The 115343-nt window shown below is 39.3% G+C and carries 104 protein-coding genes (2 of these 104 running past the window's edge); 21 read left to right on the forward strand and 83 right to left on the reverse strand.

Annotation, left to right across the window (positions count from 1 at the left end):
- The 77 genes from QVH07_RS11070 to QVH07_RS11450 all read right to left on the reverse strand — a co-directional run.
- Positions 1–217 carry the 5' end (the start) of a glycosyltransferase family 2 protein gene (locus QVH07_RS11070; RefSeq protein WP_290000381.1) on the reverse strand. Its footprint begins 671 nt before the window's first position, so 217 of the gene's 888 nt are visible here — the first part of the coding sequence; it begins with the start codon at positions 215–217; its stop codon lies beyond the left edge, outside the window.
- Entirely contained in the window at positions 210–1076 is an 867-nt protein-coding gene (locus QVH07_RS11075) for a glycosyltransferase family 2 protein (protein WP_290000382.1), read from the reverse strand. The genes QVH07_RS11070 and QVH07_RS11075 overlap by 8 nt, the downstream gene beginning before the upstream one ends.
- Positions 1076–1750 carry a nucleotidyltransferase family protein gene (locus QVH07_RS11080; RefSeq protein WP_290000383.1) on the reverse strand — a complete coding sequence of 225 codons (675 nt, stop codon included), beginning with the start codon at positions 1748–1750 and terminating at the stop codon, positions 1076–1078. The genes QVH07_RS11075 and QVH07_RS11080 overlap by 1 nt, the downstream gene beginning before the upstream one ends.
- Before the next feature lie 9 nt (positions 1751–1759).
- On the reverse strand, positions 1760–2707 hold the full coding sequence (locus QVH07_RS11085) for a polysaccharide biosynthesis protein (RefSeq protein ID WP_290000384.1): 948 nt from the start codon (positions 2705–2707) through the stop codon (positions 1760–1762).
- 1 nt (position 2708) lies between these two features.
- Positions 2709–3794: a glycoside hydrolase family 99-like domain-containing protein gene (locus QVH07_RS11090; RefSeq protein ID WP_290000385.1), complete on the reverse strand. Its 1086-nt coding sequence runs from the start codon at positions 3792–3794 to the stop codon at positions 2709–2711.
- A 1-nt stretch (position 3795) separates the two neighbouring features.
- A complete protein-coding gene (locus QVH07_RS11095; protein ID WP_290000386.1) occupies positions 3796–4620 on the reverse strand; it encodes a glycosyltransferase in 825 nt (274 codons plus the stop codon).
- Positions 4617–5573 carry a glycosyltransferase family 2 protein gene (locus QVH07_RS11100; protein WP_290000387.1) on the reverse strand — a complete coding sequence of 319 codons (957 nt, stop codon included), beginning with the start codon at positions 5571–5573 and terminating at the stop codon, positions 4617–4619. Before QVH07_RS11100 ends, QVH07_RS11095 begins: the two co-directional genes overlap by 4 nt.
- Before the next feature lie 3 nt (positions 5574–5576).
- Positions 5577–6293, reverse strand: a complete 717-nt coding sequence (locus QVH07_RS11105; RefSeq protein WP_290000388.1) for a class I SAM-dependent methyltransferase — start codon at positions 6291–6293, stop codon at positions 5577–5579.
- Positions 6294–6968: a TylF/MycF/NovP-related O-methyltransferase gene (locus QVH07_RS11110; RefSeq protein ID WP_290000389.1), complete on the reverse strand. Its 675-nt coding sequence runs from the start codon at positions 6966–6968 to the stop codon at positions 6294–6296.
- Positions 6955–8217 carry an ABC transporter ATP-binding protein gene (locus tag QVH07_RS11115; RefSeq protein WP_290000392.1) on the reverse strand — a complete coding sequence of 421 codons (1263 nt, stop codon included), beginning with the start codon at positions 8215–8217 and terminating at the stop codon, positions 6955–6957. Before QVH07_RS11115 ends, QVH07_RS11110 begins: the two co-directional genes overlap by 14 nt.
- Entirely contained in the window at positions 8217–8960 is a 744-nt protein-coding gene (locus QVH07_RS11120; protein WP_290000393.1) for a hypothetical protein, read from the reverse strand. Before QVH07_RS11120 ends, QVH07_RS11115 begins: the two co-directional genes overlap by 1 nt.
- Entirely contained in the window at positions 8929–9825 is an 897-nt protein-coding gene (locus QVH07_RS11125) for a glycosyltransferase (protein ID WP_290000395.1), read from the reverse strand. The genes QVH07_RS11120 and QVH07_RS11125 overlap by 32 nt, the downstream gene beginning before the upstream one ends.
- A gap of 22 nt (positions 9826–9847) precedes the next feature.
- Positions 9848–10447: an FkbM family methyltransferase gene (locus QVH07_RS11130; protein ID WP_290000398.1), complete on the reverse strand. Its 600-nt coding sequence runs from the start codon at positions 10445–10447 to the stop codon at positions 9848–9850.
- Between the two features lie 153 nt (positions 10448–10600).
- Positions 10601–11215 (reverse strand): acetyltransferase, encoded by a 615-nt coding sequence (locus QVH07_RS11135; protein ID WP_290000399.1) that lies wholly within the window; start codon positions 11213–11215, stop codon positions 10601–10603.
- A 6-nt stretch (positions 11216–11221) separates the two neighbouring features.
- Positions 11222–12019, reverse strand: a complete 798-nt coding sequence (locus QVH07_RS11140; RefSeq protein WP_290000400.1) for a sulfotransferase family 2 domain-containing protein — start codon at positions 12017–12019, stop codon at positions 11222–11224.
- Between the two features lies 1 nt (position 12020).
- A complete protein-coding gene (locus QVH07_RS11145) occupies positions 12021–12614 on the reverse strand; it encodes an acetyltransferase (RefSeq protein ID WP_290000401.1) in 594 nt (197 codons plus the stop codon).
- A complete protein-coding gene (locus QVH07_RS11150) occupies positions 12611–13696 on the reverse strand; it encodes a DegT/DnrJ/EryC1/StrS family aminotransferase (RefSeq protein ID WP_290000403.1) in 1086 nt (361 codons plus the stop codon). The genes QVH07_RS11145 and QVH07_RS11150 overlap by 4 nt, the downstream gene beginning before the upstream one ends.
- Positions 13697–14443: 747 nt before the next feature.
- Positions 14444–15256, reverse strand: a complete 813-nt coding sequence (locus tag QVH07_RS11155) for a hypothetical protein (protein WP_290000404.1) — start codon at positions 15254–15256, stop codon at positions 14444–14446.
- Between the two features lie 16 nt (positions 15257–15272).
- The gene (gene rffA, locus QVH07_RS11160) at positions 15273–16436 is read right to left on the reverse strand and encodes a dTDP-4-amino-4,6-dideoxygalactose transaminase (protein WP_290000406.1); all 1164 of its coding nucleotides are present in this window, start codon (positions 16434–16436) and stop codon (positions 15273–15275) included.
- 345 nt (positions 16437–16781) lie between these two features.
- Positions 16782–17450 carry a GNAT family N-acetyltransferase gene (locus tag QVH07_RS11165; protein WP_290000407.1) on the reverse strand — a complete coding sequence of 223 codons (669 nt, stop codon included), beginning with the start codon at positions 17448–17450 and terminating at the stop codon, positions 16782–16784.
- On the reverse strand, positions 17447–18328 hold the full coding sequence (locus QVH07_RS11170; RefSeq protein ID WP_290000410.1) for a glycosyltransferase family 2 protein: 882 nt from the start codon (positions 18326–18328) through the stop codon (positions 17447–17449). The genes QVH07_RS11165 and QVH07_RS11170 overlap by 4 nt, the downstream gene beginning before the upstream one ends.
- Positions 18325–19317 (reverse strand): glycosyltransferase family 2 protein, encoded by a 993-nt coding sequence (locus QVH07_RS11175; protein WP_353890990.1) that lies wholly within the window; start codon positions 19315–19317, stop codon positions 18325–18327. Before QVH07_RS11175 ends, QVH07_RS11170 begins: the two co-directional genes overlap by 4 nt.
- Before the next feature lie 201 nt (positions 19318–19518).
- The gene (locus QVH07_RS11180) at positions 19519–19893 is read right to left on the reverse strand and encodes an endonuclease domain-containing protein (protein ID WP_290000412.1); all 375 of its coding nucleotides are present in this window, start codon (positions 19891–19893) and stop codon (positions 19519–19521) included.
- A 120-nt stretch (positions 19894–20013) separates the two neighbouring features.
- Positions 20014–20790, reverse strand: coding sequence for an ABC transporter permease (locus QVH07_RS11185; protein WP_290000580.1), 777 nt, complete (start codon positions 20788–20790; stop codon positions 20014–20016).
- A 50-nt stretch (positions 20791–20840) separates the two neighbouring features.
- Complete coding sequence (locus QVH07_RS11190; protein WP_290000414.1) at positions 20841–21791, reverse strand: ATP-grasp fold amidoligase family protein; 951 nt, start codon at positions 21789–21791, stop codon at positions 20841–20843.
- 99 nt (positions 21792–21890) lie between these two features.
- Positions 21891–22844, reverse strand: a complete 954-nt coding sequence (locus QVH07_RS11195) for an ATP-grasp fold amidoligase family protein (protein ID WP_290000415.1) — start codon at positions 22842–22844, stop codon at positions 21891–21893.
- Between the two features lie 58 nt (positions 22845–22902).
- Positions 22903–23760: a glycosyltransferase family 2 protein gene (locus QVH07_RS11200; RefSeq protein WP_290000416.1), complete on the reverse strand. Its 858-nt coding sequence runs from the start codon at positions 23758–23760 to the stop codon at positions 22903–22905.
- 3 nt (positions 23761–23763) lie between these two features.
- Positions 23764–24495, reverse strand: coding sequence for an O-methyltransferase (locus QVH07_RS11205; protein WP_290000417.1), 732 nt, complete (start codon positions 24493–24495; stop codon positions 23764–23766).
- Positions 24496–24506: 11 nt separating this feature from the next.
- Positions 24507–25013 carry a helix-turn-helix domain-containing protein gene (locus QVH07_RS11210; protein ID WP_290000418.1) on the reverse strand — a complete coding sequence of 169 codons (507 nt, stop codon included), beginning with the start codon at positions 25011–25013 and terminating at the stop codon, positions 24507–24509.
- A gap of 112 nt (positions 25014–25125) precedes the next feature.
- Positions 25126–25425: a four helix bundle protein gene (locus QVH07_RS11215; protein ID WP_290000419.1), complete on the reverse strand. Its 300-nt coding sequence runs from the start codon at positions 25423–25425 to the stop codon at positions 25126–25128.
- Positions 25426–25621: 196 nt separating this feature from the next.
- Complete coding sequence (locus QVH07_RS11220; protein ID WP_290000420.1) at positions 25622–27121, reverse strand: hypothetical protein; 1500 nt, start codon at positions 27119–27121, stop codon at positions 25622–25624.
- Positions 27122–27168: 47 nt separating this feature from the next.
- Positions 27169–28710 (reverse strand): hypothetical protein, encoded by a 1542-nt coding sequence (locus QVH07_RS11225; RefSeq protein WP_290000421.1) that lies wholly within the window; start codon positions 28708–28710, stop codon positions 27169–27171.
- 232 nt (positions 28711–28942) lie between these two features.
- Positions 28943–31393 carry a leucine-rich repeat domain-containing protein gene (locus QVH07_RS11230; RefSeq protein ID WP_290000423.1) on the reverse strand — a complete coding sequence of 817 codons (2451 nt, stop codon included), beginning with the start codon at positions 31391–31393 and terminating at the stop codon, positions 28943–28945.
- Positions 31380–32219, reverse strand: coding sequence for a hypothetical protein (locus QVH07_RS11235; protein WP_290000425.1), 840 nt, complete (start codon positions 32217–32219; stop codon positions 31380–31382). Before QVH07_RS11235 ends, QVH07_RS11230 begins: the two co-directional genes overlap by 14 nt.
- The gene (locus tag QVH07_RS11240; protein WP_290000426.1) at positions 32216–32794 is read right to left on the reverse strand and encodes a hypothetical protein; all 579 of its coding nucleotides are present in this window, start codon (positions 32792–32794) and stop codon (positions 32216–32218) included. The genes QVH07_RS11235 and QVH07_RS11240 overlap by 4 nt, the downstream gene beginning before the upstream one ends.
- Positions 32795–32819: 25 nt before the next feature.
- A complete protein-coding gene (locus QVH07_RS11245) occupies positions 32820–33290 on the reverse strand; it encodes a nucleoid-structuring protein H-NS (protein ID WP_290000428.1) in 471 nt (156 codons plus the stop codon).
- A 393-nt stretch (positions 33291–33683) separates the two neighbouring features.
- The gene (locus tag QVH07_RS11250; protein WP_290000430.1) at positions 33684–34634 is read right to left on the reverse strand and encodes a hypothetical protein; all 951 of its coding nucleotides are present in this window, start codon (positions 34632–34634) and stop codon (positions 33684–33686) included.
- Positions 34631–35596 carry an MraY family glycosyltransferase gene (locus QVH07_RS11255; protein WP_290000431.1) on the reverse strand — a complete coding sequence of 322 codons (966 nt, stop codon included), beginning with the start codon at positions 35594–35596 and terminating at the stop codon, positions 34631–34633. Before QVH07_RS11255 ends, QVH07_RS11250 begins: the two co-directional genes overlap by 4 nt.
- Entirely contained in the window at positions 35596–37440 is a 1845-nt protein-coding gene (gene asnB / locus QVH07_RS11260; RefSeq protein ID WP_290000432.1) for an asparagine synthase (glutamine-hydrolyzing), read from the reverse strand. The genes QVH07_RS11255 and asnB (QVH07_RS11260) overlap by 1 nt, the downstream gene beginning before the upstream one ends.
- Position 37441: 1 nt before the next feature.
- A complete protein-coding gene (locus tag QVH07_RS11265; protein ID WP_290000433.1) occupies positions 37442–38473 on the reverse strand; it encodes a glycosyltransferase in 1032 nt (343 codons plus the stop codon).
- Complete coding sequence (locus tag QVH07_RS11270; protein WP_290000434.1) at positions 38470–39354, reverse strand: NAD-dependent epimerase/dehydratase family protein; 885 nt, start codon at positions 39352–39354, stop codon at positions 38470–38472. Before QVH07_RS11270 ends, QVH07_RS11265 begins: the two co-directional genes overlap by 4 nt.
- Positions 39351–40544, reverse strand: coding sequence for a glycosyltransferase family 4 protein (locus QVH07_RS11275; protein WP_290000435.1), 1194 nt, complete (start codon positions 40542–40544; stop codon positions 39351–39353). Before QVH07_RS11275 ends, QVH07_RS11270 begins: the two co-directional genes overlap by 4 nt.
- A gap of 6 nt (positions 40545–40550) precedes the next feature.
- The gene (locus QVH07_RS11280) at positions 40551–42149 is read right to left on the reverse strand and encodes a hypothetical protein (RefSeq protein WP_290000438.1); all 1599 of its coding nucleotides are present in this window, start codon (positions 42147–42149) and stop codon (positions 40551–40553) included.
- Positions 42150–42192: 43 nt separating this feature from the next.
- The gene (locus tag QVH07_RS11285; RefSeq protein ID WP_290000440.1) at positions 42193–42648 is read right to left on the reverse strand and encodes a hypothetical protein; all 456 of its coding nucleotides are present in this window, start codon (positions 42646–42648) and stop codon (positions 42193–42195) included.
- A gap of 7 nt (positions 42649–42655) precedes the next feature.
- Positions 42656–43939, reverse strand: a complete 1284-nt coding sequence (locus QVH07_RS11290; protein WP_290000441.1) for a phenylacetate--CoA ligase family protein — start codon at positions 43937–43939, stop codon at positions 42656–42658.
- 51 nt (positions 43940–43990) lie between these two features.
- Positions 43991–45403, reverse strand: a complete 1413-nt coding sequence (locus tag QVH07_RS11295) for an O-antigen ligase family protein (RefSeq protein ID WP_290000442.1) — start codon at positions 45401–45403, stop codon at positions 43991–43993.
- Positions 45396–46496, reverse strand: a complete 1101-nt coding sequence (locus QVH07_RS11300) for a glycosyltransferase family 4 protein (protein ID WP_290000444.1) — start codon at positions 46494–46496, stop codon at positions 45396–45398. The genes QVH07_RS11295 and QVH07_RS11300 overlap by 8 nt, the downstream gene beginning before the upstream one ends.
- On the reverse strand, positions 46493–47629 hold the full coding sequence (locus QVH07_RS11305; RefSeq protein WP_290000446.1) for a glycosyltransferase: 1137 nt from the start codon (positions 47627–47629) through the stop codon (positions 46493–46495). The genes QVH07_RS11300 and QVH07_RS11305 overlap by 4 nt, the downstream gene beginning before the upstream one ends.
- On the reverse strand, positions 47626–48771 hold the full coding sequence (locus QVH07_RS11310) for a glycosyltransferase family 4 protein (protein WP_290000448.1): 1146 nt from the start codon (positions 48769–48771) through the stop codon (positions 47626–47628). The genes QVH07_RS11305 and QVH07_RS11310 overlap by 4 nt, the downstream gene beginning before the upstream one ends.
- Positions 48771–50174, reverse strand: coding sequence for a CDP-glycerol glycerophosphotransferase family protein (locus QVH07_RS11315; protein WP_290000451.1), 1404 nt, complete (start codon positions 50172–50174; stop codon positions 48771–48773). Before QVH07_RS11315 ends, QVH07_RS11310 begins: the two co-directional genes overlap by 1 nt.
- Entirely contained in the window at positions 50171–51868 is a 1698-nt protein-coding gene (asnB, locus tag QVH07_RS11320; protein WP_290000452.1) for an asparagine synthase (glutamine-hydrolyzing), read from the reverse strand. The genes QVH07_RS11315 and asnB (QVH07_RS11320) overlap by 4 nt, the downstream gene beginning before the upstream one ends.
- Positions 51868–52569, reverse strand: coding sequence for an acylneuraminate cytidylyltransferase family protein (locus QVH07_RS11325; protein WP_290000454.1), 702 nt, complete (start codon positions 52567–52569; stop codon positions 51868–51870). The genes asnB (QVH07_RS11320) and QVH07_RS11325 overlap by 1 nt, the downstream gene beginning before the upstream one ends.
- A 3-nt stretch (positions 52570–52572) precedes the next feature.
- Entirely contained in the window at positions 52573–53730 is a 1158-nt protein-coding gene (neuC, locus tag QVH07_RS11330) for a UDP-N-acetylglucosamine 2-epimerase (protein ID WP_290000457.1), read from the reverse strand.
- A gap of 5 nt (positions 53731–53735) precedes the next feature.
- Positions 53736–54728 (reverse strand): N-acetylneuraminate synthase family protein, encoded by a 993-nt coding sequence (locus QVH07_RS11335; RefSeq protein WP_290000459.1) that lies wholly within the window; start codon positions 54726–54728, stop codon positions 53736–53738.
- Between the two features lie 19 nt (positions 54729–54747).
- Positions 54748–56637, reverse strand: a complete 1890-nt coding sequence (gene asnB, locus QVH07_RS11340; RefSeq protein WP_290000460.1) for an asparagine synthase (glutamine-hydrolyzing) — start codon at positions 56635–56637, stop codon at positions 54748–54750.
- Positions 56638–56640: 3 nt separating this feature from the next.
- Entirely contained in the window at positions 56641–57720 is a 1080-nt protein-coding gene (locus QVH07_RS11345; RefSeq protein WP_290000461.1) for a glycosyltransferase family 4 protein, read from the reverse strand.
- 9 nt (positions 57721–57729) lie between these two features.
- Positions 57730–59523, reverse strand: coding sequence for an ABC transporter ATP-binding protein (locus QVH07_RS11350; RefSeq protein ID WP_290000462.1), 1794 nt, complete (start codon positions 59521–59523; stop codon positions 57730–57732).
- Between the two features lie 9 nt (positions 59524–59532).
- Positions 59533–61920 carry a GumC family protein gene (locus QVH07_RS11355; RefSeq protein ID WP_290000463.1) on the reverse strand — a complete coding sequence of 796 codons (2388 nt, stop codon included), beginning with the start codon at positions 61918–61920 and terminating at the stop codon, positions 59533–59535.
- A gap of 10 nt (positions 61921–61930) precedes the next feature.
- A complete protein-coding gene (locus QVH07_RS11360; RefSeq protein ID WP_290000464.1) occupies positions 61931–62761 on the reverse strand; it encodes a polysaccharide biosynthesis/export family protein in 831 nt (276 codons plus the stop codon).
- Positions 62762–62821: 60 nt separating this feature from the next.
- Positions 62822–64120 carry a nucleotide sugar dehydrogenase gene (locus QVH07_RS11365; RefSeq protein WP_290000465.1) on the reverse strand — a complete coding sequence of 433 codons (1299 nt, stop codon included), beginning with the start codon at positions 64118–64120 and terminating at the stop codon, positions 62822–62824.
- A gap of 100 nt (positions 64121–64220) precedes the next feature.
- Positions 64221–65918, reverse strand: coding sequence for a capsule assembly Wzi family protein (locus tag QVH07_RS11370; protein ID WP_290000466.1), 1698 nt, complete (start codon positions 65916–65918; stop codon positions 64221–64223).
- A complete protein-coding gene (locus tag QVH07_RS11375; RefSeq protein ID WP_290000467.1) occupies positions 65919–66776 on the reverse strand; it encodes a glycosyltransferase family 2 protein in 858 nt (285 codons plus the stop codon).
- 9 nt (positions 66777–66785) lie between these two features.
- Complete coding sequence (locus QVH07_RS11380; protein ID WP_290000468.1) at positions 66786–67538, reverse strand: glycosyltransferase family 2 protein; 753 nt, start codon at positions 67536–67538, stop codon at positions 66786–66788.
- 5 nt (positions 67539–67543) lie between these two features.
- Positions 67544–68239, reverse strand: a complete 696-nt coding sequence (locus QVH07_RS11385) for a glycosyltransferase family 2 protein (RefSeq protein WP_290000469.1) — start codon at positions 68237–68239, stop codon at positions 67544–67546.
- Positions 68240–68277: 38 nt separating this feature from the next.
- Complete coding sequence (locus QVH07_RS11390; RefSeq protein WP_290000470.1) at positions 68278–69480, reverse strand: hypothetical protein; 1203 nt, start codon at positions 69478–69480, stop codon at positions 68278–68280.
- The gene (locus QVH07_RS11395) at positions 69477–70466 is read right to left on the reverse strand and encodes a glycosyltransferase family 2 protein (protein WP_290000472.1); all 990 of its coding nucleotides are present in this window, start codon (positions 70464–70466) and stop codon (positions 69477–69479) included. Before QVH07_RS11395 ends, QVH07_RS11390 begins: the two co-directional genes overlap by 4 nt.
- A 1-nt stretch (position 70467) precedes the next feature.
- Positions 70468–71550, reverse strand: coding sequence for a Wzz/FepE/Etk N-terminal domain-containing protein (locus QVH07_RS11400; protein WP_290000473.1), 1083 nt, complete (start codon positions 71548–71550; stop codon positions 70468–70470).
- A 27-nt stretch (positions 71551–71577) separates the two neighbouring features.
- The gene (locus QVH07_RS11405; RefSeq protein WP_290000474.1) at positions 71578–72441 is read right to left on the reverse strand and encodes a glycosyltransferase family 2 protein; all 864 of its coding nucleotides are present in this window, start codon (positions 72439–72441) and stop codon (positions 71578–71580) included.
- Positions 72441–73574, reverse strand: coding sequence for a polysaccharide pyruvyl transferase family protein (locus tag QVH07_RS11410; protein ID WP_290000475.1), 1134 nt, complete (start codon positions 73572–73574; stop codon positions 72441–72443). Before QVH07_RS11410 ends, QVH07_RS11405 begins: the two co-directional genes overlap by 1 nt.
- Positions 73574–74632 carry a nitroreductase family protein gene (locus QVH07_RS11415; RefSeq protein ID WP_290000477.1) on the reverse strand — a complete coding sequence of 353 codons (1059 nt, stop codon included), beginning with the start codon at positions 74630–74632 and terminating at the stop codon, positions 73574–73576. The genes QVH07_RS11410 and QVH07_RS11415 overlap by 1 nt, the downstream gene beginning before the upstream one ends.
- Entirely contained in the window at positions 74629–76083 is a 1455-nt protein-coding gene (locus QVH07_RS11420) for a lipopolysaccharide biosynthesis protein (protein ID WP_290000479.1), read from the reverse strand. Before QVH07_RS11420 ends, QVH07_RS11415 begins: the two co-directional genes overlap by 4 nt.
- A gap of 104 nt (positions 76084–76187) precedes the next feature.
- A complete protein-coding gene (locus tag QVH07_RS11425; RefSeq protein ID WP_290000481.1) occupies positions 76188–77507 on the reverse strand; it encodes a UDP-glucose dehydrogenase family protein in 1320 nt (439 codons plus the stop codon).
- Between the two features lie 22 nt (positions 77508–77529).
- A complete protein-coding gene (locus QVH07_RS11430) occupies positions 77530–80154 on the reverse strand; it encodes an SLBB domain-containing protein (RefSeq protein ID WP_290000483.1) in 2625 nt (874 codons plus the stop codon).
- A gap of 137 nt (positions 80155–80291) precedes the next feature.
- Complete coding sequence (locus QVH07_RS11435; RefSeq protein WP_353890988.1) at positions 80292–80717, reverse strand: ArsR family transcriptional regulator; 426 nt, start codon at positions 80715–80717, stop codon at positions 80292–80294.
- A gap of 163 nt (positions 80718–80880) precedes the next feature.
- The gene (locus QVH07_RS11440) at positions 80881–81252 is read right to left on the reverse strand and encodes a hypothetical protein (protein ID WP_290000486.1); all 372 of its coding nucleotides are present in this window, start codon (positions 81250–81252) and stop codon (positions 80881–80883) included.
- A gap of 5 nt (positions 81253–81257) precedes the next feature.
- Positions 81258–83669 carry a penicillin acylase family protein gene (locus tag QVH07_RS11445; protein WP_290000488.1) on the reverse strand — a complete coding sequence of 804 codons (2412 nt, stop codon included), beginning with the start codon at positions 83667–83669 and terminating at the stop codon, positions 81258–81260.
- A 113-nt stretch (positions 83670–83782) separates the two neighbouring features.
- Positions 83783–84352, reverse strand: coding sequence for a DUF2911 domain-containing protein (locus QVH07_RS11450; protein ID WP_290000489.1), 570 nt, complete (start codon positions 84350–84352; stop codon positions 83783–83785).
- Between the two features lie 213 nt (positions 84353–84565).
- Here QVH07_RS11450 and QVH07_RS11455 point away from each other — a divergent pair, with 213 nt between their 5' ends.
- Complete coding sequence (locus QVH07_RS11455) at positions 84566–85603, forward strand: endonuclease/exonuclease/phosphatase family protein (protein ID WP_290000491.1); 1038 nt, start codon at positions 84566–84568, stop codon at positions 85601–85603.
- Here QVH07_RS11455 and QVH07_RS11460 read toward each other — a convergent pair.
- Positions 85570–87840 carry an efflux RND transporter permease subunit gene (locus QVH07_RS11460; protein WP_290000492.1) on the reverse strand — a complete coding sequence of 757 codons (2271 nt, stop codon included), beginning with the start codon at positions 87838–87840 and terminating at the stop codon, positions 85570–85572. The two genes, QVH07_RS11455 and QVH07_RS11460, sit on opposite strands and share 34 nt — an antisense overlap.
- Before the next feature lie 130 nt (positions 87841–87970).
- On the opposite strand from QVH07_RS11460, the gene QVH07_RS11465 reads away from it, so the two are divergent.
- Positions 87971–88765: a thymidylate synthase gene (locus tag QVH07_RS11465; protein WP_290000493.1), complete on the forward strand. Its 795-nt coding sequence runs from the start codon at positions 87971–87973 to the stop codon at positions 88763–88765.
- Positions 88766–88781: 16 nt separating this feature from the next.
- Positions 88782–89168: a nuclear transport factor 2 family protein gene (locus tag QVH07_RS11470; protein ID WP_290000495.1), complete on the forward strand. Its 387-nt coding sequence runs from the start codon at positions 88782–88784 to the stop codon at positions 89166–89168.
- Between the two features lie 51 nt (positions 89169–89219).
- Here the strand turns inward: QVH07_RS11470 and QVH07_RS11475 are convergent, their stop codons facing one another.
- Together QVH07_RS11475 and QVH07_RS11480 are read right to left on the reverse strand one after the other, a co-directional pair.
- Complete coding sequence (locus QVH07_RS11475) at positions 89220–92072, reverse strand: S9 family peptidase (RefSeq protein ID WP_290000496.1); 2853 nt, start codon at positions 92070–92072, stop codon at positions 89220–89222.
- Between the two features lie 150 nt (positions 92073–92222).
- Positions 92223–92762 (reverse strand): hypothetical protein, encoded by a 540-nt coding sequence (locus QVH07_RS11480; protein ID WP_290000499.1) that lies wholly within the window; start codon positions 92760–92762, stop codon positions 92223–92225.
- A 337-nt stretch (positions 92763–93099) separates the two neighbouring features.
- Between QVH07_RS11480 and QVH07_RS11485 the strand changes: the two genes are divergently transcribed.
- The 10 genes from QVH07_RS11485 to QVH07_RS11530 all read left to right on the forward strand — a co-directional run bounded on the left by QVH07_RS11485 (position 93100) and on the right by QVH07_RS11530 (position 101602).
- On the forward strand, positions 93100–93573 hold the full coding sequence (locus QVH07_RS11485; RefSeq protein ID WP_290000500.1) for an Lrp/AsnC ligand binding domain-containing protein: 474 nt from the start codon (positions 93100–93102) through the stop codon (positions 93571–93573).
- Between the two features lie 227 nt (positions 93574–93800).
- On the forward strand, positions 93801–95246 hold the full coding sequence (sufB, locus tag QVH07_RS11490) for a Fe-S cluster assembly protein SufB (RefSeq protein WP_290000502.1): 1446 nt from the start codon (positions 93801–93803) through the stop codon (positions 95244–95246).
- A 28-nt stretch (positions 95247–95274) separates the two neighbouring features.
- The gene (gene sufC, locus QVH07_RS11495; protein ID WP_290000503.1) at positions 95275–96036 is read left to right on the forward strand and encodes a Fe-S cluster assembly ATPase SufC; all 762 of its coding nucleotides are present in this window, start codon (positions 95275–95277) and stop codon (positions 96034–96036) included.
- A 16-nt stretch (positions 96037–96052) separates the two neighbouring features.
- Positions 96053–97321, forward strand: a complete 1269-nt coding sequence (sufD, locus tag QVH07_RS11500; RefSeq protein WP_290000506.1) for a Fe-S cluster assembly protein SufD — start codon at positions 96053–96055, stop codon at positions 97319–97321.
- A gap of 4 nt (positions 97322–97325) precedes the next feature.
- Entirely contained in the window at positions 97326–98549 is a 1224-nt protein-coding gene (locus tag QVH07_RS11505; RefSeq protein WP_290000507.1) for a cysteine desulfurase, read from the forward strand.
- Positions 98546–98977 (forward strand): SufE family protein, encoded by a 432-nt coding sequence (locus QVH07_RS11510; RefSeq protein WP_290000508.1) that lies wholly within the window; start codon positions 98546–98548, stop codon positions 98975–98977. Before QVH07_RS11505 ends, QVH07_RS11510 begins: the two co-directional genes overlap by 4 nt.
- Positions 98978–98980: 3 nt before the next feature.
- Positions 98981–99325, forward strand: coding sequence for an SUF system Fe-S cluster assembly protein (locus QVH07_RS11515; protein ID WP_290000509.1), 345 nt, complete (start codon positions 98981–98983; stop codon positions 99323–99325).
- A 19-nt stretch (positions 99326–99344) separates the two neighbouring features.
- A complete protein-coding gene (locus tag QVH07_RS11520; RefSeq protein ID WP_290000511.1) occupies positions 99345–99767 on the forward strand; it encodes a BrxA/BrxB family bacilliredoxin in 423 nt (140 codons plus the stop codon).
- 194 nt (positions 99768–99961) lie between these two features.
- Entirely contained in the window at positions 99962–101248 is a 1287-nt protein-coding gene (locus QVH07_RS11525; protein WP_290000513.1) for a citrate synthase, read from the forward strand.
- Between the two features lie 102 nt (positions 101249–101350).
- On the forward strand, positions 101351–101602 hold the full coding sequence (locus QVH07_RS11530) for an acyl-CoA-binding protein (RefSeq protein ID WP_290000514.1): 252 nt from the start codon (positions 101351–101353) through the stop codon (positions 101600–101602).
- 50 nt (positions 101603–101652) lie between these two features.
- Here QVH07_RS11530 and QVH07_RS11535 read toward each other — a convergent pair whose 3' ends face one another.
- The 3 genes from QVH07_RS11535 to QVH07_RS11545 all read right to left on the reverse strand — a co-directional run bounded on the left by QVH07_RS11535 (position 101653) and on the right by QVH07_RS11545 (position 104341).
- The gene (locus QVH07_RS11535; RefSeq protein ID WP_290000515.1) at positions 101653–102516 is read right to left on the reverse strand and encodes a hypothetical protein; all 864 of its coding nucleotides are present in this window, start codon (positions 102514–102516) and stop codon (positions 101653–101655) included.
- 86 nt (positions 102517–102602) lie between these two features.
- Complete coding sequence (locus QVH07_RS11540) at positions 102603–103592, reverse strand: bile acid:sodium symporter family protein (protein ID WP_290000516.1); 990 nt, start codon at positions 103590–103592, stop codon at positions 102603–102605.
- Complete coding sequence (locus tag QVH07_RS11545; protein WP_290000517.1) at positions 103589–104341, reverse strand: TrmH family RNA methyltransferase; 753 nt, start codon at positions 104339–104341, stop codon at positions 103589–103591. The genes QVH07_RS11540 and QVH07_RS11545 overlap by 4 nt, the downstream gene beginning before the upstream one ends.
- Between QVH07_RS11545 and tamL the strand changes: the two genes are divergently transcribed.
- From tamL to QVH07_RS11585, 8 genes are all read left to right on the forward strand, one after another.
- Positions 104331–106781: a translocation and assembly module lipoprotein TamL gene (gene tamL / locus QVH07_RS11550; RefSeq protein ID WP_290000518.1), complete on the forward strand. Its 2451-nt coding sequence runs from the start codon at positions 104331–104333 to the stop codon at positions 106779–106781. The two genes, QVH07_RS11545 and tamL, sit on opposite strands and share 11 nt — an antisense overlap.
- Before the next feature lie 8 nt (positions 106782–106789).
- Complete coding sequence (gene hemF / locus QVH07_RS11555; RefSeq protein ID WP_290000519.1) at positions 106790–107719, forward strand: oxygen-dependent coproporphyrinogen oxidase; 930 nt, start codon at positions 106790–106792, stop codon at positions 107717–107719.
- Positions 107694–108269 (forward strand): phosphatase PAP2 family protein, encoded by a 576-nt coding sequence (locus QVH07_RS11560; RefSeq protein ID WP_290000522.1) that lies wholly within the window; start codon positions 107694–107696, stop codon positions 108267–108269. The genes hemF and QVH07_RS11560 overlap by 26 nt, the downstream gene beginning before the upstream one ends.
- A complete protein-coding gene (locus tag QVH07_RS11565; protein ID WP_290000525.1) occupies positions 108266–109720 on the forward strand; it encodes a hypothetical protein in 1455 nt (484 codons plus the stop codon). Before QVH07_RS11560 ends, QVH07_RS11565 begins: the two co-directional genes overlap by 4 nt.
- A 66-nt stretch (positions 109721–109786) precedes the next feature.
- Positions 109787–110953: a hypothetical protein gene (locus tag QVH07_RS11570; protein WP_290000527.1), complete on the forward strand. Its 1167-nt coding sequence runs from the start codon at positions 109787–109789 to the stop codon at positions 110951–110953.
- Position 110954: 1 nt separating this feature from the next.
- Positions 110955–113321, forward strand: coding sequence for an OmpA family protein (locus tag QVH07_RS11575; protein WP_290000528.1), 2367 nt, complete (start codon positions 110955–110957; stop codon positions 113319–113321).
- Positions 113322–113324: 3 nt separating this feature from the next.
- A complete protein-coding gene (locus tag QVH07_RS11580; RefSeq protein WP_290000530.1) occupies positions 113325–114344 on the forward strand; it encodes an HAD family hydrolase in 1020 nt (339 codons plus the stop codon).
- Between the two features lie 19 nt (positions 114345–114363).
- A protein-coding gene (locus QVH07_RS11585) for a hypothetical protein (RefSeq protein WP_290000532.1) crosses the window boundary here: on the forward strand, positions 114364–115343 show its 5' portion. It continues 58 nt past the right edge of the window; the window shows 980 of its 1038 coding nt (coding positions 1–980); its start codon is at positions 114364–114366; its stop codon lies off the right edge, out of view.

Consider the following 115343-nt stretch of genomic DNA (forward strand, 5'->3'; position numbering starts at 1 on the left):
CTGCTGCTCCGGCGGGTCCTGCATTATGACCCATTCGATGGTAACGGATCCTAGGATCAAGCAATGAGGCGACAGCATGATCGGTTTCGAGCCCTTCAGAATTGTCGATAATCCAAATGAACTCAGGTTTTAGAGTCTGGTTAAAAACAGAGCTAATCGTGTCTATCAGAATAACTGGCCTATCGTGTGTAATGATAAATCCTCCCAATTTAACCATGATCGACGGTCTCAGAATACAATCCTCTAGCAATAAAGGGAAATAGAGAAATACCCCACCTACCCCATGTCGAGGGTTTTGAAGGTTTGAACTTAACCGCTTTCCAAAGATGAGTTTGAGCCTTTCGGAAATCTCTGAATCTAAGATGATTTACTCCGATAATCTGATGATATAAATGCTTTACATGGTCATTTAAAGAGGCAGAATGTTTTTCTAAAATTATTGAAAGTGAGTCCACCATGTTTTGAAGGTTTTTAGAGCCGCCGGTAGGACATGGGTGGTAAATGAAATTAAACTCTGAGATGTAACTTACTTTTGGTTTTTCCGAAAACGCTCGATAAAAAAACTCCGTATTTTCTGCAAAAAGCAACCTTTCATCATATCCATTAAGATTTAGAAAAAAATCTCGCCTAACCATCCAAGCACCTGGGATTACTATTCTATCACCCATTGCTCCAAGTGAGTTATCCGAGGTAGAAACATAATGTCGTTTCCCATTAGGCTCAACCGAAATCATGTTACAGAAAATTAAATCAGGAGTCTTTTGGATGTGACTTCTAAAAGAATTTAACCATGAATCCGTGAAGTCATCATCATCATCGAGAAAAAGCAAATAATTTGATGTTGCTAATTCAGCCCCTAAATTTCTTGCAGAACTTACACCTAGTCTTTTACCTCGATTCTTGTATTTAATCTTTTTTCCAAAATTAGCTTCAATAGCTTTATTTAAGCTCTCCATACTGTCGTCGACCACGATTATTTCATCTTCATCATCAAAATGGATGATTTTCTCTAAGAGCTTGATTAGTTGAGCAGGACGATTTAGGGTAGGAATAATTATGGAAATTCTTTCCTTCACTATTTAACTTTTCTCTTAGCTTGAATATTTTGAAGACTCTGAATGGTATCTACGGTGAACCAATTTTCGGGAGAAATTCTTGAAGCAAAAAGAGAGCTACTTGAAATTAAATCCATCCAAACTTCAGAGAAATTGGATTTCGGTGACATTAGGTTATTCAATTGGTAGGGATTCAAAATTTGAATTCCAGAACAGTAAGTTGATGCTGGATCAGACCTATCCAGTTTTTGAACCACTTGATTACTGTGATGGATGAAATCACCTTCGAGGCCAGAAACTGGTTCGACTGGAACTACCATACATGGTGGTTTATTAAGGTTTAAATAATCTTCATACAAATCCTCAACCTGAAAATCGGTCACATTATCCGCAGTCATCACCAAAACAGGTTCATTCAAATTCTTCAGCAGTGAATTAAAGATCCACCAGGCATTCCCTTTACCTTCGGTATTAATTACTGATGACACACCTAATTCAATAACGTGTTTTGCCAATTCTGCCCCTTTGTATCCTACGGTAATATGAAGGTTTTCTAAATGTGGCCTTACCTTTCTAATACCAGAGGCTATGAGCGTAGAACCCCACAACGGCGCCATTGGCTTGGGGATTAAGTCTGTTAAAGGTGCCATTCTAGTTCCTCTTCCTGCGGCCATAATTATTCCATGCCTGATCATACTTTGTTTTTATTCAGAAGGGGATTTATCAATTAGGTTAACTATTTCTTCTCTTGATAATCTTTGAGTGTTTGCAGAGGACAAACCAACTTCCAAAGGCTTTTCTACCCTTTCATTAAATGAAATCAAATAATGGCTTATACCTCCTATATCGAGTTCCTCAGTGTAAGGTAATTCTAAATCTCCTATGAGAAATTCATCATCCCTTTCACCTGGCCTCCCTTCAATTTTTTCCCATTTACCGCCTTTTTCTTCGATCCAAACTTTTAGAATATCTTCGATTTGAGCGGCTTTCATGTATCTAGACAAAACTTTTCCCTGAACCAAATCGATATTTCGGATTGCATTTATTACCAATTCAACAGCTTCTTCGACCGTGAAAAAGAATCTTCTCATTTCAGGACCGGTCGTACCAATAATCTTGGTCTTTCGATGCATTTCAGACCAAATCGGTAAAACTGAGCCTGTGGACCAAGCCACATTCCCATAACGCACGGCACAAAACTTAGTGACTGCATTGTCATTCATGGCACAAAAAACTCGTTCCATTATACTCTTTGTCATTCCATATAGATTTCTTATTGGAGGGGCAGCCTTGTCCGTAGATATTCCAACTACAATTTCAACTTTCTTTTCAGAAGCGACTCTAGCTATATTTTGGGAACCCAGCACATTCACATCTGTACACTCCATAGGGAATTTTTCAGCCAAATCAACGAATTTCGTCGCTGCAGCATGAATAACGATGTTTGGCTCGAATTGCGAAAAAACATCACGGATGGATTCAATATTTACGATATCCATCGGAGCGACTTCACAACCAGTTGAGCTTTTTGCAAACATATTCTGCTTATTATTTCTACCTGTAAGGATTACTCTAAAGTCCGTTTTTAAAGCCTTTGCTAGATTTCTGCCAAGAAATCCTGTTCCTCCTGTTATCAGAATTGTTTTTTTCATCTTAATTTTTTTTCTCTCTGGAATTTATGATTGCTTCAAAAACCTCCAATTTACCTCTCCGAAATCTTTCGTCTGGTTCAAGGTAATTTCCCTCAGCCCACTCATTCCAACTTTTTATAAAAAACATCGAATCTTGATTAGTATTCATACAGTCTATTATCTTTTCAATATGCTCCCCAAAGAGTTTTAAACTAAAGTCATAATGTACAATACCTCTTTTTCCGGATCGAGGAGTATTATCCCAGCCCGTATGGAGAGTAGGGTAACAATCAGAAGGCATTGGTTGATTATAAGTGCGCTCAACCATCTTCTTGTAAGAAGACAATACACACCCATTTCTTAATTTGCTGAAAATTTCATCCGGGTATTCTCTGGTAATTTTTTTTATAGCTTTTTCAAAGAAGCTGAAATTACCCTTCTTCAGGAACGTATCATGAAAGACCAAACCATTCAAATTTTGGTATGGATTTTTTTGATGATACGAAATGCCCAAAAAATAAACACCCTTTAAACCAGCTTTTATCGCAAGAGAATTCCAATGACTTATAAAATCTTCTAAATAAGGGTGGTCGAAGGGCCTATAAATTAGAAATAAAGGTTTTTCTTTAATTCTGATGTACCTTGAGTCTAAAAAATAAGGGAGTACTTCCTCAAAGTGAGCTTGATCATCCTCCTTCCCCAAATACTCCTGCCTTATTAAAATCCTATCGGGGGCTCCATGCCATATCCCTGACCAAGTTTGATTTGCCCAGGCAAAACAGATGGGAAAATCAGGTTTTCCTGATCTCAGAAAATCATCTGCAGGCTTCTCTAACAATCTTCTGCCACCACCAAACCAATAATGCCAGTAGCAAAAGCCAAAAACTCCAAACTCTTTAGCAAGTTCTGCTTGCCTAATTCGAACTTCCTCATCCCTTAAATCATAATACCCTAAATCTGAAGGAATGTGAGGTTGATAATGGTTATTAAACAATGGCTTCGCTTTCCTAACATTTGTCCACTCTGTAAAACCCTTTCCCCACCATTCGTCATTTTCCGGAATTGGGTGAAATTGAGGAAGATAAAATGCAATTGGTTTAAGCTTCATTCTACTTAAACTTCCTAAAGAATCTCAATAAAATGGGTGGCACAAAGTCCCGAATAGAAACTCCTCTTTTTTCATTACTTTTTAATAGGAACAGGTTTTTATGTTTTTCCATAAGTTTTCGCTTCGCAATCTGGACCGCCTCCCTATTTTTTGAAATATTACTTTCATGAAGTCTTATCAAAGTACTTTGATCAGGTTTGTAGCCTCGGTAATGAAATACCTTCCCAGCTAAGGCGCATCGGATCTGAAAATCCCAATCTTCAATATACTGTAAAGATTCATCATAAAAACCAATCTCTTTAAAGACCGATGCACGGTATAAAGGTGCAGAAGTAACAAAGGGGTTTCTTTTCAATATGGTATTCAGTACGGTCTTATCAGATCGATCTATTTCCACAGTGCCTGTCCATCCTGAATCACTATAAATATGCCTTGTTCTATGGGGGTCATCAGAGTAAAAATATCTGGCTCCGGAGTAAACAATATCCACTTCAGAATGGGACTCTAAAAAGTGAATCTCATTACTAATCTTGTTTGAGGTTAACAAATCGTCTGAATCCAAAAGCTGAATAAAGTCTCCCCTAGCCTTGTCGATACCCAGGTTTCTTGCACTTGAAATTCCACCATGCTCTTTTTCAATAGTAATAAATCTTGGGTCTCTGGAAATAAAGTCCTGAGCAATGGAAATCGTATTATCAGTTGAACCATTATTAACAATGAGACATTCCCAATCTTGAAAGCTTTGCTCTACAAGGCAATCCAAGGTTTCTTCGAGGAACAGCTCCGAATTATAACATGGAATTATGATAGATACCCTTGGGCTCATTCAAACAACGCGTAATGAGACTTTTTAATCAAATCCAATCTTTCTTTAACTGTGAGAAAACCATTTTTCAGAATTTGAATACTGGTTCGTATATCTTTTGAGCTTCTATAAAAATTTCTTAAAAATAGTTTCTTGACTACACGCCGAACTTCATTGTCACAATCCCAGGGATCTTTTCGAAGAAATTCCATACACAAATCACCTACCTCCTGTAAGTTTTGGTTTTGACCTGATGGACCTACACTGACAATGGATTTTTCTTCCTCAGTGAGCTCACGTTTTAACCAAAACCCGGCGAATTGAACACGCAGTTTATTTGCCTCCTTTCTTCGCTTTTCAAAATTTTGAGCTGTGAATTGGTTTTCACTCTGTCGATATTTAAGCAAAACCTCAGGAAGTAGCCCAAAGTCTGTGATGCGACTTAGGTTCATCCAGAGTTGGTAATCCTCCAAATACCCGGAAAACACCAACCCATACTTATCCATAACTTCCTTCCTAATAATTACGCTCGGATGAGCAAATGGACAGTCTAACAATAAAGAGGGTTTTAAGTATGCGTTCTCAACCGGCGAATTAAATAGAGTTCCGTCAAAATATTCGACCAGCGTTCCGCTAAGTCCAATATTCGGGTTTGTTTCCATATACTCTACCTGTCTTTCAAATCTCATAGGTAAAGCAACATCATCCGCATCCATCCTTAGGATGTACTTTCCAGAAGCTTCTGCAAAACCAGTATTCAAAGCTCCTGCTATCCCAAGGTTTTCCTGCAGTGATAGAATCTTGATTCTTGAATCTGTAAAACTTGAAAGACTTTTAAGTGAATTATCCGTTGACGCATCATCGACAACAATCAGTTCAAAATCTTGCAATGTTTGGTTCAATACACTTTGAACTGATTCTTTAACACAGGTCTCCGCGTTAAAAACAGGCATCAAAACTGAAACCAAAGCCATTGTCTAGTTTAAAAGAGCTTTAAAGAATCTTTTCAGGTAAAATTCCGCATTGGCTTTCCCAGTCTTAATTCTATTCAACTCATCTTCAAATTGTAACTTCTTTGCGAGTTGCACTTGGTATAGGTCAGGGTGAACTACATAAGAAAGTAGTGGTTTGGGTTGATCTAAGCCATCCTTTGAAAAAAGAAATATATTTTGCTTATACCAAACATCCACTTCAGGATGATCCCAAAACTCTGGTCTTATTGGATCATAAACCTCATAGCCCTGATTTCTGAATTTATCAATCCAATACTCAGGCCTTTGTTCATTCAGGTGATTTTGTCCTCCTTGGCCTGGAATAGCCGCAGAGAATAGTATGGTATCCGAGTGATGGCTCAGTGATTCGATTAAGATATCAGCAGAAGAATCTTTAAGGTGTTCTGCAACTTCCAGGCAGAGACAGAGATCAAATTTTCTTTCTAGGTTTAAAGGTTGATTAAGGTCATGCGAGTGAAATTCATCTTGTGATAAGTACTTTCCGAGAAGTTTCAGATCGACATAATCTCCATCCACACCTTTGATATCCTTTACTCCTAATTCCTTGGCTATTGAAAGCCAAGTACCAATACCACAGCCGATATCAATTATGGATTTAGGATTAAGTAGTTCAATTAAAAAAGGTAGAATCTGTTCTGCAGATTTTGTGTTATGAGTTGATTCTACGTGGACGTAATTCATTTAATCCTGTTTCTTAATGTAAGCGATTCCAGACTCAGAATTAACTCTTGACATTGAACCGATTTCATTTAAATAACGATGAACTGCCCGACTACAACCATCCCATGTGTAATAATCATCGATAATGATTATTCCCCCTCTCGCTACTTTTGGATAAAGTTCACGAAGGCAGCATAGGGTGGAATCATACCAATCGGCATCAAGTCTTAGAATGCTTATTTCTTCTAAATGTGCAGTTTGAATAAGTGTTTCTTCAAACCATCCTTTTGATGACTCAAATTCACAACCTGACTTTTGCATTGCTTCGATTGCAAATTTTTCATCGGCCATACAATTGTCAAAATAATAAGACCCTTCAACATCCTTTTGCCAATTTAAAGCGTCTTGACCATCGATTTCTCGTGCATCCGGCAACCCTTCATAACTATCGAACAAGTAGGCTTTCTTGGTTGCAATTAACTCTGTCATACCCGCGATCATCCCACCCTTCCATACCCCACATTCTACAATACTTCCTGGTACGTTTCGGTAGTGGTAGGCAAGGTTAAGGTTTGCAAAATAAAGACCTTGAGGAATCATTGTGTATTCCGAATACTTTTCAAAAAGTCTGGAAAACTCCTTCTTGAGTTTTACCTTTTGAAGCTTTTTGTAAACTTCTATTTTAAGAGACTTCATTTAAGTTTTTAAATACGGTAGAGGGGGGACAGAAATATCCATTATGGATAGGCGAATGTGGTGTGGTTCTATCTTTGATTGGAGATTCTAAGATTTCGAAAGAGAGAATATTTTTTTGCCAGTCTAAAGTGTCGGAATAATCTGTTCCAGCCCAAATTGAAACATTGTAAATTCCAGGTACTAAAGGTGGCAACGTCAATTGAATTTTAACCGATGTCTCATCTCTGGAAAATTTAATGGATGGTTTGGGCTCTGGTATGGACTGAAAAATATTCACCCCATCCCAAGAAGAAACATCAATTGCCAGAAAAGCGTCTTTATGCTTAAGAAACGAGCGAAATCGAACATTTATATTTAAAGTGAGGCAAGGCTGTTTACCCTTCAAAACCACAGCAGCACTCAAAAAGTGGAAAACTTTTTCAGGATCAAAATTAGGCGCTATCCATTGGCTTTTCAAATATGAATTAACATTTCGATTCAAGTAAGTTGATACAATTTCATTTGTTTCTCCATTTGCAATTACTTTTCCTTGCTCCAAAAATAAAGTTCGAGAACACAAATTCTGAACGGCAGCCATATTATGACTCACAAACAACACCGTCCTTCCTTGATTTTTGCTTACATCCTCCATTTTACCCAAGCACTTTTTTTGGAACTCATAATCCCCTACCGCAAGTACCTCGTCAATAATTAAAATTTCAGGATCTAAATGGGACGCCACCGAGAAACCCAAACGCACTTTCATTCCAGAAGAATAGAACTTTACCGGTGTATCAATAAATTTTTCTACTCCTGAGAAATCGATGATTTCATCCAGTTTGGAATCAATTTCTCTTCGAGTCATACCTAAGATAGTCCCATTCATATAGATGTTCTCCCTACCCGATAATTCAGGATGAAATCCTGTCCCAACTTCTAACAGTGATGCCACGCGTCCGTAAATTTCGATTTTTCCCGAAGTAGGATCCGTTATCTGAGAAAGAATTTTAAGCAGTGTGGATTTTCCCGCTCCGTTTTTTCCAATGATTCCTAAAACCTCTCCTTCTTTGACTTCGAAAGAAACCTCTTTCAATGCCCAGAATACAGATTCATCTTCTGATTGAAAGCGGTTAAGGTCACGAAGCCTCTTAAGGTTATCGAAGGGCGATCTAATTATTTGAGAAATCTGACCTACAAGAGTTTCCGATTGCTTTTCTCTCAAACCAAGTCGGTAGCGCTTGGAAAGGTTCCAAACCTGAATTACCCTCATTAAATCGTTTGTTTAGAAATGTATTTCTTCAATTTCAAATAGATCGTATATTTCATTCTTTTAAAAAATTTGAAGGAAATAAGTTTTCCATTTTCACCGTTAATACCACTGTAAAACGGATAAACGGGCCAGTAAGAAATCTTACCACCTGAATATTGAAATAAGTGTATTGATCTAGCATATGATTTTTCAAAAAATTCACCATTTTCCTCGTCAAGATATTTTTCCAAAGTCGGAACAAAAAATTTTTGGAAAAATGAACGTTCAAATATTACTATACGACTATCCGCCCAATTCATATTTCTTGACAAATTACAGAAATGATGATTTATACTAAAATCAACTTTTGATATGAAATCAGCGAAATTAGTAACAATATATCTGCCAGAAATCTTTATAAAATAGTCACATAAACATAAAAATTCAGAATTGTCAAAAGCGTACTTCAAAATCTCTAATTCACCATGTCCTTTACCTCTAAAGCTCTCTAAACTATCAAAAGCTAAATATTGAGAATTTGGAATTTGGGAAATTTGACTTTGAATTTGCTCGCTTACATAATCAGAATTATCTATATAAATGATTGGAAAACCAAAGGTTTTGTAAAATCGAACAGCTTTTAAATAATCGTTTTCCCTATTCACTATTCCTTTTCTTCCAACAAATTCATAATCTCTAGGATTTATTGTAGAGGTAAGTAACAAACAAATTTTAGTCATTTGGAAAAACTCTTCTTCTTTCAATTCTAAATATTCCTTTTATTATTGCCTTTACCAAATTAAAAATATCTAGATAATTAAATAAGGAAAGCAAATTATTGAATTGAATGGATTGAAATATCACCTTATTAATAGGGTATATTTTATCTTCATTAAATCTCATTTTAAGAAATAATCTAACCAAAATACTGGACGTGTTATTCGCAGTAATGAGTAAAGATTTTTTAAATTTCTTCCTCATTGAATCGTAAGATTTACCTGAAAAAGAACCTACACCAAAGCGGTAAACTGCACCTTGAAAATCAAGTCTCTTAAACTCCCCAAATTGAGAAATATATAGATAAAGAAAAAAATCACCTACCTCAAGATCTAAGAAATAAGATGGAAACGGTTTGTAGTTATTTCGAAAAAAAAATGTTGCCGTATGTATGAAATTACCATAAATTAGAACATCATAAAAATTTGCTTTTGAAGCACGAAAATTTGTTTCTGCAATAAAATCATCTTTTATTCCTTGATTTTTTGTGTAAATCATTGCTGGATGATATGTAGCGACATAAGATTGATGAGATTCCAAAAAGTTGGCCTGAGTTTGCAATTTGTTCATATCAACCCAATAATCATCTCCTTCACATAAGGCTATGTATTTGCCTTTGCAGTTTTCAAGTGCCCAAACAAAATTACCCATCATCCCAATGTTGCTCTCTTGTCTGGTATATTTAATCCAACTACCTCTCGGATCAGTTTTAATATATGACTGAACTATTTCACCTGTCCGATCTGTGGAGCAATCATCAGCAATAAGCAGCTCAACTGCAAAATCCACCTCCTGCATCAACACACCCTCAATAGCCTCGGAAATATATTTTTCATGATTGTAGGTAATCATACAAACTGAAACCAGTGGGACCTCAGACAAATCTAGAACCTTTTTTTAAAAACATTATTTCAACGAGCCAAAGGAGGCCATTGGAAAAAGGACGATTTAAGTCAGTAAAATCAAAAACTTCATAACCCTTATCATCCATAAAATTCATCACTTGGATGAGTGAATTGGGGAAACTCTTCTGATGAACAGCAGACTCGACCAAAATACATTCGGTAATTCCGAAAATAGTTGTTCCACCTTCTAAAACATCTAAATCTAACCCTTCTGCATCAATTTTAACCACATCAGGAACAGGCAAATTTTCATCTTTTAAAAAGGTATTCAATGTTTTCATCTGGACTTTTATTCTCTCTATAAATTCGTAGCCGACGATATTGGTTTTGCTCGGTCTAAAAGAACTACTGTCGTCACTTTGATTGATCGCAAACTCAACTAGGCTATTTTGTTTGCCAAGACCAATTGGATAAAACTCGATCTTGGAATTTAACCTTAAGTCCTCAATCGAATTTTCTAGATGCTTTTGAGGTTCAACCAGATGGTATGTAGCATTCGGAAATACCTTCAGCATTTCTCTTGTCCATGTCCCGTGATTTGCTCCAACATCAAGAATCAAAGAAGGCATGAACCCCTTGTGTTTCAAATAGATGAATGCCCTCCTTGTCAAGAGGGATTTATTATCCTTAACTAGATTTTTTTGGCAAAATCCAACTTTAGATGCGTAAGGGGAGATCAATTTTATTAGAGAGTTTAGAATTTTTTTCCTTGTGCTCATTTTCTATGATATTATTCTCGCTGGTACACCTATCACAGTTTCCCCATCCGGGACATCTTGTGTCACTACCGAGCCAGCCCCTACAGTCACCCTGTTTCCTATTTCCACTTTTGGTAGAATGGTTGCATTTGCTCCAATCGAGCAGAACTTTCCAACCAGTACTTTTCCAAGTAGTACGGCCCCTGGATTGACTTCGGTGAATGCTCCAATTTTTACTTCATGATGGATTTGGGCTCCCGTATTGATGAGGCATCCATTCCCTATTTCAGTATTCGCTCCAATAAAGCAGAGATTGAAGATATCTGCCTCCTCAGCTCCTGTGGAGAAATTACTAAAGGCCACTCCTTTCCCCTGTACTGATATTAATCTTCCTCCTAATTCTGTAAAACGCTCATAAAACTGATGACGTACTTGAGGATTTCCTGTTCCTAGAATAAAAAAGGGATCTTTTTCGAAGTGTGCTTTTACCTCTTCTTGAGTGTGGATAATCGGAAAGCGATCTTGAAAAATATCCTCTGGATTGATCTCATCGAAGAAAACCAGATTTTTGGTTTTCCCTTCTGAAATCAAAATATCAAGAAGTTCGAAAGCATGTCCTCCTGCGCCAGCTACTAGCATTTTAGATTAGTTTTCATAAAGCAATTTATTGGCATAATCATAAACCAGATAATCTAATTTATTCTTTTCCTTAAACGTGTTTATGGTTTGTTCATCAAGCTTTTCCTTTTGAGAAAAAGAATCGGTGCGGTTCACAAATGGAATCTCATCAGGAATAGGTCTATTTAGTTTTTCACCAAGTTTATTTATAGAAGTTTGAAAATCCTCTGTCAGTCCAATAAAAAAATAGGAATCTAAAACTTGCTTGTAATTCTTCTCATCGCATTCCATTGTTCTTGCCATGAAGTTGCTCTCTAGTAAGACAAAATGATCTATAGACAAGTCATTAACCCATTTATGGCCTTTTTTCTTGGCGTATTTATACAAGGACACCCTCCGAGCTAAGGGATCTCTTAAAAAAGTAATTAATCTCAAATTCTTATACCCATATTTATTCAAATATCGATTCGAAAGACTATGGTTATGGTAGTGCCCAGCCACGACCTGGAAAGGTTTTACTTCATCCAAGCGAAGAGCTGATGCATCATAAATTTCCTGCGCTTCAATGAGCCTTAGGGGATCAGGATATTGCAGGTCATGAGGAGGGTAATCTCGGAGAAAATGAAACCATTTTCTTAAAACTACATTCAAACTGGATCCCCCACATTTAGGAATGTGATTAAAAATAAATATTGGATTCTCTCCTATTTCTTTTGGATAGGGCCTAATCAAAAGATTTACCTGGGCCTTTCGATAAAGGATTTTGTCTTTAATTGCTTGAAATTCGTCTGTTCTTCTAATTTTTCCGAAGAGCTTCTTTTCCATTCTAAATCACCCTCCCCGGCACTCCCACCACCGTTTTTCCATTTTTCACATCACGGATGACCACTGCCCCCGCTCCTACGTTTACGCCATTCCCGAGCTTAACTCCTGGAAGTATCGTGGCATGTGCTCCTATCGAGCAGCCCTCTCCGATCTGCACAGCCCCAAGAAGAAATGCTCCAGGATTGATTACAGAAAAGGCTCCCACCCTGCATTCATGATGAACCTGGACTCCGGTATTGACCAGTGTACCTTTTCCTATGCTGACTTCCGGACCGATAAAGCAGTGATGAAAGATATCTACTCCCTCCACTTCTGCAGAGGAGCTGATTCTGGACGAGATACTTTGAATGGCTTTATAACGTTTGCCCTGATTAGAAAACACCTCGTAAAGGGCTTTTCGGGATTTTGGAGTTCCTACGCCCAGACAAAAATTAGAGGAAGTAAGGGTATTTAGCTCGTGATGTACGGAGTACTTCTTCTTGAAAAGGGTTTTGGAGGTGTCCTGATCATACATCTCAAGGCTGTCTCCCAGTCCCAGTTCGAGGATAAGATCGTAAAGTTCTAAAGCATGTCCCCCTGCGCCGGCGAGAATCATGATTTCGAGTGGTTTTGAACCCGAAGTAGCAGTCTGGCAATCATTCTTTGCTCTTCAGCAGACAGGGTATGATATAAAGGAAGACAGAGTATTCTGCTGGAAAGATTATCCGATAGCGGAGTATGACCACCTGTGTAGCTTAAGTGATTTAAGCTGGGATAGAAATACCTTCTGCACCCCACTTCATACTCCCCTAGCAGCTTGACGGATTCCAATAGTCGCTCCTCTGTTTGGAATACCATAGGGAAATACGAGTAATTATAACTCTCTGAGTTGGGCTGCGTGGGAAATTCCACATTCAGTTGGGAAAGAAGTTTTAGGTAGAAAAGAGTTAGTTCTTTGCGTTTTTGGATGATCTCATCGAGATACCTCAGATTTACCAGGCCCATGGCTGCGTGGAACTCTGAGTTTTTACCATTGATACCTACGCCCTGAAACTTTTCGGGGCCATCATGGCCAAAATTTCGGGAATAAGCCATTTTCTTCAGTATTTCGGGATCTTTACAGATCACCGCTCCACCTTCTATGGTATGAAAGATCTTCGTGGCGTGAAAACTACAGGTACTGATATCTCCATACTGGAAAATGGATTTCCCTCCCACTTTGACCCCAAAAGCATGCGCCGCATCATAGATTACTTTAAGGTTGTGCCGGGTGGCTATTTCCTCGATCAAAGCTACATCACAGGGAATTCCATATACATGGGTGGCCAGAATGGCTGAGGTCTGATCGGTAATGGCCACCTCAATCTTAGAGGCATCTATGCAGAGCGTTTTTGGATCTATATCCACATAGACAGGCTTACATCCCTCCCATACGATGCTACTCGTGGTGGCCACATAAGAAAAAGGAGTCGTGATTATTTCTCCGGAAAGGTCCAGCGCTTTAATGGCTATCTGAAGTGCCACGGTTCCATTAGCCACAAAGAGTAGATGGTCAAGGTTCAGGTACTCTTTCAGCTGAAGTTCAAGCTCATTGACCAGGGGGCCATTATTGGTGAGCCAGTTACGCTCCCAGATACCATTCAGATATTCTTGGTACTCTACTTTGGGCGGTAAAAATGGTTTAGTGACCGGGATCAAGGGGGATTAGGTGTTTGGTTTTAAGTTTTTGGATTTAGGTCCTAGGTTCGTCATTCCGATTTTTGAAGCCAGGCGAAAAAATACCGAAATCTTTGGGTAATTTTATGACTTCTGATTGTTGCTGCTTGAATACAGCTTCGCTCGTTCACTCCCATTCCTGGCAGCTAGCAACTGAGTAATAAATTTACTCGGTCACCTTGAAAGTGCAAACTATTTGGGGGATATCTGTTGGCGGTTTTCAGTTGTCTGTTATCTGTTGGCGGTTGTAGGTTGTAGGTTGTATGCTATGTGTTGTTGGTTCGATGTTCGGGGTTTGGGGATGTAGGTTAAGGGTTAAGGGTTAATGGTTGTTGGTTATAGGTTGTAGGTGGTTGGTTCGATGTTCGATGTTCGAAGTTCGAAGATCGTTGTCCAAAGTTAATTCAGGTCGCGATTTACTAATTTACTTTTCAACTAATCTCAGTCTCTTTATCTCTCAGTCTCTTGGTTCCAACGTCTCTAATTCCTAATCACTAATCCCTTTTTCCTAATCCCTAAATCCTAATCAACCAATTAACTATTCAACCAATCACCTTCTCCAAGTCTCTCCGTCTCCCATTCTCTAAGTCCCTCAGTATCAAATTCCTAATCACTAATCCCTTTTTCCTAATCCCTAAATCCTAATCAATCAATTAACTATTCAACCAATCACCGTCTCTAAGTCTCTCAGTTTCTAACCCTCTACCCGGAATCTGGCTTTCTGACCCTCTATTGGTACGAAGGATCATTCAAATAGTAATCCCATCCTTTCTCCTTTAAGAAACTCACCATTTCAGCATAATTCTTTATCTGCTTTTCTAAAGGCTTTTTTCCAGTCCTTTTCAATGATGTAGAAACCTTTTTGGGCCCAAGACCAAAATGATCCAATAATCGATTAATGGTTTTTTGATGCATGCGTGGATCTAGAAGGTCCTCTTCATAACAAACCTCTTCATACTTGAGACCCTCTAAATTTTCTCTTTCCTTTTTGAGATAATCCATACGAAGCTGGATTTCATATTCTAATTCCTCGAGATCTATTTGGTAACTCTTTTCTATATTTTGATCATTATGTTGGTGAAATAAATTTCTCTGATTTGCTATTTGTTTGGAGATGGATTGTCTAAGAATATTCTTTCTATTAAGATATACGATCTTCCACCCTTCCTTGTAAAGCTTATGGAGAAATTCACGAGGATCTATCAATTCGAGACCTTCATCAGATAATTGATAATCCTTTACATGAAATATGAAATTTTCCTTGTAGTAATGGTTCGCAAAACCTTTAACAAAAGCCAAAGGTGAACCAAGAATTCTGCGATAAGGCCTTATGATTTCACCTTGTTCCTCAAAATATCCTGAGCTACTGATAAGACTCTCCAGAAGAGTACTCCCTGATCTACCCTGACCATAAATCACAACCTTTACGTTTTGGTTCTTTGGTGGTAAAACGGACCTTAAGTTTAGATATGCTACGTTTAACTTATGTCTCAAATTGACTTTAAGGGTAGGCTCAAAAAGGTTTGGTTTCTCTTTAGTCATATGAATTCAAATTATTTTACAAATCATTCTTTCCCCATTCCTTGTTCACTTTATCCAACTCCAAGAAAAAGGGCAACCTCAATAAGCCCCTCGAATATTTATCTGCATTTGGAAGTTCTCTCTTAAACTCCTCGGGAAATTGCTGTTTCGAAAAGTCAGATTTATGAAGACTCTGGTAATGGAAAACCGCCATGATCCCCTGCTCGCTCAGAGCTTCTGAATATGCCTTTCTCTCTTTCTCGGATTCGAAAACCAAATAGAACATATGACTATTGCCTCTGAATTCTAAAGGCTGAATTCTGAAGTTTGAATTACTATCCATGGAATTTCGGACCAACTCAAAATAGGAATGCGATTCCTTTAAATCCCTTCTACAGAAAATATCAAAATACTGATCCCAAATCCCTTTTCTCTTCTTTCCTATCTCTTCCATCTCCTCCAGTTGACTCCAGAGAATAGCGGCATTCACTTCTGATAGTTGGAAGCTGCTGCCCAAGTCCTTCCACTGGTATTTTGACACTTCACCCTGTAAGAATTTGGCTTTATCCGTACCCTTATTCCAGATCACTTCTGCCCTATCTAAAAAACGCTGATCATTAATCATCAGCATCCCTCCTTCCCCACATTGGATGTTTTTGGTCTCGTGAAAACTTATGCATCCCAAATGTGCGATTGAGCCGAGTTGCTTCCCCTTAAATTCACTTTCAATCGCCTGAGCCGCATCTTCCACTATGAAAAGGTTATATTTTGCTGCCAAAGCCATGATGAGATCCATATCACAGGGCACACCTGCATAATGGACCGCCACTATGGCTTTGGTTTTTTCATTGATTAAAGCCTCTATTTGAGATTCATCCATCCCGGGATGATCAGCCCTACTGTCCACGAATCGAATTTTGGCACCTCTGAGGACAAAAGCATTTGCCGTACTCACAAAGGTAAATGAGGGCATAATCACTTCTTCTCCAGGCTGGATTTCCAGAAGAATCGCAGCCATCTCCAGAGCATCCGTACAGGAGCTAGTCAAAAGGCACTTATCAACCTGATATCGCTCCTCAAAGAACTTTTGACACTTTTGGCCGTAATGGCCATTCCCCGAAATATGTCCCCTATCCATAGCATCCTTGATATATTCCAAGGCTTTTGGTGATTGGTAGGGTTTGTTAAAGGGAATTTTCAAGGTTGTCGGTTTTAAGTTCTAGGTTATTTGTTGATGGTTGTTGGTTCGAGGTTCAAGGTTTGAGGTTCGGAGTTCGAAGTTTTGGGTTGTAGGTTCAAGGTTCGAAGTTCGAGGTTCGAGGTTAATTCAGTTTCTGATTTACTAATTTACTATTCAACCAATCTCCGTCTCTTGGTCTCCCTGTCCCTGCCCGCCATCTGGCCCCTCACTAAAATGATACTCAATCATTTTTTCACGTTCGGTCCTCCCTGCTCTCTATTCTCCTAATCAACCAATTAACTATTCAACTAATCTTTGTCTCTCAGTCTCTTGGTCTCCAAGTCTCTAATCCCCAATTCCTAATCACTATTCCCTATCCCAAAAATGACAAACAAACCTACTCCCCACTTCTCTAAATCCATTTTTCACATAAAAATTCACAGCAACCGAATTCGCTCTCTGTGTTTTGACGGTTAATTTCTTAATCCCTTTTTGCGATAGTTGGAACTCCAGATGTTCCAAAAGCTTTCTCCCTAGACCTTGACCCCTAAATTTTTTATCGACCGCGAATAAACCGATTTGGGCATTATTTCCTGAACCGGACACGCTGATCAAGCCTTGATTTTCATTGATTAAAAAGACCTTTCCCTCTTGGTATTCTTTATGTAACCAAATGGAATATAGCTTTTCAAATTCTCCATTAGTAAGCCTTTGATCTGTTTTGAATCTGGAAAATTTCCCACTTTGAAAGGCAAGTGATAAGTGATCCTTTGTTGGGCTTTGTGCCAAAACACTAACTTCTTTTTGCTCCTCAGAACTACCCTCCAGGCTTTTTGAAAACTGAACCGTTTCTCCGGTGGGAATTATTTGCTTTGACTGAAAGTCCAAAGGGGCCCCAGAGAAAAGGTAGACTAATTGAAAGGATTTTGAAGCCTCGAGTATCTCTTTTTCCGAACTTGAAAATTCGATATCAGCTTTGCCCACCGGGTACCCAAAGAGGGCTGAATCAAAATCAAGTGGATCAATTTTAATCATGACTTTGACCTAAAAATGACCTTGTCAATCATGTATGGCCGTCTGCCAAGTTCGGTCGTGGCAAGCAGCGCTCTTTTCCATGGAGAGAAGGTTTGAGTCCCGATATATCTCCGGAAAATCAGGTTCATCGCATCTTTACGTACTTTCTTATTTTTTCGCAAGGAATGGTACAAATAGGAATACAGCACCCTCATGCTTTCATCATCCAGCTTCCTGGAACTATTGGAATCATGCACTCTTCGGATGGCTACGGCTTCCCGGTGAAGTCCCTGTTCAATATTACCCAGTGCCGCTGCTCGAATCCATAAATGGGTATCCTCTCTCAGCCGCATTCTTTCATTAAAATATCCGATTTCATCGAGAAATGATTTTCGGAAGGTAATGGCGTCAGTAGTAAATCGATCATGAGTGGTATCCAGAAAAGTCATGACCAAATCCTGAGGTTTTACTTTCTTCGGAATGGTGGTGAGTTTTTGGGTATTTAAAACCCCATTTTCTTCCTCGAAAAATCCTGTAGCCCCATAAATACCATCAAAGGCTTTGCCCTGGGAGACTAAGTCCTTTTCAGCTTTAAAGCGATTGGGAAGATACCAGTCGTCGGCATCAAGGAAAGCCACGTATTTTGCTTTTGCAGACTTGATACCAAGATTTCTACTGGATGAAACTCCTCGGTTCTCTTGATTTGGATGTTGGAGAAGTCTGACTCTTTCTTCCTTCTCGGACAAAGCTTTGCACAACTTCAAGGAATCATCTGTGGATCCATCCTCGATCAGGATCACCTCCAAAACCTCAGGTAAATCCAGAGCTGACTGAACAGATTTCTCTAAATATTTTTCAGAGTTAAATACCGGAATGATGACAGATACCTGGAAACTCAAAACTTGATTTTATTGGTATTTTCTTCCTTGGCCTTATACTTGGAAACTTCTTTCTCCACTACATAAATGGGCCTGGCCTTGGCACTCTCGAAGGTTTTACCCACATAAAGCCCTACCATCCCCAGGGTGATCAAAACCACTCCAGTTAAAACCCAAATAGATATAATTAAGCTGGCATATCCTGCCACCACGATGTCTCCCTGCAAATATTTGATTAGGGTGTATAGGGCAAATAAAAATCCAATGGCTGCTATGATAATTCCTGCTTTGATGGTTAGCCTGAGCGGTTTATCACTATAAGCCAAAATGATATCCAGACCTAGCCTTGCCAGTTTACCAAATGAATATGCGGATTTCCGTTCCTCGTTGGCTCCGTGTTGCACAGGAATGGAAGTTTGCTTAAATCCAACCCATTTCACCATGCTCGGGAAAAAGCGGATGGACTCTCGCATTCCTATGATGGCATGAATCACTTTCCTATGATAAATTCCAAAATTCGCAATGGTTTCATCTTGTTCCAGGCCCGTTAGCCAAGACAGGGCTCTGTAAAAAACTTTTGAGCTCAGCTTTTTAAGAAGTCCATCCTTTCTGGAAATTCTTCTCCCCTGCACCACATCAAAGCCTTCTTGAGCTTTGCGGAAGAGATTTGGAATTTCCTCAGGAAGGTCCTGAAGGTCACAATCCATCACTACAATCCATTCTCCTTCCGCCTTATCCAATCCGGCAGTGATGGCATAATGTTGCCCAAAGTTTCTACTCAGTCTAATTCCAAGGACCTCGTCATGAATAGATGCCAGTCGCTCTATTTCCAACCAGGAATTATCGGGGCAACCATCATCCACGAGTATAATCTCAAAAGAATCTGTCACAGTCAATACTGACTGCTTAATCCTCCTCAACAGCTCCTCAAGGGTGTTTTCAGCCAGGTAAACCGGGGAGACGATCGATAGTTTGACAGCGGTATGGTTTAGAGAGTTTGAGATGGGGATTTAGGTTGTTGGTTGTTGGTTATTGGTTGTTGGTTAAAAGTTATAGGTTATAGGTTAAAGGTTAAAAGTTATCTGTTGTCTGTTGTCTGTTGTTGGTTGATTGCTAAGTTTTCCAATATTTCTTAACATATTCGATAAATTTGAAGAGTTTTGCTCCTAAAGCTTCATATTCTTCCATTAATTGATCTGCCTGCCAAGATTTTATGGAGTCAAGTACTTTGAAATACGTTTTAAAACATCTTCAGTAGTTTCAAAAACCTCCTCATTCCTAAATCGAATTACAGTTATTCCGAGTTCTTTCAATTCTTCCGTTCTCCCTTTGTCATACTCTGACTGGCTCACCTCATCGTGAATACTTCCATCTAGCTCAATAACTAGTTTATTGCTGTGGCAGTAAAAATCAGCTATAAAATTTCTTATTGGATGTTGTCTACGAAACTTGAATCCCTCTAATGCTTTTTTCCTAAGCAAATTCCATAGGACCCTTTCGGCTGGGGTTAATTTCCTTCTTAACTCTCTGGCCCTTTTATGGATCAAAGGAGAGGCTCCGTAAAAAAGATTATCAGAATAAGACATTTAATTTATCCCCCCAAGCCCCCCTGTAGGGGGATTTTAGATTGTAATTAAAATATAAAAAAGTACTAGCATTTTTTTTTGATAGCGTACCTCCCCTCCTTGAGGAGGGGTCGGGGGTGGCTATGCAACATCCGCAAAGATTCTCTCCATCCTTCGGAAGTAAAACATTCCAAAAACGAAGACCACCACTGCAACAATACTTCCGGGCCAGATCCACTCCCAAGGCATTGGACGAGCCAAAAAGGCAGCTCTGAACCCTTCGATTACGCCCACCATTGGGTTTAAGACATATAAGCTTTGGTATTGCTCAGGGACAGCAGAGGTACTATAAACGACTGGCGCAGCGTACAATAACAACTGAACCAGAAAGGTCAACGCATGCTTGACATCTCGGTATTTCACTGCCAAAGCAGAGAGAAACATTCCTATCCCAAGACTGCACATCAATAACTGAATGAGTAGAATGGGTAGAAAAAGAATTCCCCAACCCGGAACTTGGCCAAAATAAATGAGCATTCCGAGTAGAACCACGAAGGCAATCGTAAAATCCAAAAGCTTAGAAAGGATAGCAGATAGAGGGAGTACCATCCTGGGGAAATAGACTTTTGTGATCATGTTGGCATTTTGGACCAAAGAATTCGCAGATTCAGTGAGCGTTCCTGAAAAGTAATTCCAAGGCCACAGGGCCAGATAGGAAAATAAAATGTAAGGCATCCCATCAGAATCCACCTTGGCCAGGTTTCCAAATACAATGGTGAAAACAAGAGTGGTGAAAAGTGGAACAATGATGGCCCAGGAGACTCCTAGAATAGACTGAGCATATCTGGCTTTGATTCCTCTAAGGGTCAAGAAATACAAAAGATCTTTATATCTCCATAGCTCCTTAAAATCGACCATTTTCCAACCTGAGCTGGGTTCGATTACTTTGTAATGATTGTCGCTTTTATTCAATTGATTGGTTGGAAATTATTGCTCTTTTCGAATTCTTTATAGAGCTCAAAATAGTTTTTGTCCAAATTTTCTTTTTTCCAAAATTGTCCCAAAACATAATCTGTATTGATATCGGAAAATTGCCAGCAGCCCCCGCCCGTATAATGGGTTATTTCTCCAAAAAAGATTTTGCCTTCTATTTCATAAAGATCAATTCGGCAGTAGTCAAAGTCTGAGGCAAGCTTAGCGGCCAATTCTTTCATTTCAGAAATATTCGTAGGAATGCGAGCCTCATCTGCCCCCTTAACATCATGCACTTGAGCCCCTTTTATTTCCTTAAAATTTTCATCGCAGAAGAACCATCTCATGTCTTCGTACCGGTCCTCTACAAAAAGGATCATTTTTAATCTGCCATGCCAAAAATAAAACTTAATGTCTTGAGGAATTTTACCATTAGGCGTCCTCAAGACTTTTTCAAAAAGAACCCTTGGCTTAATCTGTCCATAGGCCCATTCGTGATCTTTTTGCCTGTAGGTAGAATCCAGCCAGCTCTTCGCTAGCTTTTGGATTTCAGAAGGCTTATCATTGCTGGTTACAAGTTTATTTGCACCAGAAAAGTGATTTGCCTTCATGAAATACTCTTCAGGCAATTTAGAAAAAGGTATCTTTTCCACTGAATCACTGATATGGTAAACTGGGATAAGAACTTGATCACTTAACTCTTTGCCTAGCTTTCTTTTCACATAATTCCTTACCCTGACCTTATCAGCTGTCTCTACTAATAAAGGATTCCTATCCTTAATCATCTTGTGAACAATCCATTCATTATGAGCTAAAGGATTCTCCAAATCCAAAGGATAGCCATGAAATGTCATAAAAACTTTATGGGCTCTGGGATAGCCCAAAAGCTTCTGACTTGCATGAAAGCAAGAATAGTAAAGCCTTCTAAGTTTTGATTTGATCGACATAACTTTTTAAAGACTTGCCATTTATGTATAAAAAAACCTATCTCTTCTTCGATGGTCGGTTATAAAAAGTGACTTCTTTAAATGAGAAAGACCCTCAAATCAAGCGACTGAAATCTCTTGTTTCTTGTAAAGATCAAAAAAGCTCTTATGCTTATTTTTTGACTTCCAAAGCTCTCCGAAGGTTTGATCAGTTTTTAAGTCATCGAAGTAATCAAGACCAGCACCCGTGTAATGCGTAATCTCTCCAAAATAGGTTTTACCATCCACCTGATACAGATCTATTCTGCAATAGGTAAACGGCTTCGCTAACTTTTCAGAAAGCTCTTTCATCCACCCAAAATTGACTATTCCAGGTAAACTCTTGGGCTTTTTCTTTTTTAGCATTTGAGCGCCAGGAATTTCATTCAAATGCTCGTCGGTAAAGAGTCTTTTAGGATTTCCTGTAAACCTATCTGATAGAAACAAGATCAACCGAACCTTGCCATGGAAACAGTAGAATTTGATGTCATTGGCAAGTTGTCCATTAGAATCCCGAATCACCTTTTCACAAATAATTCTCCGCGGAATATCTCGATAAGCCCATTCGAATTGGAATTGCCCATAGGAAGTACTGAGCCATTGCCGACAGAGCTTAATTAACTCATTTCTATCATCCCCAGGCTTAACCAGTCGATTTGCGCCACTCGAGTGATTGGCTTTCATAAAGAATTCATCCTTTATCCTGTCAAATGGAATATCCTTCCCATTTTTGCTGATATGATAAACAGGTATTAGGATTTGTTCGGCCACTTCGTGACCTAATTTATCTCCCACGTAATCTCTGACCCTAACTTTATCAGCCGTCAAAACCATCAAAGGGTCCCGATTAGTGACCATTTTATGTACTATCCTCTGATTGTGGGTGATTGGGTTTCTTAAATCAAGGGCATACCCATTTCTTGAGTAAAAGAGCTTTTTAAGTGACGGGTAGCCATTGATTCTTTGATTTAATTGATAAAGTCTATCTCTAATTTTTCTAACTCCGGAAGCGAATCTGCTTGTTCCTAGATTCATATTAAAAATCTCTTTTTACAATCCAGATAATCATTAAGCTGAGAAGAAAAAGAAAGCCTCATCGGAAAATTCCTTTTAAATATTCAGATAAAAACCAATAGGCTTTACTCCCCTTTTTGTGAATCAGACTGAACCTTAGATATCTAAGTAGGAACTCTTGCCTGACTTTGGCCGGTGCCAAAGCAATTTGAGGATTTGTAGAATAGCTCAAAGCGGTCTGAATCGCATGGATTTCTGCCTCAACCAATTTATCTCTTTGGTCCATTCGAGCTGTGATACTGTCATTATTTATCTGGTAGATATAACCTTCATCATGAATGATTCCCCATTCGGGATATTTTAAAACAGCCCTAAAAAATAACTCCCATTCCTGATGCTTTCTCAGACTTGGATTAAAAAGCCCAACTTCTTCAAATACCTTTCTTCTGAACATGGGTCCTCCGGGTAAAAAAAGTAATTTAAAATTCAGGTAATCCGGAATAGGGTTCTCCGACTCCATGGAATGCTCGAAATTTTTCTCGCCCTGATAATCTTCCTCAAAATGAATCTGAACCTTTGATACCACAAAGGCGAATTCAGGATTTTCTTTCAAAAATTCGACTTTATCTTCCAAAAAATTAGGCAACATAATATCATCAGAATCAAACCATTGAATTAATTCTCCTGAAGATTTTTCGAAAGCAAAGTTTCTACAAATATTACCACCTTTTGGAAGATGATCAGGTCGTTTAAAAAGCTTTATTCTACTCTCCCTTTCGGACAATTCCTCTAGGTATTCAAAGGATCCGTCATCACTATGATCGTCAACCACGATACACTCCCAATCCTGAAAGGTCTGAGCTAAAAGGCTTTGGAAAGTATCCTCTATAAATCCAAGTTTGTTGTAATTAGGTATGAGAATGGAAACCAAAGGCATGACTTATTTCAAATATTCAGGATGGAAAAAAATACTGGTTTCGTTAAAGGCCCAATCGTAGATAGTCACTCCCGAATAAACCTCTTTGCTCCAACCTCCAAGCACTTCTTCAATCGCTTCCTGATAGGAATCCCGATCAGAATTGTCAAAAACAAGGATTCCACCTTTTTTAAGTTTTGAGATGCTATTCCGTAAGCACTGTGGTCTGGCACGTCCATCAATTAGAATAATATCAAAGAATTCCTTATCGAAATGATCAGCCCCATGTGCATAGGCTTTCCAGGTCAGTCCTTCTGAAAAAAGGCCATGTTCACTCGAGTAATTTGAATCTATTGTTGGGTCATTTACCTCCGGTTTAATCAGGTTCAAATGAACTTTATCGTCTGCCTCCAATTCGCCTTTGACATTATTAAACCATTGTTCGTCATGCTCAAAAGAGTATACTTCAGCCCCTAGGTTCCTGAAAAACAAAGTACTTCCTCCCATACCAAACTCCAAAACCCTCATGTCTGGTTTGACGAGTCCCTTAAGCCGCTCATATGCATAATGAGTAATCCAGGGTAATTTCTCTTCGTAGTGGGATTTTATTTGCCTGTTGTATTGAAAGTAAATTTGGAAAGCCCCCAATGCCTGGGAAATGGGCCTGCCTGCAAAAATATATTTCCGCAGTTCATCACTATACCTTAATACAATTTTATACCAAGGTTTTATATATATGGAAGATGGTCTACTCAAATTTTTATGCTTTATTTACCATAAACTAAAATACCCGAAACCTCGTCAGAATCCTTCTCAAGGATGGTGACACTCACTTTTCTATTGATTTTTTCATAAGTCTTTTCAATTAGGAAGTCTAGATATTCCCGGTCGAGGTCCTTACCAATCAAGGTCATCTGAATGACGCCTGAATCAATCCCATTGGCATAATCACCCGTGATGATGGCTTTCTCTACATTTCCCATTCTTTTCACTACTTTTTCAAGCAAATCATCTAAGCCCAGAAATTTAGCCACCATACCTTTGATCTCACCAAAAAATGGATGCGCTTCATTGGCCTTATAAACTTTGGTTTTACCTGCATCATTTGAAACTAGCAAACCAGCTTCAGCAAGTCGGTTTAGCTCCACCCGGACAGAGTTTGTGGATTCATCAAATTCTTTGGCAAGTGAGCGCAAATAGCCTGAATTAGTATGCGAAAAAAACTTCAGAAGAAGTTTAATTCGAGTCTTTGAAGTAACTAATGAATCGAGCAAAATTTGTTTAAAAGTTTAAAGTGCGGAGTTTAAAGTTGAAGTATGGATCCTATTTTTTGGGATTGAGGTTTTGTCCAGATTTAATAATTATTGAATTGAGGATTAGAATAATCTATCCTATTTCCTGCTTTAAGAATTTAATCTCCTCAAAATCAAGCAAAAGCCCTTCCCTGTCCAGAAGGTTTAACCAATATTGAGTCTCCTTCGCTTCTTTGTTTGCAATGGTCAACTTTGCTATAAAATCACGTTTGGAATGAGCGACCTGAGCTTCTGCTACATTCGCGCCAATTGAAGTACCAGCTCCAACTAGCTGATCTGCAAGACGGAAATGTTTGTTTTCTCTTAAAAATAGATAGGCGGTAATAATTTTTTCCGCAAAGTGAATAGTTCTATTTTGGATGGGATTTTCCACGAACCTTACTGTTTAGGGCCTTATAAAGAATTTTGTTTCACCTAGCTTAAACGGCCACTTTCCACTTTAAACTATTCACTTTACACTGCAGAAAGCTTCGCCCTTTCGGTCCCAGTCGGGAATTAGCATTGAGTAAAAAAATTACTCAATAGCAAATATATTAGTATGTGCAAAAAAACCAATAGGCACCAAATCCCTATTGAACTTTTGAATATTCATAAAAATTAAAATACTGGCCTTTCTCAATTTTTTGTAAATAGAGCTTACCATTCAGAAAGGAAACATAATCTGGGAATATGGGTGGTTCCTTAGATTTAGCTTGAAAAAGATGGAAGGAATCCAAGTTCCGCATAGAGGAGATATTACGTATTCTTAAAGCTTTTGATTGAAATTCGCTATTACTAATCCATCCAAAGCTTATGACCGGCGCCAAACTATCTTTATGATAGACATGCTCAAAATGGTATTCCATGTAGCCCTCGGTAAAAACTGGGTCTTCCCCATTATTTTCAGACAGTAAATTGAAAAATTCCTGGTTCATCAAATGCCTTTCCTTTGCTTCCATCCTGGTGTTAATAAAGTGCAGACAGAGTAAACCCAGCAAAACAAATCCTATCCATTTAGTCGGTAGGTTCCATTTGAACCGCGAGCCAGGCATAAGCATTGGAAAAAGAAAAACAAGGGCAAAAAGCACTTGAACCCGTCCTTGCAAAAGAAAAAAGTGATTCATCAAAAGAAAAAACAAGATCCATAAAACTGCACCCGATGAAAGCTTCCAATTCTTTCTCATTACCAGAAACAATAGAATTATGACCGACGAAATAAACACCTTAAATAATTCTGTTTTTCCTATAATCCAAAGTCTTAATATTGAGTTTTTAAAACTGTTTTTTGAGAAAATCAACTGATCAAGTTCATCTTTTTTTGCTTCTAATTCTTCCACACTTAAGTCAAGGTCATCCATAAACCATCTGGAAAAATATTTCCAGTCTGTCCCTTTTTCTATTCCCTTATTCCTCGATAAATGATAAAAACCGGGATGGTCTATGACGGAGGATCTGGCTTTATTAAATGCTAGGAATTCTTTATCAACATTCTTCTTCTCATAAATCAATTTTGATCCGAAGGCCAATCCAATAAATAGAATAATTAGGGCATAACGAGGAAGGTTTTTTGACAGAGTCCTCATACCGTTTGAAAATACCTGAAAGACTATCCAGCCAATAAAAACAAGGATGCAAGATTCAATCCTCACCAAAAGTCCAATCACCAGCAAAACGAATCCGAAAAGTTGTAGACCTGTGTCCTTCCGGGAACCACCTTCGCTAAAAAGTAATAACAGGGCGGAAATCATACACCAACCTGCCACAAGGGTAAATTGGGGAAAGAGACAAAAATGGATGGAAATCACAAAAATTAAAGTGCAGAAGATTATTCTCAATTCAGGCTTGATAGCCTTGAAAATTGTCAGAATTAAACCTGTGTAAGCAAAAAATAAAAACAGAAACCAAAAAAATCCATACCAATTAAACCTCGGGAAGTGATCATATAAAACGGAAAGGCAAAGGCTCAAACTTGGATGAATAAAAACTGCATACGGTTCCGGTACTCCGGTATAGGCCCCAGAAACCAACCACATCATGATTACATCATCATTGGTTTGAAATCGCCATGATAAAAACCATAGTATGAACATGGACAAAAATCCTAGTGCAATCCAAAATCCAGATCGTTCCAAATACCTCATTTCTTCACCAGGATTTCAAGTTTTTCTCCGTTTGGTTGGGTCAAAACTCTTTTTACTTTCCAGGCCTCTGATGCAAATGGAAACTCCACTAATCCATTATATAGAATCAAACCAAGCTTTTCCTCCTTTAAAAAGTTACTTGCTTGAGATTCTGACCAATAGCCGGGAATTTCAGGAGACTGCCGGTCCAATAGGTATAAAATGCCTGGGTTCATATAGAGAGAAACTATTTCCCCGGACTCATAGCCATTTACCTCTGAGTTAATCTCTTTGAGAAACTCGATATACTCAGCTGACAATTGAATGCTTTTTCCATCATTAAACACCCATGATTTATCAGCTTTCCAATTTGGAACTCCCTCAAACGGGGATATCCATAGACCATATAGGCACACCAAAAAGGACATTGAATAAAGGGGTATTAAAAACTTCCTGGAATTGGAAAGTTTAAAATCGGATCCAATTAGTAAGCAAATCGCTAGAATTGGAAAAACAATGTAATGGATTCCCAGCCTGAACCAATAGACATTGCTCCCAAAATGTAGTGCGTATGGCAAAATCAAAAGGACACAAAAGATCATCCTTTCTCTGGACTTTATATTTTTAAAACCCCCATTTCCGAGCAGAATAGCAAGAACCGCTAAAGCAGAATGATAGAAAACATGTACCCAGCTATCTGCCATTTTAGTTATAAAAGAAATCCAAAGCACCAGGCTTAAGGAAATGACATATAGTACTGATTGTTGGACTATCCCACTTTTCAATATCTGCGCTAAAATGAAAATCGGAGTAAATACTATCAAGCTCCAAAGAGGCCCCACTGCAGAATACCTAATTAGCTGAATTATTCCATAATCCTCTCTAAACGCATTTCGACTCAATCCTTCCAATATTCTAGAAACTCCATTTTCATTAAGAGTCAATAAAAAAAGAAATTCAAGGAACAATCCTGGAACCATGATTATCCAAATTTTAATCCAACTAATCTTAGCCTTGTAAAGAAGAAACCAAGTCAATGGAAGCAATCCAACAAGGGCGGAAATCTTAGAATAAAAGAGAATTGAAAATGATACCCCTATGAGAAAAAGGTCTTGGTTTCGGATATTTCTTTTCGAAATTCCCAAAAACCAGATACACACAGCGACAACACTTAATGAATTATATGAAAGTGAAGGTGGCAAGAAGCCATATCCTGCAAATAGACCTAAAGCTGAAATCAAAAATACAATGGTAGAAATAGTCTCCTCATCCTTAATATTCCTCCAGGCCTTTGATAAAAAAAAGGCTCCTAAAAGATAGCTAAGCAATCGGAAAACCCTAATGCCAATAATTCCAAACTCTAGACCTGTGAGCTTAAATAAGAGCTTAAAGAAAAGGTCATAGTTGATTATGCCAGCTTTGTTGCTTTGGAAAGGATCAGATAAAAGCAGGTAAAAGCCCTCATCAGAAAAGTCAAACCCTCGAGGAATCGCAAATATGATCAGCATCAAGATGCCGAAAAAAGAAACAAACAATACCCAAGAGGCCAACTTACTCATCAATTACTTGAATTGAAATCACCTAAATAATACAACTATCTATTTAAAAAGGATAATTTTGTGGAAAACTAACACCCTGAAAAACAAAAAAATACCCTGTACTGGGTATTTTTTTTTGACTTACAGAGTATACATTTATGTCAGGGTGATTAAGCAATTTTTCTCATTACTTTTTCTAGAACCATTAAAGGGATTTTTTTCAGCATTTTTTTTACCCTTTTCTTTTTCACACTTAGTAATACCTGACCTCACAGTCAGGTATTTCACTTTTGAAGCTTTCCACACTCCTTGAACTTACCCTTGTATTAAAGCAAGAAAGCTTTTTCAATCCTTTTAACCCCTCTATCGGACGAAGTGATCGTAGATTTGTGCTGGCCACATCAAGTTCCTCAAGAGAAACCAAACCCTCTAGCCCCTTCAAATTTCTAAGATTGGTGCCCGAAAGGTTCAGATACTTAAGGTTGGTCAGGTTCGCCAAAGGGTCCAGATCCTCGATCCCTGTATTTGAAATATCCAGCTCCTCAAGAATGAAAAAATTACTAATTGGCAAAAAGTCCACCACTGGAACCTGAGAAAGACGCAATTTTTTAAGATGATCCAAATTCGCAATTGGCTGAATATCTGCTAATGGAGCATCAAAGATTTCTAAACTTCTTAGGTTCACAAATTTCAATAGAGGCGTGAGATCATTAATACTGGTTTGGTTGAAAGTCAAAGATGAAACACCTGTCATTTCGTGAAGCTTACGGGAATCCGGATCTCCCTTTATCTCAAAAGTTTTGGCTAAAAGCCCTCTCCAATCGTCATCCAACTCATTCCACCAGCTTCTCAATTCTTGATCTCTGTAAATGATGACCAAATTTGGTCTTTGAATAAGTATCTCAGGAACTTCCTCCAGAAAGAACTCCCCATCATTTACCCGAATCTGATCCAGATTAGGTAAATCCAATGTTGGGAGAATACTCTTAATCGGAGCTCCATCGAAGTTCAACTCTATCAATTCTTCATTTTCGTTGATTGGCTCCAAATCCTCAATGGCTGTATTTTTTCCTGAAATTTTTCTAAGCGTTCTTACTTCAGAAAGAGGCAGAAGATCATTAACCTGATTATCCGAAAAATCAATTTCCACAAGCTTTACAAACCTGGTGACTGGATTCAAGGTCTCTATGCTTTTCCCGCCTAAATCGAGGCTTTCTAAACCGATTGTCTCAGTTAAGACTTCTATTCCGGGATCATTAGATTTTAGATTGGAATTATTTTCCCTAAGCGCAGATTTCCAGGAATCTGAAAGTCGATCCCACCATGCCCGCAAATCCTTCACATGATGAATCAAAAGAATATCCGGATTGGCACGAATGAAATTATCTGCGGCCACCACACTTAGTTGAGTTTCATCTGCCAGAATTTTATCCAGATTCTCCTTGTTATTGAGGGGCGAAAGGTCACTTATTTCAGTCTTGGTTAAATCCAGCTCGACCAATTCATTCATATCCTTTAAAGGAGTCAAATCCTGGATATTAGTTTCGGACAGGTCAAGATACTTCAGGGACGTTAATCCTTGAAGTTGGGAATAGTTGACGATGTAATTTTGAGAAAGATCCAGCACTTCAAGCTGTTTAAGGTCCTTTATATTCTCGGCATTATTAAAACCACTACTTCTCAGATGTAGATTTTTTAAGGACTTAAACTCATTCAAAACCGCGAAACTCATGATAGGAGTACCCTCTGCCCTTAATTCCTCCAGACTTTCGAGATTCACAAGCTCGCTGATATCTTTGACCTGGGTATTTGAGACATCAAGGAAACGAAGACGATCGGAATATTTGATGAACTGAATATCCTCTGCAGGCGTATTCGAGATATCCAGGCGCTCCAAAAATGTAACATTCGAAAGTGGAGCCAAAGAGTCAATCTGCGTATTACTTAAATCCACATATTTCAATTCCCTGAGTGACTCAAGCGGAGTGAGATCCATTAGAGAATCTGTTCCTGAGATATCCAGTGAATCCACACTAACGAATCGATAGATCATATCAATATCCACCGAATCAAATTCACTTAGTTCAAAACGATCGGTGAAATATCCTTTCCAGTGAGAATCCAGCAGCTCCCACCATTCTAAAAGTTCCTCATCCCTACTGAGCTTGGTGGTGTACATGCTCACGATTTTCAATTCCTGAGTGTTTTCCTCAAGATTAATCTCTATAAATCTATCCTTGGTATCAGAGATTTCTTCACCGGAATTTTGTTTGGCTGTCAAAGTTCTATCCAATGAGACCAGGAAGAAAACCTCCCCGTTTTCCTTTTGTCCCGGTTTCACCTCACGCACTTTAAACTTGAACTCCACATCCCGGAAGAAAAATTCGATGTCCTTCATGTAAGAAGTCACATCCTTATTTATCACCACTTTCCTGTCCAAAATTAGATCATCCTCCACTTGTACCTTTTCATCCCTAAAAATCTTTAAATAGCTCTCACGAATAACCACATCCTTATCACGGGCAGGAGTTTCGCTATCCCCCACCGTATTCAAGAGGTATTCCAGGAATCTTACCTGATCTTCCACCTTTTCTGAAAATTCAGCGATTTCTTCTTTGGAATAGCCTTTTATGCTTTGGCCACAGAGTGGCAAAGCATAAGAAAAAGCAAAAATAACGAGTATGAATACCCTAGTTTTGATCATAAATAAAGTCCAAAATAGTTTCTTGATCCCCTGGATTAAGTTTTACTAAGTTTGCAATAAGCCAGCCAGTATTGAAGCCGGGACGATTAAATTGATTGACTTCAAAATACCATCCGTCAATCTGAAAAAAATGAAATTTCACTCCTTTGACTGTTTCAAAACGTAAATTCCCCTTATTCATTTCATATAAAAACAAAGTCAGGTAGTCTGGAGAAAAAGCCTTTTCTGTATAAGATTCCGGAGCACCGGAATCCTGAAAAGCCCGCCGCAAATTCATAAAACCCAGTTCATGGCTTAGAGGATGCAGGAAATCCTTGTTTTCACCTTGGGGTTTATTAAATAATCTTTGAAAGGTAGGAAAACTCACCTCTTCTATCACCCACTCGTAGCCAAGTCCTTCCGGCTGAATTTTTAAGAAAAGCGTGGCTTGTTCTCTCCGACCATTGAAAATGAATTCAGTTTCAACTTCAGCAAACCATCCATCCCTATGAAAATTGATGTATTGAGGATAAACTCCTGATAAAACATGATCGATAAATTCCTTCTTTAAGGAGGGATTCACCGATGAGGTCTGGTTGTCAAAAAGAATCTGGATGAACCCCTGTCTTAAAGGGATATTATGATAAAGAGAATCTCCCGGATAGTAGCGCTTGCTACCATCGGGAGATTCCTCTGCATTAAATCGTCTAAAGAATTGATTAAGCTGTTTTGTAGAAGCGGCAAATCTTCCATCGTCGATTACTGTCCCTGATCCTCTGTATGTCTGAGCAGAAACAAAACCAATTGAGATAAAAAATACCGCAAATAGCGCCAGGCTTAATCTCATGCTGAAGTTTCCGTCACTCTCACATCACCCAGCATTACATCCCAGAAATCGATGGTTCGACCAGCGATCTGAGTCTGCTTCTTCTCTACATAAATGGTGATATCTTTTTTCGTGGTATCCTTATAGTTCATACCGGTTTCTATAGAAGTTCCTTCGAAACGTTGATAAACTGTAATTACGCCTACATATCTACCATCTGGCTGTCTTTCCAAATCGGAAATGTATTGAATATCGTACCAGGTAATGTTCACTCTATCGTAGTTCAAAGCCATCAATCTCTCGAAATAGCGACGAACTTTGTAATAAGCGATATCATTTGAATTGATGCTTGAAACACCCATCTCTGCGCCTGGAGCGAAAAGCTCTTCAGCACGGTCCATGACACGGTTGGCTTCTGAAAACTGTGTTTCTTTGCTTCCGATTATGGAAATGTATTGACTTAGATCTTTAACTTTCTCCAGGGCCAAAGAATCAATAGCCTGCTTTCTTGCCGGGCTGATAGTTTCTGACTGAGAAAAACCTGAGGTCAAAGCCAAAAAGAAAACTATAGCACTTAAATATATTCTATTTTTCATCTTACTTTTTTTAAAGGTTTTGTGGTTATTTTCTTCTTAGCTCTAATTCGGAAACTTTACCGTTAGCATCTAATCTGATATCACTGATATAGTTAAGATTCTTCTTCGTATCCTTTAGGTATTCTAAGTATTTACGAATGGTGGTTGGCTCGTCATAGTCCTTGATGCCATTCTCTTCATGAATAACTATAAGAACAGGAGCTTCCTGATTTGAAAACATGGAAAGGGTTTCTTCTACAGACTGATTAGCAATCGAAGTATTTCCTGCTGCAGCCACTTGATTAAAGGCATTTTCCAATTTCTGTGCTGCAACTTCTTCAGGTGCCGGAGCTGGAGGCGCTGGAGGTGGTGTTTCTTCTACTTCTTCAACAGGTGCAGGAGGAGGCGCAGGCTCTGCTACCTTCTTTTTACTTTTACAGGCTTCCATGGCCAAAGTGACCATAATGGCCAAGACCAAGGCTCTACTGATTGAAAAGGAAAATAGACTTTTTTTCATTATCCAAATGGGTTTTTATTGTGTTATCGATTATGTACCATTCTGATTCCGGGCTTCGGAAACATTCGTGCAAATTAAATAAAAAACGAGTCATTCAAGACAAAATATATACCAAAGGGAAAAGACTTTTGTGAATGATTCCTAAAGCGTAAACATCAGTTGCATTGTTGGAAGCTTTCTGTCTTCAATAACTAATCTTATTCGAGATGAAATTCGAGCAAAAAAATGAAAAATGGGTCATTTACCCCCAAAAAATACCCATTTCTGGGTATTTTTTTTACCGATTTAATCCCTGAACTTTATTCTGTGTTAAGTTAAGTTTTGGCGAAAGCCAATAAATAAAAAAAGGCCTTTGGGATTCCCAAGGCCTTTTTTCTTTTGACAAATAGAAAACTACCCAAAAAAAGATAGTAAATATTTACCCTGCGCTTCAGGGGTACAGTAGTTTTCAAAATACGACTTTCCACCTCTGGAAATTCTTTCGTGAAAATCCTTGTCTTTAACTGCCCTTTCTATTAGCTCCGGGTATTCCTTTTCATTTGTTATATAACAAATTTCCATTCCATCCTTTGGAACCTTCGGAAGATCAATCTTAAATGGAAAAGAAAGAACGAATGAAGAACTATTCCAATATTCAGCCAGCCTCCAGCTTACTGCTCCCAGTACCGCGGGGTTGTTCAAAGAAATAAGAGATCTTGAACTTAGTCTGGAAAACTCTTTTGGGTTGTATTTTTTAGTATTTAGCTCAGAATCATAGCCGAAATTATTCCCATCTGATCTGGGTATAAACCCTCCTTCAAACTCTATGTCAGGATTAGCTTTGCAGGCACGAATGAATTGTGCCCTGATCTCATTTGCCCACGGCTCCTTTTTCCAGGTACTCCCAGAAAAGAAAACGTAATTTCCATGATGGTAATTCGTTTCGGGTAGACTTTCATAACCCGGTCTGGAGTTCAAAACATAAATCTCCCTGGCCAAATCCCGAGGTTTAAGTTTAGTCAACAAACTGAATCCATAAAGCCTCAAATAAAGCCCCATAATATTCACAGGATAATGTGGAAAGATAGGCTTCACTTTTTCCTGATCATACGAAGGATGGTCCAGAAGCTTATTTGTAGCAAAATAAAAATCAGCCGTTTTATACAGCTCTTCCTCTACTCCGACTGGATCATGATTATCCACCACCCCTAGTTTTCCTCGAAATCGAAAAATGACAAAACCCCGATTATTAAACTTTTCAAATTGTGGCTCAGGGCGATAAACGATTTTTCCAACTTTGCTTAAAGCAAGAAGGTAGTAGCTAGAATAAAAATTAGAAATATTCAGCAGCTCAATTTCCATCATGAATCAGTGGCAAATTTTCGTTCGACAAAAGACTTACCACCGATATAGATAACGGCAGCGGCTACAAGGATAATCGAAGCTGCATATGGACTTGGAGTATCCTGAGGCAAAACGAAAAACAAAATATTAATCCCGAACTGTATACCTGCATAAGCTAAGGCGATGATCACATGAGGTGCTTTGGCCTTATTCACCAAAAGCTGATATAAGTGTGATCTATGCGGCTCTCCTATATCTTCTTTCTTTCTAATCCTGTTTGCCAAAGTGAGGAATGCGTCCATACCATACACCATGAGGAGAATGATTATGGTCCAGTCTCCACTATACAGATACCAATCTGCGAGGTAATAAATCATTAAGTATCCCAAGGAAATACTACCAATATCCCCGGCAAACATAATCGCCTTCTTCCGAAGATTGAATATTAGAAAAACTGCAATTGCAAGTATCTCATAATTGATCAGGTTTACTTCAAAAATGGGCAAATAGGTATTTACTGCCAAGATTGTACCGAAGAACACTGCGGCATACAGACCAGATATTCCGTTGATTCCATCCATAAAATTGATGGCATTCAGGATACCCAAACCTATAAAGTACAAAATGGGAAGACTCCACCAGCTCATCTGTTCGAAAAGCCCCAAATCATAAAAAGCCATGGATAGAGCTATAAACTGTACGGTCATTCTCAGTTTACCCGACAGGCTGTAAATATCATCCAACATCGAAATAGCTGATACCCAGAGAAGACCTATGATCATCCAAGTATGCTGGAAATCATAGCTAAACCACCAGAGTACAGCTGCACAAGGAAAAATAATCCCCCCTCCTCTCACGGTAAGGTGAGAATGGGAGCTTCTGTGATTTGGCTTATCTACGATCCCAAACTTTTTTGCTAACCTATGATAGATCAGGCTAAGCAGTAGAAGTATGAGAAATACTATGATTTGGGATAAAACCATTAATCTTTAAATGTCTTAGAGTACCAATAAGAATTAAAAAACAATTGTCTAATAAAAGTGTAGTTTTTTATCGGATTTGCCTTGAATTCATTTACAATTTGCTTCACATCCACATATTTCAACCAGCTCATTTGAAAAAGTGGGTTTTCATGCATCGTTTCTAGATGCTCTCGTAGTTCAGGAAGGTTGAGCATGTATTCATTCCATGGAATAGCCAATCCGATTTTTTCATGGTTTTGGATATAATCTGGCAGCTTCTTCCCTATGGTGTTCATGGCTAAATATTTCCCCTTTCCTTTTGTAGAAAAGTATTTATCCGGGAGGGAGGCGATCCCTGTTACCAAGCGATAGTCTAAGAATGGTTCCCGACATTCGATGGATCCACCCATTGTGGTTCGGTCATTCTTATCATTTAATGAGCTTAGATGAGTGTGCTGCTCTAAATAGAGAAGCTGTCTTAAACGATTATTCGGATAAAATTTCTTCCCTTCCTCGAGGATTTCCACCCTGTACTGAGGCAAAACATCCAAATGCTCCAACCCAAGTTTTTTAATGTCCCCAAGATAGTATTCGTTCGCATTGGTCAAAATATGAAAGTCTGGATTTCCAGAAGCAAGGTACCGTTGAAGTTTTCTTAAACGTTCCTTTTTCAGCCAACGCTCGGGCACATAGTTAAGCAAATGTAATGCATGGTATCTGGCCTCATTACCAAATATTTTATAACGAACATAACCAGCCATGATTTCATCTGCACCTTCACCGGTGTGTAGAACAGTTACCTTTTTCTTGGCTTCTTTGGATAAACCCAAAAGCAAGGCATCAGTGAAATGCATCAGAGGCTCATCGTTTATTCTTATGGATTCGTCAAGCAATCCGACGAGATTGGAACCAATAAATTCATATCCATTATACTTTACACCGTAGTCCTCGGAGATCCTTTCAGCGAGAAAGGATTCATCCTTTGCGAAGCCAGGAAATCTCAGGTTCCAGGTACTAATGTCGTTAAATCCCTGGGTGTGCTGCGCATATAGAACACCCGTACTATCCAAACCTCCACTCAGCATTGTGCCAACCGGTACATCAGAAATCATGCGGAGCTTCACTGAATCAAAGAAAGTCTCCGAATACCATTCCAAAGGATTCTTGATTGTTGAAAAATCTCTCGCCTCTTCACCCAAGTGATACCATCTCGTTTGTGAATTCAATACACCATCTTCCCAAACCTGAAAGTATCCCGGAAGTAGCCTTTCCACACCTTGAAATATGGTGTCTGTTCCACTGACATGCCTATAGAAAAATAGTTCTGATAATCTGTCTTCCCTTATTTCTTTCTTAATGCCTTTGGCAAAAATCCCTTTGGGCTCAGAAGCAAAAGCCATCCCCTCTTCATCCTGATAAATAAATAATGGTTTTACGCCATATCTGTCTTTCACCAGGAATAGCTTATTCTTCTTTTTATCAAAAAATGCAAAAGCAAAAAAACCATTGAGTCTAGAAAGTACTTCCATCCCATACTCCATCAAAAGATAAAGAAGGACCTCAGTGTCAGAAGTGGTTTGGAATGTGTAGCCTTTGTTTTTAAGCTCTGGATAGAAACTTTGGAAATTGAAAATCTCACCATTAAAAACCAAACTGAAATTACCGCAGGCGGAATGATAAGGCTGGTTAGCATGCTCGCTAAGATCGAGAATGGATAGCCTTCTGTGACCCAAGGCCAATGAACCATCGATGAAATATCCACCAGCATCTGGCCCACGGTGGTAAAGAGCATCTGTCATACTTTTTAGAATCTCCTTATCGGCTGGTTTTCCTTCTCTATTCCAATATCCTGCTATTCCGCACATATTATTTATTCGCCAGTACCTCCTGGTATTTCGAGTAAAATTGGTTCATGTTTTTCTCCAGATCGCACTCCTTCTCAATGAATCGACGATTATACTCTATTCCCTTCGAATAGGCAGCAGGATCGTTTAAAAATCTTTCAATAGCTTCTGCAAGCTTTGGTACATCGCCCACAGGAACCAGGAATCCATTGAATCCATTCTCAATAAAAGGTCTGTTGGCTGGCAGATCCGTAACAATTGGAAAACAACCAGTCGCCATTGCTTCAAAAAGAGATGCCGAAACTCCTTCTGTTTCTGGAACGGCCAGATAAATCTGAGCAGAGTAAAGATATTTTGGAAGGTCGGGATTTGGGATTCGACCCTTGAAATCCACTAGTTCTGAAATCGAACGGTCTGAAGCTTCCTGTTTCAGTTTTTCTGATAACTCCCCATCTCCAACTATCACACAACTTAAATCCATCCCTTTGCCCTTGAGCAACTCCATTGCTTGAAGGATTTCACTGTGCCGGTAGATTGGATATAAACTACGTGTGACTATTGCAGAGTTCTTCACCTTCTCAGATGGAGGACAGTAAATAAACTTTCCCAAGTCCAAACCCTTTGGCTTTACCAAAATCTTAGCAGGTGAAGCTCCGGTATCCAGCATGGCATGGGTCATCACATGGCCCCAAGCATGAATTACATCTACATTTTTATACACTCGTCTTTGAAGCCATCTTTTGAACTTTCCTGTAAGTCCTTCTTCGGGAAAGGCGTCAGTTATTCCTTGTTGTGCAACTACCCTTAGCCTCGAATTCACGAAAAGGCTGAAAAAACCATAACTAGTAGCTCTCTCCGCAAGACTGATATCATATTTCTCTGAATTGAAAATCAAATGGAAGAAAAAGGAAAAAGCATTTCCAATTCTTCCCAACCGAGTCTTGCTTGGCGAAATTTCCTTTGTCTGAATTTTAATTCTACCTGCTTTTTCTATACCCTTAATCCAGGTCTGAGCATCAGCTCGGTATGTTTCACCAAGAAATAAAATCTTCACAATCTGGGATCAAAATTTCCTATTACTGACCTTGGCTTCCAGCCAAAATCTTTTTCAGCTTTGGCACAAGAAAATGTCAAAGAAGTTTGAAGCTTTTCCACCCTGTAGGAGTTCAGAGGAAAAGATTTAAAAGTATCCCCGATTTTGGCGGCAAAGTTCAAGAACCCTTGAGGAAAGCCTTTAACTTTACGATTAAAGCAGGAAGCAAGGTAGGTATCAAATTCAGCCATTGAGGGATTTTGACCATCAGTTAGATTGTAAACCCCTTCCATATTTTCGCAATCTCCAACCAAACCTGCCACATCCTCCGCCAGAACCATGGATTTCCTTGCATTACCATCTCCCAAACGGAAATAGAAGCCATTTTTAATTGCTTTGACCATAGCTCCAAGGTTTCCCGGTGCATTCGGACCTACCACTAATGGAAGCCTGAGAATGAGAACATTAACCTGATTCTTTATACCCCAGTCTTGAACCAGTTTTTCTGCTTCAATTTTACTTCGGGCATATGGTGTATCCCCCTTTAATTCCTCCGTTTCTTTAATCAATCGTCCTTCATCAAGACCATAAACAGCAACAGTACTTATAAACACAAATGACTTTGGAAGCACTTTAATCCCTTTCAAAAGGTTTTTTGTTCCTGTGACATTTACTCTAAAAAATTCAGCTTTTTCATTTTCTGTTTTAGGGACAATATGGGCTTTTCCTGCCACATGAATAATTACATCCACTGGGGGCAAAATAGGCTCCTCCATGGATAAATCAGCAATAATCCCATTCGTAATACTTCTTCCCAAGGTCACCACATCATGGTTCTGCCTCAGGGAGTCCTTTAAAATTCCTCCCAGAAAACCAGATCCTCCCGTTAGAAGATATTTCAATCCACCACCTCCTCGATTGCTTTGATCATTTTTTCAGCCAGGTAATCCTTATCAAATTCTTTTGCCGCGATTCCCTTTGCCCTGATACCCATTTCACTTAATTCTTCCCCTTTTTGATCTAGCTCCATTAATTTATTTGCCAGTGCCTCGGGATCATTCGGATCTAAAGTATATCCAAGTTTCCGCTGCTCTAGAAAGTCCTTCATCCATCCATTCGTATTTTGAATCACAGGCACGCCAGCAGCCAGAGATTCAAAGAATTTATTCGGTGAAGAGGTGTCCAAAACTGGAGTTCCTTTTAAAGGGACAAGAGAAACCATAGCATTCTGAACATAAGAGACAAGATCTTCTTTTGGCATCAAGCCCCAAACCTTCAATGTCTTAAGGCCAGAGTCTTTAATCTCTTTTTCAATTAATTCCCGCTGTTGACCTTCACCAATAATCAAAATGTCGATATCTGAGTTTTTTTTCTGCAAAATCTTAGCGGCTTCTAGAAGCCAAAGTGAATTATTCACCACGCCAATATTACCAGTGTAAATGGCATACTTTTTTGGTCTCAGCCCATCCTTTTCTTTGAATTCGCGAGGCTGGGAAAATAGTGAGATATTGGCTGCATTGGTTACACTGATAGCATTCACATTAGGAAATCGTGCATTGATATTATTTCTCATTCCTGGACTTAAACCCACCACAAGAGAAGAAGCTTTATAGCATCTGCTTTCCAGAGCATAAGCCATTTTTTTAACTGTTGAATTTTTAATTAACCCCAGCTCAATGGCACCTTCAGGCCAGAGATCTCTAGCTTCAAACACCATCTTTTTCCCTCTGAGATATCGTGCTACCAAACCGGGAACACCTACTGTAATTGGACCTGAAGAAGCGATAACTACATCAGCTTTTGCCGTCAGGGCATACCAAATAGAAGCAAAAGCATAGGACGCAAAGGTAAGTAAGCGTTTATGAATTGGTTGCTTATTATCAATCCTGACATTAATGACTGTCACATCTACCCCGTCAAAATTCTGATGCTCAATAAACTTTTTGGCTTTTAAATCGGATTTTGAATAAATCGAAGAAACCACCTGAACCTCGTGTCCCCTTTTGACCCATTCCTGGGCAAACTCATGAACTCTGGTCCCCCAAGATCCTTTGGGCGTGGAATAATACTGATAGAAATAAAGAATTTTCACTTTGGCCTAAGAGATTTTTCGACTTGGTCCGGGAGCATTCACCAGCTTCACCTTACCGTTTTCACTTCTATACTCGACCTTCTCCAATTTTTTGTAAAATCCTACCATTTCAGCTATGGTGGGATTCCAGACTTCCTTATTTGAGATCAATTGGCCTAGTCGCTCGAAGCCCTGAACTGCAACCTCATTTTGTTTTCCAGAATCGTCTAAAAACAATCTTCCTGCGTGATTTGAGCTGGTATAAGCAAAATAGGTATGAGCGATAAGTACTCCTTTTTCTCGTTTTAGCTTCTCAAGAGAATATTCGCTCAAGGCAGTTTCAAAGTTTTTGACCGAGGCAGTTTGAAAGGAATAAACTTCAGTGTCCTTTTGATGGGGCGATTTGAAAATAATGGGTGTGAATCGATTAAAATGAAATGGCTTTGTCCTTCTTAAAAAATTTTGACTGATCACTTCAGGGTTTACTGCATGCTTCAATGTTTTTAGAAAATTTCGGGTGAGGGCAGGAAAAGCCTTAGCCTTTTCAGTCCTGAATTGATGGATGGAGGTATTCAGATGTTTTACCGCGAAATCCAATTCTTCAGACGTCCCATAGCTCAACCAAGCCTTAAAAAGACGTGAGGAATCCTCATGCAACCCTTCCTTTTCATGAATTTCCTTGCTCTTCCATAGAGCTGCAATTGAACTGTCATAAGTGGACAATTGATTATTACAAAAGGCTGTAGCTTCGAATGAATCCACATAATTCCAAACCTGCTGAATTCCTTTTTTATTTTGATGAGTAAACCAAGCAGCCAACTCATTAGGCTCTCTTTGGCTGGCATTATAGCTCAGGAAACCGTGATCGATGTAAGTTTGTATAGGCTCAAAATCAGCCGGACTTTGATAGTAGTTAAAATGCTTCTGACTTTCCTTGCCCTCTGATTTGCTAAAGGCGTGATAAGCCAGTTCGTGGCCATCATCTTCCCAAAGTTTCAATTCTTCCTTGATTCCTACATTTTCAAAAGATGCATGAAATGGACGGTCGCTCTGGTCGTAAAGAAAAATTCCTTTGGTGGTTCGAATACCTGTATTTGAGAAAATCAACCTTTGTTTGGTCAGCAAATCAGGAGTATCAAAATCACAATGATCCGTGAAGCAAACAGTTGGAACAAAACCTATTGGAGTTCTTGCCCATTCTTCAATTTCATCCTTTGTAAATAGAAATTGGAGTTTAAAAGAATTTCCCTCGTAAAAATCATACTCAAAATGCCAAACCCTGTGGTCGGTCCTATCATAAGTAAAACTTGGGGCTAAATCCGGATGAACTACATACCATCTTAGCAAACTCTTCTTGGGATCAATTTCCCAGGATCCAGAATTAGTTGCGGACACAGCTTTTACTTCATCCTTCCATCTGATGATTTTTGGGGAATAAGAGGATAGCATCAGCTTATCATCCAAAATCTCCTCCCATTCATACGATACATTCCTATAATGAGAAGGCGATTGAATGAATGTAAAATCAATATATAACTCACTGATAACAATGTCTTTAGAAAAAATTATTTCAGTAGTACTTGAATTATCAATAGACTTATTTTTCAACTGAAAATTTTCCTCCATGTTAAGAGTTTTACCATCTCTTTTCACAACCAACTCCTTGAATTCAATCAAACCTTTCAATTTCTTTATTCAAGTAGATTGGTCCAATTTTTAGGCATTTGATCCGGGCATCCTTTTTTGCTCCAGACTTTTCAATCCCGCGAATTGAAGCCATATTATTGGGAGCAACCAAAATAAAAATCTCAGCTTCATTCTGGAATTTTGTATAAAGGTATCGGAGCATTTTTGGGTACAAACTCTTTCCTCGATACTCCTCGGGAGTTTCACAATCACCGATGCATAGGATTGGGGTCTTATATCCAAAACTTTTCAGAATTCTACTTCCCCTAAAAATTTTGCTTTTATGTGCCTGCTTTCCCTTATCCTCAAAAACAAATACATCTTTGGCTTTCTCTGTAACTGGGAAGGGTAGAATTGCACTTTCAGGGTTTAGACTTTCTGGTACCTTGAAAACCAAAAGATCAACTTGATAGGGTCTAATTTTGGATAGTAAACTCAAAATTGAATCAATTTAGACGGCTTTCAATCAACTGGAATTTCCCTGTTTTGGCCTTGGAAATTTTGGGAACCTGAGTGAATTTGATATTCAGCTTTTCCTCAAGTACCCTTTCATATTCTGAGGATATTTTCTCTTCATATCTAGAGTCCAATTTTATTCCTGAAACTAATTCGATTTCTAATTCGCTTTCGGAATGCTGGATTACCTTGTATTGATCTATCTCCTCAAATTTCTTCATCAAACGGACCACCGTCTGAACTGTAATATATTTTCCTCTGGGTGTTTTAATAAACTCAGTGATTCTTCCTACTATTTCACCTAAAACAGGTAATTGGAGTCCACAGGAACAGGTCTGATCCGAAGCTTTGACCGCTAGGTCTCCAATCTCATATCTAATCAGCGGTAAAGTGAAATTATCCAGCCCAGTTAATACAACCCTTCCCATTTCTCCGGGTTTCACCTCATTTCCCTGCTCATCCAAAATCTCCAAAACCAAATGAGGGCTCATAATATGATACGTTCCTTTCCGGCATTGTGAGGCAATTAAGAACCCCTCAGATGCCCCATAAGTATCATAAATTGGCGATTGAAAGGCGGTGTCTATCTCTTTCCGGAAGTTAGGAAGGAGCTTCTCTCCTATGGAAATAATCGAGTCAAATTTCACCCCTTTGATATTGTATTTATTGGCCACTTTGGCAAAAAGAAAAATACTCGAAGCATAACCCACAAAATGCTGTCTGGGATGCTCAAGCAATAGTTCCAATTCCTCCTTAATCTGATTTTCATCGTGGCTAACAGCGTCGATATATCGAGTATTTAAAAGATAATCCTTAAGCTTTTTTTCGGCGCTTCGCTTCATGTTTACCCCAGTTTGCAACACAGAATTTCCAAACTTATAGCCGGCCCATTCCCACCAAATTATTTGAAGTGCACGATTACTGGATAGCTCTTCGGAATTAAAATAAACTTTGGAGGGTGCCCCTGTACTTCCTGATGAAGTAATAGAGGTAAGACCTTTGGTTTGATCGGTCGTCAGGAATTCATCTACTCGTTCCTTAAGCGTCTGTTTAGGTAAAATTGGAAAATTTTTCAGGGTTTTGAAGGGATCCTGATCTAGTGGAATGCTAAAGGACTTATAGAATGGAGAGTTTTCAGAGGCATGTGAGAGCATTTTTCTAAGTTTTTCCTTTTGAATCTCCTTGAGTTCAGTGGAATCCTTTTTGAATACTTCTCTCCAGCTTCTTATTTTTTTTACAAAACTAGTTCCTAAAGCAAGGTCCCCCAGGGACAAAATAAACTCTATCTGTTTGGAATTCAGAGCCAAGAAAAACTTTGGGGAGATTTAGGAAGCAATAGGTTCTAAAGCCTTTAAACTGTGTTTCTTACGCACCTTGGGTTTAGGCTTTTTCGAAGTTTTTACAGCAAGCAAGCTCAAACCCAACAATGATGGAGTAACATACGTACGCATGGCCGCATGAAAGGTGGTATACATAGCGACGATATACAGGGCAATGAGGATTCCTTTGATAAGTGGGTTTGACTGCCCTCTAAACAACTTAACTCCTAACCAAGAAAGGATTACAAAATAGATTAAGCCAAGGAAGCCACTTTCTGCCAGAAGTCGACTTAGTTCTACGTGGGCTATTGTTCCAGTGAGACTCTCTCTTAGGAATCTGGAGGCGCCCGCACCCACTCCAAAAACAAAATGATCTAACCAGAGATTGACATCTCCCATGAAAATATCAAAACGACCGGTACTTATGGTATTGAGAGTTTTGACTTTGGATCCTTGAATCGTACCCATTGTCTCCCCTTGATATCGAAGACTTAAAAGCCCATTTGTGATTTGATCTACTACCACAAAGGATAATATTCCAACCAAAATCAAAGGAATCACATACTTACCGACATTAGGAAGGTGATATTTCCTTCTGACTAGAGGCGAAGCACGACGTAAAAAGAAAAGAATAATCATGACTCCCAAAACAGCTCCAATCATACCTCCACGAGAGAAAGTGAGTAGACCCTGAAAGCTTAAGGCAAAAAGAATGGCAATATCCAAAATGAAGTTTCCGGAAAATGTTTGCCTGCTTATGATCAGGATAAAAACAAGTAGGGTCCCAAGCCCGAATAATGTAGAAACTTGATTTGAGCCAAAGCCCCCACTGAGATCCACGTTAGCTCCCAAAACAAACTCTACCTCCTCAAAGTCAGGGGTTTTTATGAATGTATAGCTTAATATCCCGAGGATAGGATAAACCATTAGCCGGACAACCTTCCCAAGTTCTTCACTTGAAAAATTCTGCTTATAAAAAAACCAGCAAACCAAAGCTACGTTCACCGCTCCAAGAAGATTGAAAACTACATCCGAGCGTTGCACCTGTCCTGAAAGATCAATAAATAGGCTTGGCAGGAGGCACACCAGCATTACAATTCCGCTATAGCCTCTGGTTTTAAAGTTGAAAATCCCCCAGATAGCTCCCGCTGCCAAAAGATATTTCCCCAGTTCATAAGGAATAAACGGGGAAGTTCTAGCCATTCTTGAAAGCAACTCGAAGGAAACCAGATATAGTAAAAGGGAAATTAAAATGAATGGAGATTTATTCTTCTTCAGAACATGGCTGAGAGAAGATAAAATGACAAAATAAAACCAGGCTATCAAAACGTAAGGTGTAATGGTAGCAGTGAAACCCAAAATCAAATGGAGGATTATCCAGACGAGGGGGTATTTATTTTGGATCAAACTCTTAATCATGAGCTGGAACGGATTCTACTGGAATGTTTAACTGCTTCAAAATCTGATTGTAATCTTTGAAAAATTGCTCAAAGCCATAATGCTTTTCAACATGGACTTGGAATTCTTTAGCCTTCGTTTTTACAATTTCAGAATTTCCAATCATATCTCTCATTGCCTCTGCCAATTGAGCGGAACTCCCAGGATCAATCAAATAGCCGAATTCTCCATTAAGTAAAACCTTTGGGCATTGGCCAACCTTGGTGGAAATAACAGGTAAAGCAGCCAAACCATACTCCAAGAGGGCTACGGGTAACCCTTCCCGATCGGATGTTACTAAACCGGCATTGACTTCCGAAAGTAAAGCATCTACATTTTCCGAGGCGTCTTCTACCAAGATAAACTTCTCCAAACCTTCTTTCATCACCTTGGCCTTAACTTTTTCCTTCCAAGAACTATCTATAGCGGCACCAACCATCCTTACTTGAAAATCCAGCTTCTGATCAGATAAAATTTTTGCAGCCTCAATCAGCGTCATATGACCTTTCTCTGAGCGATAATTGGCCAGGTGGACAAAGGTAAATATTTCATTATCAGGAGTTTTTATAATAGATAGTTGAGGGAAATTCCCCAAATATCTGATGAGGTCTGCATCTTTCAATTTTTTATTAATCCAATGCTCCCTGGTTTTTTCATCAGCCGTAATAATGAAATCAATTTTACTAGACATAAGAGCCAACTCTTTCCTGGGGTTTGTTTTCAGCACCTCTTCAGAAATACCCAAATGATCATGCCAGATAAGTTTGAAATCGGAGTTCAAATATTTCAAAGCTACTGCCCAATAAATGGAAGTTCCATGCGCATGAATTACATCGGGTCTAAAAACAGCTACTACTTTCCTTAATTTCTGAAAAGCCCCAAAATCTAAAGTGCTTTTCTTACCCAGGAAAACCAGCCTATCTTGACTTTTCACCTGCTTGTTCAGTCCTCCATCTCGCCTACTTACAATCAGTTTATGATCTACCCCTACCCCATCAAAAGCATTTGCTAGGTTTACAGCCATTCTTTCGGCACCACCTGGATTAAGCGTATCGATAATTTGGAGTATTTTCAATCTGCTGGGTTTAAGAGAAGTTTTTTGATCTCCGATTCAAATTTTTCAAGAGTGTAATCCCTTGACCATCCCATCGCTTTTGCTGCCTTTTCCTTATAAATTGATGGATTTTCGATCAAATTTTCTAGCCTTTCAAAAATCTCATTTACATCTTCATTCACCAGTTCCCCTCTTTCTCCATTTCCCAACATTTGGGGGACACAAGAAACTCTGGTTGTAATGGGAAGGCAGGCCCAAAACATTGCTTCAGCCACAGCCTTTGGCCAGCCTTCACTTTTTGAGATGAAAATCAGAAAGTGGCTGTTTTTGTAGGCCATTTTTATCTCATCAGAAGGTCGATTCCCATGAAGTTTTATAAAACTCTGAAGGTTCTCATTCTCAATTACCTTCTTTAATTGATCACTGAGATTTCCTTCTCCGTATAAATCCAGTCTTGCATTGATCCTTTTTTCCCTTAGTTTTTTGCAAACCTCTACTGAGATTTGTGGTTGTTTTCCAGAATCCAAAGTCCCAACAAAAAGGAGGTTGATTTCTTTTCCTAATTCTATATTTCTTGGCTGGATGGATTCCTTTTCCTTTTCGGAATAACTAGCAGTGAAAAATGGTTTAATATTTTGAGATTCATTCGGCCAGTTTCCATAAACCAAAGCTGTCATTTTCTTACTCAGAGAGGTATTCCCAAGAATACTTTGTTGAATTTGATAGCTCTTTGGACGATAACTCCCCTTGTCCCAGTTACCGGCATATTTTGCTGTTTTTACTTTTGATGGGAAAAAAACCTGGGCCACACAGCCTACTAGCCCCATATTTCCAGGACACCTGAGATGAATATGATCTGCCCATCTCATAGCCTTCATTGTATTTAAGATTATCCCGGGCAGAGTTAAAATGGTTTTTATCTTCCCGCTTGCTGATATGGTATCAAATGAACTTACTGGAAAAGGCTTTATACCCGCATGTTGAAAGGATAAGTCAATTGGGTTTGGCTTTGAAGTTTTTTCAAAAGGAGCCACTATCCCTATTTCCTCCACATACCTGCCCCATACATTCATCTCCTTAACATATGGCCCATAGGCAAAAACCTGATCACCCACCTCCTTATGAACCACATGTCCTACAATCAAAAACTTCATTTTTTTGAAAGTAATCTTTCGTAGAAATCGAGATTTTTTTGAGTGATGGTTTCAGGTTTAAATTTTTCATGAACCTTTTTTCTTGCCGCCTCGCCGATTTTAGGCAAATCAGCTCTTCGATTCAATGCTTCAATAATTGTATCTGCAATAGAATCTGGACTGAATGGGTCGCATAACCAACCATTGATCCCCGAATCAATGGTTTCTGGTCCTGGACCCTTCTCCGAAAATATGACTGGTTTTGCCATGGACATAGCTTCTGGAGCTACCAGACCCTGAGTTTCCATATGCGAAGGGAATACACAGAGTTCTCCCTTTTCATAAAAGCCAGGAAGATCATCATGTGAAACAGGGCCGTGAAAAGAAACCGATTCTAATTCTTTTTCTGAACAAGTTCTCTTTAGAAAGTCCGTGTATTTCTCATTTTCAGTATACAAGGAATCTCTTCCATAAACCTCCAGATGTACTTCTGGAAAAATTGATTTCACTTTCGGCAAAGCCTTAATCAATTGCCTGATCCCCTTCTTTTCACATACGGTTCCTGCGAAGACTAGCCTACCCTTTATGGCCTTCGCGGGGTCCGCTTTGTAAAACTTAGCCAATGGTACTGGATAATTAATGACCTCTACCGGTTTTCCGTGAAATGAAAGAAGTTTACCAGTGTGAATTTTCACATACTCTGATACGGCAATGAATGCATCAGCTTTGGCAAAGGATCGCTTTTCCTGGAAGCCCTTCCATTTCTGAATTGGCCTGTTTTCGCCTTCAGCAAAAAAATGATGGCCTCCATGAAGTCTAATCACATATGGAATTCCCTTGATTTTCTTCAGAAAGGCAAAATTCAGTTCTGAACCTTCTAAAATATCGATAGGATGTCGTGAGTGAATTTCTTTTATCCTTTCACGAAGCACCTTGAAATTCTTCCTCCAGGAGAGGAATTTGGACTTAACCCGGGGTAAGGCAATAACTTCAACCCCATTAATTTCTTCTATTATTTCTTCGGAAATATCACTAATTCCTAAAACAGTAACCTTGTGTCCACCTTTGACCAATACACTACTGAACGTACTAAGGAAAGTGCCAATACCTCCATAAACCGACCCAGTCCTGGGAAATTCCTGTGATAAAAAGCAAATATGCATTAAAATACTTTTTCTGAAGTTTGAGAGAGCTCCTCCAATAGACTACTTATTCTGGAAGATGCAGATTCCCTTGTGGGATCACCAGTGATTATCCTTAACCACTCGTTCCGATCTTTAGCCACTTTATCTGGATGATTCAGAATTTCTTTGACCTTGGATTTGATTTCCTGCTTTGAATTCGCCCAGACCACTGCATTTAGATCATCCATGGAACGAAAATGCTGAAACTTATAAACGTCTCGTACTGTCCACTCCTGATTCGGCTCATGGTCATAATTCAGATAAAGTCCAGGGCTATTAAACCAGCTAAAATCAAGAGCCATGGTAGATCCGATATTTATCACTGTCGCACAGTGGTAACTGAGATTAACTAGGTGAGAAATATCCTCAGGAAATGGGTAAAACTGGTTCCAGTGCTTACCCTTATTCCAGATTGGAGGAAGGTGCTTAATTTCAGGGTATCGAGAAAGAACCGATTCGTATCTCTGGGCAGTTTCTACAGGCACTTGCCGAAACAATAGCTGTACATCTTCCTCATCCTTTAATGCTTCTGCTACATCTTCGAGGTACCTTGTATCATTAGGTGAGGTTTTGGCATCTGAACCCGAAAAACAAACCCATTTTTTATTTGGATCCAGCCCAAATGCTTTGGCAAAGTCGTCTCGACTTTGAATAGAGTCTTCCTTTGCATAAAAATCGAACTGCGGTGTTCCTGTCACAAAAATTTGATTCTCCTTTATTTCGGGATAATAAAACATGAGTTCAGACTTCATGTAAGGAGACCAAACAGTGTAATAATCAGACCTTAGTAGTAACCTTGCTTTGGGAAGATTATCCCAAGAAAAAATTCCTGTCACAGTACGAATACCCAAAGATTTTGCCGCCTCCATGGCAAAGGCTGCACCTGGATACCGCTGATGAGTACAGTATAGGACCTCAGGATTTATTTCCTTCAAATCGGACCAATACTGCTTATAAGCCTCCGTTCTCTTTATCCTTGAAAAATAGATTTTTTCCGTACTCTCAATCCCTTCATAACCACTTATTCTACCACCCAGAAATTCAGAAAGAGATACAAGTGCCTTGCGCCTGAAAGGACCTTTTTTCTCATGCCAATTAAGCATGATGGTAGGGTTATCGGTCAATTTGGCATTATGCTTCAAACGGGCATAGGTACTGCTTTCTCGCAGAATTTGGACGATTAAATCTTCCTTGAATACCTTAAAATTTTTCTCAAGTGGATGATAACCATTTAAGTCTGCAGCTAATCGTATGACCTCAGAAGCAAGGCTATGCCAAATGATTATCTCATGTCCCTGATTAGATAGGTTTTTGATTACATCAGAGTATAAGTAATTCCGAATCCCAACCCCGTCCGGTATCAAAAAGCAAATTCTGCTCATTTCAAGATTTCAGCAGCATTGATCCACTGCCAGATGTAAAAGCTGTTATTGTTGTCTCCTTTGAGATAATTATCCCAATACTGCATCATTTTTCCTTTTTCGAACCAGGCCGAGTTATGAGCTAACTCGCTGATTCTATCTCCAGCCCAATCTTTAAGCTCACTCCCCAACCATTCTCTCTGTGGAGTCTGAAGAGGTCTTTTGGGAGCCAAAGTAATGGAGTCACCAAGGTATTTATTAGCCACTTGCCTCAAAATATACTTTTGGACACCACCTTTTCTTTTGAAAGATTCTGGTCTCGAAAAAGCGTATTCTACTAATCGATAATCCAGAAATGGCTCTCTTAATTCTGTGCTACTTGCCATACTTACTCGATCATTGAACCTTAGCGCTCTGGGTATTTTGGTATAAAACAGATCCCGATACTGAAGGTTGAGTAATTTATCCTCAAATGGCAGATCAAAACTTTGCCTGTCGGTGAAATTTCTAAACTGCGGGGCCAAGGTATCCGGTTTGACTGGAGAGGATTTTACCCCCTGGACCAATGAATCCGAATGGTTGAAATAATAATCATAACCCGCCCAAGATTCATCAGCCCCCTGACCATCCAGCAATACAATGACTCCCTTTAATCGCGCTTCTTTAAAAACTTTGGCATATGCCAAAGTAGGAATACCCCCAAAGGGTTCCAGCTGAATCGCACTCATTTCTGAGGTTAATTCAGGGATTTCCTCTGCCGTCAATAGACATTTATTGAGAGGGAATGAAGTCCTGGAAATCATCTGATTCACCCAAGGCAATTCATCATATCTGTCATCCCCGGTATAAAAGGTAAAAGCTTGAATAGAATCAGTATTGGGATATTCATGAGAAACGAGGCCGAGCAAAGTACTGGAATCCAAACCACCGCTAAGATTAAAGCCGACAGGAACATCTGCCCTGAACCTCAAGCGAATCGAATCCCTTAATAAAGAATCAATGTATTCCTCTTCATTTTCTTTTGACGTTCCAATCAACTCATTCACCCGGTCGACAAATGAATACCACTTAGTTACGTTCAGGTTACCATTTTCAAATTCCAGATAATGTCCTCCAGGTAGCTGGTGTATTTCTTTCCAGAAAGTTTCATTTGGAAAACCATAGGTTCCTTTAGCAAAAAAAGATGCCCAGACTTTTTCAGAAGGGCTTTTCTTGATATTTGTTTCAAACAAAGCTGGAATTTCAGAGCTAAAAATGAGCTTTTCTCCTTTTTGATAATAATAAAAAGGCTTCACCCCGAATCTATCCCTCGCAGCGAAAAGCTTTTGCTTCAAAGTGTCCCAAATGGCAAAGGAGAACATTCCATTGAATCTGGAAAGACAATCCTTACCCCATTTTTGATAAGCCTTTAATAGTACCTCGGTATCAGATGTGGTGTGAAAATGAAAATCTTTTTCAAGTTCCTGCTTTAATTCCAAGTAATTGTAAATCTCTCCATTAAACACAAGAATAAATCTCTTGTCATCAGAGTAAAACGGCTGATTTGAAACTTCTCGAAGGTCGATAATGGATAATCGGTTATGACCAATTGCAACTTTTTCACCATCAAAAAACCTCCCAGTAAAATCAGGGCCACGGTGACTTTGAATCCGCAACATCTTCTCCAGGTGCTCCTTAGACTGGTTATCTCCTATTATTCCAGCAATACCGCACATTAGCTTTTTGGATAAATTTTGGCCGCCAATTCTTCTGCTGCATTCCAATCCTCCATCGTGTCCAAATTCACGTGCTTTTCCTTTTCACCAAAGACATAACCAATCTTATTTCCGTACAAGGTATTCTGCCTGAGAATCCCTGTTTTAGTCAGATATAATCCCCCATCACGGAAATACGCAGGTGGTAGATCCTGACGTCTGGAGATTATCTCTTTTTCCCCGGTTGCAATTCTCAATTGATTATTTTCATCCGATTCAAACACCCAATGCGGGTTGAATTCATGAGGTACTGGTAAGACTGAAATTACGGAGTCAAAATCCTTTTCCTTCATCAAAGTTATTGCCTCGTCGATTAATCCTTTTCTTCGAAAGGGGCTCGTTAGTTGAAGGATACAAACTGCATCGAAACGAATCCCTTTCCCAAGAAAGTGATCCAGAGCATGTAAAATCACAGGCAAAGTAGGACTTTTATCTCCTGCTAGATCACCGGGCCTCACGAAAGGGACTTCCAAACCAAGGGACTCAGACATTTCCATGATTTCAGGATCATCCGAACTCATGATGGACCTAGACAGAAGCTTACTATCCTCAATCGCATCTATTGTGTAGGACAAAAGTGGTCTTCCCGCAAGTTTCCTGATATTCTTTCTGGGAATTCCCTTTGAACCTCCTCTTGCAGGAACTACAGCTAAAACTTTCAAAAATTAATAAGTGATGGTTTTGGAGAATCTTAATGGGAGTGTAGCAAGAAGATCAGCCATTTTTACTCCGGCGTCTCCTCCCCCGTACACATAGGATTCTTTACACTTCTTCACGGCACTATGCTTTTGCATGGCATCAGCAATCATTTTTTCATCATAATCCACATCTATCACATTGAACCCTCTGGCTCTCGCATTTTGCCTACTACCTATATTTATGACAGGAACTCCCAAAAAAGCACACTCTCTAATTCCAACGCTACTGTTTCCAATTAAGCCTTTACTATTATAAAGAAGCTTAAGGAAATCAGTCGGCTGCATGTTTTTAAAAAAATGAAAATTGCTCAAGTCATAATTTTCTCTGAATGACCTGATTCCAGTACTTGTTCCGTCAGCTCCAGCATCTACATTGGGCCAAAACCAAAGAACCGGTTCCTTTCGATTGAAAACCGCATTTAAAGTCGCCTCAATTTGCCTTCTGGAGGATCCGACTTCAGTTGTAACAGGATGCTGCATAACAACCCAATATCCATCAGACAGGTTTGGCCTGGCTCCAACACCACCGTACTTTTTGTAAATATCAAAGTCTAATTCAGGACTTTTCTTTATCTCTGCAGCCAAATCAATGCTTGGGCAACCCGTATTGAAAACCGAATTCGTGTCCTCTCCTAGTTTAATTACCCGGTCAAAAGCATTTTCTGATGCCACAAAATGATAATCAGCAAGTTTTGTAATCGAGTGCCTAACCTTTTCGTCGATATTCCCAGTGACCTCACCTCCTTGAACATGAGCTAACGGAATATTCATATAACTGGCAGCGATAGCTGTAGCCATAGTTTCGAAGCGATCTGCGACGGTTACTACAATATCTGGATTAAGATTATCGAAAACGGTAGATAATTCTAATATGCCAATGCCGGTTGTTTTCGCTGCGGCAGTTAGATTTTCGCCCTCTAGAACATTAAAAACTTTAGCGGCAATCTCGAAGCCATCACTTTTTATATAATCCACTGCACTTCCATACCTATCTAACAAAGCAGAGGCTGCTACAACCAATTGAAGTTCTAAATCAGGATGCTCGTGTATGGCCTTAAGGGCTGTTTTAATTCTCGAATAAGATGGTCTTGCCGTAACTACAACGCAAATTTTTCTTTTTTCCATAAAGGTTAGTCTAAATCCTCCCAATTCAGGAAGTCCCACTGATTCAGGTCAGTTTTAAGCTTTCTACCTAAAACTTTTCTAAAATCAGAAGCAGGTATTCCTAATCCACTGGGCTTTTTACTTTCCAGATTCTCCATCACAATCGCTTCTCCAGCCTTTAGATTTTTGTTTACCGCCAGACTCTTTTCAAATATTTGTTTTAACCGATCAAATGAAGAAGTGTCTGATTTCACTACAGGGTGTTTGATGGAGTCTCGAATTTGATCAATTCCGCTTACCATTTGCTTGGCTTGATCGATAGTAACACTTGCAGGTGTATCCGGACCAAACATTCGCTTATCGAATACCACATGAAATTCGAAGATTTCTGCCCCTAGAGCTGCGGCGGCCAGACATGCGAAAATATCTCCGCTATGGTCAGAAAATCCAACTGGAATCTGGTATCGCTCTTTTAGTTCAGGGATTACATTTAGCCCCCATTGACTTGGACTTGTAGGGTAGGCTGTGGTGCACTGTAAAATACTCAATGGATTCCCAAAGCCTTGGATAAACTCTACCGTTCTATCTAATTCTTCCCAGGAGCTCATACCTGAGCTTAGAATGATTGGTTTCCCAGTTTTACAGATTTTCTCAAGCATCAAAAGATTAGAAACCTCCCCGGAGCCAATCTTATACCTCCTTACACCGATTTCTTCAAGCCAATCAACCGCTAAGTTGCTGAATGGAGATGAAATGAGCTCCATTCCCTTACTTTCCGCATGAGAGATGAGTTCTTTCCACTGTGGCAAGGTGAATTCCATTCGCCGCCAGTAATCCATTCTCGTCGTATCCTGACGACTAAACTTAATTCGAAAAGGCTCATGAATTGAACTTTCAGCATCGGCAATGTGCGTCTGGAATTTAACAGCATCCACACCAGTATCTGCCAAAGCATCAATATAAGCATGGGCATTACCCAAACTTCCGTCATGTGCCTGTGCTATTTCTGCGATGATCATTTTTTATGAATTATAACTTTCAAGAAAGCTCAGTATAAAAAGCGCTCCTCTTTTGGCTGGCCAAGTGAAAAACTCTCAACCAAATTTCCATGACTAAAACAGCAAATAGAATCCTTCCATAGTGAATGGCATGTTGCTTACGTAATTCATGGAGCATATCGAGTAAACCCTTCGTATTAAAGGAAAAATATTCTTGGGATTTGCCCTCCCGAAGGTAAACCTCCAAAATATCTCCCCAATCCCCCTGCAGGTATTTCCAATAGGGTATGGTGAATCCTTTTTTAGGAGCTTCCCAGGGTTTACCGGTGTAATCAGATAGTAGCGATTTACTAAGCTCTTTGTCAATACCATTAGGCATAAGGCTTCTTACCGGGACCTTCATTAGAAAATCAACCAATTGGTGATCCAGGAAAGGTGCCCGGACCTCAATCGATGAGTGCATTGCTGCTGAATCTATTTTAAATAGAAAATCGCCTGGCAACCTCGATTCAAAGTCAATTCCAAAGGACAATTTATCCTCATTTCCAGAGAACCTTTCCTTCAATTCATTGTACAATTTTACCTGGTTATTCTGTGGTTTTCCTTGAAGAAACACCTTTCCCATCAAACCAGAATTGAGATTATGTGATGAAAAGAAGCCGCCCCAACCCCCAAACTTCATTCTATTTTTATCATTAAGTCTGGACCTTAGTTTCTCAGAATTTTTACCTGAAAAACTCAAACCCCTTTGGACTATCTTATCTCCTAATGGGAAAAGACCTCCTGAATATTTTTGATAAAGATTAGGGCGGTTATAAGAGCCAAAGATCTCATCTCCCCCGTCTCCTGAAAGCATCACTTTATACTTTCCTTGAACTTTGTTAGTCACTAGATGGCTTGGAATCAGAGATGCATCCGCCAGTGGCTGTATATCCGAGAGGATATTTGATAAATGATCAATGGAATCCGTGCTTACAGGAACAATCTCATGGTTTATCCCTAATTTTTTTGCCAGAAAAGTAGCACCTGCCGTTTCATCTGTGGACTCTTCGGCGGTACTCATGGTCACCGCTGTTAAATCTGGTTTTATTTCGCTTGCTATGGCGGTAATTAGACCAGAGTCCACTCCCGCACTCAAAAAAGTAGCGACAGGAACATCGGCATGAAGTTGTTTCTCCACGACCTTGAAAAGCTTTTCTTTCGTGAGTTTTTTGAGTTCTAGAAAGTCAATCTTTTCTTTTTCAGGTAATGAGTAGGAATAATATTTTCCCCACTCAAATTCACCTTTAGAATCAATTTTCAGCCAGTGAGCAGGCGGGAAATTGGAAACCTCTTTATAGATGGTATGATGCAAATGAATATACATCATTTCCAAAAGATCGACTACAGCATCTTGGTTAATATTAAGCTCACCAGGATAGATAGTTCTAAGTGCATTCAGCTCTGAGGCGAAATAAAAACCCGAATCCTTTTTTATATAGAATAACGGCTTTTCACCGAAACGGTCACGCGCTAAAAACAAAGAGTCCTTATTTTCATCCCAAATAGCGAAGGCATACATTCCTGTGATTTTTCTACAAATCTCGGATCCGAAAGCATGATATCCTGCTAAAAGAACTTCTGTGTCAGAATTAGTTTTGAAATGGTAATCCTTCTTTAGCAACTCCTCTTTTAAGATTTGATAATTATAGATTTCACCATTGAAGGAAATTCTTAAACCAAGGTCCTCTCGGTAGAATGGCTGATCTGCCGCATGGGTTAAATCAATAATTGAGAGACGGTTATGACCAAGGGCAACTTTTTCATTTAACCAGTAGCCATCAGCATCTGGACCTCTATGTTTTTGTTTCATTAAGGCGTTCTGAAGTATATCAACCGTCTCATTTGGAAGGCTGGAATCAGGTGTGTATATGCCTAAGATTCCACACATACTTTAGGACTTAAGTGCATTTAAAAACCGTTGTTCCCATTTATCATAAGATTGCCAGGAACCAAAATCAAACTCTTGGGAAATAAACTCAGGACTATTCCTAAGATTTAGATATTCTTCAAAAGCATTGACCCAGTCCTCAACAATATTCGGTCTTTGAACATAAATCTTATGGGGTACCTCACTTAATACTTCTGTAATTCCACCTAAAGGTGACGTAATGGGGATATTTCCGCATTTTACAGCTTCCGCAAGAGATAGACCGAAACCCTCCTGCCAAACTGAGGTAAAAAAGTAAGCATCACCTAATTGCAAATATTTTGGGAGATCAGAATTACTCACCTGTCCAACCTGAACCCAATTCGAAGAATTTAGATCGCTTTGGGGCTTATGCCCAATAGAAAGCACCTTTAAGTTTGAATACTTTTCCAATAAGTTTGCTACCACCTTTTTGAAAAGATGTAGACCTTTTACAGGCCGTGCATTTGCGAGCCAAGTAATTACTATGTCATCATTGGTCCAACCAAATTCTTTTCTCCTTTCGTTCTTTTCTTCCTGTGAAATAGGCTTAAAGCCATCACCAACGACTCCATTTCCAATCACAAAAACCTCTGGCGTAAATTGATAATTAACTTCGAGCGTTTTCTGATATCCCAGCTCAGTTAGGAAAAAAACTTTGTCTACCAGGTCAAAGATATGTGGGGGGGCGCCAAGCTGGTGACCATGGTGGGAATAATATAACTCCGTCCCTTTAGGAAGCTCTTCCTTTCTCAGGGCAATTGCCTCCAATAGTGACCGATCATCCACGACTAATATTTTTAGTGGATTTTTTCCGGCTCCAAGTTTCAATAATTCCAGAAAATAATCTGTACCAACCTTTTCAGACCTATTTCCTGACAATTTTTGGATGGGGTTTAGGTCCCTTTTTTGACAAAAAATGAAGGTGGAATCTGGATTCTCTGTAGGAGAAAGGATGTGATCGAAGAAATTAGTCTGCTTTTGAAATTCTCCAATTCTATTCGTCCAGCTCCCAACTTTTGTAGCTGGAAGCGGTAAAGAAGAAATAAGAATGTTTAAGGGCACTTTGTTTTTTTAAAACTCCTGAAGCTCTACCATTCGCTTGAAGAGCTTATTTTGTTCTACTAAGTCCTCAAATGATCCAGCCCCCACAATATCTCCTTGATCCAGCACGAGTATTTGATCCGCTTTTTTTACCGTACTCAATCTATGTGCGACAATAATGATGGTGTATCTTCCCTTCAGATTATCAATATTTTGCTGGATAGATTTTTCTGTTTCGCTGTCTAGTGCTGATGTGGCCTCATCCAGAATCAGAACATCCACATTTTTATAGAGCTCTCTGGCAATAGAAATTCTTTGCTTCTGTCCCCCGCTGACAAGCATACCATTGTCACCGAGTTTAGTCTTTTCTTTGTCCGGAAGATTTTTTACAAAATCATGAATATTGGCCAGTCTGATGGCATTCTCAAAGTTTGCTATGTTTTCTGGTGTTCTTTCGTCCCAAAAAGTAACGTTGTTATAAATATCGTCATTAAAAATCACCGGTTCCTGTGTGATATAGCCAAATCTCTTTCGATAAGAGGATCGGTCCCAGTTTTCTCGGTTTTTATTATTGACCCAAATTTCACCTTCTGTAGGTTCCAAAAGTCCAATAATCAAGTTAACCATTGTAGTTTTTCCTGAACCTGATCCACCCACCAGTGCCAATGTTTTTAAAGGCTGAATGTCGAGATGAACTCGATTCAGCACGGGAATATTTTCCTTGTAAGCGAAATTCAAATTTTGAAGCTGAATTTTCTCGAGTTTATCCACTTCAGGCTTTGGACTTATTGGCTCATTCAGGCTTCTAAATTCCTCCATTAGCTCCATAGCTGCAACGATTCCCCCGTAGTGAGCTACAAATCCCTGCCAGCTCGTTTGTAGGCTTATCAAATAGTTTAATGCTCGGTAAAAGAAGAGCAAACTAGCAAGAATAGTAGTCATCTGACCTCCCAAGAAATTAACCTGAACCAGGATTACCGCAACGACAATAATTAGTACAATTGGTTCACGTGTAGAGCTAAGAAAAGCATTATATATCCCAATTTTCTTTTGCTGAAACTCTATCGAGTCAATGATAGCTTTCAGTTTTAACTTGTATTTGGCGAAATAGTCAGTGGCTTTGAGGTATTTAAAATTATGAACCGCCTGAATTAGATAGGACTGAAACTCATGGTTAAAGGCGGTCACGCCTACTGAAGCTTTTTCAGTGAATTTGAAAATCAGCCTGAATAAGAAATTTGATAAAAATCCTCCTATTCCTACCAAAATGGCAAACTGGAAATTGGATAGCAGGGCAAGAGTCAGATACACTCCCAGAAGAACCATAAACTGAATGGTACTGAAATAGGTAAGGAAGCTATAAGTAACTTTAAATACTTCCCCAGAAAGGGTGTTTTGAATCTTTCCGGCATCCAGATTCACAAAGTTTTTATAACTCATCCCCCCTAACCCATCAACCATTTCATAGCGAAGTTTCTTGACGAACTCCATCTGAAGCTTTGTCTTCCAAATTCCATCATAAAACTTTATGACAGACTTGATCAGGAACAAAGCGACCATAACGACCAGGATCACATTCAGGCTTAGGCCAAATCCAAGCTTTTCTATCCAATCAAGAAGAAAATCTAAATTCCCCAAGGCTTCCCTGCTTTCCGGATTAAAACCCTCTGCAGCCATGGTAAATACTGGAATGAATAGAGCCAGACCAAAGCCATCGAGCAAACCTACTACTAAACTGGAAATGATCAGGATGAATACCTTGTAGCCTAGGTACTCGTAGAAAAATGCGAAATACTTAAAGTATTTACTTATGAAGTTTTTCAACTTATTTGATTAAAAACTGAATCGTTTTCTTTTCTTTTTGTCCTCTTCGTAGTAGCCATAGCCATAGCCATAAGAATAGCCATAGCCTCCGTAGGCGAGCTTAGAAGCGTCAAGCCCATTAAAAATACCATAGATATTCTTAATGCCTTTTTGATCTTTCAAGCCATTAACTGCGTCGATGAAGGCTTTATCACTATATCCTTGTCGAAAGACAAAGAGAGTGAAATCTACTTGAGCAATAAGATCAAGGGTCTCTGAGACCAGCCCCACAGGGGGTGTATCTAGTATAACCACATCATACGCCGATCTCAATTCTTTAATTAATTTCTCAAAATCAACTGAGAAAAGAAGTTCTGAAGGGTTGGGTGGAATCGGCCCCGAAAGAACCAAGTCCAGATTCTCATATTCACTGTGCTTGACAATCTTCCTCCAATCATCTTCCTGACCGCTCAGGTAGGAGGACAGGCCCACATCATTCTTAAGCTTAAAATCATCGAAGATTTTTGGCTTCCTCATATCACAACCGATAAGTACCGTTTTCTTACCCGTCAATGAATAAACTGAGGCTAGATTCATAGCACAGAAGGTTTTACCCTCACCAGAAATCGTAGATGTGATCATAAAGGTGAGTTGCTTATCCTTTGGTACTAAAAATCTAATATTTGACCTTAGTGAGCGAAACCCTTCACTAATTCCCGATTTCCCAGAATTGAAAACCACTAGATTCTCTTTTGAGTCATTGTATAGAATATTGGACAGTACTGGGAATTTCAATCTGCGCTCCAAAAACTTTGGTTCATCAATTTTGGTCTTGATAAACTCTCTGATAAATACAAAAAGAATAGGAATCAAAATACCAGCGAATGCCGCAGCAGAGTAGTTTCTAGTAGGATTCGGACTTACCTGAAGGGAACCACCTTTTGCGTATTCTATTATCTTATTGCTTGGTGTATTAGAGGCTTTTGAAATAGCCGACTCGGCTCTCTTTTCAGAGAGAAAATTGTAAATATTCTCAGTTAAAGTCTGTTGTCTTTGAATTCTTATAAGATTTTGTTCCGCTGCAGGAAGGTCCCTAAAAGATGATTCAATCTGTGCTTTCCTATTCTCCAGATCATTGATAACCATTTGGTTGTTTATTTCAACCCTATCCAATATTTCACTTATTTGGGAATTCAGGTCATCCAAGTTTTTGTTGACTTCTCGAACTAGCGGTGAGCTCTCAGTCTGACTAGACATCAATCTAGATCTTTCAACCTGTTTCGAAAGTAAATTCTCAATCAAGCCATTTAGGTAAGGGTCATCAATTCCCAGTCCTGAAGGCACTACAATCTGGTTATAATCCTCTCTTACCAAGTACTCCTTCAAGCTTTGGTAATACCGAGTTTTCAACCTTTCCTGGGCTAGATTATTTTCAATATCCGTCAATTGATTGAAAACAGTGGAACTTTCGTTACTAAGATTAAATGTCTTATTGGAAGATCTAAAATTTCTTAGCTCATTTTCAAATACCTGAAGTGAATCCGCGACCCCTGCAACTTGGCTATCGATAAAATTGATAGTTCGATTGGCCATTTCATTTTTTTCTTCTAGCTCCAGTTGAAGATAGGTTTCCATTAGGGTATTTAGGTAATCTTCAGCCTTGGCTCTATTTGCTCTCAATAGAGCAAGGTCTAAAATGGATGAGTTTTTCTCTGATAAACTCACAATTAAACCAAGTGAGTAATTATTCACGAGGTACTCTTTATTTCTAAGAATTACCTGGCAAGACCCTTCACTGGTACCAGATGTGTTAGAAATTCTCAACTTATATTGAGGCGTCTCCACCCATTCTCCGAATTTATAAGTGGCAGTGGGCAAATCAGATATCCCCTCTGAACTTCCATCAGGAAAATATTGGGTATAACCTGGTGAATCAAAAGATATGGTATAGTCGGTCTGGCTTACCCAATCCACCTTTATGGGAGCATTCAAAAGTTGGGGGAACTGCCAATCTACTTCGACCACAATTGGAGTATTTCGATACAATTCCTTAAGGATGAAGGTGCCTTCTTCGTAATATTCAACCTGGAAATTTAATTTATCCAGAGTGGCCTCTGCAATTGGTCTTGATCGGAGAATTATGGTTTCATTGGTTAAGCCAATTCCCTGATCCTGATTAAATCCAGGTGTCTCTAAAAAGGAAAATGAATTATCAGCGTCTTTAATAAAAAATTTACTTGATATCCTATAAATAGGCGTAGCCTTTTGAGTCATGTAGTAAGCTACCCCTAAACATGTGGCGAGACTTAGAAGAATCCACGGCCAAACCCTGAGGATTTTCGGAAGCAAGGCCTTAAAGTCAAACCCACTTTCCACTTCTTCCTGAAAATGGTCTACTTCTTCGTAATCATTCTTCATGGGACTTAAATTAATTATTTATCAGTGTCAACACCAAAGCAATGGCGGTGATTGTGGTGGTCAAAAGAGTTAAGGTTTCTACAACATTTGTACCAGCACCTAATTCTCGAACACGCATTGGTTCAGCATAAATCATATCGTTAGGCCGTAAGAAATAAAATTCTGAACCGAGCAATTCCCTATCTAAAAGGTTGATTTTATGAATTTGAGAACCATCAGGATATTGACGTACAAGTAAAATTTCATTTCTATTGGCCACCGTGGTTAAATCCCCAGCAAAGGCAATTGCTTCAAAGATAGTGACACGATTTTGAAGTATGGTGAACTTTCCACTTCGACGAAACTCTCCCAAAGCACTGAATCTAACCCCTCCTAGCCTTACTCTTACAAAATATTCACCTTCATTCACTAATTGTGAAACGAGCCCCTCGACCAAGATTTTTGCTTCTTCCGTAGACAGACCTAATAGCTTTACTTCACCCAGGAGAGGTATCTCCACTAATCCTCTGTCATCAATGGTATAGCCATTCATAAAGAAAGCATCTCCTGCCCCCTGACCACCTCCCATCATACCCATGTTATTATTAGGATCAGCAGTTATAGCTCCGAAAATCTCATTTAAGCGAGGGTCAGTAGTTTTAATATTGATTTCTACTATATCATTCACCTGAAGAAGATAATCTTCTACTTCATAAGGATAGCGCTGACTTGATTCTACTAGAACTCCTGCTTCATCCTCTTCTAGCTGCTGCATGTAAATCAACTTCTTATTTGAAACACATGAGAAAAAAACCAGAACTAATAGTAGCAAAGCTCCAGATGAAAGTACTCTATTCTTCATAAGATTGGTGTTATAAAAATTTATTTGCTAAAGTATTGAATAAATCCAAAAGGAAGTTCACTACAATCTAGCGTCAACGTTTTCTTTTGGCAAGAAAGCCTTCACATCGTAAACCACTCGCTCAGGACTTTTTCTAAGGTCAATCGACTTAAACTCTTCATGGGCCACCGCAAGAATCACACCTGAGTAATCCTCCAGATTTGGCATATCCTTACCTGTTCGGATATCAATTTTGTACTCATGCTTTACCTCCTCAACATCAGCCCATGGATCATAAACCTCCACATCCACGTCAAAGCTTTTCAATTCTCTGTAAATATCAATGACTCGGGTATTCCTTACATCCGGACAGTTTTCTTTAAAGGTGAAACCGAGAATTAAAACTTTTGCATCGATCACCTTTAGGTCCTTACGCATCATATGTTTGATTACCTCGGTGGAAACATGCTTACCCATGCTGTCATTTAGCCGCCTTCCGGCCAAAATAATTTCAGGATGATAACCCACCTCCTGTGCTTTCTGAGCAAGGTAGAAAGGATCCACTCCAATACAATGTCCTCCAACAAGACCGGGTTTAAATTTCAAGAAATTCCATTTAGTTCCTGCAGCTTCTAATACTTCATGTGTATCGATTCCAAGCAAATTAAAAATCTTAGACAACTCATTTACAAAGGCAATATTTATATCCCGCTGTGAGTTTTCGATTACCTTGGCAGCTTCGGCAACTTTAATGGATGATGCCTTGTGCGTTCCAGCGACAATGATGGTGCGATACAATGCGTCTACAAAATCTGCAGTTTCGGGTGTACTTCCTGAGGTAACCTTAAGAATTTTGGCTACCGTATGCTCCTTGTCGCCTGGATTAATTCGCTCTGGTGAATATCCTGCAAAGAAATCTGAATTATAGGTTAAACCAGATTTTTCCTCCAAGACCGGAACACATTCCTCTTCAGTTACTCCAGGATAAACAGTGGATTCGTAAATGACCACATCACCTTTCTTTAAGTATTTGGCAATACTCTCTGAAGCTTTTAGCATCGGAGTCAGCACAGGTCTATTATGTCTGTCCGTTGGAGTAGGGACAGTCACAATGTAGACATTGCAATCGGAAATATCTTCCGGATTGGCCGTACAGAATAGGCCTTTGTCACCATCCTTAAAGTTTGATTTCACCAGTACCTTTTGAAGGTTTTCATCCTCCACTTCCAGAGTTAAATCCTTTCCTCCTCTTAACTCATCAACTCGTTCCTGATCGATATCCAGACCTACAACAGGGAATTTTTTTGCAAACTCAACTGCCAGCGGCAAACCCACATAACCAAGACCTATGATTGCAATCTTTGAATTATTTATATCCATTCGTAACAAAAATTTGAGGATTCCTTTTGTGTCTTTTCAAATAGTTTAAAACAGCTGGCAAAACTATAAGATTATGCTGGAATTCTTATTCCGGAATAATTTATTTAGCACTGAGTGAATAGATTAAACTCACTTTACCAAAGAAGGAGAGTAAGTTTTGACCACTGGGAAAATCTCCAGTACTCAGGCCTTCGGAGTTATACTGATAGTTTTCTGAGTAAATTAACTGGGCCCTCGAACTCATCAGGAGATTATTCCATCGCTTATCAAATAAAAGCCCAAGACTCAAGTCAACCCATGGCCTTTTTTCATCATTCTGTCCATAGGCTCTATAAAAAAAGTCCTGATGGTTTTCTAGTCGTTCCAACCTCAGCCCTATTTTATCGAATCTTTCTACCATTGATACCTCTAGGGTTTGGACATTTGACCCAACTCCGGTCCCTACTCCAAGTGTTTGCCCATAATTAACAAACCCTCTCGCCAAACTATGGGTGTGCCAGGTCTGGTTCCCTCCTAATCCTCTATACCTTATATATCGATTTACTGACTCCTGCTGGTGAGTAATCTCTCCACGGATCTGGATAAACCTATTTGGTTTTTGAACCGGAAATAGTTTTTGGAAACCAAATTGATATGCCCTGGCATGTTCTGGGTTTAAGATAAATTCTCTCCAGTTAAATGCGTGATCTCGTCGACCAAAGTCAGCATAGATTTCGAATAGTGCCTTTGGTACCAAGTATCTGAAGTTCACAGATACTTGTTGATCCTGTCCTTGAGAATCAAAAATTACGGTATTCCCATTCTCAAAGAATCTTTCCTTCTGGAAGAACTCGAAAATGGGAAACCAATCCCTGAACTGATTACCCTTGGATTCATTATACTGCTGAAAGGTTCGATTAAAGCCCATAAAAAGATTAGGCAGAAATGAGGGGTTATACGTAATCGTAATCGCATTCAAGTATCTCCAGTCATCATCAAACTCCTGAAAGAATTGTTCATTCAAACTCGCATCTTGTGATGGGTCCAAAAAACTATTTTCCAACCTTCCCATGATGATTTGACCCTCAAAATTTCCGATAAAGGTCTTCAAAGGTCGATTGGTTTGTAAGCTTAAATGAGGAAAGCCCTGTGCATTATCACTAAAGATTAATGAATTAAACTGACCAGGTCCCCACCAAATATTCTCGGTTGAAGCTGCCAGGGCAAATCCACCCACATTGACTTGAATTCTTGATTGACCCCACCAGAATTTTGACTCATTTGGTGTAAATCTTTCAGGATTATCTCCATCATTCCAGAAAAAAAACCTGTCTCTATTGATCTTACGACGTGAATTCCTTTCAAACCCCTGAAAACCTCTGTTTTCTGAAAAAGTAAATTCAGGTTGAAGTTGTATTTCCAAAAAGCCAGCCTTCGCATATAAACCAGCGCTCAAATAGGTTTGAAAACCCACTCCGGGTGTCAGCCCCTTATTTCCCCAGCCGTATGGCCTTTTCGAATTGTACTCAGTGGTGCTGACTATGGGTAAGATACTCCAGTCAAAAGTATTTGTAGATCTAGAGTCCTTCCCCGTAATTATACCTCTCACATTTGACCAGGCTTTCGAAGAATCCTTCAAGGTGTTGAAATTCATAGGTCGGAAATGAAAAGAGTTTTCCTTTCCAAAGTCTCCTTTTAGTTGTTCTCGTCTTAGATACTCTTCCAGGATTGGAAGACCAGCGTTTAGGTTTTGAGCTTGACCCTGGAAGTAAAAACCAAAAGCCAAATAGAAAAAAGAAAAAAAGCGAATAGATTTCATTTATAGCCTGCCTGGCTGTTTGCCCAGAAATACTCTCAAGGATTCAGTAGCCTCAACCCAACGAATGCGGGCAATAATCATCAGAAAACTTACTTTTTCACTAAGCGGGTTTTTGAGACTTTTAACGGCAGCCAAGTCCTTATTTCGGAGTCGATATTTGCCCAGGATTTTGATAAAGACTAAAAGCTTATTGCTATCCTTTGGGATTTTTCCTCCAAATCGTTTGGCTTTGGTTTTCAATTGATTCCATGTTTCCCGGGCTGGATGAAAAACCTTCATTCCTTCAAAATAGGTAATGGTGAACCCTTTTTGGAGTGCGCGATTGCAAAACTCCGAATCTCCTCCAGTCAATAAACCCTGACGAAACCCACCTATCGACTTTATGACCTTCGAATTAACCAAAAGATTCGCGGTCACTCCATAACCTTCTTTCCGCACGTATTCTTCATTTGGAAAGGCAAAAGCCTTTTCAAACTTTCCATATTTGCTACGTGAGTAGGAGAACACTTCTACTTTCCCGGCTATAATTTCTTCTTCCCTTTCCTGAATCGCTCGATTAGCTTCTTTTAGCCAGTTTTTATCAGGAATACAGTCCGAATCTGTAAACAGTAAATACTCCCCCTTTGCATCGATAATAGCCTTGTTTCGAGCTGCATACGATCCAGCCATAGCTTCTGATACTACCTTAAGGTCAAAGGAGTAATTATGCTCTCTCAGAATTTTATCCGCAGGATCATTATTTGAGACAATGACTTCAAAATTGAAGTCTTGCTCTGATTGTTGATTTATAGAACCTAGGCATTTCTCCAGTCTGGAGGAATCACGAAAAGTTGGAATTATTACTGAAATTAAAACCAAATCAGTCTTCTACTTTTTCTTTTTAAAGTAGGTCTTCAATACCCCAAAAAAGGAATAGTGGAGAAAGTAATAGCTAGCCTGAAAAAAATTCAAGTGTTCGAACTCTCTGTACACCCTCCATTGATATGAGGCAGCCTTAAATTTATTACCGGAGATTGAATCATTTCTCAATCTATATCTGGCCAGAGGCTCTTGGATTCCATAAGCATATGGGATTTCCTTCAGTATTTTCAGCCACAGAGCGAAGTCCTGTCTTCTGGAAATAATTGGCATGAGCATTTTTCCAAGCTTATCTGTGTCATACATCACAGTCAAACAGCCAATCGAACAGGTCTTTAATATTTCATTATGAGTCACTTTCTGTGGCACCTTCATTATACCTTTTTCGGAATCTTCTCGGAAAATGTAGTAGCTGGAGTATGTAAAAGCATAATCGTTTTCCTGCATAAATGCCAGCTGCTTTTCCAGTTTATTGGGTAACCAGAGATCGTCGCTATCCAAAAATGCAATGTATCGACCTTTGGCAGCCCTTATCCCTCGATTTCTGGTAATTGCGGCGCCTTCATTATAGTCATTTTCAAGAACCCTGATTCTAGGGTCCCTTTGCTCATATTTTTTAAGGATTTCCACTCCATTATCCGTGGAGTAATCATCGATCAGAATCAACTCCCAATCCTCAAATGTTTGATTCAAAATAGAGTCGATGGTCTCCTCCACATGAGAAACTGCATTATGAACAGGTGTAATAATGGAAACCAACATAAAACCTAAACGGCCTGAAACCCTTTTCTTATAGCTTTGATTGAAGCCGCCAAAGTTAATTGATTTTGGCTTTTCAGGACTTGTTTCATGAGGAAAAGAAATCCCAAAATCATAAAACCAGAATTATGAAACATCCTTTTAATAAGTGCACCTTTACTATAGAAAAAATTCTCATCCAAAACCTTCCCTGAGCTTTCCAATGGATGAATCACAATATTCTCAGGAACAAAAAAGAGGTTCAGACCTTTGTCCAAGGCATCATTCAAAATGATTGTTTCTTCCCCACTCTTGAATTTAGCTCCGAGGCCAAAATTTTCATCAAATCTTATTCCATGCTTTTTAAGTGAGTCGAGCCTAAATACCATCTCCACCGAAGAAACATTGAAAATACTTTTTCTGGAATGCTTAAATGCTTTTGAGGGATAGGGCTTATAAGGTGCTCCTTCAGGCGTTATTATCTTGAAGGTGATTCCATCTGCCTCTGGAAAATCATTAAATGCCTTTTTGATTTTCGCCCAAAATCCTTCACAATACTCTAAATCGTCATCGGCAATCATTACAATCTCAGCTTCGGCCAAGTCAAGAGCTCGGTTTCGACTTTTGGAAAGACCTTTTTCATCAAAAGACAAGAACCTAAAATCCGGCTCATCTCTCTTGGTCCCGAATGGGTTTTGTGAAATCACTAATCTATCAAAATTCAAAGAAGCGAATTTCGAAGGGTCGGGATTTGTTGTTGAAATCAATACTTGAAAATCCACTTATACCTTTGATACAGGCTGGCCATAGAAATTGCAGCAATGGACATTAACAGTAAGGTAGCTGGCAATCTGTGTCGCACCGCTCCAAATAAATGAAACTCGAAAAAAGCTGACATAGCCACATAAATCCCTGCGAAAAGTAACCACATTCCATATTTACTCCACTTTCGGAAGGAAAGAAAAGCTACAAAAAGAATGAACAACAAGTAAATTCCGTCCGCAAAGTAGGCCAGCTTTGTCCAGAAAGGAATGAACACAACCACAGGAAAGGGACTCAATAAAAATTGAAAAAAGAGGCCTGGAAAATCCAAGGCCACCTGAAACCAATTGGTCCAAAAAACCTCTGGATAGGTAACTCCTGATTTGATATACTCTAGTCTTTGGAGGTTACGGAAAAGGCTTAAAGCTTCAGGGGTTATTTCAATATTAACTATCTTCTGAGCTAGGAAGTTTAAAGAAAAGTAAGCGATAGGTATCAATGCTATAATTAATGCAATCAAAACTCCCCTCCTAAGTTTTAAGCTAAATAAGTACTTAGCAAAGACCAGAATAAAGAAATAAAGAAGCAGTTGAACTCGAAGAATACCTGCGAGGATCACACCTAGAATCAAGAAAATATTAATCGCGTTTTTCTTTGTGAGACCATAAAAAAAGAACCCAAGAGCCAAAACAAAATAACTCTCTCTTAGGGGTGTGAAGGAATACACTATAACCGTAGGGGAAAAGACACCCAAAATCAAAAAGAAACGCTGAATCCAGACATCTTTAACCTGGTAAAATCGATTAAATGCTCCTGCCAGCAGAGTCAATCCAACATGAAAGAAGCAGATGTTGAAGATGAAATAATTGTAAATGGAGTTTAAAGAAAGCTTATAAATGGGAACGGCCAAATACTTATACCCTATCCTAACTCCTATGGATTGCTCTTGCGGGGTTTGACCAGTTTCTAAAATTTTGGTAAATAAGTTTGTATCTGGAAAGAAAGGAATCAGTTTAAATTTATAATCAATTAAACCCACCAGGAGATAAAAAATGAGCAGTCCGAGAAAGTGAAGATTGATAAACTTATCGTCCTCCAAGAGAATCCTTTTCGCAACAAATACAAGAAGAAAATAAGCAAGGATTAAATAGAAAGGAATGGTTAAAAAGTCCCAGAACTCTATATTTTCATGATAAAGTTTCAATTTAAATACGATTTGATCTGACGATTCCTGTAAATCCTGTATGTACCATAACTCAATACTTTTCTCAACCGCGATGGTCTGTTCATAAATTTTGTGTAAAGGTGCTCTACATACTTCAGCTCTCTGGAAATTTTACCAGTCTGAGTGTCCTTGATTTCTGCAATAAGTTGTTGAAACGCCTTAGTATCCGATTCTTCAAAAACCTCTTCAAATCTAAAGTATAAGTACAGTAATAATCCTTGAAGGTTAATCAAGTCTCCAGCCCTTAGGTTTTCTTTAATCCGGTAAATAAAAAAAAGTCCTTGGTCAAGTAGAAAACGCCGTTTCTCAACTGACATTTTCTGATGGTATTCAGATCTCCGATAAAAGCTGGAAAGAACATCAGCTTTGTCAAACCCAAGTTTAATCCCAGGTCTGGAAAGTGCTCGAATATGGAGATCGACATCTTGGAAACGCTGTAATCCAACGTCAAATCCTCCGAGGTCCAAAAAAAACTCTCTCTTCCAAATTGTACTATTAATGTTCCAAGGGATGAAGTATTCTAGAAACATTTTTAAATAATCTTTTGAATCCAGATTCTTATTTAAGTTTGGGAAAAACTCTTTGGCAAAAGAAGTATCCGATTCAAAGGTCCCGGAATTATAAATGACTAAATCCTGACAAGAATAGCCTTTTAATCTATGTTCAAGGCATTCGGCACTTAGTAAATCATCCCCATCAAGAAATAAGAACAGATCACCCTCACTTTCCTTTGCGCCAAGGTTTCTACAAGAGTTTGCTCCCTTTGGTAGTTCTGGATTTCTTTCTAGGAATTTAAACCGTTTATTCCGGCAGAATGACCTTGCTATTTCTTTGGATTCATCTTCTGATCCATCATCTACCACTATACATTCCCAATTCTTGTAGGTTTGATTTTGAACAGAATCGAGTGTTTCAGTCAAAAATTTGGAGTTATTAAAAACGGGAATAATTACAGAAACTTTCAACTCAATCCTGAGCTTTCAGCAGAAAGTATGCTCTGAGGTAATAAACAAAAACGGTGATAAGCCCAAACACAAAGCCTAAAGCAAAACAGAAAGCAAGGGTAATGAGCCAACGAGGTGATGAAGGTCTGTTTGGGATAAAGGGAGGCTCAATTTCAGTAAATATCGGTTTCTGACTATTTAGCTCTATTCTTGCCCTTTCAAGCTCTTGGGAGATCGTCCTGTACAATTCAAATTTCAAATTGTAGTCTGAATTCAAATTTTGTTCAATTGCTTTCTGGCTTTCCAAATAGATGCCTTGGTTTCTTTCTCGGAATGAGGTCAAAGTAGCCTGTGCTTCTTTAAAATTCTCTTCACTTTTTAAGTGCTGCTCTTCTAAATATTCGACTTGACCTTTTTGCTTTTCCTGAAGATACTCAGTGGAATAATCGATCAATAATTTCTGAACCAAAAGAGAGAATTGATAAGCCAATTCAGCCTCAGGCATAGTCACTACAATGGTTAAAATTCTGCCTTCAGCTGAATAATTAATTCTTTCGGCCATTTGATATAAAATCAACAATTCTAATGACTCATATTTTGATTTCACAGCAGGTCTGCTTTCCAACCTTGCCTGATCATCGATGACTGTGGGTTCATCAAAGACAGCCATGGGCCTCTTCAGAAACTTGGCGATATAATTTCCCGGCATGGTCTCTACCATATATTTAAAAATGGTCACTGAGTCCTCATAATTTCTGGACTTAACTTTAGAATTAATCAGATCCTCGAGGTAAGGTTTGCTCTGTAAAATCACTGGATAGAGTGCGGGATCCAGAGTAGAAGTCCCAGTGACTCCACCATTTCCAAAACCAGCTACAGCGGCCAAAGAACTTAAGCCTCCAACATCGTTTCCCTCTTGAGTTTCCACTAAGAGTACCGAGGTCGTAGAGTATTCCTTCGGCGTGGTATAGTAATAGACAATTCCCATAAGGAAAAACAAAGCCATAACAGCAAAGAATAGGAACGCCTTTTTCTTTGCCATGACGTAAAGGTTCACAATCGTGAAATTTTCCTCCTTGAGAATTTTTTCTGTTTGTTTATCCATCTTATAAATAGCTAGGCCAAATTTTAACTATTGTCTTTCAGCTTTTTTTAGCCCAAACTGAATCTTCAGGATTTCTAAAATCCCTTGAATTTCAATAAACCAAGTAGCAAAAAAAAGTTCGAATCTTCGTTTTGAGTTGAAATTCTTATAGTTCAAAATAGAAATTCTCGGTCTGCCCATAACCAGAATATACTTTAGTTTTTCCAAAAAATTATAGTCTTGATATTCTCTGAAATAAAATCCTCCTGAAGTTCTCTTCCTTTTTTTAGCGATTTCAGAAATACTTAATCGTGCAGGATGTGCTACTACTACCTCTTCTCCATATTCAAGCTTAAAACCTGAGCTCACCGCTCTTCTCGTCCATTCAAAATCCCCTCCTGAGAGGAGTTGTTCTTTGAAAGGACCAGCAGTTTCGAAAACCTTTTTCTTAACAAATAAATTAGCTGTTACGCTCTGTGACTTTTCAAGAATATTCTTTTTTTGATTAAAGGCGAAGGTTCTTTCAAAATCATAGGCTAGCTCAGTTCCATCTTGTTCTTTAAAAACTTCGACTTTGCCACCAATCAGGTCTGCCCCCTTTACAAAAATCTCCTTAGCTTTTTCTAGCCAATCCTCAGAAGGCAAGCAGTCAGAGTCCGTAAAGGCCAAGTATTCACCATTTGCCATACTTGCACCAAGGTTTCTGCAGGCATAAGACCCAGGAGTCGGTTGGTTAAAAACTTGTGTATTTGCCGAAAGCTTCAAAGAAACTGGAATGGGAGTATCTAGTGAATTATTAATTATAAGTATCTCAAAATTAGACTCTTCTATATTCTGAGATTGCAAGTGGCTATAGCACTTTTTAAAGACTTCCCAATTCTTATAAACTGGAACAATGACAGAAAATGTCATCAAGACTGGATTTCATCCAGAACTCGGCCCCACATGTCTACTGATTTTTTCTTCTGAATGGCAGCGTTTTTTTGGAGACTATTTTTAACCGTTTCTCTAGATTCAGCATCCAAAATGATCGCAAGCTTTTCATTCAAATAATCGCTGTCGTTTTTCACTTCGCAAAGAGCATTAGAGTATTCATAATCAGCCAAAAGCTCTTGGTATTTATGACTCCAACCAGTTGAAAGACAAGGAACCGATTGACATAGGGCACTTACTAAACCATGAAACCTACTGGTAATTACTGCTTTAGAATTCCCAATAATCCCTTTTACCTTTAATGGATTCTGCTGCATTAGAACCTCAATAGGGTTCTTCAAAACACTATTTATTGCTTCCGCAATTTGAGCATCATGTGCACTTTCATGAATCAGAAAAAAAGGTATCTCTCCTTTATCCTGCAGCAATTCGATGGTTTTTCTTAAGTAATCGAGATACATTTTCTCAGCATCCTCTTCTCCAGTTTCGGTCATTTTTTGATTAGGAATAATTCCAATCTTCTTTGAAAAATCCTTTTCGGGAGAAATCCCAGAAACTAGATTAGTGAAATCCGGAGCCTCATGAATGGAAGCATAGTTTCCTAATCCCATCAAATGAGATTTAGAGACTGAATCTCTAGCAAAAACTAAGTCGGATTCCTCAAGAATAACCTTCATTTTTTGCTTTAGGTCTTCATCTGAAAAAGGACCAAAAGCCTGAGGAAGTAGGATAACTTTTTTTCCTTCTTTTTTCCAAGATTTAATATGATCAGCAGTGCGTTGGCCTGCTTTTTTTGCACCCCATTTGTCGCCATATGCGAAACCTGAAGCATCTAGTATCACATCAACCTTCTTTTGTTTAGCCAGACCTTTCCTTTTCAGAACTCTGGAAGGAATAGCATCAAAAACAGAGGTTAAGTTGACTCCTTTCTTTATGAAATTCGCTTTCCGAAGAATATGGTTTTCCTTCAATTTTTCCACAGGAACCCTTGAGTTTGCTTCCATCACAAATTCAACATGCTCAATCGAATCAGACAATTTCTCAGTAATGGCATGGAGCATTAATTCTGCCCCCTTGTTAACAAACTCTACTCCACGAAGCTCTATTAGCATCAGTTATAAACTCTAATTTTTTCTAAAGATCTCTTTTCAGAATAAGGCACCTTACCTTCAGGATCCGGATAACCCACACCTATACACATCACCGGGCGATCATATTTCTTTAGGCCTAAGAACTCAGACATTTTCACCTCTCTATCTTCTATATCAGGCCAGTTTATTGGACAGCTTGAAAGTCCCAATGTTTCTAATGCCAGCATTAAAGACATGTTCGCGAGAGAAGCATCTATATAAATTAAATGCCTGTCTCGTTCATCGAAATACGCGTCCAAATGTCCTACCACCACAATAAAGGTTTGGATGGAATGTGCATACCCCTTGGTTCCCATAGGTAGGTTTACTGCCTCTGAGACCAGCTTTGGGTCATCTAAAACCCTGTAAGTGAAGGGTTGTCTGTTACAGGCGCTTGGGGCTTGGATCGCAGCGGTGATTGCTTTGTCAATTAATTCTCTGGGAACTGGTTTTTCCAGAAACCATCTCACAGATCTTCTCTGCCGGTTTAACTTATAGAATTCTTCAAATGAAATATCCGAAAAGCTTTCCCAATCTCTTTGGTAAGGAGTAGAAGATGCTGATGGTTTCTCGTCCGATTGAAGTTTTTTTCTAAAAGCCAGATAACGGTCTTTTTCTTTATCAATTACCGGGTGTGATTCTACCACTGAAAAATATTCGTCCAAAACGTCGGAGAACCACTTAGTCTGTTTGGAATCGGCAAGGACTAAATCACTGCTCATCACACCGATGTAACTGTTATTGGTTTCAGTGATGTAGTTGGTAGCGAAAACGGGTTTTCTAGGCCGCATGATAAGCCCCTTCTCAAGTCTGTGAGTGTTTCTCACTAACATGAAGTAATTGGCATGCTCATCCTTAGAGTTTCTCAGGTGATCAACTTTACCTGCTAAAACACTTTTGAGCTCCCGTCTAAAACCAGGGTTAAAAACCGTGTAATAAACCCCTGCAAGAAAACCCGATTTGTAAAACCAAAACGGCATCTTCTTTTTGACCAGTTTATCCCACTCCGAATTTATTCTTCGAAAGATCTTGCCGATCATTTGTAAGAAAAGGACTTTTTCATTCGAATCTCTGAATATTGGGCTTTGAGTTCACTTCCCATCATCATCCAGACGATTATCAGATAACTTGCAAGCATTAAGATCCCAGTTATCACAAAGTTCAAGTTGAGATAATGGAAAAGGAATTCTCCCATTGATATGGAAACCAATAGAGATAGAAGGGTGACCTTCAAAGAATCCAGTAATTCGCCAAAAGAAATATCTACCAGCTTTTTCAAATAGATCTGCGCAATAATTACACTGGCTATTTTATTGAATAAAATAGCATAAGCAGCCCCTACGATTCCATAATAGTAAACTCCAATGGAAATGGCCGGAAGAAATAAGAACAAAGCCTTAAACAGCTGGATTAAAAATTCGAGTTTCGCCTTTCCCATCCCACGAATCAGAACAGTGTTACTATTCACCATCATGTGGAAAATAACAGAAATGGAAATGATTTGGAGTGGTTCCACCGTCTCGGACCATTTGGCCCCAAAGAAGTTAAAAATAATCGGTTGAGCCAGGACAAATAATATTCCCATCAATGGATTCACCACAAGACTGTTGTACTTAACTACATTAAGGTAGTATCGTTTCATCGAGCTTTTATCGTCCTGCGTTTTCCCATAAATGGGGTACATCACCTTATTCATGATAGACATGAGCTGACTTCTGAATGTATCAGTCAAAACGAAAGCAAGTGTATATGCACCCAGCGCACTTGCACTCAGCAACTTACCAATAAGCAAATAATCAACTTTGTTGATGACATTATTGGCAAGGCCTGTACCCATGGTGTAAACACCAAAGCCAAAGATTTCTTTAAACGCCTTTTCTGACCATTGGAACTTTGGCAGCCAATAAGTAGCTCTGAAATAAAGCGGAACTGCGATTATAAATGTAGTCAGGGAGTTCAGTACCAGTGACCAAACCCCGGCACCCATCAGTGCTAAAACCAAAGCAAAAACCCCAGATGTTACCGAGGAAACATTTTCAATAAATGCTATTTGCTTGAATTTTAGGCTTCGGTATAACTTTGCCTTATGAACCAGATTAATTGGTCCTGAAAGAATGCTTAAGGACAATACCGGAATGATTTGTGCCAAAATTGGCTCATCATAAAAGCTTGCAGCAAAAGGACTCACTACAAAAACCATTAATTGGAAGATTATCAGTGACCAAATAACTCCCGTCCAGAATGCTGTATTAAAATGAGCTTCTTTTAATTTGGTTTCCTTTTTCTGAATTAATGCTGCCCCAAAACCAAGGTCATTAAAAATCCCAACAAAGCTTGTAAAGACCACAGCCATTCCCACCAAGCCAAACTCCTCCGGAAAAAGAATCCTTGCAAGAACCAATTTAATGATGAATGCGAAGGATTTATTTATCAGAACCTGAACTGAGTTCCAAAAAACTCCAGATAAAATATTTTTCTTTTGGCTGGTCAAGCTACTGCTGAGTTAAAGCTGAATATTGTACAAAATCCTAACCAAATTTCTATTTCAATATAAAAAATAAGGCACTCCCCAATTAGGGAGTACCTGGTTTCTAATTATTTAGAACCAATGCTATACACCTGATAACCTAGTGTCTTCAGGTATTTCTTATCATAAATATTTCTACCATCGAAGATAACTTTATTCTTCAAGAGTTTCCCCATTGCCTCCCAGCTAGGAATTCTGAATTCAGACCATTCCGTCACCAAAAGTAACGCATCTGCATCAACTAATGCATCATACGCGTCCTTGCAGTAAGTCACCTTATCGAATAAGTAGTGTTCTTTTGCCTCCTCCATAGCGACTGGATCATAAGCTTTTACTTTGGCACCAGCTTCCCTCAACTCATCTATAATTACTCCAGCTGGAGCTTCTCTCATATCATCTGTGTTTGGTTTAAAGCTCAAACCCCACATAGCAAAAGTCATCCCTGAAAGATCTTCTCCAAAATGAGCTTTGACCTTATTAGCCAGAACATGTTTCTGATCATCATTCACATCTTCTACCGATTGAAGAACACGTAGGTTGTACCCATATTCTCTTGCGGTTCTGATAATTGCCTTCACATCTTTAGGAAAACATGATCCTCCATACCCAACGCCTGGATAGATGAATTTATTTCCAATTCTTGGATCCGACCCTATACCTTTCCTTACCATATTTGCATCAGCACCTACTAATTCGCAGAGGTTAGCGATGTCATTCATGAATGAAATTTTAGTCGCCAGCATAGAATTAGCGGCGTATTTAGTCATTTCAGCAGAAGGGATATCCATGTAAATAATTCTATCTCCACTCAGCTGGAATGGCTTGTAAAGTCGTTTCATGATCTCTTCAGCACGCTCATCATCTACTCCTATGACGATTCTATCTGGCTTCAAAAAATCATCAACTGCAGCACCTTCTTTTAAGAATTCAGGGTTTGATGCAACAGCAAAAGGCAAGTCAGAATTTCTTTTTTCAAGAGCCTTTTTAATAGTTGCACGAACTTTTTCACCAGTAGTAACTGGCACAGTACTTTTTGTGGCTACCACAATGTAATCACTCATTTTGGCCCCAATCTCATCAGCCACTGCCAAAACATACTGAAGGTCAGCAGACCCATCTTCTCCAGGAGGGGTTCCTACTGCAATAAAGGCAACAGAGGCTCCCTGAATAGCTTCACCTAAATCTGTGCTGAAATGAAGCCTTCCGCTTTTATGATTTCTAACTACAATTTCCTCTAAACCAGGTTCATAAATCGGCATGATTCCCTTTTTCAGGTTATCAATTTTCTTCTGGTCAATATCCACGCAGGTAACATCAATTCCCACGTCAGCAAAACATGCACCTGAAACCAGGCCTACATATCCAGTGCCTACTACTGCTATTTTCATTAATTAAAAGTTGTTTAAAGTATTATTGGATTAGTCTATCAACAAGTATTCCCAAGGTTGCCAGACTAGATGCCAAACCAATCCAGCCGGCTGCACTTAACCTGTTCCTTTCGGGTTTTTGAGGTACAATGATCTCTGCACCAGGCTCAAGATTTGGATAAAATTTGAGCCCAAGGAAACTATGCGTGCGCTTGGCATCACCATTTGCATAAACTACATAGGTTTTTGACCGCCGTGCACTTTCAGTGAATCCACCTGCCCTGGAAATATATTTCTTCAAACCTTGATTCTTTATAAACCTAGTACTGGTGGGGAGAAGCACCTCTCCTACCATTCTTACTGTTTGTAATTCTTTTGGAATCTGAATAATATCTCCCTCCATCAAAATCAAATCTTCTTCAGATCCGGGGTTTGCCATAATTCTTTCCAAATCTATACCCACAAAATCCTGCTCATTCATTCTCATCTTCACTAATGTAGAATCTGCGGAAAGAGAGTCTAATACAGATAAATTCTGGAAAAGTTGTTCCTGAGCCTGTTCCCTCTCACGAAGTATTTTTTCCATTTCCCGTTGAGTAAGTTTTCGGTCTACTCGGTCAAAAAGAATTGCTTCTGCCTCATTATTTTTCCTATTGTAATTAGGGTCCAAGCTTTTCTTTATCTCATTGAGCAATTGCTCTTTTCGTTCTTCCTCAGTTTGATCCTTAAAGTATATCGTTCTCCGGATAAGACTAGCGCCTTTCGGATAGGCATATTGATTCAGACCACCAGCTCGTTTAATCACATCAGAAATTCGCTCATCCCCACTGGAAATAGCAAAATCTCCTGGATAGACCACTTCACCACGGATAGTGATTAGCTGCTCTCTCTCAAACCCCGGGCTTCTTCGAATAAACACATGATCAAACGGTTGAAGAGGAAAATTCTTTTCAGCCTCCGTAAGACTCAAGTCTGGGTCAATGGTCAAAGTTTCAATCTCTGCAATCTTTCCAGAGCTAGCATCTCTTACCCTTCTGGCAATTTCTATTGAGGAGTTTGAAGCAGATTCTAGCATACCGCCTGATCGCAAAATAAGGTCACCAACGGTCATTTGTGAAGCATATGGATAGGTCCCTGGATAGTTCACCTCTCCTGACACTTTCACATAATATTCCTCTTGGATATCATAGCGACTTGGGATAAAAAGTAAATCCTCATTCTTCAATTTCACATCCTCTACGCTTCCAGATAGAATACCTGCCAGATCCAAAGATTCCGCAGCCAAAGTCAAATCTTCACTCGTCCTGTACAAGGTGGCCCTATTTGTAAAAGCTTCAGGTCTTAAACCTTCTGCTTTGTTAATCAAACCCATTACAGTTAACTCTCCCCCCTCTAATGAATATTCTCCAGGTCGATTAACGGACCCTGATATTTGGACCCGATTCGAAAAACGGTCTAATGCTTCACCAATAAGTATTTCGTCACCATCCAAGAGAATAAACTGATCAAATTCTTCAGAAGGTACATCTACAACCTTCCGTTCATTATTCTCTATTCTTCTGATCGTCACCCTATCCTTGTACGCTAGGCTTGTGAAACCTCCAGTGTAGATATAGAGGTCCTCGAGTTTCTCACCAGGTCTAACTTCAAAAAAGCCTTCTCGCCTCACTGGGCCAATTATTTCTACTCTGGCTTCCACAGGTGGCACAATGATTACATCATTATCCTGGAGATTAATATTAGCAGATTGATCCCCTTTCGAAAGGAATTCATAAATGTCTACTGTAGTTACCAGTTTGGAATCTCTGTAAACCTGTATTTTACGGAAAGCTCCATTCTCATTGGGTCCTCCTGCTGCATAAAGACCATTAAATACGGTTGCAAAAGAAGGCAAGGTGTAGGTTCCTGGCCTTGTCAATTCACCCACCATTGAAACTTTGATGGATCTTATATTCCCTAACCGAATATCTAAGAAAGCTGATGGGTTTGAACCATTAAGTCCAGAATAAATTCTTCCAAGTTGCGATTTCAATCTTGCTTCAGCTGCTGCCACTGTGGAACCTCCCAGTTGGATAGGGCCAAGATTTGGTACAAAAATTTTCCCTTCAGGGTTTACAATCAAATCAAAGGCTGCCTGAGAAGTACCATAAATATCGATGAGTAACTGATCGCCCGATCCAATTACATAAGAGCTCGGGGTAGGAAGGTTAAGGCTGGGACTAAAATCCAGATTTTGATTATGGAAGAGTTTGAACCCAAATATCTTTTTCTGAAATGGAGTCAGATCATAATAGGGATCACTTCTCCTAAGTGAATCAAAGAGTAAATCCTGCTCCTCCCCCTCGAGAGATCTTCCTTGAAATGAATTCGACAATTCTCCCTGTGGAGATGTGCTCGAAAGTAAATCCGTAATCCGAGTTCTAAGCTTAGAGGCTTCCAGCGAGCTCATCCCTCTTTCCCTAGCCAAAACATCGATTCGGTCAGGAGAAATTCCTTCTGCCTGAGCCCTACTTATCAATTGCTCTATCTGAGCATCAGATAAGTTATCAACCTTTAAGTTTTGGATATCGCTTAAGCTCTGAGCAGATGCCACATGTACAATCAGGACCAAAATAGAGACTAATAGAACTCTAAAAATTGGTGCTTTAGGAAATACGAATTTTCTCAAAATAATAATCTTGTTTCGATCAAAAACAGCGCTAAGTTGCAATTTTAATCCGAAAATAAATAGGCTCTTCCACAGCTTCGCCCTTTCAGTCACAATATGACCTAGCATTTTAGTGTCGAGTTCCTCTAAAGGAGACCCTATTTTTCGAAAAGGACCAGACCCCGATCCTTTACTCTTTTGTTCACCAATTCAAATTTCACCTTCCTGTCAATCATCTTCTGAAGTCTTGTGGATAGGTATTTGATATAGCGATCATTTAGTTGATCACCACATACGCAGACATCAATCTGACCTGTGTCCTTTCCTTCAGCAATATCTCCAGTTAGAACCACCTGATCTACGTCTCCCATCCTTGATAAAATCTGCTCAAGCAGATCATCAAGACCGAGATATTTCCGGATGATGTCCTGAATGCTGTGAAAGAAAGGATGGGCTATATTTGCCTGGTAAGTGACCTTATTTTTATCATTTTGACGGACCAAAATTCCTGCTCCTGTCAAATGATTTAGCTCTTTCCGTATGGAGTTAGTGGATTCACCAAATTCATCAGCTAAGCCACGCAAATGACTCTGATTATTTGAGTTAACAAAAAACTTTACTAATAACCTCAATCTGGTTTTTGAGGTGATTAAGGAATCCAGCATAAAAATCACTCCTCAAGTGAGTAACAAAGGTACTCAATCATGGAAAATACAAAACTATTTAATCGAAAAATTTAAGCTAGGGTCAACCCCGATAAATATTATCAGGAGCCGGGGTAAATACTTTCCTGAAAGCTGATCCAGTCCATGCGCTCAATCCCCCAATAATGAAGCCTAAAACTCCTGTAATAGCCACCAGTGTCATTCCTGACCCCACTCCTATTAACTCAGCCATCTTTTGAGGCAAGTCACTCCCGCTATAAATACTGAGGTAAAAGCTTTGTCCTACCCACACCAAACCCATACCTAGTGCACCAGCTAGAAAAGATACAAATGCTGGTAATCCTATAAAAGCCGAAACTATTGCAATGAAAATCATAACCACCCAGAATGGAAAGAAAGGATTAATGATTCCAACAACTAGAATAACAAGAAAGGTTAGTCCAATAAATTTCATAGTGATCAGTTAAATGTGGTAGTAAAAAGAGCGCCCTGAGTATCATCAAGGCTTCTAAGTGAAAAATCTATATACTCGCCTTTAGACCAGCGGCTTATCATATTCGAATAAAAGCGACTTCCTGGATTTCCAGACTGTCCCCCAGGATAAATTCCATAAGCATTTGGTGTTTCCCCGAGTTCTACAACCATTCGCCAAGAAGCTCCATGTCTTTCGCTGGTCGCATTAAGAATCCCTCGACCACCTCCTGTGTATATATTGGTTACCGAGAAAGATTCAAACTGAGGCACCAAGTGGCGAACGCTCGTTCTTTTATAGTTGGCCCAGGAATAATCCCCCTCTTCACTTTCCCATTCTGACATGGTTTCAACAAGTTCTGCAAAACCTGCATTGACATGGGTTGCCGCCGTTTCAGTTTCAGAAGTATTCTTATGATCAAAAATTTCTCCCTGCGGTTCATTTTTTAACAACTCAACCATTTGGTAATTATTCGGTGTGGTTACCAATGCCTCCCATTCGTACCACTCCTTCCAAATTTGATCATCGATTTTATCCCACCAGATATAGAATAAGGTTGGCGCTTTTTGATTTGGATCTGCGTAGAAATCCCAGGATTTGAGTTCCTGAAGATATTTCTTAGCCACATCCGAATTAAATTTCTCCTCGTCGAGTAAATCTAAGATCACGGGTAAAGCTTCTGCAGCGTGTAAATAATAATCGTCGAACTGTAAGGCTTTCATATCATCAACCGTGATATCATCCATTCTTCGAAGTTCGTTATTAAGCCTACGGTTTCGGTAATGCTCATAACTTCTGTCCCAGACAAAATACGGGTATGAAGGGTCCACCGGATGTTGATTTGCCGAAGAAACAAATCCTCTTTCAGGATTCAGTGTACTCGCATTTTGATCAAATGGAATGTAAGCCTGCCAATCCATCAAAGGATCTGCACCATCCATGAAAAACCTTCCCTGTCCTTCCCATTTTACAGGAAATTTGCCCTGAATTCGCATGGCGATATCACCATCCTTAGCGGCGAAAACGAAATTCTGGGGAGGGGCTATATAATTATCTAAGGCATCGTTGTAATCATCGTGATTCTTAGCTTTGTTCATCAGAATGAAGGTCTTAACTTCTTGTGACTCTTCGTGTGCGGTCCATTTCAAGGAAAAGTTCACATCCTGTCTATCTGATCTAAAGGATTTATCATAAACTACCGGACCATAATGGGTATATACTACAGTATCAATGAATGCATCTTCACCTTTAACTTTTATTTCTTCAATTCTGAATTCGGTATCCCTCCACTCATCGCCATATTTATACTGGGTTCTACTTTCATCTTTGAAGGTGATTTTGTACCAATCTCTCGCATCCTTGGTCGCATTAGTTACACCCCAAGCGATGTTTTCATTAAATCCTGAAATAACCCCGATTGCCCCAGGTAAAGTAGCTCCTTTAACGCTGTGATTTGGAGTGGTTAATTGCATGGAATACCAGATCGATGGAAGATTCAGACTTAAGTGAGGATCATTGGCGAGAATAGGCCGACCACTTTTAGTTTTGGATCCAGAAACGGCCCAGTTGTTCGACCCTATTCCTGGTTCTGGTTGTGGAAGGGGGTCCATAACCAAAAGATCATTAGGATAAACCGTAGTATCAGGACTTTGAACTTGAATGGGGTCAAAATCCCAAATCCTTTCAGCCTCAATTACTGGATCATTGTCTTTTGGAAAATAAGGAAAAAGCTTATTAACCATCTCTTCCCCTAAAATCTTACGTAGATTAGAAAACTGAAGGTCTGAATCCCCCATCAGCATATCGGCCATATATTTTAAAAGCAATGCTGATTTATATGGAGTCCAATGTTCTGGTCGATAATTGAGGATTTTATATTCAACAGGAAGTGTGGCATCTGTCAATCCATCAATATACTGATTCACTCCATCAGAGAAAGCTTCAAGTATCGCTTCAATTTCCGGTTCGGAACTCATTCCCGCCAGACCCTTCTCTGCACCAAAAGCAAGACCTTTTCGCCTATTCATTCGATCAAGCTCAATGGCGGCAGGCCCTACTATTTCTGAGATTCTACCAGCAGCCGCATGAGTTTGAAACTCCATCTGCCAAAGCCTATGTTGGGCTGTGATGTATCCTTGAGCTCTATAAAGGTCCAATTCATTCTCAGCAAAAACGTGAGGAATCAGGTCTTCATCATAGATTACCTTTACAGGAGCTGATAAATTATCTAGGTCTATTTCCTTTTCAGCGATTTGGTCTTCGCTAAGGGTATTTTGCCAAAAACCATGATTTGGATCCAGGAGTCCAGCCAAAGGAGGAACAGAATCTATGGGCCGGGAAATCAAAAATGCCAAACCCACCGAAAGGATGAGCGAGACAATCAAAGAGAGGTACTTCATTAATGTTGTTTTGGAGTATTTCAGACAAAAATACTGAATAGATTCAATCTCAAAACCCTACCCTCTGCTTTTTTGATTTTTAACGAAAAACGCCTCTAAAAAGAGGCGCTTAATTATTTAATACTGATAGGTAGAGTCATTTTCTCCCATTTGACAATGATTCCCGGATCGGCTATCTCAAAGGATAGCACTTCCTGACTTTCCGTACCCATGCTAGGAGTCACTTTGACCCGAAGAACATCATTATTCTCGTTGTACTGGAAATGCCCGTGCTCCAAGTCCCAATCGGAATTAAAAATCACTGTCCAGGCTTGATTTTCCTTTGGAATCGTAAAAATCGAATATTTCCCAGGCTCTAAAACCTTTCCCTCCACTTCGATGGCTTCGGTCACTTCTATATAGGTGGCCTCATTTGCACCTGTTCTCCAAACCACATTATAGGGTACTAGATCTCCCCAAACTTCCCGTCCTTTAACAGATGGAGCCCCATATTGAAGTTTAACGGATTTACCATTAATCTCACCGGAGATTTTTCTTAATGGACTTGGCCGTTGTTCTTCTTCCGACATGGTTACTTCTTCCTCGGAAGTGCTTGAATTCGTAGATTCAGCTGATTTAGGATCACATCCCGTGATGCTTGCTGCTAAGGCCAAAGAAGGTAATATCAGTTTAGATTTTTTCATGGTGTGTGGTCTGTTTAATAAAATTCATACAGCAAAATCTTTGCCCTAATTAAAATTAGACAAAATTGATTTTTAAAAAACTCTTGGTATAATCATTGAAGAGAAACGTTATCTAAAATAGTATTGTTGCCTAAAAAATTCTAAAAAATTAGGCTTCTGCCTTACCATTTCTTTTTACAACTTGCATACTGATTCAGCGTTTTATTTGCTTAAATGAGGTATTTCTACATTGCCATTGGTATCCTAAGTCTGGGAATGTTTTCCAGTGTTTATATCTCACCGGAGCACTTTCCATACGTTGGGTTGATTCCTTTTTTTATTCCTGTTGTTTGGCTTCTGAATCTACTTTTGCTTTGCATAGCCATATTGTCCTGGAGAAAATCTGCTTTTATACCCCTTATAGTTTTACTGATAGGCTACAGATTTGTGGCTATTACCTTCCAGCTAAACCCAAAAATAGAATCAACTGAACCTACTATTGATGTATTATCATACAATGCACATCTTTTCGATTATAAAAGAAGGGTAACAGGTGGTCCATTCGACCCTAATGTATTTAAATGGATTCAAGATCATCCTGCTGGTGTAAAAGTCTTTCAGGAATTTTATAACGATGAAACCTCTTCCAGTCGCAATGCTCTGAAAATTCTGGGAGACGATATGGGTTTAGAATATAGCTATCAGGTGATTGATGGGAATCCTGAGAAGCGCTCTTACGGCCTAGCTATTTTTTCGAAATACCCAATTTTGAATGAAGGGAAAATCTTTGATAATCAAAAGTCAAACGGAGCCATATTCGCAGATATTCTGGTAAATCAGGACACTATCAGGATATATAATTCTCACCTTGAGTCTATGAAAATAGATTCTGATCTACTTGAAAACATTGAAGGTGTACGTGATAATTATCGCCAGACCCTAGGCAAACTGCACCGCGGGAGCCTTACCCGAAGCCGGCAACTCAAAGTTTTAGTCGAGCATATTCGCTTTAGTCCACACCCTGTCATTCTCTTGGGTGATCTCAACGAAGTCCCCTATTCATATACCTATTTTAAGCTTTCTGAAAGCCTGGTAAACGCCTTTGAAGAAGCAGGCAGAGGTTTTGGTTTCACCTATAATCGTATCCTTTTCTTTCTTAGAATTGATCATATTTTTAGCTCACCTGAATTAAAGGCAGTTGACTTCAAAACTCACAGAGAGGTGGATTATTCCGATCACTATCCGGTCTCTGCGTCTTTCAATTTTGAATGATTTTTTTCCTCCCAAACCCTTTTCATAGGAAGGAGCAATACTGGCAATAGTATCAAATCAGCCAATAGTGCAAAAATGAGAGAAAGAGAAATAAGCACCCCTGTGAAGTAGGTAACCTCGAATTGACTAAAAGTGAGGACAGCAAAGCCTGACACCAATACCAAAGTAGTCAATACAATGGCAAAACCAGTTTCTAAAAAAGTTCTCTTTATGGCGTATAAAAGGCTTTTACCCTGATCCAACTCAAGCTTCAGCCTTGTCATAAAATGTATACTATCATCTACGGCTATCCCAAAAGCGACCGAAAATAGGATGGCTGTGGATAGTTTAAATTCAATCCCAGTTAAAAACATAAATCCAGCCATCATAATTAATGGAAAGAGGTTTGGAACTAGGAGGATAAGTGAAATTCTCCAGGAACGAAATAAAATACCCGCAATTAAACCCACCAGGAAAAAAGCAACACCAAGACCTCTCACCATTTGCCAGGTGACGGATTGATGGCCTTGATCAATCAAAAACGAAGTCCCCGTCCATCGTACCTCTAGGACTTCAGGGTCAATGTTTTCGGCAAGAAATTGAAAAAACTCCTTTCTTTTCCTCTCCATTTCAAAGCTGCCCAAATCAGGTAAGCGACCGGAAATTCGAGCAGTTTTTAGATCATCTGTTAGGTATCCGTCTCCAACTTGACGAACAACCCTTGGCAAAAACCTCCTTAACCTCTGAAATTGGCCCTCACTTGGTAAGGAGTAAGCGTTTAGGCTTCCCTGATTTTGCGCTTGATTCAAGGTTTTCACTAATGACACAGGGGAGATAAACCTGCGCTCACCGAACAATCTCACTAACTCCTTTTCAATCTTTTCGATTTCTTTCAGCGTTTCTAATTCAAAAAGAGTAGCCTCTTCACCCAGGCTTTTTACTTGAATTTCCAAAGGATTGGAACCACCATATTGAGAATCGAAAAAGTTCAAATCCGCTTGAATGGGATGATCTTTTGGCAAACTGTCCAGAAGAAAACCGTTGATTTTTACTTGGCTCGCTAGCAATAGAAACAAAACCGAAATACCTAGAAAACCATAGGCAATCCCTTTTCTATTTTCCAACACTCTTTGAAAAATAGCAAGAAGGATGGTTTTCTTAGGTGGTCTTCTAGTCACCCCAAGGGTGACAGGGAAGAAATGAAGAAGCCCGGGAGTGATGAGAATAATTGCAATAAATATCACAAAAATTCCCAGTCCTGTGCTCAATCCAAATGACTTAAGAGCTGGAATGGTGGTAAAGTAAAGTGAAATAAAACCCAAGCCTGTTGTTAAAATCGTCAAGCCGACAGGAACGAATAATTCCTTAAACACCTCTTCTATAACTAGCTCCTTTTCTTTAGCTCTTAGCCTTTTAGCGAGGTGCGTGAAAAAGTGGATCAATGCACTCATACCAACAATCAGAAAAATGGTAGGCTGCATTACCGACATCACATCTAATGATCTGCCTCCAAGAATGATTAAAGCAAAAGCCCATGCAACCCCAATAGAAAGGATGAAAATAGGAATCAAAACCCCAGACCAACTCCTGTAAATTAAGGCTAGAACGATAAGTATCAGAACGAATGAGATACCCAAAAACAAACTAAATTCAGACTGCATGAGCTTTACAAAATCACCTTGTGCCTGAATTTTGCCTGCAACTGCCAAAGGCTCTATTGCATTATCCTGAAAAGCTTTTTTAATTTGAGTGTAAACCAGATCTCCATCTTCCTTGCTGATATTTTGTTGATTTTTCACCAGCATTAAAAAGCTCTCACCATCAGCAGAGACAAGCCCACTTCGATAAAAGTCTAAATCATCTGAAAATGAGGCCAGGCTTTTAGCAGACTCCCAGCTTAACACAGGTTGATAACTTACTCCAAAAACACCAATCAGAGGTTTTTGTGCATTTAAAACACTTATCACGGTATCGACCCTTTGAATATCTGCTATTTGATTTTGTAGGGAGGATGCCTTTTCCAAGAAACCTTGATTCAACCAAGGTCCTTCTGGGTTTCCAATAGCCAAAAGGAGATAATCATTATCATTTTCAAACCTTTGTTTAAAGCCTTCATAAAAATCAAGGTCTTCATCATCCTGAGGAAAAAACTGCTCAAAGTCGTATTCAAATTCAGGCACAGGTCTCATCAAGGCAATTCCAACCCCTATCAGCAAGGCTAAGGCAAGAAAAAAATAAGATGTACTTTTTTTAAACATCAAGCGGGAAATCAAAGCGAGACAATATTCGTCAAGTATACAAGGAAAATCAGAGCTTTGTTTTCCTTGGGTTCCTTTTCTTAAAGAGACTTTCTATCTTGCCTGTCCAACCCAAAACATTCAAAAGTACATGCAGCAATATCATGATCTGATGCGCAAAATCCTTGATGAAGGAATAGTCAAAGGAGATAGAACGGGTACAGGAACACGAAGCATTTTTGGACATCAGATGAGATTTGATCTGTCCGAAGGATTTCCACTTGTTACCACAAAAAAACTTCATCTTCGGTCCATCATTATCGAGCTTCTGTGGTTCCTGAAAGGGGATTCAAATATTGGCTATCTCAAAGAGAATAAGGTTTCCATTTGGGATGAATGGGCAGATGAAAATGGTGATTTAGGCCCTGTTTATGGCTATCAATGGAGACATTGGCCAGATGGAAATGGCGGAGAAATTGATCAAATCAAAAACCTGATCCATAACATCAAAACAAAGCCGGATAGCAGAAGGCATATTGTGAGTGCATGGAATGTGGCTGACGTTGACCACATGGCCCTTCCTCCCTGTCATACTATTTTTCAATTTTACGTGGCGGATGGAAAGCTTTCCTGCCAATTATACCAGAGAAGTGCGGATGTATTCCTTGGGGTTCCGTTTAATATTGCCTCCTACGCTTTATTCACCATGATGATCGCACAGGTCTGCGATTTGAAACTTGGAGATTTCGTTCACACCTTCGGCGATGCACACTTATATTCTAATCACATTGAGCAGGCGGAATTGCAGCTCACAAGGGATATCAGGCCTTTACCACAAATGAAAATAAACCCTGATGTCAAGGATATTTTCGAATTTAAGTACGAGGACTTTGAACTGGTAAATTATGATCCTCATCCACATATCAAAGCTCCCGTCGCAGTCTAATTAAACTTCTACTGCCATGCTAAATCTACAAAGAGAGAAACTTATAGATGGTTATATCAGTGCCTACAATCAAAAGGATCTCAAGGGTATGCTAAAACCACTTCATGAAGATGTAGTCTTTGAAAATTATTCCAAAGGGGAATTGACTCACAGCACCCAGGGAATCCATGAATTTGAAAAGCAAGCTAGGAAGGCCTTGGATATGTTTGAAACCCGGGAACAGTCACCGGAAAAATATATCCACCAAACCCACCATACCGACCTTCATTTGAAATACCGTGCCATTCTCGGGAAAGACTTCCCCGATGGAAATTTAAAGAAGGGTGACGAAATCAGCCTTAAGGGAAGGTCCGTTTTCACGTTCAAGGACGGTTTGATTTCAAAAATTCAAGATTACTCCTAAAAAATGAAGGCTGTTATCGAATTTAACAGCCTTCATTTTTTTCGGTTTATCTCAATTCTCTAATTCATATTTTAGGGTCTTCCCTTTTTCAACGGCAGGTAATCCCTCAGTCATCCAAAGTGGTGCGGGTGCACCTTTGAGGTAATGATCGAAAAACTGACTTAAACGGATGGACAAATCCTTTCTGTTTTTCCTTTGCCTTAAGTTATGATCTTCACCATTATACTGAAGCAGCCACGCAGGCTGATTCAGTCTTTTTAGAGCCATAAACATTTCTATTCCTTGATACCAAGGCACAGCACCATCTTCATCATTGTGCATAATCAAGACAGGAGTTTCTACCCTATCCATAAAGAACAGAGGTGAATTTTCTATATAGTAGAGAGGTTTGTCCCAAAGAGTCCCACCTATTCTTGATTGGGTTTGCTCATATTGAAACATCCTGCTCATCCCTGTTCCCCAACGAATACCACCATAGGCTGATGTCATATTAACCACGGGTGCTCCAGCGCCGGCAGCCTTAAACATATTGGTTTGAGTAATCAAATAAGCTACCTGATAACCTCCCCAGCTTTGGCCCTGAATGGCCATATTTTCTTCATCCACAAAACCCATCCCTACCACTTCTTGAACGGCGGGAATGATGCAGTTAAAGGCACTTGGTCCCGGTAAACCCAATTCATATTTGATATCCGGAACCAACACGACATATTCATTACTCACGAAATAAGGGATATTAATTACGGAAGCACTCGGAGCCGGAGATCGATAACGGTGCAGATTATCGCTGTTTCTTTCATAGAAATAGACCATCATTGGATACTCCTTATTTGGATCAAAGTTTTCAGGCTTGTATAAAAGCCCCTGAAGTGGTGTACCATCGCTAGCCAGATAATCTACCAATTCCACAGTTCCCCAATTGATTTCTTCCTGCTGTGGGTTCAAATTTGAAACCTTTTGTAAATCATCCATGTCCAGATCTGTCAAATATAAATCTGGATTTTCTTCAAAGGTGCTTCTCCGCACCAATACTTCATCCGATTCCTTTGCCTTGGCCAAGGAGAAATAGTAATGAGCTGTCATCAAAATTTCTTCAGGCTCAGCTCCGCTGGAAATGTCACCAAGATAAAATCCTGAATCCTTTGTTTGCTCATTAAATGCCCTTAGGTATAAATCTTCCTCAGGATCAATACTTTCTTCTTCCCTATCGAGGACCACTCTTCTGAACTCTACTTTATTTTCACGTCCTTTTCCCGCAGTGATATTGATGGCGTTAGAAGGATTTTTCGGATTTACTTTCCAAATATCATAACGGTCGTAGATTAAAAAGGCCTCGTCATCTTTTAGCCAACCTGCACTTCCATAGCTTCTAGGAAGAGATGGCTGATCATTTAATTCGTCATAAACAGGCTGGTCTATTCCTTGAGACAGGTTAATCATCTGTCCAGACCCAACCTCGTAGGCCATCCATGTGCTGTCTCTGCTTTCATACCATGTCACGAATTTTCCTTGCGGAGAAAGTGAAGGATATCCTGAAGCATTCTCTTTTATCAATTTTCTTTTGCCAGTGGCAAAATCTACCAGGTAAATGTCTCTACCTATCTGAATATCCCAGCTATAAGCTCGCATATAGGCGTCATTTGAAGTACCTAGAGCCATATCCAGCTTTATTTTGGAGGGTAGAGAAATTTCTTTTAATTCCTTGTCTTCCAATTGGGTGATTTTTCCGGATGAGATATCATAGGTTGCCAAATAAGACCTTCTTTCCTCTCTGGACTTCCGGTTTAATTGCATAGGCTGAATTTCAGCATCCTGCCAACCCCAAATATCAAGACTTGGTCTCTCCTCATCCAGGATAGTAGTGTCATTTTCGTATGGATAGTCCTTATAATCTTCAGCTACTCCAAAAAACAGCCGACTTTCGTCCTCCGAAAAAGCAAAACTCGCATCAGAACTTATTCTACCTCCCTCGAGAATCCCCTCAGATTCTTTATTTGCAAATTCTTTGACTTCACCAGATTTTACATCCGTTAAAAAAGCCTGATGGTATTTCTTTTCAGCCTTTGTCGAATCACCGGTAGACAAATAACTGAAGTAGTTAGATTGAGGAGAAAATTTCATTTTGGAATAGCTAGTCATTCCTTCGCTCAATGTGGTGGATGCACCTGAATTTAGGTCAAGCAAGTATAGACCTGCATTATCTAAAGTGTCTTGCTCCGCCAAGACATAATGCATGTAATTGCCATCTTTTGAGAAACCATAGCTTTCTACACGCTCAAAAGTATATTCCGTGCCGGAGCTATGTGATTTGACCAACAATCGGGTGCCATCAGTTTTAAGCTCCTTTGGTTTTGTTTCAGTAGAGTCTGATTCAGATTTCGCCTCGCCCTTCTCTTCCCCAGAATGCTTTTCCTCCTCCTTCTGCTTCTCCGGCTTTTCAAAATGGATTGCATACCAATCTCCTTCCTTCTCTGGAATCGAGAACGATTTTACATTTGCAAATTTCTCCATTTGGCCCGTGTTCAAATCAAGGATGAATAGGCTGTCTTTTGGCATTTCATCTTTCTTTGCTTTCCGAAGTTTCATCATTCTAACGGTATCAGCCTCAGGCACAATTTTGCCAATTGCAAAAATTCCAGAGGGAGAAAAATTATAACCAGAACCTCGATGAATGATAGTTCTCTTACTTGGGTCAGAATATGGGAAAATCTCAACTCTTGCATCACCTTCCTGAGGTTGAATGGAAAATCCTACCCACTTACCATCATCGGTAATTTGGGTAGAAGACATACTTTCCCAGCCATCATAGTCTTCATGAGTCAATGAGCGTTTTTGCTGCGAAAAACTTGAAGTGGCTATTAGAGTGATACAAAAAAGAGACAAAAGGGTCTTTTTGAAAATCATACACATTTGGTTTTTTGATTATCGAAATGCACTTGGATTATTACACCAAAGCATAACTGAGTTTGACAATAAAAGAAAGCGCTTCAGTAATTTGACTAAGAATCAAAATTACTGAAGCGCTTAAGATGTCTGTAACCGTTTAAAAAAAAACTATGGAATCTGTTCCCTAGAAATGGTCAATTCAAAAGATTCTGAGGAGTATTGGCTAAATCCAGGTACAGCTTTACAATCAGGCAATTGCCTAATCATGTGATCTAACCGATTTTCCAACCCTTTATCAACATCAGAAATCATATCAAATCCAGAAATTCTACCCACTTCATTCACATGAAGAACAAGCTTTACGTTTTCATTTTGTCTACTCTTTTTGGTTCTGAAAAGAAATGGGCCATAGCTATCAATCGCTTCTAGAGTGTTTTCGGGCCATGCCCAGTTTGAACCTAAATCTTCAGCAATTTTTGCCTCCACTACAGATAGTTCTTGTGCTTCAGGAATTTCAGAACTTGGTTTATTCGTTACAGTCGAATAAACATTCACCTTCTTAAGTGTGAGGCTCTCATATTGAATTTCAGGCGATAAGACCTCATATGAAATGGCATCACCCGATTGAGAATAGGCTCTATCGGCCGTACCGGGAAAACCCAGATAGACAATGCTGCTGAAAACAAAAATCAAAAAAGTACTTTTCATAAGAGCGATTATATTCTTCAAAAATACACATTTAATTATTTCATATACAAATAAATGCATTTAAAAATTTAACAGAAAACAAAAAAGTCTTGCCAGCAGCAAGACTCTTTTCAGAATATAAACCCAAATATAACTTTAGAGATAAAAGTTCGATCTCAAATTTTTGCCGATGAGCGCAATTGCGGAAAGCTGAAATTGCAACAATCCTCGTCAAAGAGTGTAAAGAAAATAGATTTTAAATTTAATTACAAATTACCAAAAATATTTTGCTATACTTTGAACAATCTGTAATTTCCCGCCATATTTATTAAAAATTAATCAAATTCCTGAAATGAAAATGGACAAAAATTTGGATATCGATAATATCGACCTGAAAATTATTTCATTGCTTAATGAAGATGCCAAAACTCCATATACCGAAATAGCTAAAAAGGTTTTCGTTTCGTCCGGTACAGTTCATGTCAGGATGAAGAAGCTTGAAGATATGGGTGTAGTAAAGAGCGCCACGCTGAACATAGACTTTTCCAAGCTAGGTTATGATATCGCCGCCTTTCTTGGTATTTATCTTCAAAGAAGCTCACTTTATGACAATGTCATAGAAAGTCTTCAGGAAATTCCAGAAGTAGTCCGAGCATATTATACCACAGGAAACTATTCCATTTTCGCTAAAATCATCTGCCAGGACACTGACCATTTGAGAAATGTTCTGGATAGCATTCAGCAAGTGGAAGGTATAGACAGAACTGAAACTTTGATCGTCCTGGAAGAAAGCATAAATCGCCCTATCCAATTTTTTGATAAGAAAGAATAGTAATTTAGATTAAATACAAATAACTAAAATCTAGGACGAGGCAAAGGCATATCTATAGAGCGATACATTGCCAATCTTAGAAAATGATCCTAAAAAGCCCTTCAAAATCTATTTTTTGAAGGGTTTATTTTTAATTACAAAAATATTCATTGTCTCACGAACAATAAAAATTCCTTTATTGTTGTACCTTTGACGTCAAAATAAAATTAATCTAAATAGGTCGCAGCATGAGCAAAGACAACGAGATTTTAGAGGAATTTACCACCAAAGAATACGAGCACGGCTGGTCAGTGAATTATGAGGCTGATGAAGCTCCAATAGGCTTAAATGAAGATATCATTAAGTGGATTTCTGCAAAAAAAGAGGAACCTCAATGGTTATTAAATTGGAGACTGAAGGCTTTCGACACCTTTAAAAAAATGACAGAGCCTGAATGGGCTAATGTTCATTATCCAAAAATCGATCTTCAAAAGTTAAGATATTACTCTGCGCCAAAGCAAGGGAAAAAGCCAAAAACTCTGGATGAAGTTGATCCTGAATTACTTCAGATTTATGAAAGACTTGGAATAAATTTAAATGAGCAGAAAAGGTTGCAGGGAATCGCTGTGGATGCTGTTTTGGATTCAGTTTCTGTAGCTACCACTTTTAAGGAAACTCTCTCGAAGCTAGGAATCGTTTTTTGTTCTTTCAGTGAAGCCGTTAAAGAACATCCGGAGCTTGTGAAGAAGTATCTTGGTTCGGTAGTTCCAATAACAGATAACTACTACGCAGCTTTAAATTCAGCAGTATTTTCTGATGGCTCTTTCTGTTATATTCCGAAAGGTGTTAGATGCCCTATGGAGCTTTCTACCTACTTCCGAATTAACGCTGCCAATACTGGCCAATTTGAAAGAACCCTCATAGTGGCCGAGGATGAGTCCTATGTAAGTTATCTTGAAGGTTGTACCGCTCCGCAAAGAGATGAAAATCAACTCCATGCCGCTGTGGTTGAGATTTATGCAGCCACAAATGCCGAGGTTAAATATTCTACTGTACAAAACTGGTTCCCTGGCGACAAAAATGGTAAAGGAGGTATTTATAATTTCGTTACCAAAAGAGGTCTTTGTGCGGGAGATCATTCCAAAATTTCTTGGACTCAAGTTGAGACTGGATCTGCTGTTACTTGGAAATATCCCTCCTGTGTACTTAAAGGAGATTATTCTGTCGGAGAGTTTTATTCTGTAGCTGTGACGAATAATTATCAGCAGGCAGATACTGGAACTAAAATGATTCACATTGGTAAAAACACCAAATCCAGAATTGTTTCTAAAGGTATTTCTGCTGGAAAATCCCAAAACTCCTATAGAGGGCAGGTTCAAGTTATGAAGCGTGCTCACAATTCAAGGAATTTTTCACAGTGTGACTCTTTATTAATGGGAGACAGATGTGGCGCCCACACCTTCCCTTACATTGACATCAATAACCCAACTGCTAAAGTGGAGCATGAGGCAACTACCTCTAAGATTGGTGAAGATCAAATCTTTTACTGTAATCAGAGAGGTATTGATACCGAAGATGCAGTAGCACTTATTGTGAATGGTTACGCCAAAGAAGTTTTGAATCAATTACCAATGGAATTTGCCGTAGAAGCCCAGAAGCTTCTTGCTCTTACACTAGAAGGAAGCGTCGGTTAATTCAATCAAAAGAAGAAAAAACACAACTATGCTATCAATAAAAAACCTTCATGCCTCCATCGAAGGCAATGAAATCCTACGAGGAATAGACCTGGAAGTAAAAGCAGGTGAGGTCCATGCAATCATGGGGCCAAATGGTTCTGGAAAGTCTACTTTAGCTTCGGTTTTAGCCGGGAGAGAAGAATATGAAGTTACAGAAGGAGAAGTAGTTTTTAAAGGTGAAAATCTTTTGGAATTGGCTCCTGAGGAACGAGCAAGAGAAGGAGTTTTTCTTGCTTTTCAGTACCCAGTGGAAATCCCAGGGGTTAGTTCTACTAATTTCCTGAGAACAGCAGTAAACCAAGTTAGAGAACACAGAGGTCTTGAGCCACTAGACGCGGTGAAGTTCCTCACCATGATGAAAGAAAAGATGAAGCTTGTTGAGATAGATCAAAAGCTTCTGAGCAGGGCCTTAAATGAAGGTTTCTCCGGAGGAGAGAAAAAGCGTAACGAAATATTTCAAATGGCAATGCTAGAGCCAACCCTTTCTATTCTTGATGAGACGGACTCAGGGCTTGACATCGATGCTTTGAAAATTGTTTCAAATGGTGTGAACCAATTGAAATCTAAAGACAATGCAACTATCGTGGTTACGCATTACCAAAGACTACTCGATTACATCGTACCTGATTTTGTGCATGTATTATATAAGGGTAAAATCGTAAAGTCAGGGACCAAGGAATTGGCACTCGAGCTTGAAGAAAAAGGATACGATTGGATCAAAGAAGAAATAGGCCAGGCGGCTGTTTAATAAATATTCATTGATAATGAGCACTTTATTAGACACACATCCACTAGAGAAAATACTTGAAAATCCACAGAAAGATTTTCATAGTGTAAGAGCGATGGGAAAGGACGCCTTTTTAAAGCAGGGCCTGCCATCAGCCAAAGCTGAAGAATACAAGTTCACAAATCTAACAAAGAAGCTTTCACAGAATTTTGATTCCTTTGAGATTGCAGCTGATTTCGAACTGACAGAGGAGCAAGTGAATCATGCTATTTTTGAAGGTTTTGATGGTTACCGTTTGGTATTTGCAAATGGTTACTTTCATGATGGACTCTCTTCCAAAATTGAAGGTTTAACCATATCCAAATTAGAGGAATCTTCCCTCCCACTTGGCAGTATTGCCAAAGCTGAGAAGGATCCATTTGCAGCATTAAATCAGGCTAGTTTTGAAGGAGGAGCGCAAATAGCTCTTGCCAAAAACACTCAAATTGATAAGCCTATTTTGATTCTGAATTTCATTAATCCTTCTAACGGAAATTTGATTCAGCCACGAATTTGGTTTGAAACCGGAGATTTCGGAGAAGCTACTTTCATCGAGCAACAGATACAGCTCGAGGCAGGAGACTATTTTCTTAATGAGGTCAAAGAAATCAAAGGCGGCAGAAATTCCCATATTCATTGGTATCGCATCCAAAATGAAGGAAAGGACGCCATCTCCATGAGCAATATTGAAACGGATATTCAACAAGATGCAACCTTTACTTCGGTAAACATTTCTCTTTCAGGTCATATGGTCAGGAATAATCTTAGTTTGAATCTTCTTGGAAGTAATTCTGAAGGGAATATGTACGGTTTATATCTTACTAATGGGAATACTCACGTAGATAACCACACAAATGTGGATCACACTATTCCACATGCAGAATCAAATGAACTATACAAAGGAGTCTTGACAGATAATTCCAGAGGAGTATTTAACGGGAAAATCTTTGTACGGCAGGATGCCCAAAAGACAAATGCTTTCCAGCAGAATAATAATATTCTATTATCTGAGAATGCTACGGTGAACACAAAGCCACAATTGGAAATCTGGGCTGATGATGTCAAGTGTTCTCATGGCTGTACCACCGGTCAGCTGGACGAAGAAGCATTATTCTATCTTCAAGCAAGAGGAATAGGGAAGGATAAGGCCAAAGGGCTTCTTCTTTATGCTTTCGCAGGAGAAGTGCTGGAAAACATCAAGGATGATTCTTTCAAAGCCTACTGCATCAACCTGATCCAAGAAAGATTAGGCACAAACCTCTCATAATTTAATGGCATTAGATTTAAATCATATTAGGAGTCTCTTTCCGGTACTTCATCAAGAAGTATATGGTAAACCCTTGATTTATCTCGACAATGCCGCGACCACCCAAAAGCCTCAAGCGGTTCTGGATGCCTTATCGAATTACTATTCTAAGGATAACTCGAATATTCATAGAGGAGCTCATGCATTAGCAGATAGGGCCACGGCTTACTTCGAAGAGACTCGAGAAGCGATTAAAATCTTTATCGGAGCCAAAGAGTCGGCGGAGATCATATTCACCAAGGGTACAACAGAGAGTATTAATCTAGTGGCCGCCACCTTCGGGAGAAAATTCATTAACGAAGGAGATGAGATAATCATCTCTACGCTGGAACATCACTCCAATATAGTCCCCTGGCAAATGCTTTGTGAAGAAAAGGGTGCTATTTTAAAAGTGATTCCAATTTCAGATTCAGGTGAAATCATTTTTGAGGAATTCGAAAAGTTATTGAGTTCCAAGACTAAGATGGTGAGTGTCGTACACGCTTCCAATGCATTGGGAACCATAAATCCTGTTAAAGAAATCATCCAAGCAGCGCATAAAGTTGGAGCGAAGGTTTTACTGGATGGTGCCCAAAGCACAAGTCATTTAGATATTGATGTTAAAGAGCTGGATTGTGACTTTCTTGCCTTTTCGGCTCACAAGCTTTATGGTCCTACGGGTCTAGGAATTTTATATGGAAAAAGAGAAATTCTTGAGGCCATGCCACCATTCCAGGGCGGAGGAGAAATGATTAAGGAAGTAACTTTCGAAAAGACCACCTATAATGAAATCCCTTTCAAATTCGAAGCGGGAACACCGAATATCGGAGATGTGATAGCTTTCAAAGCAGCTTTGGATTTCATTGATTCAATCGGAAAAAAGAATATCAAGGCGCATGAGGATGAGTTAATTGCTTATGCACAAGAAAAGCTTTCCGCTATCAAAGGCTTTATCCCGGTAGGGACTGTAAAAGATAGGGTTTCGGTTATTTCTTTCGGAATCAAGGATATGCACCCATTCGACGTTGGAATGATGCTAGACTCTAAAGGAATAGCAGTACGAACAGGACATCACTGTACCCAGCCCTTGATGAAAAGGCTTGGTCTGGAGGGAACTGTCAGGGCCTCCTTTTCTGTTTACAACTCGAAAAAAGAAATTGATGCCTTAGCGGAAGGTGTGGAGAAAATAGCTCGAATCAAAAATAAATGAATAGCATTCAGGATATACAAGAAGAAATAATTTCAGAATTTGAAATCCTTGGAGATGATAAAGAGTCCACGATCTATTACATCATGGAGCTCGGTGGAAACCTTCCAGAGTTTCCTGAAGAGAGCAAAATTGAAGAAAATATAATAAAGGGGTGTCAATCGAAAGTCTGGCTTACGGCAAGTGAGGAAGACGGTCGAGTTCAATTCCAGGCAGATTCGAATACTGATATTACTAAAGGATTGATTTCCCTTTTAATCCGAGTTCTTGGAAATCAAACTCCTGAAGCGATCCTGAATTCCGATTTGAACTTCTTGCAGAAAATAGGGATGGGTAATATCATTGGAAGCCAAAGGTCAAATGGTCTGGTGTCAATGATCCAACAAATGAAAAGATATGCTTTAGCTTTTCAAGCTAAGCAAAACGCGTAAGACATGGAAACAAAGGACGAAACCAAATCGAATAGTGTGCAGGTAGAAAACCTGAAGGATAAAGTGGTGCAGGCGATCAAGCAAGTCTATGATCCTGAAATCCCAGTCGACGTTTATGAACTAGGTTTGATCTACGAAATCACGGTATATCCGGTGAATAATGTATATGTATTAATGACTTTAACCTCACCAAACTGTCCCTCGGCTGAGTTTATTCCTTCAGAAGTGAAGAATAAAATACAACAGATTCAGGGTGTAAGCAATGTGGAGGTTGAAATGACCTTTGATCCGCCATATTCTCAGGATATGATGTCAGAGGCGGCAAAACTTGAATTAGGATTCTTATAAAGAAATAAATAAAAAGAATATGTACCCAGAAGAATTAATTGCACCAATGCGTGCGGAGCTTTCAGGTGTAGGTTTTGAAGAATTCAAAACCGCTGAGCAAGTAACTTCACATATCAATGAAAACCACAAAGGTACCACATTCGTGGTGGTGAACTCTGTGTGTGGATGTGCTGCAGGTGCAGCAAGACCAGGCGTAAGGTATGCTTTAGAAAAAGCAAAAGAGAAGCCTACCACCCTTGCTACGGTCTTCGCAGGAAATGACCGTGAAGCTGTGGACAAGTTTAGAGAAATTGTACTTCCTTATCCCCCATCCTCACCAGCGATGGCTTTATTTAAGGATGGAGAATTGGTGCACTTCATAGAGAGACACCACATCGAGGGAAGAAATGCCCAGATGATCGGTGATCACTTGGTAGAAGTATTTGAGCACTTTTGTAAATAATTTAAAGCCCTTCTTGGGCTTTTTTTATTCAAGATGAAAGCTCTTCGTTTGTTGAGGTTTTCATTCTTCATTATGTAGGCTTACAGAATAAATTTTATTCGCCGCCTAACAAAAGGGTGATAAAATTGATTTATGATTTTATTACATTCGTTTGAATTTTAGAGAAAACAAAGTTTTACAATAGATAACTAACTATGTCTGACAATGCTAAGCTGATCTATGATGGTCAGGAGTACGAATTCCCAGTGGTAACCGGATCGGAAAATGAATCTGCAATCGATATTGCTAAACTGCGTGGCTCCACAGGATTGATCACTCTTGATCCTGGATTTAAAAATACAGGATCCACTTCCAGTGCCATTACTTTTTTGGATGGAGAAGAAGGTATTCTTCGCTACAGAGGGTATAGAATTGAAGACCTCGCTGAAAAGTCTTCTTTCCTCGAAGTTGCATACCTCTTGATTTATGGAGAACTCCCTAATCAGAGTGAATATGAAAACTTTACTAAGGAAATCACTCATCATACCTTAGTACATGAAGACATCAAAAAAATTCTTGAAGGTTTTCCTAGCAATTCCCACCCTATGGGTGTTCTCTCCTCTCTCATTTGCGCACTGACTGCATTTTATCCTGATTCATTGGTGCCAAACAGAAGTGAGGAAGAAATCAATCTAAGCATCGTAAGGTTAATTGCGAAAATGCCAACCTTCGCTGCATGGGCGTATAAAAATGAAGTCGGGCATCCGGTAAATTATCCAGATAATCAGCTGGACTATTGCTCAAACTTCCTAAAAATGATGTTTGCACTTCCTGCTGAAAAATATGATGCTGACCCGGTGGTAGCCTCTGCTTTGGATAAACTTTTAATCCTTCATGCAGATCACGAGCAAAACTGTTCTACATCTACAGTAAGAGTAGTAGGGTCTTCTCAAGCAAGTATTTACGCATCCATTTCGGCAGGTATCAATGCACTTTGGGGACCATTGCACGGAGGTGCAAACCAATCCGTAATTGAAATGCTAGAAGCGATCAAAGCAGATGGTGGTGACGCGAAGAAGTATTTGGACAAGGCGAAAGATAAAAATGACCCATTCCGTTTGATGGGCTTTGGCCACAGAGTGTATAAAAACTTTGACCCCAGAGCTAAAATAATCAAAAAGGCTGCTGATGAGGTGCTTGGAAAACTTGGGGTGAATGACCCTGTTTTGGATATTGCGAAAGAGCTCGAATACGCAGCACTGAATGACCAATATTTCATTGATAGAAAACTTTATCCAAACGTGGATTTCTACTCAGGAATCATTTACCGAGCCCTAGGCATCCCTACTGAAATGTTTACAGTGATGTTTGCTCTGGGAAGACTTCCTGGATGGATCGCTCAGTGGAAAGAGATGCGAGAAAATGGGGAGCCAATTGGCCGACCAAGACAAGTATATGTAGGTGCAAATGAAAGAGAATATGTCTCTATGAACAAACGTTAAGTTTGATTTGACCTAGAGCAAAAAAGACTCCTTTTTCTGGGAGTCTTTTTCTTTTTACTCTGATTCCTATTTCTTTGCCTTTATCAATAAACACCTAAAAAAATGACATTAGAAGAGGCCGTTGCCCAAACCAAAACCTTTACCACTAAACCTTCGAATTCAGAACTTCTTAAGCTTTATGCGCTTTACAAGCAGGCAACTGAGGGGGATAATACATCAGAAAGACCAGGTGGTTTTGATTTTGTGGCTTCAGCTAAATATAATGCCTGGGAGGCCGAGAAGGGAAAAAGTAAGGAAGCCGCAAGCGATGAGTATGTAGCCTTAGTCCAAAAGCTAAGCGAAAGCTACAAATAAAAAAAGGTCTGGTTTCTACCAGACCTTTTTTTTATGCTTTATCCTGTTTTTTACTTTTTCCCGTATTTCGAACCAAAGGGTGTTCTTTTAAGCATATAACTTACGCTTCCTTCGTAGGCATCAGTCCCCGAACCAAAGGCATGTCTGGAATCGGAATACAAGTTATCTCCACGGTCATTAAATAGTCTTAAGTCGACCATGGTATCGTACTCTATTGTGGTGCTAGAGCTTGAGGAAGAAAAGGCAGTTCCTTTGGACTTTGAATTTCCAGAATCTCTTTCTTTTTTATCCTTGTATGTAGTGGCACCAGAAGAATAAGTCGTGGCTCCCTTATTTGTCACATTCACAGAACCAAAAATCACATATTCTACACCCAGTTTTTGAGCAAGTTCTGCTGGGGTAAAAGTATTCATATTATCACTCGTAATTCCCTCCTTTGACATTAAGGCGTTTGTCGTCATCGGATCCTGTAAGGTTAAGGTTTTATACTGATCACGAACCTCATTCGCTGCCTGGCTTTGGACGAAGGTCCTTAATTGATCAACTGTCAGGCCAGGATCATTGGTGATTATTGCAAATGGCAAAACTGCTATTTTATTGTGCCTTTCAGCCGAACTCCCAGCATGAATTCCATCCGCTGGGATTGTTGATTCTGCACTGGCAAAGGACTGAACTCTCCCACTGGAAAAAGTTATCTTAGAGATGTCTGTCTTTGGGATTTCATAATCGAACTCTTCACCGGGATATCGAAATTTCACAACTGTTTCAGTAATCCCTGTTACTTTTCCCTCACGATTTTCTCCCCCTTTCATTTCTACTACATCCATTTTTTCCTGTGCTTGAACAGAAAAACCATCAAAAAAGAACACAAAGGAAAAAAGTAGAGCTAAAAGAAAATTTACTTTAAGTTTCATACTAAAATCTTTAAAATCTGATTATAAGGTAAAGATTACAGATTTTCATTTCAAAAAATTATAAAATCATTGTTGAATAAAATTTCTCATTCTGTTTTTCTAGAAAAATACTGAGCAATGGCAGATCCAATTATAAGCTGCTGGATGTGATAAAGCATCACTGGAAGTAATACCAAACTTAGTACTTCAGGGTTTGGAAAGAGAATTTTTCCTATCACCACTCCATGGACCAGAGATTTTTTGGACCCACAAAAAAGTGCTGTGATTCTATCTTTTAAATCAAATCCTAAAATTCTGGAAATAATAGAAATGAGCATCCAGATGAATAAAAAGAGGGCAAGCATAAGGAATGCCACCTGAAATAAGGTGGCGGTTTTATAGGGAGAAAATACCCTTTGAGAAAACGAATCTGAGAAAGTGGTAAATACAATCATCATGATCACAGTTTGATCTATGTATTTCAACTTTTTTAAATGGGTTTGAATCAAAGGAAATATCTTCCCATGCAAAAGTGCTCCAACACAGACTGGCAAAATGACTTTATAGGTCAATTCAAAAACTGTAGGAAGCATATCTATTTCAGCACCTTCAACACCATTTCCCAAGATTCCCATCCAGGCCGGCGTAATAAATACTCCTATCAAACTTGAAACACTGGCATTAAAAATGGCTGCAGGTAAATTGCCTCCAGCCATTGAGACCATTACCACAGCGGCGCTTACGGTAGAGGGTAAAGCTGACAAGTAAGTGATCCCTAATTTAAAATCATCATCTATCCAGGGAATCCATCGAAGAATCAGGACAACTAAGGCCGGAAAAAGTAAAAAAGTAATGCTCTGAATAAGTAAATGAAGCTTCCAATTTGCCAATCCTTCCTTTAGTTGTTTAGGGTCTAGTTTTACTCCGTAAAGGAAAAACACGATTGCAATGCCAATATTAATTATTGGCTTCCACGGAAATTCACTATCGGATGAGCCTGCCGAAGGAAAAAGGTATGCCAGAAAAATTGCAGAAAACAGACCTAGTAAAAACCCATTAAAACCTACCTTTTGAAGTAATTTCAGAAGTTTATTCACGATGCCGGCAATAGTCTTTTGAAATTATCACAGAGAACCGCTGTAGCAATAGCCACGTTCAGTGACTCCGCATGACCAAAAGATGGAATCGTAACTTTCTGGCTAATCGCTTTTTCTAGATTCTCAGAAATGCCGTTGGATTCATTTCCCATCAGGATTACCCCAGACTCAATTTGCTTCATTTCATGAATGTTTTCACCGTCAAGGAAAGCTCCATAAACAGGTCTTCCCCATTTAGCCAAAGTGTCACCAAGATCTGCATAGTAAAAATGAACCCGGGTGAATGAGCCCATGCTGGACTGAATCACTTTTGGATTGTAAAAGTCGGCCGTTTGTTTGGAAAGCAGTAATTTATCAATACCATACCAGTCAGCAATCCGAATAATGGTTCCCAAATTTCCGGGATCTCTGACATCATCTAAGGCAATAACTAACTCATGATCTGTCGGTTCAAACCAAGAATTTGGCTTCATCTCAACAACGGCCAGTGCTGCATCGTTACTTCTATACTGGCCTATGCTTTCGAGTTGCTTCTGAGTAACAGGTATTACTTCAAAATTCTTTTTCTCAATTAAGGAATAATTCTTGTCCAGAAATGTGTCTGTTGCCAACAATATTTCAGTATTAAAATCAGATGATAATAATTCTAAGACGCTCTTTTCTCCTTCGACGAAGAACTTTTTATGCTCAGACCGGTATTTTTTCTGGTGTAAGGTTTTTATAAACTTAACTGTATTTTTGCTAAGCATTCTGATAGATTTCCCAACATTGAAGTTCCTCAAATATATACTTTTTATCGGTCTGGTAGCCGTGGTTTCGGCCTGCTCATTGACTAAGAATGTACAAGAGGGTGAGTATGTTTTGTATGAAAACGAGCTAGAGGGTGTTGACCTTTCAGACAAGGGCGAACTGAGTAGTCTTTACAGACAAGAGCCAAATACCAGAATTCCACTAATCAATTCTTCCATCGGGGTGAGCATTTACCGGATTGGAAATTCATTTTTTGATAGTGCTAAGGTCAGCGAAAAACTGGAAAGAGTTCAACAGGAGAAACAGGAACTTATCGATGGAGTCGACAGCCTAGACAACCTTAAAAAAGTCAGAAAGAAGGTAGATAAGAAAGATTCCAAAATTGAGCACTTAAAAGAAAAACAGGAGTTCGGAAACCTTTTGATGAGAACAGGTAATCCTGTGGTGATGCTAGACAGTTCTATCACTTCAGAAACCAGTACTCAGATTGAAAATTATTTAATAAATAATGGCTTTCTGGATGCTGAGGTCAACTATGAAGTGAAAACCAAAAAGAAAAAGGCTTATGTAAGCTATATCATCGATGAAAAAAAACCCTACCTCATCGATTCTTTTTATATCAAAAGCAGTAACGAAGACCTGAAAATTCTTCTTCAACAATACAGCGAGAATAACCTCTTGGTTCCAGGAGAGATTTATACACAAAGCAATGCGATAGCAGAGAGAAATCGTGTTGAATTACTCCTTAAAAACAATGGCTATTACACCTTTTCCAAATCCTACATAGAATACAATCTGTACATGGATACGGTAACGAAGGAATTGGACATAGAGCAGGTGATTTTGAAGCCAAGTTTCAGCAATAAACATGAGGCCTATACGATTGATTCCGTCACTTTTAAGGTTATCCCTCCAAGTGATGAGTTTGTAGACCGGGATGAAAGACGTGAGTTTGATGGAATCGATTTCAGCTTCTACAATGACCGGTATTCAGAAAGGGTTTTGGCCTCCAGGGTATTTTTTCGAGAGGGGGACCTCTACAGTAGAGAAGAATTTATTGAATCCCAAAAACAACTAAATAACCTTGACTTATTTCGCTTCACGAATATCGGTTTTGATACTTTAGGCACCAGCCTTACGGCCAAAATTTATGCACAACCAAATAAAAAATATCAGCTTACTAATCAGGTTGGTTTAAGCATAACCGAACAGCTACCCGGACCATTTTTTAATACCTCATTAAGAAATAGAAACTTTTTTCGGGCCGGAGAAATCCTGGAGTTTAATTTCCGTGCAGGTTTAGAAGGAGTTGCTTCAGCTACCGATCAGGGAGTTTACCAAAGCCGGGAAATTGGTGTATCTACTTCTGTGATTTTCCCAAGGTTCTTAATACCCTTTGCTCCGGGAGCACTTCAAAAATATGGAAAATATAATCCAAATACCCGTGTGCAATTCGGGTATAATCATACCAACCGCCCTGAATACGTAAGAAACGGTTTGAATGGTTTATTAGCTTATAATTGGGCTACAAGAAATAACCGCCAACAGTTTACAGTTAATTTCGCTGATTTAAATTACATTCGTACTCCAAGACTTGATCCAGAATTTTTAGAACTACTTGCTGACTTGGCGGAGGAAGGAAACAATCTTATCTGGTCTTTCCTTCCATCTTTTGTAAGTGCGATTTCAGCACAGTCCATCATTAATTTTAATGATTATGGGGATTTTAGAGGAAATAATGCCTCTCTGCTTCGCCTGTTTGTGGAAAGCGGTGGGACTTCTCTCAATTTTTTCGACGTGCCCAGTAATGAAGAAGACATAGAATTTGCAAATTTTCAATGGCTCAAATTTCAAGCAGATTGGAGAAGGTACTATCCAATCAATAAGAAAACCACACTTGCTTATCGTGCTAATTTTGGAATCGCCCAGCCTTACGGGATAAGTGGAGGAATACTGCCTTATGAGAAATATTTCTTTGCCGGAGGAGGTACCAGTATTCGTGCCTGGCAGGCAAGGAGATTAGGACCGGGAAGCTACTCCCCTACCACAGGAGAAAATGGCCCCTATGACTACAGAATCGAGCAACCAGCTGAAATGATCATTGAGTCGATGTTTGAGTTTCGGCGCAAGCTTATTGGCTATTTTGATCTTGCACTTTTTGTGGATATCGGAAATTCTTGGATGATCGGAGTAGATAGCTCCAGACCGGGTGCTGATTTCAGATGGAATCGCTTCTATAAGGAATTAGCGGTGGGAACAGGAATAGGTTTGCGTATGGACTTCGATTTTTTAGTGGTAAGACTTGATTTAGCAACTAAGGCCATTGACCCTGCACAGCCTGAAGGAAATCGATGGGTTCTAGATAATATTTCCTTCAAAAGGCCCTTCGGTGCACGAGGTCAAACGGTGTTGAATTTCGGTATTGGCTACCCATTCTAAAAAGTAAAATGAGAAAGACTAAAGAAGAGATCGCAGAGATATACAAACAGATGCAGGATCACATCTGTGCAGAATTGACCAAGCATGATGGTCAGGGTGAATTTCGCGAAGATGCTTGGGACCGAGCTGAAGGAGGTGGTGGGAGAACCCGGATTTTTGAAGGGGGAAAGATTATCGAGAAAGGAGGCGTGGCCTTTTCTGCTGTGGGTGGCAAAACCCCAGAAAAAATCCTGAAGAAGCTGGAGCTTTCAGAAGCGGATTTTTTTGCAACAGGTGTTTCAATTGTTTTACATCCTTTTAATCCATTCGTTCCAATCATTCATATGAATATCCGGTACTTTGAGATGGATAATGGGATTCATTGGTTCGGTGGAGGAATCGACCTGACTCCCCATTATGTTTTTCCAGAGGAAGCGAAGCATTTTCATACTGAAGTGAAAAAGGTATGTGATTCTTTTGATCCGGATTGCTATGAGAAGTATAAGAAGTGGGCGGATGATTATTTTTTCTTACGGCATCGCCAAGAAACTCGGGGCGTTGGAGGGATATTTTACGATCGACTTAGTGCGAAATCAGATCTCGAGTTTGAAAATATTTTGGAATTTAGCCTTAACATAGGGAGACTTTTTCCTGATATCTATGGATATTTCATGAAGAAAAATCACGGAAGAAACTTTGGGGAAAAAGAAAAAGAATGGCAAAATCTTCGCCGTGGAAGATATGTGGAATTCAACTTAGTCTGGGATGCAGGAACCAAATTCGGTCTTGACACCAATGGGAGGACTGAAAGTATTTTGATGAGTATGCCTCCGGTGGCGAATTGGCAATATATGCATGAACCAAAACCGAATTCGGAGGAGAAAAAGACCCTAAACCTTCTGAAGAAGGATATTGACTGGATAAATTTTTCGAATGATAGAGCAACTGAAAAATATTGATGAATCTCTATTCCTTTTTCTAAACGGAATTAGAGCTGATTGGATGGACCCCGTAATGTTTCAGTTGACTCAAACCGTCACCTGGCTTCCATTTTATGCTATTTTGATTTTCTTCATTTATCGTCAGGATCCTAAGAATAGTTGGTGGGTATTTGCTGGGGTAGCCTTTTCAATTTTACTCTCAGACCAATTGACAAGTGGTCTGATGAAGCCGTTTTTTGAGAGACTTAGACCATGTCATGATGAACGATGGGAAGGGCAAATCCACAACTATGGGCGTTGTGGAGGACTCTATGGATTCGTCTCTAGTCATGCCGCAAACACTTTTGCGGTAGCTACTTTTCTCAATCTGAAAATGAAAGGAAAGCTCAGGTATCTGCCATGGCTCTTTCTATGGGCCCTAGTTGTATCCTATACCCGAATTTATTTGGGAGTTCATTACCCTTTTGATGTGTTATTGGGGGCATCCATTGGAGCCACCATTGGTTTTATCGTCTGGTTTCTAATTGTTTTTATCCGCAGGGAAATTTTGAAACAAGTATTAAGATGAAAGCCTATTTCTATTTTTTTATTTCGGTTTTCTTTGGGCTTAACACACTTTTGACGCCAACCATTCTTTATGCTCAGGATACTCATCATTGGAGCCAGCAGTTTGGGACCAGAGCAGCTTTGCTCGGTGGAGCAGTACTTACCGATACTTTGGATAATGCAGGAGTATATTACAACCCCGGAAATTTAGCCTTTCTCGACACTAGTTCTATTTCCATCAATGCCAACCTTTATGGTCTTGAAAATATAACCATTGAAAATGCTTTGGGTGAAAGGGAAGATTTTCGCGGCTTGCAATTTAATACGATACCTCTCTTAATAAGTGGTACGATTAGGAATAAAAGTCCTTGGAATTTAAGCTATGCCCTGATCACCCCTGTAAGTTTTCAATTTAATGGAGTGGCCCGATTGGAGCGTGATTTTGACCTTATCGATGATCAGGAAAGTCCAGGACTTGAAGAGCTAGTATCAGAAACATCACTCACCACCTCTGTTCAAGAAACCACTGTAATCTTGGGAATAGGCAGAAAAATAAAACCTAATCTTGGTTTTGGGATCAGTTTATTGAATACTTACCGTTCCGTAAATTTCAACTACAGGTTCAATGCAAAGACTTTTAGCAATACAGAGAATGAATTTCTTGTCTCCCGAGCACAAAATGAAATTGTAAACTACTGGGCTTTACGAACCGCCTTAAAGATTGGGCTGAATTATCAAAAAGAAGGCTGGGGTTTGGCAGCTGCGGTACAATCTCCAGGAATAGACTGGATGGGATCAGGCACAGTGGCAGAAGACATCACGATCACAAACCTTATAGTTAGGGAAGGTGGAGACAGAATCACTGCTTTCGGATCAGATCGACAGGAAAAATTAAAAACAACCTATAAATCCCCTTTCCAAATTAGTATTGGAGCACATAAAAAATTCCATAGAAGTATACTGAGTATCAACCTCACACAGTTCGGCCAAATAAACCCATACAGGGTGATTAGTGTAGAACCTAATGAATTTTTTAGGCCCACATTTCCAGAACTTGAAGGCCAGGGATCACAAGACTATCTAAATGTAGAAACGGCCATGAAACCCGTAACAAATGTAGCCATAGGCTACGAAGGTTTTATTGGTCAATCCTTTAAACTTTTGGGAAGCTTCCGAACTGACTTCTCTTACTTTGATTCAAGTCCGGTAAGAGGCGAACAAATAGTTACTGAAATAACCCAATGGGATATTTTTCATGTCAGTGCCGGGACCGTTTGGGAAAAAGAAAGAAGTAGCCTAACTCTTGGTCTAGTATACAGCTTTGGGTCCACTGATGACTATATTCAGGAAAATAGCTTCTCGAATTCTAATCCTAATCCACCTCTAGAAGGAGCATTAGCTATTACCAGAGCAGGGTACTCAAATTTCGGGCTTCTTATTGGATATTCTTTCAGGTTTCAGAAGTTCAATTAGAGGAGCATACTACGCTTATATATATAATTTTTTTATATTCCGTGGTAAATTTTTAATAATTGCCCTATGAGAAAACTTCTACTGTTATGGTTATTTTTTCTTGCAACTGCTTTCCTAAAGCTTGAAGCTCAGGTTCAAAAAATTAACCTTAATATCATTCAAAGAGAGATTAACGGTGGCCTCCCAATACCCGCTGAGGAACAATTCACCGTCACTGGAGCAGTTCCAGAAAAAATTGAGATGGTTAAACTGACACTTTTTCCTTCTAAAAAATCTTCGAAAAATTCTTACAACTATTTCTGGAAGGCTCCTTTTGGATATAAGGATGAAGAATTTCAGGTTTTTGTGGAAGAACCTTTAAGATCTAATGACGCCTATGAGCTAGAGTTTAGGTTTTATCAGAGGGCCGGAAAGGAAGAGGTGGAAGAAATGGGAAATCTCGTGTTCCAAAATATAAAAACTTACCTTAGTACCATTACGACAGTGAAAAAAGGAGGGGTTCAGTTCTCTGAGAGTATCCCAAATATTATGTCCAGAATGCAGAGCATTGTAGAAGCAGGTGCATTTTATTTTGAATTGCCAAATGGCCAACCTTTTCCGGGTTTTAGTGATCTAACTCGAACTAAACTTGAGCAGCACAAGGATCTAAAAATGGGGAAAGCCAAATTTAATGCAACTGGGTTGAGCGAAAATGACAATGCCAGAGCTGTCTTTGCTGCAAATTACCTGGATGAGGTTTATGCAATCATCGAATCAGAATTAAAGCAATACTTCAGCCCAAACATGTTGGTGATGGTAGATGAAATGATTTTCAAAAACTACAAAACTGAAAACCGACCCAATGTAATCCCCTTGAATTTAGGGTATGGAGCTATTTCATTGAATCAAAACATCCCTGAACAGGAATTTGTAGCCAGTCCTTATGTAGGAATCTCTTTTCCTCTAGGAAATAGAGTGTTCACTAAATTTATGAGCAATCTTTCGATTTCCTCTGGAGTCTTTATAAGAGGTAATATGGAAAATGCTTTGGGAGAAAGAGTTTCTGGTCCTATTGTAGACAGGCCGATTTATATTGGTCTGGGTTATAGTTTTTTTAGAGTAATCCGATTAAACGCCGGTGGTACGTTTACTACAACCGAGAAACTAGATGGTTCCAGCCTCAATGGGTTTAACCCATTTATTGGAGTTAGTGCGGAGTTTAATATTTGGTTGGGATTTGGAAAAAAGAGATAAAATGAAACGATTAGTAGCAATTATCTTTCTCTCCGTAATCTGCACAACTGCATCTGCACAACTTTATGGAAATAAATGGAGGTTCGGTGTAAGTACAGGAGTAACAAATTATTTCGGAGACATTCGACCTTTAAAAGTGAATAATTTCGGGAATTTTACCCGACTTTATAAAAGGTATGATACCTATTCAGAACAGCTTTCCTATCAGATTTCTATGGAATATGCTCTGGGTAAATCTGTAGGGCTGATGCTCACTGTAGGTACTTATCAATTTGGTGCAGGAGACCGTTTTGTCCAAAATGATGGAAACCTTTTTGTGGAAGGTTTGAACTTTGAAAGAGCGCTTAACTTCCAAACTGACATTTATGATACCGGACTATCATTTGTTTTTAAACCTGACAATGATTGGCTACTAGGTGGAAAATCAATAATTGCCCCCTATTTTACCCTTGGATTTGGTGTCCAAAACTTTGATGTAAATGGAGATCTGCTGGACGAGAACGGCAATCGCTATGATTATACGAATATGAACACCATCCCCGATGGGACTTTTGAAACCAACTTAAGGGATTTAAGAACTGAAGATCACGATGGATATAGGCAAACTACACTTTATGCCAATCTTGGTTTGGGTTTCAGAATAAGGTTGAGCAGAAGCTTGGAGATTTTTGCTCAAACAGATTTTAAAAGGGCTGGCACAGATTATCTGGATGATATTTCAGGACAGTACAGAACAAGTTATGACAATGATTTCCAAGCCTATGCAGCAAAACCTGGAACTAACGTAGTGACGCCAGAAAATCCATGGAGAGGATTTGAAAATCAAAGAGTGGATTGGTATATATATCACGGGATTGGAATCAAATTTAGCTTTGGGGCCAATAAAGAAACCTTTAATCCCCCGGTAGTTACCCAGAGATATACCTATGAACCATCTGAAAGTGACCTTCTAAAGCTCGAAAACCAAAGGCTGCAATTGGAACCGAAAGAGCCTGACCAGACAAATTATATCACTGTAATTCAGCTACCTGAAAAAAGAGCTTTATTAGATTCAGCAAGACAAATTTCAAGAACAGAACTCGATTCTGCCCAGATGGTCGAGCTCGAGGTGCTAAGGGATTCAGTTCAATTGGATTCAGCATCCTTGGCAAGAAGTCTCATTGAATTAAATAATGAGTCTGAAGATTTTGATGAAATCAGAAGGCTCGCTGAATCAGATGGCACTACTTCTGTTGAAGTAAGAAATACCCGCCTTCAAAGCATTGCAAATCAGCAGGCAAGTTTACAAACCCGTATAGATTCACTGGAAAGTCTCCAATCTGGTAATCAATTCACTCTTGATTCCATAAATCAAACACTTTCATTTCAATCTGCAATGGCCAGCCAAGATACTACATCCATGGCCGAGGAGTTTAACGAAATTCTAATTTACCCGGGCCAAGTGACCAGAGTACTCTATAGTCAGGAACAGGCTACTCAGGTAAATCTAGACTCTGCTCAGGCAGTATCAAATTACGAATCAAGAACTGATATGATGAGTAGGGAACAGTTCGACGAAGAATTGGAAAAATTCAGAGAAGATATGCTTCAAGCTCAGGCTACCAGAGATTCTGCCATGATGATGGCCTTTGCTGCTAAGCTTGAAAGTCAACCTTTAGCTGAAAGTACTGCAGAAACAGAACCCCAAGAAATCGTGCTCACCCAGGAAGGAATCGATGAGGAAACGAGGAAGAAAATTGAAAAGAATAATGAGAAGGCAAGAAAGGCTGAAGAAAAGGCTGCGAGGCGGCAGGAGAAACTCGATGAGAAAAACAATGAGCTTTTGAAAGATGCCCTACTCGTCGGTGGTACTGCAGCAGCTACTGCGGCCATAACAAGTGGAGGAAATGATAAAGCTCCTGCGGACAGCACTCTTTATCAACCTGACTCACTTTTACTAGCTAGAATCGAACAAGATTCGCTATTAATTGATAGCCTCAGGAATGTGCCACGTGTAGTGGACACTGTTCTTATTGAGAAGACAAATCCTCTACTATTGAAAAGTAGTAAAGTCGAGATTTATTTTGGGATAAATGAAACCACTCTCTCTGAGGAGGAGAAACAAAAGCTTGAACCAATCGCAACTTATCTCGCAGAAAACCCTGATAGCAAGCTCGAGTTGATTGGATTTGCTGATAATACAGGTACATTTGAATACAATCTAATGATCAGTAACCAAAGAGTGGAAGCTGTTTACCGATTCCTTAATCAAGAGTTTGGAATTGAAACGGACCGTATGGTAAAAGAAGTAGGAGGATTAATTATGAGGGGTTCCAAGCAATCTATGGGGCAAGATCGAAGGGTAGAAATTAGACTTTATCAGGAATAAAAAATGAAAGCAAAAGAATTAATTCTAGCACTAAGTGTATTTTTAGTGTTATGGTCTTGTACTTCAAATGAAGAAGTAAGTCAAACTGAACCAAACAGGCAAGAGTATCTTACTTCTTGGAATGAAGGTCCTGCTAAGCAATCGATTGTTGATTTTGTAGAAGCCGTAACCACAGAAGGGAGCCCCGAATATGTGTCGCCTGAAGACAGGATTGCTACATTCGATAACGATGGAAATCTTTGGTCAGAGCAGCCCTTCTACTTTCAGCTCCAGTTTGGTCTGGATCAAGTGAAAAAAATGGCTGGTGATCATCCTGAGTGGATGCAAGATGAAACTTTGAAGGCCGCTGCTGAAGGTGATTTAGAAAAAGTGCTTTCTGCGGGAGAAGAAGGATTGCTTAAAATTATTGGGGCTTCCCACTCAGGAATGACCGCAGAGGAGTTTGCACTTTCTGTTAATTCGTGGATAAATTCGGCCAGACATCCTAAAACAGGGCTTTTATATAAAGAGATGGTTTATCAGCCTATGCTTGAGGTTTTGGAATATCTTAGAGCCCATGATTTCAAAACGTTCATTGTTTCCGGTGGAGGTATTGATTTTATGCGCCCCTGGACTAATGAAGTATACGGGATTCCTCCTGAGCAGGTGGTTGGTAGTTCTCTAAAAGCTGAATTCAAGGAGGTTGATGGGAAATATGTGATTATGAAGGTACCCGAACTTAATTTTATTGATGACAAAGCAGGTAAACCAGTGGGAATTCATCAGCATATTGGAAAGCGACCAATTGCCGCATTCGGAAATTCGGATGGAGATTTACAAATGTTACAATATTCTTCGGGTACAAATGGAAGATCATTCCAAATGTATATCCACCACACAGATTCTGTGAGGGAATGGGCATATGATAGAGAATCTCATATCGGTCAGCTTGATAAGGGTTTAGATGAAGCCAAGGAAAAGGGATGGACAGTGGTGGACATGTCAAAAGATTGGAAAGTGATATACCCATCTGAAATGAAATAAGACTGTAAAACTTTCCTTTATGCAAAAACTCGTAAGGCCATGGCTTTTTTTCATTTTACTCCTTTTTACATTTCAATCAATTTGCTCTGGACAGGGCGGCCAAAAAGTATTTAATGAAACTCATAACCGCTACTTTGACAGCCTAAAAAAGGCCGATTATCCCTATGCACTACCAATTTTAGGAAAGGGAGCATACAAGCGAGGTTATGATTTGCCCTATGCCTACGGTCTGAGTGCCATTTATTTTACCCAAAGGCAGGAAATTAATATAACTAGTACTCAGGTAGGGCTCAATGGTGGTGAACTAATTGATGTGAGCCAACTGATACGTTTTGGTCCTACCATAGCCACCACAAACGCAGTAACAATAAGACCGGATATCTGGGTTTTACCCTTTTTAAATGTCTATGGAATCATAGGCGGAGGGACTACCCAAACTGATGTAAATCTTGTAGCACCTGCAGAGTTCAGTACCTCACAAAGATTTAATGCGGAAAGTTTTGGTCTCGGTGCTACCTTAACAGGAGCCGTAGGACCTGTGTGGATAGCCTGGGACAACAATTACAACTTTGTGGATGTGGATGTGGTGGTGGAGCCTGTGCCTGCTTTTAACAGTAGTTTGAGAGTCGGTTTGAGTTTTCCTGATTACAAAAAACCTGATAGGTCATTACAGATTTGGACAGGAACTTTTTATCAAATCATTCAAAGCGACACCAGAGGAAGTCTACCCGTCACCGAAATATTTCCAAATTTCGGAGAAGGATTGGTGTTTGACAGGCTTTATGAATGGGCCGATCAGCTTCCTCCTCCACAGCGCTTAATTGCGAGACAGATCATAGGAGAATTAGAAAAAGCCGCAGAAAATATTCCCACGGATAGTGAAATTGATTACCTGATACAGAAAGAAGTGGCAGCTCCGTTTAATTTGATATTTGGAGCTCAATATCAATTCAATAAAAACTGGATGCTACGCACTGAAATGGGAGTATTTGGGAAAAG

The sequence above is a fragment of the Algoriphagus sediminis genome (genome assembly GCF_030403435.1).
Taxonomy (GTDB): Bacteria; Bacteroidota; Bacteroidia; order Cytophagales; family Cyclobacteriaceae; genus Algoriphagus; species Algoriphagus sediminis.

What these genes read in the sequence shown, in the direction of transcription:
- QVH07_RS11140 (WP_290000400.1), bottom strand. Translation starts at nt 12,019, where the DNA reads ATGGAAAAGAAGCTCTTCGGAAAAATTAGAAGAACAGACGAATTTCAA.
- QVH07_RS11380 (WP_290000468.1), bottom strand. Translation starts at nt 67,538, where the DNA reads ATGTTGGTTTCCATTATTACACCTGTTCATAATGCAGTTTCTCATGTG.
- QVH07_RS11470 (WP_290000495.1), top strand. Translation starts at nt 88,782, where the DNA reads ATGCTAAATCTACAAAGAGAGAAACTTATAGATGGTTATATCAGTGCC.
- QVH07_RS11135 (WP_290000399.1), bottom strand. Translation starts at nt 11,215, where the DNA reads ATGCTAGTAGCTGGCGCAGGAGGACATGCTTTCGAACTTCTTGATATT.
- QVH07_RS11220 (WP_290000420.1), bottom strand. Translation starts at nt 27,121, where the DNA reads ATGTTCATACTATGGTTTTTATCATGGCGATTTCAAACCAATGATGAT.
- QVH07_RS11410 (WP_290000475.1), bottom strand. Translation starts at nt 73,574, where the DNA reads ATGCTAATAGAGCTTCGTGGAGTAGAGTTTGTTAACAAGGGGGCAGAA.
- QVH07_RS11090 (WP_290000385.1), bottom strand. Translation starts at nt 3,794, where the DNA reads ATGAAGCTTAAACCAATTGCATTTTATCTTCCTCAATTTCACCCAATT.
- QVH07_RS11415 (WP_290000477.1), bottom strand. Translation starts at nt 74,632, where the DNA reads ATGATCGGCAAGATCTTTCGAAGAATAAATTCGGAGTGGGATAAACTG.
- QVH07_RS11295 (WP_290000442.1), bottom strand. Translation starts at nt 45,403, where the DNA reads ATGATTAAGAGTTTGATCCAAAATAAATACCCCCTCGTCTGGATAATC.
- QVH07_RS11280 (WP_290000438.1), bottom strand. Translation starts at nt 42,149, where the DNA reads ATGGAGGAAAATTTTCAGTTGAAAAATAAGTCTATTGATAATTCAAGT.
- QVH07_RS11165 (WP_290000407.1), bottom strand. Translation starts at nt 17,450, where the DNA reads ATGATTAAAATTGATCCACTTGATTTTGATTCAGCCCTCTTTGGGTAC.
- QVH07_RS11080 (WP_290000383.1), bottom strand. Translation starts at nt 1,750, where the DNA reads ATGATCAGGCATGGAATAATTATGGCCGCAGGAAGAGGAACTAGAATG.
- QVH07_RS11485 (WP_290000500.1), top strand. Translation starts at nt 93,100, where the DNA reads ATGGACAAAAATTTGGATATCGATAATATCGACCTGAAAATTATTTCA.
- QVH07_RS11130 (WP_290000398.1), bottom strand. Translation starts at nt 10,447, where the DNA reads ATGCCTTCTTTGATTCTTGATGTTGGAGCAAATCACGGGACATGGACA.
- QVH07_RS11450 (WP_290000489.1), bottom strand. Translation starts at nt 84,352, where the DNA reads ATGAAAAAATCTAAACTGATATTACCTTCTTTGGCCTTAGCAGCAAGC.
- QVH07_RS11405 (WP_290000474.1), bottom strand. Translation starts at nt 72,441, where the DNA reads ATGACATTTTCTGTCATTGTTCCAGTTTATAAGAATTGGGAAGTCTTT.
- QVH07_RS11425 (WP_290000481.1), bottom strand. Translation starts at nt 77,507, where the DNA reads ATGAAAATAGCAGTAGTAGGCACTGGATATGTAGGCCTGGTTTCAGGT.
- QVH07_RS11185 (WP_290000580.1), bottom strand. Translation starts at nt 20,790, where the DNA reads ATGGTCGATTTTAAGGAGCTATGGAGATATAAAGATCTTTTGTATTTC.
- QVH07_RS11465 (WP_290000493.1), top strand. Translation starts at nt 87,971, where the DNA reads ATGCAGCAATATCATGATCTGATGCGCAAAATCCTTGATGAAGGAATA.
- QVH07_RS11315 (WP_290000451.1), bottom strand. Translation starts at nt 50,174, where the DNA reads ATGAGCAGAATTTGCTTTTTGATACCGGACGGGGTTGGGATTCGGAAT.
- QVH07_RS11515 (WP_290000509.1), top strand. Translation starts at nt 98,981, where the DNA reads ATGGAAACAAAGGACGAAACCAAATCGAATAGTGTGCAGGTAGAAAAC.
- QVH07_RS11475 (WP_290000496.1), bottom strand. Translation starts at nt 92,072, where the DNA reads ATGATTTTCAAAAAGACCCTTTTGTCTCTTTTTTGTATCACTCTAATA.
- QVH07_RS11545 (WP_290000517.1), bottom strand. Translation starts at nt 104,341, where the DNA reads ATGCTTAGCAAAAATACAGTTAAGTTTATAAAAACCTTACACCAGAAA.
- asnB (WP_290000452.1), bottom strand. Translation starts at nt 51,868, where the DNA reads ATGTGCGGTATTGCTGGAATAATAGGAGATAACCAGTCTAAGGAGCAC.
- QVH07_RS11335 (WP_290000459.1), bottom strand. Translation starts at nt 54,728, where the DNA reads ATGATCATCGCAGAAATAGCACAGGCACATGACGGAAGTTTGGGTAAT.
- sufD (WP_290000506.1), top strand. Translation starts at nt 96,053, where the DNA reads ATGAGCACTTTATTAGACACACATCCACTAGAGAAAATACTTGAAAAT.
- QVH07_RS11145 (WP_290000401.1), bottom strand. Translation starts at nt 12,614, where the DNA reads ATGATTCTCGCCGGCGCAGGGGGACATGCTTTAGAACTTTACGATCTT.
- QVH07_RS11360 (WP_290000464.1), bottom strand. Translation starts at nt 62,761, where the DNA reads ATGAAGAATAGAGTACTTTCATCTGGAGCTTTGCTACTATTAGTTCTG.
- QVH07_RS11535 (WP_290000515.1), bottom strand. Translation starts at nt 102,516, where the DNA reads ATGAAACTTAAAGTAAATTTTCTTTTAGCTCTACTTTTTTCCTTTGTG.
- QVH07_RS11085 (WP_290000384.1), bottom strand. Translation starts at nt 2,707, where the DNA reads ATGAAAAAAACAATTCTGATAACAGGAGGAACAGGATTTCTTGGCAGA.
- QVH07_RS11440 (WP_290000486.1), bottom strand. Translation starts at nt 81,252, where the DNA reads ATGAAATTTATTGGACTAACCTTTCTTGTTATTCTAGTTGTTGGAATC.
- QVH07_RS11560 (WP_290000522.1), top strand. Translation starts at nt 107,694, where the DNA reads ATGATAGAGCAACTGAAAAATATTGATGAATCTCTATTCCTTTTTCTA.
- QVH07_RS11580 (WP_290000530.1), top strand. Translation starts at nt 113,325, where the DNA reads ATGAAAGCAAAAGAATTAATTCTAGCACTAAGTGTATTTTTAGTGTTA.
- QVH07_RS11125 (WP_290000395.1), bottom strand. Translation starts at nt 9,825, where the DNA reads ATGATTACCTACAATCATGAAAAATATATTTCCGAGGCTATTGAGGGT.
- QVH07_RS11245 (WP_290000428.1), bottom strand. Translation starts at nt 33,290, where the DNA reads ATGAAAAAAAGTCTATTTTCCTTTTCAATCAGTAGAGCCTTGGTCTTG.
- QVH07_RS11095 (WP_290000386.1), bottom strand. Translation starts at nt 4,620, where the DNA reads ATGAGCCCAAGGGTATCTATCATAATTCCATGTTATAATTCGGAGCTG.
- QVH07_RS11100 (WP_290000387.1), bottom strand. Translation starts at nt 5,573, where the DNA reads ATGGCTTTGGTTTCAGTTTTGATGCCTGTTTTTAACGCGGAGACCTGT.
- QVH07_RS11190 (WP_290000414.1), bottom strand. Translation starts at nt 21,791, where the DNA reads ATGTCGATCAAATCAAAACTTAGAAGGCTTTACTATTCTTGCTTTCAT.
- QVH07_RS11365 (WP_290000465.1), bottom strand. Translation starts at nt 64,120, where the DNA reads ATGGATATAAATAATTCAAAGATTGCAATCATAGGTCTTGGTTATGTG.
- QVH07_RS11225 (WP_290000421.1), bottom strand. Translation starts at nt 28,710, where the DNA reads ATGAGTAAGTTGGCCTCTTGGGTATTGTTTGTTTCTTTTTTCGGCATC.
- QVH07_RS11115 (WP_290000392.1), bottom strand. Translation starts at nt 8,217, where the DNA reads ATGAGGGTAATTCAGGTTTGGAACCTTTCCAAGCGCTACCGACTTGGT.
- hemF (WP_290000519.1), top strand. Translation starts at nt 106,790, where the DNA reads ATGAGAAAGACTAAAGAAGAGATCGCAGAGATATACAAACAGATGCAG.
- QVH07_RS11240 (WP_290000426.1), bottom strand. Translation starts at nt 32,794, where the DNA reads ATGAAAAATAGAATATATTTAAGTGCTATAGTTTTCTTTTTGGCTTTG.
- QVH07_RS11565 (WP_290000525.1), top strand. Translation starts at nt 108,266, where the DNA reads ATGAAAGCCTATTTCTATTTTTTTATTTCGGTTTTCTTTGGGCTTAAC.
- QVH07_RS11520 (WP_290000511.1), top strand. Translation starts at nt 99,345, where the DNA reads ATGTACCCAGAAGAATTAATTGCACCAATGCGTGCGGAGCTTTCAGGT.
- QVH07_RS11255 (WP_290000431.1), bottom strand. Translation starts at nt 35,596, where the DNA reads ATGGTTTTATCCCAAATCATAGTATTTCTCATACTTCTACTGCTTAGC.
- QVH07_RS11480 (WP_290000499.1), bottom strand. Translation starts at nt 92,762, where the DNA reads ATGAAAAGTACTTTTTTGATTTTTGTTTTCAGCAGCATTGTCTATCTG.
- QVH07_RS11455 (WP_290000491.1), top strand. Translation starts at nt 84,566, where the DNA reads ATGAGGTATTTCTACATTGCCATTGGTATCCTAAGTCTGGGAATGTTT.
- QVH07_RS11105 (WP_290000388.1), bottom strand. Translation starts at nt 6,293, where the DNA reads ATGAATTACGTCCACGTAGAATCAACTCATAACACAAAATCTGCAGAA.
- QVH07_RS11525 (WP_290000513.1), top strand. Translation starts at nt 99,962, where the DNA reads ATGTCTGACAATGCTAAGCTGATCTATGATGGTCAGGAGTACGAATTC.
- sufB (WP_290000502.1), top strand. Translation starts at nt 93,801, where the DNA reads ATGAGCAAAGACAACGAGATTTTAGAGGAATTTACCACCAAAGAATAC.
- QVH07_RS11370 (WP_290000466.1), bottom strand. Translation starts at nt 65,918, where the DNA reads ATGAAATCTATTCGCTTTTTTTCTTTTTTCTATTTGGCTTTTGGTTTT.
- QVH07_RS11460 (WP_290000492.1), bottom strand. Translation starts at nt 87,840, where the DNA reads ATGTTTAAAAAAAGTACATCTTATTTTTTTCTTGCCTTAGCCTTGCTG.
- QVH07_RS11445 (WP_290000488.1), bottom strand. Translation starts at nt 83,669, where the DNA reads ATGAAGTACCTCTCTTTGATTGTCTCGCTCATCCTTTCGGTGGGTTTG.
- QVH07_RS11195 (WP_290000415.1), bottom strand. Translation starts at nt 22,844, where the DNA reads ATGAATCTAGGAACAAGCAGATTCGCTTCCGGAGTTAGAAAAATTAGA.
- QVH07_RS11155 (WP_290000404.1), bottom strand. Translation starts at nt 15,256, where the DNA reads ATGACTAAAGAGAAACCAAACCTTTTTGAGCCTACCCTTAAAGTCAAT.
- QVH07_RS11510 (WP_290000508.1), top strand. Translation starts at nt 98,546, where the DNA reads ATGAATAGCATTCAGGATATACAAGAAGAAATAATTTCAGAATTTGAA.
- QVH07_RS11230 (WP_290000423.1), bottom strand. Translation starts at nt 31,393, where the DNA reads ATGATCAAAACTAGGGTATTCATACTCGTTATTTTTGCTTTTTCTTAT.
- QVH07_RS11180 (WP_290000412.1), bottom strand. Translation starts at nt 19,893, where the DNA reads ATGTCTTATTCTGATAATCTTTTTTACGGAGCCTCTCCTTTGATCCAT.
- QVH07_RS11310 (WP_290000448.1), bottom strand. Translation starts at nt 48,771, where the DNA reads ATGCATATTTGCTTTTTATCACAGGAATTTCCCAGGACTGGGTCGGTT.
- QVH07_RS11355 (WP_290000463.1), bottom strand. Translation starts at nt 61,920, where the DNA reads ATGAAGAATGATTACGAAGAAGTAGACCATTTTCAGGAAGAAGTGGAA.
- neuC (WP_290000457.1), bottom strand. Translation starts at nt 53,730, where the DNA reads ATGGAAAAAAGAAAAATTTGCGTTGTAGTTACGGCAAGACCATCTTAT.
- QVH07_RS11200 (WP_290000416.1), bottom strand. Translation starts at nt 23,760, where the DNA reads ATGCCTTTGGTTTCCATTCTCATACCTAATTACAACAAACTTGGATTT.
- QVH07_RS11530 (WP_290000514.1), top strand. Translation starts at nt 101,351, where the DNA reads ATGACATTAGAAGAGGCCGTTGCCCAAACCAAAACCTTTACCACTAAA.
- QVH07_RS11235 (WP_290000425.1), bottom strand. Translation starts at nt 32,219, where the DNA reads ATGAGATTAAGCCTGGCGCTATTTGCGGTATTTTTTATCTCAATTGGT.
- QVH07_RS11570 (WP_290000527.1), top strand. Translation starts at nt 109,787, where the DNA reads ATGAGAAAACTTCTACTGTTATGGTTATTTTTTCTTGCAACTGCTTTC.
- QVH07_RS11505 (WP_290000507.1), top strand. Translation starts at nt 97,326, where the DNA reads ATGGCATTAGATTTAAATCATATTAGGAGTCTCTTTCCGGTACTTCAT.
- asnB (WP_290000432.1), bottom strand. Translation starts at nt 37,440, where the DNA reads ATGTGCGGAATAGCAGGATATTGGAATAGAGAAGGAAAACCAGCCGAT.
- QVH07_RS11305 (WP_290000446.1), bottom strand. Translation starts at nt 47,629, where the DNA reads ATGAAGTTTTTGATTGTAGGACATGTGGTTCATAAGGAGGTGGGTGAT.
- QVH07_RS11250 (WP_290000430.1), bottom strand. Translation starts at nt 34,634, where the DNA reads ATGATGGAAATTGAGCTGCTGAATATTTCTAATTTTTATTCTAGCTAC.
- QVH07_RS11110 (WP_290000389.1), bottom strand. Translation starts at nt 6,968, where the DNA reads ATGAAGTCTCTTAAAATAGAAGTTTACAAAAAGCTTCAAAAGGTAAAA.
- QVH07_RS11400 (WP_290000473.1), bottom strand. Translation starts at nt 71,550, where the DNA reads ATGGATAAACAAACAGAAAAAATTCTCAAGGAGGAAAATTTCACGATT.
- sufC (WP_290000503.1), top strand. Translation starts at nt 95,275, where the DNA reads ATGCTATCAATAAAAAACCTTCATGCCTCCATCGAAGGCAATGAAATC.
- asnB (WP_290000460.1), bottom strand. Translation starts at nt 56,637, where the DNA reads ATGTGTGGAATCTTAGGCATATACACACCTGATTCCAGCCTTCCAAAT.
- QVH07_RS11575 (WP_290000528.1), top strand. Translation starts at nt 110,955, where the DNA reads ATGAAACGATTAGTAGCAATTATCTTTCTCTCCGTAATCTGCACAACT.